Origin of the sequence: Acinetobacter sp. BD54 (assembly GCF_044778325.1) — a bacterium.
Lineage (GTDB): Bacteria > Pseudomonadota > Gammaproteobacteria > Pseudomonadales > Moraxellaceae > Acinetobacter > Acinetobacter baumannii.
The window spans coordinates 115,129-230,471 of record NZ_JANJEP010000001.1; the positions used below are offsets into that span (position 1 = coordinate 115,129).

The window sequence follows — 115,343 nt, forward strand, 5'->3', positions numbered from 1 at the left end:
TCTTTAACATATCCTGTTTCCTGTTAACGCTTAGTTGTTATAACTACCACTTGAAATGATTCGTGTGTTATTCGACAGATCTTGTTCCATCTGGTTTTCACTTTCACGAATATAACTGTCGGTATTATCATCCTGAGGCTCAGGAATTGTGTTATCACTTTGTGGCGTATATGTTGGATCAACTTGATAATACGGTGCTCCACATGGCGTAGCACGATGTGGGACTGTATGCGCTAGCATTGGAATATACATGGCACCATCACAAGCTTGTGCCGATAAGTCACCCGATGCACGGTCAATCCATTGCCACTGTACAGAGTCTGGTTGACGTAAGTTTACTGGTGTCTGGCGTAATTGTTTCATCACATTAATCCATACTGGTAATGCACCAGATGAACCTGTTAAACCAGTTACTTTATTGTCATCTAAACCTAACCATACTACTGCAACATGATTACCTGAATAGCCGGCAAACCATGAGTCACGTGTATCGTTAGTCGTACCTGATTTACCCGCTAATTTTAAAGCTGGAGATAAGCTGTTATAGGCTGCACGTCCTGTACCTGATGACATGACCTGTTGTAAACCATAGTTCATGATATAACCGACAGATGGATCAATGGTTTGTTGTACGTTTAGGCCATAACGATCAAGTAAACGTCCATTTGCATCTACAACAGAACGAATCGCACGAGTCGGATATTTGAAACCGCCTGTAGCAAAGTTTTCATAAATACCCAGTACTTCCATTGGTGACATATTGACTGCACCAAGGAAAATAGAAGGGTAGGCCGGGATTGTCGATTCAACACCAAATTTTCTTAAATTGTTGGTAAATGTAGATAACCCGAACTCTTGACCTAAGCGCACAGCAGAAAGGTTATAAGAATTTGCTAAGGCTTCACTTAAACTCACAATTCCATGACCACCGCCGCTATAGTTCTTCGGTGTCCAACTTTTACCGCCGTCTACTGGAACACTAATTGGAGCGTCTTCAATCTGGCTTGCCCAGTTATAACGTCCAGATTCAATTGCGCTCAAATAAATGACAGGTTTCAATAAAGAACCGACTTGGCGTTTTGCATCTAAGGCACGGTTAAAGCCGGTAAAGTCTTGCGTTGACCCGACAGCTGCAATTAATTCGCCATTTTCAGGATGGGCAATCAGTACAGCCCCTTGCAGGTTTTTCAAGCGAGCAGGGTTGCTATTAGCTAAGCGCTCTACAGAAGCTTTAAAGGCATTTTGAACTTGTGTTTGAGCAATTGGGTCCAAGGTCGTAAAAATACGTAGTCCTTGATTGGTTAAATCACTTTCCTGATATTCGGTACGTAACTGACGACGCACAATATCTAAAAAGTCAGGGAATTTTGCTGGTCCTAAGCTTGGCTTGCTTAGAACATTTAAAGGGCGCGCAATTTCAGTTTCATACTCTGCTTGAGTTAAATACCCCATGACACGCATGTTATTTAATACTGTATCGCGACGATTTTTTGCCCCTTCGGGGTTTTTCCAAGGGTTATATAAAGATGGACCTTGAACCAAACCGACTAAATAAGCTTGTTGCGCAACATTAAGCTCACGTAGTGGTAAACCAAAATAAAACTGAGAGGCCAATCCATAACCATTGATTGAATAGTTACCGTTTTGGCCTAAATTCACTTCATTTAAATATGCTTCTAAAATTTCATCTTTGCTGTAATGCAACTCAATAAGTAAAGCCATTAATGCTTCATTAACTTTACGTTTAAGTGTGCGTTCAGGGGTTAGATAGAAGTTTTTGACTAACTGTTGGGTGAGGGTCGAACCACCTTGGCGACGTCCTCCAGTTACATTACTTACCAAAGCACGTGCTGTACCACGAATCGAAATACCGTGGTGATGATAAAAGTTACGGTCTTCTGTAGAAATTAAAGCTTCAATAAGTGGTTTAGGAACACTATTAAGCTTAATCAAAACGCGGTCTTCATTATGTTGAGGATAAATGCCCCCAATTAATAAAGGTTCTAAACGGGCAACCCCCGTTGAGGAAGGTTTTGTACTGCGAACTTCTACAACTTGGTCGTTTGCAAAACTCAGTTCTAAAACCTGTTCAGGCTCTACGCTGTCGCCATAGTCGAAACCACGTGTATGGACATACATGTTGCTGCCTTGAGCAACATAGGTTCCAGACTTGTCATAATTACTTGAAGTTTTGTAACCTAGTAATTTTAATTCTTGGGTGAAATTTGCTTGAGTAATTGGCGCATTATTATAAATTTCCAAAGGTCGAGCAAACACCTTGGCCGGAATGTCCCAGCGCTGTCCTTCAAATTTTTCACGTATAATATTATCTAAACGAATCAGATAGATACTAAGAGCAATAAAAGCACCAATCACCAAAATGGAAAAAATTAGCGCGAAGAAACCGATACCACGTTCAAACTTCATATAAATGAGATAAAACCCTAAACAATGCGTTAATGATGCGATAGCTTGTCATCAATTTGCAATGATAAAACTGTGAATAAATGGAAAACTTAGATTGAATTTTACAGTATCTTGTTGTTATGTTTTTTTAAATTAATCTGGTTAATGTTATGATAGCGTAGAATCGCAGCGGAGCTTACTCATTCGTGCAAATTTCACATAAGTCCTTCAGAAACGTCGGGTTAATTGGTCGACCAGATAAATCATCAGTTGTAGAAACACTATGTTTAATTCATGACCATTTGCTAAGTTTAGGCCTAAACCCCATTTTTGATCAGGAAACTGCCGAATTAGTGCCCTATGATCATGCGCAAGTCGTTAGTCGTCACTTATTAGGTGAAGTCGCTGATCTGGTGATTGTTGTAGGCGGTGACGGTTCATTGCTTCATGCAGCCAGAGCTTTAGTGCGCTACAATACGCCTGTAATCGGGATTAACCGTGGACGTTTAGGTTTTTTAACCGATATTAAGCCTTCGGAAGCTATTTTTAAGCTTGATCAGGTTTTACAAGGTCATTTCCAGCTTGATCGCCGTTTCTTGCTTGAAATGGAAGTACGTACTAATGGTGAAGTCATTTATGATGCAATTGCTTTAAATGACGTCGTACTACACTCTGGTAAGTCGGTACATATGATCGATTTTGAACTCAATATCGATGGGCAATATGTTTATCGCCAGCATAGTGATGGTTTAATTGTTTCGACACCAACCGGTTCAACTGCTTATGCTTTATCAGGTGGTGGACCAATTTTACATCCAAGTATGGATGCTATTGCATTAGTTCCTATGCATCCCCATACATTATCTTCACGCCCGATCGTAGTTGGTGGGCAAAGTGAAATTAAAATCGTCATTCGCGAAAATCGGGTATTACCGATGGTAAGTGCAGATGGACAACATAGTGTCTCTCTCAATGTCGGTGATAGTTTGCACATCCGCAAACACCCATTTAAATTAAGTTTATTACACCCACCTGGTTATGATTTCTATATGGCTTGTCGTACCAAATTGGGTTGGAACCAAGATTTTGAATCTTTTCAAAGAGATGAATCATGAATATTGAACAAATGCTATCTGTTTTAAACCCTGAGATTGTAGAGCGTTTAAAAACAGCAGTAGAAATTGGTAAATGGCCAAATGGTGTTGCTTTAACGAAAGAACAACGTGAAACATGTATGCAAGCTGTTATTGCTTGGGAGTTAAAGAACTTACCAGAAGAACAGCGTAGTGGTTATATTGACCGTGGTACAAAAGAAGAGGGTGAGGTTTGTGAAGATGATCATCACAAGCATGAGCCTGAATTTAAACCGATTCGTTTTGTTTAAAATCACTTTTAGAATAAATCTTAGTTAGTATTTGCTATCGTGTAGGCGACATGGATGTCGCCCGTATCACTGCGATACAAGGAAGTATCGTCAGTGATACAGAGGATTTTTGGTTACTTTTGATCCTTCAAAAGTAATAAAAGCCTATATGCAGTGATATAGGAAAAACATGCTATATAAGGCTGTATGGACTATATTTAGCTTTCTGAGTTTATATTTCGTGTTTCCCATAATACTTTTGCTTTTTGCATCGCTTCCTCGAAATTAGAAACCACGCCCATGGCATATAACGCAATACCCATGGTTTCTGTTACAGCCATTTCCCCATATTCATGATGCTGTTGACCAAGCCAGACAGCTTTAAAGGTTGCTAAGTCTAACTCTTCTTCAATTGGGCTACGTTCAGGCGTAAGCTTTGGCAACTCATGCTCATAGAGTTCACCATTTTTAATTCCGCAAATCAGCGTTTTCGCGTCTGGGTTTCGTTCAAATTCGCCGCCTTCGCCCTTAATAACTGCGCTATTTTGATAGCCTAAGCGAAGTGCACTATGCTGATGGGAAGTTCTGTAAGCAGGATGGAATATGGCTTGTAAGGTGGCCTTAGCGTTAAAAGGATTAATTAAACGGGCTAAAGTATGAATAGGTGAACGCAATCCCATGACATTTCTTAGAGATATTAATTCGCTTAAAACCGGTGAAATCACATCTAGCGGTAAGTAAGCGAAATTTTGTTCTGCCAATTGGGTGCGAACTTCTTGTTCAGAATGGCAAATTTTATAATCTAAATATTCCAAAACTTGTTCGGTATAAACTCGGTTAATGGTATGTCCGGAAGCGCCATGCATTACGATTTTATAACCGTGATGAGCAAGGGTAAGAGCCGCTAATAAAAACCAAGGATAATGTTTACGTTTACCAGCATAAGATGACCAATCTAAGTCAACTTCTAAAGGTGCAAAATGAAGCTGGTCTTTTGTGGCTTGTACAAAACCTGCAAGTTCATCAATCGATTCTTCTTTAACACGTAGCAGCATTAAAAAAGCACCCAACTGAACGTCAAGAACTTCGCCTTTTAAAATCATAGTAAAAGCCTGATAGGCTTCTTCATAACTCAGTGAGCGAGATCCAGTTTTCCCCTTACCTAAAATACGGACATATTGAGCAAAGGGATGTTCAGCATCTTTATAAATATTACGTTTAGTATTCATGGCAATTCAAAACAGTAAAAATAAGGGGAGTAGGCAGCTCAAAATGAAATGTCTACAAGGACTTATCAATATGACATAAAAAACTGATGAAAAAATATCAAAAGTGTTTCTCATACTAAAGTCTTAAGGCTGCATGAGTATTTTTTGTGCGTATTAGCCAAAATTTTAATCGAATCGTGATTTAATTCGAGTAAACTTCATGTGCTTTTTTGAGCACTCATATCATAATTTTCTGTGATTCTCCTATATCTTCAGCTTTTTATTGAAAAAGTAAGAGGTTATTTCTAGCTACTCAAAGTAGTTAGAAACTTCAGGTATTCTCCTGTTTTAGAAAACAGTTTTTTGTTTTCATTGAGGTAGTAGGAAGGTTTTTGTTTCTAAAAAACCGTTTCCCTTTTGCGGTGTTCATGTGAAAGGTTAGGGCTGTGTATTCGTAAAGAATAGACGTTTCATTTTGATATTTCCAACGGACTTGGAAATATAGATTGAAGTAAAGTTATGGCTAAAAAACCGATTTATAAATCACTTTATTTTCAAGTGATTATTGCGATTATTGCGGGTGTTTTGGTAGGGCATTTCTCACCAAGTACAACGCAAATTGTTAATGGTGTTGAACAACATATTCCAGGTTTAGGTGAGCAACTCAAGCCATTAGGTGATGCTTTTATTCGTTTGATTAAAATGATCATCGCACCTGTTATTTTCTGTACAGTAGTAAGTGGTATTGCTGGTATGGAAAGCATGAAGTCAGTTGGTAAAACTGGCGGTGTTGCGTTGTTATACTTCGAGATCGTTTCAACAATCGCGCTTCTGATTGGCCTTGTGGTGATTAACATTGCAAAGCCGGGCGTAGGAATGAATGTTGATCCTGCAACTCTGGACACTTCAGGTATCCAAAAATACGTTACTTCTGGTGAGTCACAATCTACCATTGATTTCTTGATGCACATCATCCCGGATACGGTGGTTGGTGCATTTGCAAATGGTGAAATCTTACAGGTCCTTCTTTTTGCAATCCTATTTGGTTTCGCGCTTCATAAGTTAGGTGATGCAGGACGCCCAGTTTTAAAGTTAATTGATCAAATTGCACACGTGTTCTTTAACATTGTGAATATGATTATGAAGCTTGCGCCAATTGGGGCATTTGGGGCAATGGCGTTTACTATCGGTAAATATGGTGTAGGTTCACTGGTACAGTTAGGCCAGCTTATTATCTGCTTCTATATTACGTGTTTACTCTTTATTTTCTTAATTTTGGGTACAATCAGCCGCATTAGTGGATTCAGTATTCTGAAAATGATTCGCCTGATTCGTGAAGAACTATTAATTGTACTTGGTACATCTTCTTCTGAGTCGGTCTTACCACGCATGCTCCGTAAACTTGAAATTGCAGGTTGTGAAAAGTCGGTTGTTGGTTTAGTTATTCCAACAGGTTATTCATTTAACCTTGATGGTACGTCAATCTATTTGACTATGGCTGCAATCTTTATTGCTCAGGCAACGAATACACAGCTTGATATTCAACATCAAATTACTTTGTTGTTGGTACTCCTAATCTCATCTAAAGGTGCAGCGGGTGTAACAGGCTCTGGCTTTATTGTTATGGCAGCAACTTTATCTGCAGTAGGACATATTCCGGTAGCTGGTTTGGCATTGATTTTAGGTATTGACCGCTTCATGTCAGAAGCACGTGCTTTAACCAATCTTGTTGGTAACTCTTTGGCAACGATTGTAGTTGCAAAATGGGTGGGTGCTTTAGATAAAGATAAGCTCAATGATGCTTTAAACAACCCAGATGAAGTTGACAGAAAAATGTTGGCTCCAAAAAATCCTCAGGTTGCAGAAGGTTTAGATTAATTCAGATCTACCTATATAAAAAAGGAAGCTTTGGCTTCCTTTTTTATTGGCTGACTGAAAAGTACATTTTAAATGAGCAGCTAAGCCATGACAGTTGTGTAAAAAATGATTAGCATGCACAGCAATGAGATTCGATAAAACAATAAAGCCGAAGGAAAATATTATGTTGGCATATGATGCAGATTTAGAATTATTCCGTGATAATTTTAAACGTTTTATGAATGAGCATATTGCTCCACATTATGACCAATGGGAACGTGAAGGAATTATGCCACGTTCAGTTTGGTCTCAACTGGGCGAAAATGGCTTTTTATGTGTGGATGTCCCGGAAGAATATGGTGGTTATGGCGTCCCGACATATTATTCATTAATGTTAGTTGAAGAATCGGCTCGTGCTGGATTTTGCGCATTATCAACCGCTATTTCTTGTCACTCTGAGATTGCAGCGCCTTATATTTTACATATTGGGACCGAAGAACAAAAACAATACTGGTTACCGAAAATGGTAACAGGTGAAGTAGTCGGAGCAATTGGTATGACAGAACCGGGTGCCGGTTCGGACTTACAGTCAATGCGTACCAGTGCCATTTTGCAAGATGACCATTATTTGCTAAATGGTTCTAAAACGTTTATTTCAAATGGACAACATGCTGACCTTGTAGTGCTTGCAGTAAAAACCGATCCTCAAGCGCGTGCGAAAGGTGTATCTTTATTATTGGTGGATACTCACCTGGAAGGTTTCAAAAAAGGAACTAACCTCGACAAAATCGGTCTGCATTCTCAAGACACATCTGAGCTATTTTTTGACAATGTTAAGGTTCCTAAAAATCAGTTACTCGGACAAGCTGGACAAGGTTTTGCTTATTTAATGCAAGAATTACCGCGCGAACGTACGGCTATCGCATCGACAGCGGTTGGGGCTATTCGTGGTGCAATTGATTTGGCAACCGCTTATGTAAAAGAGCGTTATGCATTTGGTCAACCTATTTCACAGTTCCAAAATACTCGTTTTGTTTTAGCACAAGCAAAAATTGATGAGCTTGCGACAACAGCTTTCTATGAGCGAAATGTTGCTTTATATCAAGAAGGTAAACTTGATGTTGAGACGGCTGCAGCACTGAAAAGTTTTAGTACAGATATGCAAATGAAGGTTGCAGATAACCTATTACAACTGTTTGGTGGTTATGGTTATATGACTGAATATCCAATTTCACGCTTCTTTGTAGATGCCCGTATTCAGCGTATTTACGGCGGTACAAATGAAATTATGAAAGAAATCGTAGCACGTGGATTAATCGGCAAAGCTTAATAATAGCTTCAAAAAAAAAAGCCTACCTTTGAGTAGGCTTTTTTATTATTTAGCTGTTTTCTGCGATGGTTCATCGAATAAAGATTTACAGCTTTCTAGATTTTGGCATGAAGCAAACATAAGCGCTTTAGGTAAGCTCGCATACAAATTGGTGATATGCTGTTCAGCAGGATTATTGAAATGCCAATAAGTAAATTGGTCTGAACGTTTATTTTCTAAGACTTTAAAGAAATCGTCTTTATTAATTCTTTGATTAAACTGGGTATGTGGCCCACCTTGTTCATGTGTACCGACTGTCGTCATCAGCATTGGGAACACGGTTTGCTTTTGACTTTGCCATTGTTCTAATTCTCGAAATAACATGCCTTGATCAAACCAGAGAGAAGGACTTGCAGCAAAGTAACGCTGGAATGCAGTAGGTTTTTGAAAAAAATGATAAAGCACAAACAACCCTCCAAAAGAATGCCCATAGAGACTTTGCTGTTGGCTATTAATTGGAAACTGTTTAGCGATTTCAGGCTTAAGCTCATTATTTAAAAAAGCAATAAACTGGTCAGCACCACCATATTTATATTTACCTTGTGCTTGAAACTCGGCAGAAGGTTTTGGGGTGTAATCATAAGCGCGTTTTTGCACATCAAAGGTTTTTTGCTGAGGATAGCCCACAGCTACAATAATGAGCGGATCTAAACCTAATTTTGCAGAGCCTGCTCCAATCGACTGGGCAATATTCATTGCGCTTGGAAATGTTGCATTACCGTCTAATATGTAAAGTACCGGATAACCATGTTGGGGTGGGGCAACAGGTGGTTTATAAATTTGAATAAGATATTCATGTCCAGTATTTTTAGATTTGATTTGGAACTGGGCCTGATTGTTGTGAAAATCGATTTTTGATTGATTTTTTACAGGGGCTTGAGCCAAAACGGAACTACTTATTAAAGAGCCTAGAAAGAAATTACAAGATAAAAAGAAAAAAGATTTAAGCATAATAAAGTTAAGAAAATGTTATAAGTCAAATAATAAATGAAAATCATTATCAAATAAAGTGATCTTATACAAAGGTTCGAGCCGGATTAATGAAAAAAGCCCATACACCCATATTGCCTAACAAAACAAAGCCGACTATTGTTATACTCTCGTTTAAAAGATGATTTTGCTGAGGCTGCCTTCCAATGATCAACGATGATCAAAACAAAACGACTTCTCTTAGTTTAGAACAAATTCGCGAAGATATTGATAGCGTAGATCAACAGATTCAAGAGTTATTAAATCGCCGCGCAAGCCTTGCTGAAGCTGTTGCGAAAGCTAAATTTGCTTCTGAAGAGAATCCTTTGTTTTATCGTCCTGAACGTGAAGCACAAGTTTTACGTAAAGTTATGGAGCGCAATCAAGGGCCTTTATCTGACGTAACTATGGCCCGTTTGTTCCGTGAAATTATGTCTGCTTGCCTTGCTTTAGAAGCTCCGCAAAGTATTGCATTTTTAGGCCCAGAAGGTACTTTTACTCAATCTGCCGTACTTAAACATTTTGGTAAAGATGCGGTTGTCCGTCCGCTACCAACTATTGATGAAGTATTCCGTGAAGTGGAAGCGGGTAGTGCGCATTACGGTGTAGTTCCGGTTGAAAACTCATCTGAAGGTATCGTAAACCATACTTTAGATTGTTTTAAAACTTCGAATTTAAATGTGATTGGTGAAGTTGAATTACGTATTCATCATCAATTCCTTGTTTCTGAAAATACACGCAAAGACAGTATTAAGCAGATTTATGCCCATCAGCAAACTTTGGCTCAATGTCGTCAGTGGTTAGACGCACATTATCCGGGTGTTGAGCGTGTTGCCTTAAACTCAAATGCAGAAGCTGCACGCCGTATTCGCAATGAATGGCATTCAGCAGCAATTGCATCTGATATCGCAGCAGGTATGTATAACCTTGAAATTTTGCATAGCAATATTGAAGATAATCCGGAAAATACCACTCGCTTCTTAGTGATTGGCCGTGAAAAAATTCCACAAAGTGGCAATGACAAAACTTCATTATTAATTTCAGCGCATGACCGTGCAGGTGCTTTATTAGAAATTTTAGCGCCGTTTGCAAAACATAATATCAGCTTAACGAGTATTGAAACTCGCCCAGCACTACCTGAAAAATGGGCATATGTATTCTTTATTGACTTAGAAGGTCATATCGATCAGGAAAATGTGGCTGCGGCAATCAATGAGATTCGTCCAATGGTAAAAGAACTTCGTATTTTAGGTTCTTATCCTGCTGCTGTTCTTTAATCACTCATGTTGGAATAATGACATGTATCAAGATGGGCATGTCATTATGCTTAAAAACAAATTGCTCAAAGGTTTAAATCACTTTGAGCAAAAGTAAAGTTGAAGTTATGTCACAACCCCTATTTAAAAAAGTTGCATTTATTGGTTTAGGACTCATTGGGTCGAGTTTGGCTCGCGTTATTGTTGCAGAAAAGTTGGCGACAACTATAGTGGCATCTACACGTTCACAGAAAACTTTAGAAGATGCAAAATCACTTGGCTTAATACAAGAAGGGTTTTCCGATCCTGTAGAAGCTGTGAAAGGGGCGGATTTAGTTGTTTTAGCCTTGCCAGTGCGTGCCACTCAAAAAGTGCTTGAGCAAATTAAACCTTATTTGTCTGAAACCACAATTGTAACTGACGTGGGAAGTACAAAAGGTAATGTCGTAGATGCAGCAAAAGCTGTATTTGGTGAAGATTTACCAGCAGGGTTTGTTCCCGGGCATCCGATTGCGGGAAGTGAACACACGGGTGTCCACGCAGGTAAGGTCGATCTCTTTGCAAATCACAAAGTGATTTTGACGCCATTACCAACCAGTGCAGAATGGGCAGTTGAGAAACTGATTCAACTTTGGTCAGCTGCTAAAGCTGAAGTGATATGTATGGATGTTGCCAAACATGATGAGGTTTTGGCGCATACCAGTCATTTACCGCACTTAATGGCATTTAATCTGGTCGAGCAACTTGCAAACCGTGAAGATAACCTTGATATTTTCCGTTATGCAGCGGGTGGTTTTCGTGACTTTTCACGAATTGCTGCCAGTGATCCTCAAATGTGGCATGACATTTTCTTTGCCAATAAAATAGCCATATTAAATGCTGTAGATGGCTTCGAGAAACAACTTACCGTACTTAGAAAATTGATTGAAAACGAAGATTCTCATGCATTAATGGGTTTACTCGGCCATGCTCAGGCAGCACGTCAGCATTTCAATCATATGTTAGCCAAAAAACCTTTAATGGAGAAAAATAAGGTGACACAGCAATTCAGTATCTTACCGGGAAATAAGGCTTTTAAAGGTAAATTTACCGTACCGGGTGACAAATCTGTGTCACATCGCTCCATTATGTTTGGTGCTATTGCCGAAGGCACTACGCATGTAACAGGCTTCCTTGAAGGTGAAGATGCTTTAGCAACTTTACAAGCTTTCCGTGATATGGGTGTAAGCATTGAAGGCCCTAAAAATGGTGAAGTGACCATTCATGGCGTGGGCATGCATGGCTTAAAAGCACCAGCAAGTGCATTGTATATGGGTAACTCTGGAACAAGCATGCGTTTGCTTTCAGGTATGCTTTCTGCACAAAAGTTTGATTCTGTTATGACAGGTGATGCTTCGCTCTCTAAACGTCCAATGGAGCGTATTGCTAAACCATTACGTTTAATGGGTGCGCAAATCCAAACGACAGGTGAGAAAGGTACACCACCTGTAAGCATTACTGGTGGTCAGCAATTAAAAGGTATTCAATACGATTTACCTATGGCATCTGCTCAGGTGAAGTCGGGTATTTTACTAGCTGGTTTGTGGGCTGAAGGTGAAACTTCGGTCACTGAGCCGGAACCAACACGTGATCATACAGAGCGTATGCTTCGTGCATTTGGCTATGATGTTAAAACTGAAGGCAATAAAATTTCCCTTGTGGGCGGCGGTAAGTTAGTGGGTACTAATATTCAGGTACCATCTGATATTTCATCTGCTGCTTTTTTCATGGTGGGCGCTGCAATTACTGAAGGTGCAGACGTTGTACTTGAAGCGGTAGGTATTAATCCAACACGTACTGGCGTAATTGAAATTTTAAAACAGATGGGTGCTGACCTGACTGTTGAAAATGAGCGTATCGCTGGTGGAGAGCCTATTGCTGATATTCATATTAAAGGTTCACGTACGCTTAAAGGCATTCACATGCCTGAAGATCAAGTGCCTTTAGCAATTGATGAATTCCCAGCCTTATTTATTGCAGCGGCTTGTGCCGAAGGCCAAACAGTATTAACAGGTGCAGCAGAGCTTCGCGTGAAAGAATCTGACCGTATTCAAGTTATGGCAGATGGTTTAAAAATCATGGGCATTGATTGCACACCTACTGAAGATGGCATCATTATCGAAGGTAAAGGCAAATCTGGTGATTGGTCACCAATCTTTGCTGGTGGTGAAATTGAATCACACCATGACCACCGTATTGCCATGAGTTTTAGTATGGCAGGTCTTCGTACTTCTGGTCCGATTACAATTCACGGTACTGAGACTGTTGCTACAAGTTTCCCAACTTTTACTGAGTTGGCGAATCGTGCAGGCTTAACGATTGAAGTTAGCCAATAACTTTTTACCTAACACATTTTATAATTGCTAACACAATAGCAACGGCAGCAGCGAGCTAAAGGCTTGGCTGCTGTTTGTTTATTGCTTATGCTAAGTGCAGATAATGATAAAAGTGTTAGGACAAAGGATGAAAAAATTACAATTTATTGCCAGTTGCCCACAACATGGGGTGCTTGATCATCCACCAAATGAATGCCATATCACTCAAGAATATGTAGCGGCTTTACTGTTTAAACAACTGGGGAATTATGGTTTTGATGCACAGCATATTGTGCATGAACATGAAAAGGTGGAAGTAAGTATTGATAATCACCTTTTACCATTGTCTATTACTTGCCAGCAAACAGACCATGATGGGCATTTAATGTGTGAAATCTCTGCCAATCCTGATGAAGAACAAGACTGGTTTGAGAAAATCGAAACACAAAGTATTATTCGTCAGCTTGCACAGGCTGTTGAAAATAGCTTGAAAGCCGATCATAGCTTTTCAGCATTTGAGTGGAAAAACTAAGCATACGACTGTTAAGACTTATTCATGAAGTACGGCTTTTTAGAAAAGTCGTACAATTTCTTTAGATTAAATATAAAAATACAAAATCTTTCCCGAAATCGCTACCTATCTTTAATGCTTTGTGTATATTGAAATTATTAAGATATTTACATAATTAGAGTGTAGTTTTCATGACACAAGTTGATATTGCAGCATTATCTCCTCAAGTCGTTTGGCAGCATTTTCAAACACTTTGTACTATTCCTCGTCCGTCAAAGCATGAACAGCAACTTCGTGAGTTTTTACAAAACTGGGCCGAAAGTCGGAATTTAGAAACTTATGTAGATGAAGTTGGTAATTTGATTATCCGCAAAAATGCGACTCTGGGTAAAGAACATGTGCCTGGAGTTATTCTTCAGGGCCATTTAGATATGGTTACACAAGCCAATACTGGTACGGTACATGACTTTTTTAAAGACCCGATTCGTCCAGTTCTTGAGGATGGCTGGCTAATTGCCAAAGACACTACTTTAGGTGCTGATAATGGCATTGGGGTGGCTTTGGCATTAGCTGTTTTAGATTCAAATGATATTGCTCATGGCCCAATAGAAGTTCTTTTAACAGTCGATGAAGAAGCAGGGATGAGTGGTGCGCGGCTTTTAGAGACAGGTGTGCTAAAAGGAAAATGGCTATTTAATATTGATACGGAAGAGTGGGGTGAGTTGTATTTGGGGTGTGCTGGTAGTATTGATGTTGAGGTAGAGCAGCCGCTTAATTATGAGCCAATCCCTGAAAATTTGAATATTGTGAATATTGAGGTGGTTGGTCTTAAAGGTGGCCACTCTGGCGTAGATATCCATTTAGGACGTGGCAATGCCAACGTTATTTTGGCTCGCTTTTTAAATCAACATTTAGCCTCACTGGGTGGGCATCTTGTTGAGTTTACAGGTGGTACGGCCCGTAATGCTTTACCGCGAGAAGCAGTGGCAACTATTGCAATTTCGCCTAATCAGTTATCAAGCTTAGAAAAGTTACTTGCTGAATATCAAACGACATGGAAAAAACAGCTAAAGGGTATTGATGACAACTTGCAATTAAGTATTCAATCCACTGGTGCTAAAGTGACCGAAGTGATTAATCAACAACAGCAAAATGAATGGTTGCAAGCTTTAGCAACAAGTCCTTATGGGGTTGCAAGTATGAGTCAGATTCTACCAGATGTAGTTGAAACCTCAAATAACATTGGGGTGGTGAGACTAAATCGAGAAGGTGGAAAAGCTGTCTTAATGGTTCGTTCAATGGTGAACCAAGAAGCTCAAGATTTTGCAGAAAAAATTCAGGCACATTTTAGCCAATTTAATATCGGCTCTACACTTACGCCGTTAGTGTCGGGTTGGACACCAAATCCAGATTCGGCTGCTCTAAAGTGCTTACAACAAGCTTATCAAAATGCATTTAATATTGAGCCAAATCTAAAAGTAATTCATGCAGGCTTAGAATGTGGGATTATTGCTGAACATTACCCACATTTACAGATGGTTTCGTTTGGACCGGATATTCAGGGGGCACATGCACCGGGTGAACGAGTCAAAGTTGATACTGTAGAGAAATGCTGGAAGCTACTGGTAACCGCTTTGGCATCTGTAGAGTAATTTTTTAAGAGATAAGAAGCTCAATTATGAGCTTCTTAAACTTTTATATGGAAATGATATGTAGCTAATTCGATCTCACAACAAATATAATTTTTACTCGATTTTTAAAAGTTGTCCTGTTTCATTTAAAGTAAATTCATCAAAATCATTCGCTAAATAAAAATGACCTTTATAAAACTGGCGAACTTCTTCGATAATAGCTTGCTGCCCAGTCTTATCCTGATGTCTAGGGCTAAAGTGTGTCAGAATTAAATTGTCTAGAGATTGCTGCTCAGCAAATTCAGCCACCATTTTTGCTGAGCTGTGCATTGGTCCTTTACCTACTTTATCTAAGACTGTTTGCAAATAAGTTGCTTCATGAATAAGTAATTGAGCATCCTTACAAGCATCGGCTAATAATTCTGGCCGATCATTATCACCACCTATAATTGCATGAATCTGCTGATTTTGAATTTTGATAAAGTCTTGAGATTTTAAAATTCGCCCTTCAAACTCTACATCGTAGCCTCGTTTTAAATGCCCCCAAATATCGCCTTTAGGTATGCCAAGCTGAGTTAAAGCTTGAATATCTATCTTCTTCTGGGTGGATTTTATATAAATACTAAATGCAAAACTCGGAACACGATGACTTAGTGGATGTGCTTGAATAAAGAGTTCATCGGTGAGCTGCTGTGGCCGAGTTGCTTCATTAACATCAATAAATTTTATTGAATAAGGCAAATGTAAGTCTGTAAGTTGAGCAGTGATTTCAAACCATTGTTGAATTTCTTTGGGCGCAATCACGATTAGGGGTTTGTTACGAGCATTCATGCCTGCACTTGCCAGTAAACCAACTAGGCCATAACAATGATCGCCGTGAACGTGTGTAATACAAATGGCAATTAAGTTTTGTAGTGAGAGTCTAGCTTGCTGAATACGATGCTGTGTACCTTCACCAGCATCAACTAAAATCCAGTCCTTATTTTTACTGTTACGAACAGCTAATCCTGAAACATTGCGTGAAAGCGTGGGTACACCTGATGATGTGCCTAAAAAGGTAAAATGAAGCATATTCTTGGAATTTTTTAGTCAAATGCGTAATTTTTATATTATAGACACTTATTAAAATTTTATAAAAATTATGGTGCATGGTAGCGACCGAGTAAAAAAATATTTAGCGCGTTTTGGATTGAGTTGGAATAATTTTCAATAATGACATGGCTTAAAAATGATGGGCATAGACTCAATCTATGCCCATCAGGTTACCGTTTATTTCATAATAATAAAACGTGTAATGATTTGGCGAAGCTGTTTTAAATAACCTGTAAAGAAGTGGTTGGCGCCCGGCAAAATCGTAATTGGATGCTTTTGTGGTTTTGCCCACTCAATTGCATCTGAAAGTAAGGTAATGTCATCTTGCTCACCATGAATGAGTAGAATATCACCTTGAATTTCAGGTGTTTTATAGTGACGTAAGCCCACAACAGTAGCTGTTGGTAAACCACATAAAATTAACTGTACTGGCTGTAATTCAGGGCTAAGCTGCGCATGACATTTTGCCAAAACATGTGAGCCAAAGCTAAAGCCACCTGCATAAAATGGCAAACCTGCATGAAGCTTACGGACATGCTCAATCACAGCTAAAATATCTTCAGTTTCTCCATGACCTTCATCATGAACACCTTCACTGCCGCCTAAACCACGGAAACTAGGACGGTAAACAATACAGCCATATTCATTAAAGATTTGGGTTAAAAGAGCAGGGACTTTATGTTGAGGGGTTCCACCTTGTAATGGGTGAGGGTGACAAACAACTGCAAAGCCTTTGATTTCACCTTCAGGGCGGTCAACAAAAAGTTCAATTTTACCTACTGGACCCTGGATGAAAATTTGCTCAGACATAGAAGAACCGCTAAATAACAATACGTAAGTGCTATTTTACCGATAGTCGTCATTGAAAACACGAGTTAGCATTAAAAAATATCTACTGTTATAGTTGGCATTAATAATAATTTTTTCAGGTTGTCTATGCTTGCTTTAATTTCTCCTGCAAAAACTTTAGATTATGAAACAGCGTTACCTACAGATGAGTTTACTCAGCCGCGCTTGTTAGAAAACTCAGCACAATTAATTGATGTTTGTCGCAAACTTTCTGCTTCGGAAATTGCGAGTCTAATGAGTGTCAGTGAAAAAATTGCCACACTTAATGCTGATCGTTTTAGAGACTGGAAGCCAGAATTTGATTTTTCAAATGCTCGTCAGGCAATTTATGCATTTAAAGGAGATGTTTATACTGGTTTAGATGCTTATCACTTAAAAGATAAAGATATTGATTTTGCTCAGCAGCATTTGCGTATGCTCTCTGGTTTATATGGTTTATTGCGTCCTTTAGATTTAATGATGCCTTATCGTTTAGAGATGGGTACTAAATTAAAAAATACGCGCGGTCATAATTTGTATGAATTTTGGGGTGATATTATCACCAATCAGATTAATGAAGACTTGGCAGCAATTAAATCAGAATTGCTGGTAAATTTGGCTTCAGATGAATATTACAAATCTGTCAATGAAAAGAAAATTAAGGCTGAAATTGTGAAGCCTGTTTTCCTTGACCAGAAAAATGGCAAATATAAAGTCATTAGTTTCTATGCGAAAAAAGCACGTGGTTTAATGGCTCGTTTTATTATTGAAAACCAATTAAATAAAGCTGAGGATCTTAAAGCTTTTAATACTGAAGGTTACTACTTTGATGCTGATAACTCATCGGCAAAAGAGTTGGTGTTTAAGCGTGATGAGCAAGTGGCTTAGTCTTACTCAACTTAAACTCTCGTAAGCGATGATTATCGTGAGGTGGCATGGATGCCACCGTTTCGCTGTATTACATGGATGTAATATCAGCGAAACAAAAGATTTTTGTTACTTTTCATCTTTGAAAAGTAAAATGCCTATACAAGTTGCACTAAAATTACAACGGCAATTAAAGGCTGTACTCTTGCAAGAAATAAATTATTTAAAGAAATAACCTGTTTCTGGTGAACTTGCATTTGCCATGCGTTTGCGTGGCATACGCCCAGCTAAAAATGCTTCACGTCCTGCTTCAACAGCTTTCTTCATTGCAGAAGCCATCAAAATAGGATTTTGAGCAGCTGCAATCGCTGTGTTCATCAATACGCCATCACAACCAAGCTCCATCGCAATCGCAGCGTCACTTGCTGTACCAACACCTGCATCTACTAAAACCGGTACTTTGGCATTTTCTTTAATAATTGAAATGGTATGCGGGTTTAAAATACCTAGGCCTGAACCAATCAAACTACCTAAAGGCATAATTGCAACACAGCCCATACTTTCAAGTTCTTGAGCAATGATTGGGTCGTCAGAGGTATAGACCATAATCTCAAAACCGTCATCAATCAAAGTGCGAGCGGCTTTTAAAGTCTCGGTTACATTTGGATATAAAGTTTTTTCATCACCCAACACTTCAAGTTTTACTAGGTTATGACCATCAAGTAGCTCGCGCGCTAGCATACACGTGCGTACTGCGCTGTCAGCGTCAAAACAACCTGCGGTATTTGGCAAGATTGTATATTTTTCTGGTGGAATGACAGAAAGTAAATTCGGTTGATCTGGATTTTGTCCAATATTCACACGGCGGATTGCGACAGTTACGATTTCTGCACCACTAGCTTGAATGGCTAAATCCGTTTCATTTAAGTCTTTATATTTCCCTGTTCCTACCAATAAACGAGATTGAAAAGAACGTGAACCAATAATGAGAGGGGTGTCTTGCATGGATAACTCCGACTTAGCCGCCGCCAACAGCGTGAATAATTTCGATACGGTCATGTTGAGCAATCGTAATTTGCTCTAATTTGCTTTTAGGCACGATTTGCTGATTGTGTTCAACAGCAAAACGTTTTCCTTCAAGTGCCAGTTCCTGAATGAGTTGCAACAGGTTTTGGCTAGGCGTGTCCGTTAATTCGCCATTTAAATAAATTTGCATGATCACATTCCGATTATTTTGCGTATTTGAAAGCATTCCAAGCCAAGATTAGCCATCCAGCAATCATCAAAGCTCCACCTATTGGCGTAATTGCGCCTAATATCCGCGGTAAACCCAATGCCATGATATAAAGCGAACCACAAAAGAACAGAATGCCAATCTGAATAAGCAAGAAAGATAACTTGATTGGGAAATGAGGAAGAACCTTGCTTAAAATACCAAGCGCTAACAATCCAAGCGCATGATAAAAAAAGTAGTCGGTTGCAGTCTGCCACCAAGCAAGTTGTTCAGGACTCGCGTGAGCTTTAAGACCATGTGCTCCAAAAGCACCCAACATGACTGCGAAAGCAAGATTAAGGGCTGAAATGGCAATCCACATAACAAAAAACGCAACTGAATAATGAAAGGCAACGTTACCATAGAATAGGTTGGCTAAACATAGCCAGATAAAACAAAAGGGCTTATCGCCCTTTTATTTTTTTGATTTTCTTTAGCTTGCAGACATTGCGACTTTAATTTTTTCCATCGCATTCTTTTCAAGCTGACGAATACGTTCGGCAGAAACATTATATTCAGCAGCAAGCTCATGGAGGGTAGATTTATCGTCATCTAACCAACGGCGCTGCAAAATATTACGTGAACGGTCATCTAGCTGGTTCATTGCGTCATGCAAAGCAGATGTACTTTGTTCTTCCCAATCCTCATTTTCTACTAAACGAGCAGGGTCATAACGATTATCTTCAAGATATAACACTGGCGCAGTGTGCGGGGTGTCATCATCGTCATCGCCTTGAGCTTCAAAAGCAGCATCATATGCTGTTAAACGACCTTCCATTTCTAAAACTTGTTCTGGAGTAACATTTAAGTCGTTTGCAATAGATTGTGCTTCTTCTAATGTGAGCTTTTTACTCGATTTTTTTAAGCTGCGTAAATTGAAGAAAAGTTTACGCTGAGCTTTGGTTGTTGCAATTTTTACAATACGCCAGTTACGAATAACATATTCGTGGATTTCTGCCTTAATCCAGTGGACGGCAAAAGATACAAGACGTACGCCCATATTTGGGTCAAAACGTTTTACGGCTTTCATTAAGCCTAAGTTACCTTCTTGAATAAGGTCACCTTGAGGTAGGCCATAACCTGCATAGCTGCGCGCAATGTGAACGACGAAGCGTAAATGCGACATTACCAGCATTTTTGCGGCATCAAGATCTTGGTCATAATAATAACGCTCAGCAAGCTCTTTTTCTTGCTCAGCCGTTAAAATAGGAATCTGATTGACAGTACTGATATATGCACCAAGGTTTACACCGGGCGCAGACAATGACAGGGGCATCAATTGATTGCTGCTGTCACTCATGAGTTCTCCTTATAGGATAGGATGGATTAACCAATAAGTTCATCTTAATTTGAATCGGCTTCATAATTAAGGAAAATTGGGTATAGAAATGTAAAATTTTATGCAGTTTCTAATCTTTTAGTTTAGCAAAGAATTATTGAGTTTCAATTAAATAGTGAAATTCTCTTTCTGAAATCTGCATGGTTTGACACGTAAAATGATGTAATTGGCAATAACGTGTTACATCAATTTCACTATGCGGGTCAGATGATTTTAATAAGAATAGTTGTTTTCCCGATAATTTTTTAAGTTCACGTTTCAACATTAATAATGGCATTGGACAAGGTTGGCCAAGGGCATTAATTTCAATAGGCGTCGTAGCGGAAGAAGTAGTGCTCATTCATCATCAAAACAACTAAAAAAATTATTTTAACAAATTTTTGTAAACACTACATAACTTTATATAAAGAACAACTAATCAATACTGATAAAAATTATTGTAATAAGCTGTTTAAAAAAACAGCTAAAAATAGGGGAAATAAATGAAAAAAATTCTATTAATTGTCATAAACCCGTGTTAAGCTCGAACCGTTTTAGGAATTACCACACAGTTAAATTGTTTTAATAACCCTATAACAAATGGATGTAACCGGAAATTGTTGATAGTTTTACAGAATGATTACAAGCTTTAAGATTATAAAAATTTTAAAACCTTGTTTGCTCTGCTGTTTGCAACACCGGAAGGTCCTTTTTTCATCATCTGAGGATTGACTTATGACAGCTCGTGAACAAGGCGTAGTAAAGTGGTTTAATGACACTAAAGGCTTTGGTTTTATTCAACGTAACGGCGGCGACGATGTATTCGTTCACTTCCGTGCAATCGTAGGTGACGGTCACCGTTCTCTACGTGACGGTCAACGTGTAGAATTTAGCGTTGTACAAGGTCAAAAAGGTTTTCAAGCTGAAAATGTTCAGCCTTTAGACTAATTCATCTTTTTGATGAATCATGGACGCTCCAATTTTTGAATTGGGGCGTTTTTGTTTATAATGATCTTCTCATTCGAGAGATTGTTTGTTAGAGCGCGTATTTATGACATCTGGTTTTGAAACCTTGAATTTACATCCGCAACTTAAAAAGGCGATTGATGCTTTAGGGTTTACTCAAATGACCCCAATTCAGCAAAAGGTTTTAAAATATACATTAGCCGGGCATGATGCAATTGGGCGAGCACAGACAGGTACAGGTAAGACTGCTGCCTTTCTGATTAGTGTAATTAATGATTTGCTCAATAATCCGGTTCAGGAGCAACGCTTCCGTGGTGAGCCTCGTGCTTTAATCTTAGCACCTACTCGTGAGTTGGCATTGCAGATTGAAAGTGATGCAAAATCTCTCACAAAATTTTCTAATTTACACCTAGTGACCCTATTAGGTGGCGTTGATTTCGATAAGCAGAAGAAGCAGCTTGATGCTAATTTTGTCGATATCATGGTTGCCACACCAGGGCGTTTAATTGATTTTGTAGAACAAAAAGAAGTTTGGCTCGATCAAATTGAATTTTTAGTGATTGATGAAGCTGACCGTTTATTGGATATGGGCTTTATTCCATCAGTAAAACGTATTGTGCGTTATTCACCACGTAAGGAACAACGACAAACCTTAATGTTCTCTGCAACATTTAGTTATGATGTCTTGAACTTGGCAAGACAGTGGTTATTTGAACCAGTAACTGTTGAAATTGAACCTGAACAAAAGACCAATAATGATGTCGAACAACGTGTTTACGTTGTGGCTAAACAAGATAAATATCGTCTTTTACAAGATATTTTACGTGAAGAGCCAATTGATAAAGTTATGATCTTTGCCAATCGCCGTGATCAGGTACGTCGTCTTTACGACCATTTGAAAAAAGATGGATACAAAGTGGGGATGCTATCTGGTGAAATTGCTCAAGATAAACGTTTAAAAATGTTGGAGCAGTTTAAGCAAGGCAAGCATAACATCATGATCGCAACCGATGTTGCTGGTCGTGGTATTCATGTAGACGGCGTATCACATGTAGTGAATTTTACATTGCCTGAGCAGTCTGATGATTATGTCCATCGTATTGGTCGTACAGGTCGTGCAGGGGCACAAGGGGTAAGTATTAGTTTCTTATCTGAAGATGATGCTTTCTATTTACCCGAAATTGAAAAAGCAATTGGTAAGAAATTGCCTCTAACCCGACTAGATGGTTATTGCTAATAAAAAATCCCAATCATTTGATTGGGATTTTTATTGATTAATTTATTTTACAATAGAAGGTAAGCGTTGTTTGATAGTCATCATCTTTTGCTAAAGATGCATTTTTACCCGTTAAAGTACCGATGACACCCGCAGCAGCTTCTACCATTTGACCAGTCTTTTCACTTACCACATCTTTTAAAACCCCATGGTAAGACGTTTTTTCATCAACAATAACTGGCGTTGTGCTCTTAGAGCATGTTTTTTGTGCCGCAGTAACCGCATTATTCTTTGCAATTAAATTGGTTTTGCCAATTCCAGTCACTTCAAACTGATTATTTTCTTTTTGAATCGCTAAAGTGTTTTTAGGCGTGGTTGCACAAGCACCTAGTAATAAAACAACACTGCTCATTGCGCTCGCTAAAATTATTTTTTTCATAATGCACCTAAGTTAATCACCAAAAGATAGGGTTATTTGAACATAAGTTTTCTAATTGATTTTGAAGACGTTGTATGAGTTTTGATGTTTTGTATTAAAAAATGTCAAACTATGAATTCACTAAGTTTATAAGCTAGATTCAATGGTGGATTAACGGTAGATTATGCTAATCTATTTCGAATTTTTGAGTTAGATTAATATTAATGACGGATTCAGCAATACAAATAATTCACCAAAATATTCATCAGCGTCAGTCTATTGGCCAATTAGTTGAGCCAGCCCCAAATACAGACCAGTTAGAGTTGGCTTTTCAGGCAGCTTTAACAGCTCCAGATCATCATAGACTTAAGCCAACGCGTTTTGTAATTGTGTCAGGTGACCAACGTGCTGCTTTTGGTGAAGTTCTGGCAAAAGCATTGGTCGATTTGGGTGAGTCTGATCCTGCACAGCTTGAACGAGTGAAGCAACATCCTTTTCGAGCTCCTTTACTCATTTTAGCTCTTACGCAATTACAAGATCATCCGAAAGTTCCACACTTCGAACAAATTTTGAGTACAGGCGCAGCAGTACAAAATCTTTTGTTATCTTTACAAGCTCAAGGGTTCTCGACCATGTGGCGTAGTGGTGCCGTTGTCGAATCAAACTGGTTAAAACAGCATTTAGGTCTGCAACCGCATGATTTGATTTCAGGTATTATTTATGTCGGCACAGCAGCTAAAGCAATTGCACCGCGTGCAGATATTGATAGTAAAGAATTCGTAAAAGTTTGGCAGGCTTAAACGTCTGTAAAAGTAAGAAATAGGATAATAAAGCATGGCTGAATTTAAGTTTACAGATTTGGTGGAACCTGTTGCGGTCGATAAAAAAACGGCATTACGTATTACCGTTTTAGGGGGCGGTAGCTTTGGTACAGCTATGGCAAATTTAGCTGCTCGTAATGGCTGCGATACCATGATCTGGATTCGTGATGCCGAAACAGCAGAAGAAATTAATAAAACCCATATTAATAAACGTTATTTACCAGACTTCACTTTAGAATCTTCATTACGTGCAGTTTCTGATCTTGAGCAAGCAGTATGTGATCGAGATATTATTTTAGTTGCAATTCCAAGCCACTCATTCCGTGACGTTTTAAAACAAATAGCGCCTTATATTACTGCACAAGCTGTGGTGTCTTTAACCAAAGGTGTTGAAGCTAAAACATTTAGCTTCATGAGTGATATTATTCGTGAAGAATTACCAGAAGTGCCGTATGGCGTATTGTCAGGACCAAATCTTGCTAAAGAAATTATGGCAGGTATGCCTTCTGGTACTGTAATTGCAAGTGATTCTGAACTCGTCCGTTATGCCGTACAGCATGCACTTCATAGTGCGTTATTCCGTGTTTTTGGTAGCGATGATGTACATGGAGTTGAGTTAGGCGGTGCCCTTAAGAATATTTATGCCGTTGCTATGGGAATTGGGGCAGCATATAAAATTGGTGAAAATACCAAGAGTATGATTTTAACGCGTGCTTTGGCTGAAATGAGCCGTTTCGCGGTAAAACAAGGTGCAAACCCACTTACGTTCTTAGGTTTATCTGGAGTAGGTGATTTATTTGCGACTTGTAATAGTCCATTAAGCCGTAATTATCAAATTGGTTATGCGCTAGGTTCTGGTAAAACGCTTGAACAAGCGAGTAAAGAATTAGGTCAAACTGCAGAAGGTATTAACACGATTGTTCAGGTGCGTGGCAAGGCACAAGAACTAGACGTATATATGCCAATTACCAATGCTTTATATGAGGTCATTTTTGAAGGCGCTCCACCATTAAATATTGCACTTTCTCTTATGAAAAATGGACACCGTAGTGATGTCGAGTTTGTTTTACCTCATCATGAAGTCTGACGAATAAATGTCATAAATTGTGGTTATAATGCAGGAATTGTTTACAAGGAAATTTTATGCAACTGACATTAGTTCGTCATGGGGAAGCTGCTCCGCCAGTAAATGGTAATGATATTAAACGTCCCCTTACTGCGCGTGGACATGCACAGGCTGAGCAAACGGCAACCTTTTTAAAAGATATTGTAAAACCAGATATTTTTGTTGTTAGTCCTTTGCTGCGTGCTCAGGAAACGTTGGCGCATATCCAGACCTATTTTAAAGATGTGCCAGTGTTGTTATGCGACAAAATTAAGCCTGACGATGATGCAAAAGAAGCGATTGAATGGCTATCTCAAATTCCTTATGAGTCGATTGTGGTTGTTTGCCATATGAATGTGGTAGGGCATATTGCAGAGTTACTTACTCATGAAAATTTCAATCCATTTGCACTTGCTGAAGCTAGAATTTATGATCAAGCTGTTATTGCAAATGGTTTATCAACACAAAAAAATAGTTTTATACCCACAATATAATTAAAAAGGTTATTTAGCCCACATGCTGTACATATGGATGCCTGAAACCAATGGAGTTTGGCATTGGTCTAACGGAGAAAACTGGTTGCAGGCTGCAAGTCTCGATCAATTAATACAAGACTTGCAAATACATCAAGGAAAAGAAGCTACAGTCTTTTTTCCGAGTCGTCATGCTCAAATGCTTCAGCAAACGATGGCAAAGTCCCATTACAAACAGCTTGGCGCTGATGGGGTTAAATATCTACTTGAAGAGTTTGTGACTTTACCGATTGATCACATGAAAGTGGTTCACCATTTTCATGCGGATCAGTTAACTGTTTTGGGTGTTGCTCAGGGGATGGTAGAGACATGGCAACATTCTTTAGCTTTGTTACCAACCAAACTTGTGGCTTTGTTGCCAGATTTTCTAGTTTTACCTGAACCACAAGCTCAGCAAGTTATTCTGTGTAATATTGGTCATCAGCTTTTGGTGCGTGAGAATAAGTGGTTAGGTAATTCCATTGATGACTTGGGGCTTTTTTTAGAGTTCCAGTCAGCCGAAACACATTATCAATATAGCGGTTTAACAGCAGAGCAACTAGAGAGCTTAGAAGCTGCCTCAAGCGCAGAGCAACGTTCTGAGTTTGTTTATCAATTTCAGCCTTTAGATAAAACTAAGCAGCATCCTTTTAATGTTTTGCCAAAATCAAAAGGGCAAGAACGTACTTTTTCTAATTATTGGAAAACTTGTGCCGCCGTTGTTCTAGCAATTATTGTCGTGCAGTTTAGCTATGATTTATTGCGTTGGGTAAAATTGAAAAAGGTGGCAGATCAGACTGCTGAACAGGCAATTGAGCAATATAAATATTGGTTTGGTCCATCTAGTCGTGTGACTGAACAAAATATTAAAGGACAATTCGAAAGTCATTTAAGAATGAGCCAGCAAGGTGATACCCAGGCACTTTCTCTGTTAAGCCGGGTTGGGCCTATTTTAATGCAAAGACAGATTTTAGCTCAGCAACTCAATTATGATGCTTCAATCTTAACAATGGCATTAAAAGCAAAATCAGCAGATGATTTGCAAGCTTTAACCCAACAACTTAATCAACAAGGTTTTAAAGCTGAGTTAGGTAATGTTCAAGCTGATGGTAGTGGTGCGATTGGGGTGGTGAAAATACAATAATGAAAATGTTAGCTCAGTTGCAAAACCGCTTTGATCAGTGGATTGAACAAATTGTTCAATATTTAGATCGCTTAACTGTCCGTGAACGTATTATGGTGGTCTTTACTACTATTTTTGTTGTAGTCGTCATTGTTGCATATTCACTTTGGAAAATGCATTCCTTAGCAGAACAACAGCAAAAACGTTTAAATGATTTAAAAGATTTGATGGTGTGGATGCAGAGTAATGCAGTCACGATGAAGCCTGCCAATGAGCTTGAACTAGATAAGTCTGGAAAAATACAACGAGTAGCTCAGCAACAAGGTTTAACTGTGTCTTCCCAGCAAAATGGAGAACAGTTACAAATTGTTGTAACACATCAGAATTATGCAATTTTAGCTAACTTTTTAACACAACTTGCACAGATGGGCTTAAGTATTCAAAAGATGGAAATGGTTTCTAGTGAAGGTCAGATTAAATTAACAGCGACAGTTCAATAACATATCAAAATATGCTTGTGTCAAGCATGGTGTTTTGTGCTGCCTGTGCCTATAATATGCGTACCTAAAATCAGTAGACTGTGATTGGTATGTTATATTCACTTGCTCGCCCGATGTTGTTTAGTTTAGCACCAGAGCGTGCCCATGAATTAACATTATCCATGCTTGATAAAGCGCATAAGCTAGGCATGATGCGCCAGACCGTAGAAGCGAAGCCAACTACATGTATGGGAATCGAATTTCCTAATCCGGTAGGGTTGGCAGCCGGTCTAGATAAAAATGGTGCTCATATTGATGCATTAGCTGGGTTGGGTTTCGGCTTCATTGAAATTGGTACAATTACACCTCGCCCGCAATCTGGTAACCCAAAACCACGTTTATTCCGTATTCCTGAAGCTAAAGCTATTATTAACCGTATGGGTTTTAATAATGATGGCGTTGATAAGCTAATCGAGAATGTTAAAGCATCAAAATTTAGAGGCATTTTAGGTATTAATATTGGTAAAAATGCTGATACACCTGTCGAAAAAGCCGTTGATGATTATTTGATTTGTCTTGAGAAAGTTTATAACTACGCTTCATACATTACGGTTAATATTTCGTCTCCAAATACTAAAAATTTGCGTAGTTTGCAAAGTGGTGATGCATTAACTGAATTATTGCAAACCTTAAAAGCACGTCAACTTGAGTTGGCAGAGCAATATAATCACTATGTACCTTTAGTTCTTAAAGTCGCTCCAGACTTAACAGCTGAAGATGTTGAATTTATTTCGGCACAATTATTAGATTTTAAAATTGATGGTCTTATTGTGACGAACACGACCTTATCGAGAGAAGGGGTAGAGAACCTGCCTTACGGTAATGAGTCAGGTGGTTTGTCGGGTGCACCTGTATTTGAAAAAAGTACGGAATGTTTACGTTTATTTGCTCAAACATTAAAAGGACAAATTCCTTTAATTGGTGTGGGCGGAATTTTGTCGGGTGAACAAGCTGCAGCGAAACAACAGGCTGGAGCAACGCTTGTACAAATTTATAGTGGTCTGATTTATACGGGACCAACGCTTGTGAAGCAATGTGTTGAAGCCATGACTTAATTGAACATGAACACCATTGATATCATCATTCTGATACTTTTGCTCATTGGGGGGCTAAACGGTTTGCGACAAGGATTTATAAAAGCCTTTGCGAACTTGGTAGGATGGATTTTTGCATTAATTATGGGTGCAAAATATGCTGTTCTTCTAGCTCCGTCAATGTCAGGTTTAAGTCAGGATCCGGTAGTTCAAAAGATCGCGGCTTTCGCTTTTATTGCACTTTTAATTATCGTTTTAACTTGGATCGTCACTGCATTTTTAAATGGCCTCTTGAAAAGTTTGAAGTTGGGGCCATTAAATCGTTTAGCAGGTGGTGCTTTTGGTTCGTTGAAAGGTTTATTGGTTGTTCTTATTACCATGCAGGGTGTTGGTCCTTGGGTAGAAAGTTCGCCTCATTGGAAACAATCCAAATTTATCCAGTTTTTATTGCCTTATGCACCTTTAGCGACAGAGCTTTCTAAAGATGCAGCAAGTGAGGCATTTCATCAGATAACATCTGGAGGCGGTGTAACGCGCACTTCTCCAAAACCAATGGACGAGTCGGAGGAAACAGAACTTCGACCTGACCATTCAACAAAGAATCCTTTTTATTAATTCCTAGCTTGTCTGCGAGGTTGCTATGTGTGGAGTTGTTGGTATAGCCGGTAAATCGCCAGTGAACCAAATGTTGTTTGATGCATTAACGATGTTGCAACATCGTGGGCAAGATGCAGCTGGAATAGTAACCTGCCATGAAGGCCGTCTTTTCCTTCGTAAGGATAACGGTATGGTACGTGATGTTTTTCATACTCGTCATATGAGAGCATTACTTGGTAATTATGGTATTGGTCATGTGCGCTATCCAACTGCTGGTTCTTCGAGCAGTGCGGAAGCTCAACCATTTTATGTGAACTCACCTTACGGTATTACACTTGCACATAATGGTAACTTGACGAATGCAGAAGAAATTCATGATGACCTGTTCAAAACAGATTTGCGTCACATGAATACGGACTCTGATTCGGAAGTTCTTTTAAACGTTTTTGCTCATGAGTTGCAAAAGATAGGAACTTTAAATCCTACACCGGAAGATATTTTCCATACCGTTTCGCGTGTACATGAGCGCTGCCAAGGTGCTTATGGTGTCGTGGCAATGATTACTGGTCACGGCTTAGTTGGTTTCCGTGATCCAAATGGTATCCGTCCGCTTATTTACGGTTCTCGTGTAACTGAGCAAGGCGAGATGGAATATATCATTGCATCAGAATCTGTAGCGATTACAGCGCTTGGCTTTAAAATTGAGCGCGATATTGCTCCGGGTGAAGCAATTTTCATTAATGCTGACGGCGAGTTATTTACAAAGCAATGTGCTGCAGATCCAAAATACCGTCCATGTATTTTTGAATATGTTTATTTTGCTCGTCCAGATGCAATTATTGATGGTATTTCGGTTTATAAAGCTCGCTTAAAAATGGGTGAGAAATTAGCGCATAAAATTTTGCGTGACTGGGGTGAGGACCATGATATTGACGTGGTTATCCCAATTCCAGATACAAGCCGTACCTCAGCTTTAGAGTTGGCAAATATTCTTGGCGTGAAGTTCCGTGAAGGTTTTATGAAAAACCGTTATATCGGTCGTACCTTCATTATGCCAGGTCAACAACAGCGTAAAAAATCTGTACGTCAGAAATTAAACCCTGTTGAGTTAGAGTTTAAAGGTAAGAACGTTCTATTAGTGGATGACTCAATTGTGCGTGGTACAACGTGTAATGAGATCATTCAAATGGCGCGTGACTCAGGTGCGAAAAAAGTATACTTTGCTTCAGCTGCACCGAAAGTGATGTATCCGAACGTATATGGTATCGATATGCCTGCTAAAACTGAGCTTATTGCTTCAGAGCGCAGCGTAGAAGAAATTCAGGAAATTATTGGTGCTGATCGTTTAATTTTCCAAGATTTGGAAGATTTGAAGAACGCTGTACGTACAAGTAAAGTGCCTACATTAACCGAGTTTGATTGCTCTGTTTTTGATGGTATCTATGTAACTGGTGGAATTGATGCAGACTATCTGAATAATTTGGAGCAGAAACGTAATGATTCTGCGAAAAAGAAAAAAGATGGTTATATTGATGTCAATATTGATGCAGCATCAGTAGATTTGACCGGTATTAAAGAAGAATAGAAATAGCCGAAAAAAGCGGGTATTTCCCGCTTTTTTCTTTTATGATGAAACTTAACAATGTAATTGGGATTATTTACATTGAAAGAAGTAAGCCACTATTTAATCGAAAATAAAAATATGGCATGGTCCATCACTATGTGTTTGGTTGCTGTGCTTTTAACTATTTTTATTTTAAATCTAATTTTAGGTTTACTTGTTCATTTCTTTGATTATAGCGAGCCGATTTGGTGGCATGCTTTAAGTCCATATTTCATTGCTCTTTTGCTTTTTATCATGGTTTGGTCTGTGGTGACCGAACTTTATATTTTGCGTAAAGGTGGCCATTCACTTGCCAAGCAGTTGAAAGCTCGTCGTTTGGTAAAAGGTGAAAGTACACCAGAAGAACATGCCGCATTAAAAATTACAGAACATCTGGCACAAACATTTTCCCTGAACGTTCCAACACTCTATGTTTTACCTGATGAAGTAGGTGTTAATGCATTAACGGCAGGTTTTCACTCGAATGATATTGTAATTATTTTAACTTGGGGTGCCTTACAGAACCTTGATGAGCTAGAGCTATATGGCTTATTGGGTCATGAATTTAACCAGATTTTATCGGGTGAAGCAGTAGAAAATACTAAACTAAAAATTTTATATAGTGGTTTGACTACTTTTAGTCAGTGGGGGAGTAAGCTCGCCAAACAAGGGTTTAAGCGCTACAGTCCGGGTTATAAGCATAAGTTCGAGACTGTATTTGTAGCCGTAGGCGGTGTGATTTGGTTGGCGGGAAGTTTAGGTGTTTTAATCACTCGTTTTATTAAATATTTAACATTAAGTGGTCGTACATTTCGCAATGACCAAAAAACGATGCGGTTATTAAAAAATAGCACTAATACCCAAACTTTATTGCGTATTTACGTTCACCATTCTGGTTCGCAGATTCATAGTGCTTATTCTGAATCGATTGCACATATGTGTTTTGCGAATTCACTTAGCCCGCAAAGTTGGATGAATATTCACCCAAGTATTCGTGAACGTATTTATGAGCTTAACCCAACTTTATTGCAAGATTTGCAATTAGAAAATTTAAAGAAACTTCGAAATCGTCCTTTATTTAGTTTGTTCCATGTACTAGAAGAATCTGAGACTGAAATTTATACGCCGTGGTCATCTCCACAACCTTTGCCTTTGTTGCGTCTTTCTCCAATCAGTTTTGCTTTGAATGATGCAATTAAACCGTTAAGTAGTGATATCCGTCGTAATAAAAAGCGTCCTGAACTTATTCAACGTGCATTACAAACTGCGACTGGTTCACGTGAGGTGATGGTTGCAATTTTAATGATTCGTCAATATCGAGAATTTATTCCACAAGATGCGCCAGTAAGCCATGCAATTGTTGATGCCTTACTTAATCTTGATGGGCGTATTCATATTCAGATATTTCATGATGCATGTAAAAATATTGGTCATATGCCTGCCAGCATTGCTCGTCAATTTTTGACTAAACTGGCCCTTATTATTCAAGAAGATGGGGAAATTGGATTACTTGATGCACTTCTACTGGAGCGTGTTAAGTACGAGTTAAACTTGATGCCACTTCATTTGCCGACAGCATTTGAAGAAGTAAAACCTCAAATTGTTCGTTTAATTGATGCATTGCTTCATGTGCAACAAATCAATAGTCCGAATCAGTTAGAGGTTCGCGAACGTATCTTACGTTCTTTGCTTAATCCTGATGAAATGCATATTTATGATGAAATTTCGGATGAACCTTTAGACTTAGCAGAAATTTTAAATGATATTGCTGGGCTATTGCTGCGTGACCGCTTAAGTATATTGGCAATTGCTGAAATGTGCTTGTGGAGTGATCGCATTATTACTCAAGATGAACTTGATGTGCTTGAGTTGCTTTATTGGCGATTTGGTTTTGAGTCTGATGAAATTGTAGAGCAAATGCAGAAGAAAAATAGCGTTATGATTATTTAAGAGACATATGTGGTTTCCAAAGAGTATCATTAAAAGAAAACGCTGAAAAAAAATCAGAAGCCCGTTAGAATGTGTGTAGATTAGAGGTACTGATTTAGACATGATTGGGCAGCAAAGAAATATACTGGCAACTTTAGGAATAGACGTATGGATTCCTAGAACACAAGTGTGCCAAAAAAATAATGCCCATACTTTGTGGCGAGATCAGGTTGTTGAACCTCATGAGTCAATTACCGTACCTACCATAGATGTTCCTGCTTTTGAGCAAAAGAACACTCAGCCACAGGTGTTTGAAATTCCTAAAGTGGTGGAAGAGCCACCAATAGTAGTTGCAGAAGTTTCGCAGCCAGAGATACTTGTAGAAAAACCTAAAGTCATTGAGCAAGAGACAATTACTCCATTTGAGTTACAGGCTTATTGTCTTGAAAAATGTGTAATTTTTGTTGATGTAACGGCTTTGGAAACAGAAGAAAAACAACTTTGGGCGAATATACAAAAGGCGAAGGTGGGACAATATTCTGAATTAAGATGGCCTTTCCCTCTGGCAGCCTATCAAGATCAACGAGGGGTAGGTTCTTATATTCAAGGTTTCTTAGATGCTGTAGCAGCAGAGAAAAAGATTTTATGTTTGGGTAAATGTACCTATATTCAACATGCAAATATTATTCATTTAGCTAGTTTAAAAGAAATGTTAGATAAGCCTCTTCTTAAGAAAAGATTGTGGCAACTTATGCAAGATAACAATGAGTAGTAGGGATTTACATGAAAAAGGTTGTGGTTTTTAGCCAAATTGATGAGGAAATTTTGTCTCGGTTACAGCAGGATTACCATGTTGTCGTATTGAACCCTAAACTGGGTGATATTAATGAACAGATACGACAAGAAGTAGTAGATGCTGATGGCATGATTGGGGCTGGTCGTTTGCTTAATGAAAGTAATCTTTCTCCTGCCCAAAAATTAAAAATTATTTCTTCTGTGACTGTAGGTTATGACAATTATGATGTTGGTTATTTAAATCGGAAAAAAATCTGGTTAGCAAACACACCTCATGTTTTAACTGAAACGACCGCAGATCTTGCTTTTACTTTGTTATTAAGTGCAGCCAGAAAAGTTCCTTTTCTAGATCACTGGACTAAACAAGGTGAGTGGAAAAGAACAGTTGGGCCACAGCAGTTTGGTCTCGATGTTTTTGGAAAAACATTAGGTATTATTGGACTTGGTAATATTGGTGCTGCAATTGCACGTCGTGGCTTTTATGGTTTTAACATGAATATTGTTTACCATAATCGTCGCGAGAAACCTGAGTTAGCGGAACCTTTAAAAGCTCAATATCTGGGGTTGGAAGAATTATTACAACAATCTGATTTTGTAGTGACAGCTGTTGATTTAAATGCGGAATCTAAAGCTTTAATGGGTAAGGCTCAATTTGAGCTTATGCAAAAGCATGCCATATTTATTAATATTGCGCGTGGCTCAGTTGTCGATGAGCAAGCCCTAATTGAAGCATTGCAAAATGAAGTTATTTTTGCGGCTGGTTTAGATGTCTATGAGAAAGAACCTCTGCAAGAATCTGCACTTTTCAATTTGCCGAACGTTGTCACTTTGCCTCACGTAGGTTCTGCTACAGCTGAAACACGTAAGAAAATGGCAAATTTAGCTTATAAAAACTTGGTGGAAGCACTAGAGGACAAGACGCCTAGATATTTAGTGAATCCTAATTTTGTGTAAAGGATGAATAACACTTCATTGCAAATATAGTCTATTTTCAATGTTATAGTGAAAGCCTGTTGATATGATGCAAAATAACTGAAGCATGATATTGATGGGCTTTTTTGTTATTTTAATTTTTAATAAGAGAAGAACTTTTGAAATTTTTGCCAGTTATTTTAAGTTTGGCTTTGATAACAAATGCCTCTTACGCTAATCCTTTTGACCCCAAGCCAGCTTCTGGACAGGTTGAAATTCCAAATATTGGAAGTGGAATAGGGCTGCTCGACCAACAGAAAGAAAAATTTATTGGCGAAAAAGTTTTCCGTGAAGTTCATAAGCAAATGCCGGTTATACAGGATGTATGGCTAGAAGATCAGTTTTTTCAAGTTTTCTCTAATATTTTAAGTGAAACTCAGCTGGGGCAGCCGATCGCTCTGGTTGTAATTAAAGACCCTCAAATTAACGCATTTGCTGTTCCAGGTGGGTTATTTGCATTAAATACTGGCCTTATCTCATCAGCACGAAATATTGATGAAATTGCGGGGGTAATGGCCCATGAAATTGCTCACGTTTCGCAAAGGCACTTTAGTCGTTCGGAAGAAGCTTTTAAAGGACAAACCCTTTTAAGCTTGGCTGGTTTGTTGGCAGGGGTGGCTTTAGCTGCTCAGGCTGGTGGAGACGCTGGTGCCGCTGTTATGTTGGGTACACAAGCAGCACTTCTTGATAAACAGCTCACTTATAGTCGTAATCAAGAGCGTGAAGCGGATCGAATTGGTATGCAATATATGTATGCCGCTGGTTATAACCCGCAAAGCATGGCGGATTATTTTGAAACGATGCATAGAGCGACGAGCCGAGTAAGTTTTTTACCAGATTTTTGGCTGACTCACCCTCTTACATCTGAACGTATGAGTGAGGCTCGCTTGAGAGCAAACCAGATGCCTAAAGTTAAAAGTCGAATATATGATGTCGATTTTGAAATTTTAAAATGGTATACCATGGTGGTTGCTGGAGAAGCTACTGAAAATCAGTTGCAAAGTCTGGCGTCGCAAAAAAATCTGGCAGGCTTGTTGGCTTTGTCGGCTTTCTATCTTAAACAAGGGGATTATACTCAAGCCCAAGCAACGTTGGAGCAGGCGAAATCAAGCGGTAAGCCATTAGTTGCCTTAATTCAAACAGATATTTATTTAGGCCAGAATAAACTTGATCAGGCCTATAATTCAATTGCTCCCTTGCAAATGACAATGCCTGAAAATAAAGCTTTTAGCTACAAATTGGCTGAGGTTTTATTACGTCAAGGTAAATATGCTCAAGTGCAAACTTTGGTGCAGCGTTTTATTAATAAAAATGCCCGAGATATTCAAGGTTGGCAATTATTACAACAAGCCGCCAATTTAGATAAAAATTCACCATTAAGAGCTGTGAATGTATTGCGATATCGTGCTGAAGCACAGTACTGGTCTGGTAGTGAAGAGGATGCAATTAAATCAATGTTGCATGCACAACGTCTTGCAAAAGGTAATCAGGCCATGTCAGCCAGAATAGATAGTCGATTAAAGCAAATGCAAGATGAGCGACGAATGAAAATTTAAGGTCTAGGATGACTTTGGAATTTTCACAGGCATAAATATACTTAAACTTACGAGAAAGTTTAATTTAAGGATATATAAGAAGAGAGGGGGATTAAGCTAATTTAGCTTTAATTTTTGCTGAAACTTGAGCAGGATCGGCACGCCCGGCTATGATCGGACGTAGAGAATTCATCACCTTACCCATATCTTTCATGCTAGTTGCTTCTTGAGCAGCAATCGTTTGCTCAATAAGAGAATCAAGCTCTTCCTCAGTCATAGCTTCTGGTAGAAACTGAGATAAAACCTCAGCTTCGGCTTGTTCTTTACTAGCTAAATCATCACGACCAGCACCTTCGAAGGCTTTGATCGATTCTTTACGTTGTTTAATTTGCTTTTCAATGACCGCAAGAACCTGAGCGTCGTCAAGCTCTATGCGCTCATCGACTTCGATTTGCTTAATTGCTGCTTGTAGACTACGCAAAACCGTCACTGTTGCCATATCTTTGGCACGCATAGAAGTTTTTAATGCATCAGTAATTTGGTTTTTTAAAGTAGTCATAATGTTAGCAGTCAATCACAAATTAATTAGTAAAGGCGAGTAGTACGTACAGATTCGCGAGCCAATTTCTTTTGGTAGCGTTTAACTGCAGCAGCTTTTTTGCGCTTACGTTCTTGAGTTGGTTTTTCGTAGAATTCGCGTTTACGAACGTCAGCTAAAACACCAGCTTTTTCGCATGAACGTTTGAAACGACGGATAGCTACGTCAACTGGTTCGCCTTCTTTCAACTTAACTTGTGGCATGTAAAATCCTCTAGATTATGGATAAGATCAGGCACACCATTGCGCCAGATCACAAGTGAAGGTCAGTATTTTACTCATTTACAACTCATATCACAAGTCTATAATAGCGATTGCAATATTTTGACTCATATAAAAGGCAGTTTTGATGATTGTTTTAGGCTTGGAAACTTCTTGTGATGAAACAGGGTTGGCACTTTATGATAGCGAACTCGGCTTACGGGGACAGGTTCTTTATAGCCAGATAAAACTTCATGCCGAATATGGTGGTGTGGTTCCGGAGTTAGCTTCTCGTGACCATGTTCGTAAGCTTATTCCTTTAATGAATCAGCTGCTTGAACAAAGTGGTGTTAAGAAACAGGAAATTGATGCAGTCGCATATACGCGTGGCCCGGGTTTAATGGGAGCGTTAATGACCGGAGCCTTGTTTGGAAGAACTTTAGCATTTTCACTTAATAAACCGGCAATTGGTGTTCACCACATGGAAGGCCATATGTTGGCTCCTTTGCTTTCAAGCCAACCGCCTGAGTTTCCATTTGTTGCATTGCTTGTTTCAGGTGGTCATACACAATTGATGGCAGCTCATAGTATTGGTCAATATGAGCTATTAGGTGAGTCAATTGATGATGCGGCAGGTGAAGCTTTCGACAAAGTCGCAAAAATGATGAATCTGCCATATCCGGGTGGACCAAATATTGCTAAGTTGGCGTTATCTGGTGATCCTTTAGCATTTGAATTTCCACGCCCAATGCTTCATCAGGGCTTAGACTTTTCTTTTAGTGGTTTAAAGACGGCAGTTTCTGTTCAGTTGAAAAAATTGAACGGCGAAAACCGTGATGCTGATATTGCTGCTTCATTCCAAGAAGCCATTGTAGATACCTTAGTAAAAAAATCTGTAAAAGCTTTAAAGCAAACTGGTCTTAAACGTTTAGTAATTGCTGGTGGGGTAAGTGCAAATTTACGATTACGTGAACAGTTAGAAACTTCATTGGCGAAAATTAAAGCTCAGGTTTACTATGCTGAGCCTGCTTTATGTACAGATAATGGTGCAATGATTGCATTTGCAGGTTATCAGCGTTTAAAAGCAGGTCAGCATGATGGTTTAGCTGTAACGACCACACCAAGATGGCCAATGACTGAACTTACTATTCCTGAGTAAGATTATTCATTTTCAAAGGCTTGAGGATTTTCGATATCAATATATTCGATGTATCCACGGCCTTGAACTTCATTGCCAAAATAATGACCAGTAAATATATAGCTACTTGCATAACCTCGCCCATGACCATAGCGGAATGGGCAGTCAATTTCTGCCTGAATGTTTAAGATAATTTGCTTTGCATCATTTCGAGCGATCCATGAAAAATATTTTGGAAGTCGCATTTTTTGCCCACTAGGTGAAACGAAGTCATCAACTTGATGCGAAATAATATCAAAGCTTACATCTGTGTAAATTTCAGCTGGCTGGTCCAGATGTCTAATATGCAGGGTGTATGCAGCTGTTTGTCCTGCAATATCGGCTTTGGTAAGAAGAAGTTGAGTGGCCTCGTTTAAATTGATAATTTGATAAGTAAAAAAATCAAGTGGCAGTTTATATGCATCAGGAATAAGTTTATTTGTAATGGAGTGAGGACCCACTGCTCGTGCATATTCGTAAGTACAAAGTCCTTGGGTTTCAATGCGTTTTGCTTGATAGTTTAAAAAACCTTTAAACTTTGTCAATAAACTAAAATGATCATAGATTGGTGTTTTTATAAACCATGAAACATGTGAAGTGATATCGATATCAAAGTCGAAATCAAACCCATCATAATGTCCATTAATATGGATGTGTGGAAATTTTCCTTGAATTGAAATTTCCTGACCTAGTTCTATTAAGGTTCCATCTTTATTAATTTTTGTATCTTCAGGAATGATATAGGCCTTCAGTAAAGCTTGTTCAAGAGCAGCTGTGCTTGAAAAGAAAGTAGCAGTTTTTCTCGGGTTTCCAGTGATGATGTCATCATGATCAAAAGCAAGTGCACCTGGAGTACCGATTAAAATCATAATATTTAAGTAACGATGCGGCTCTGGTAAAAGTGGGAAAAAGATACCGTAGTGTGTCCAGCTATAATATTTTTCGTCAATTCGTGGACGGATGATATGAGTTTGAGTAAAAGGAAGAGTTGAATATTTTTTTGCTTGGTCTAAAACGCCTTGTGCAAGCAATAAACTTTTAGCAAGCGCTTTACTTGTTGTAGAAATTTTTGGCAATTGTTTTTTCATATATAAACCTAAAGAAGGGCTATCTTTGTTTTAGGTTATGAAAAACAACTGCCAAAGCTAAGCGATTTATAGGCCAAAGCTAAGGCTTTGCGGGACATTTTATTTAATTGTTAGGCAAATATTTTAAGGCGTTTAAACCAATCCAATGCTTAGAAAACTGATAAGCAGCTCGACCAGAGCGCTGACCCCGCATTTGGCACCAACGCAAGCTTTCAGCACGAACTTCATCATTAAAAGGCATGTTTGCTTTATCTAGATAATGCTCTACGATTTCTAAATATAAGTTTTGATCCATTGGATAAAAAGATAACCACAAACCAAAACGGTCAGATAAAGAGATCTTTTCTTCAATCGCTTCTTGCGGATGAAGCTCGGTATATTGAGGCACATCTACTTTGGTTACAGGGGTGTTTTCATGCATGAACTCAGGTAACAAGTGACGACGGTTACTGGTTGCATAAATAATAAAATTTGTTGAACCTGACTGTAAGGAACCATCTAATACGCTTTTTAAACTACGGTAATTTTCATCTTCAGCATTAAATGCTAGATCATCACAATAGACGATGTATTTTTCAGGTCGGTTTTGAATAATTTTTTGAATTTTCGGTAAGTCTGCTAAATCATCACGTTCAATTTCAATCAAACGTAATCCTTGAGGTGCATACTCCGTGAGTAAAGCACGAACAATAGAGGATTTACCCGTACCACGTGACCCCGTTAAAAGTACATCATTTGCCGGTAAGCCATTTAAAAACTGCAAAGTATTTTGAATGATCTTTTCTTTTTGTCTTTCGATGCCTTTTAAGTCATCAAGGTAAATATTTTTAGGTGTATAAATGGCTTTAAGCTGCTGGTTTTCCCATCTAAAAGCAGGGGCAGTAAAATCGGTCTCTTGTTTCGGTTCAGGTAAGACCTGCTGTAACTGATTTAATACAAGTGATAAGGTTTGAACTAAATTGTCGGGTAAATCAATGGTAGCCATGGTTAATCAATCATGTTAAACAGTAATTTACTAGGATACTAACACCGAAATTTGCAAGCTGACAAAAAAGATACGACTCATGCAGTTTATCGGTTTTGCAATTGATTGAAATGTTCAGACCGCGCATAGTGTTGTCATGTCTATTCAGTAAAATCATCTGTGAAGATGAGGACGAAATATGTTTGAAAAAATACGAAGTGATATGAATCCGCATCAGGCTTACCGTATCAAAAAATTACAACGTCAGTTAGACATGGCTGAATCTTATGAAGAGTGGAAGTCTTTTGCATTAAAACTGGATGAAGAAACTGGGGCACAAGAGTGGAAGTTTGATAATAGTTCGCCTTACTTCGATGCCGAGCTCATTTCTTATCGTTACACTTTACTGAAAAGATATCGTCAGCAACATCGCACTTTAGATTTGATTTATCTTTTAAAAGAAGGGTTGACCTACGATATTGCAAATATTGGCCACCCTATGTTGTTTGCTGCCACACATGTAGGCACAAAAAAACTAATTGAAGATTATATTGAAGAAGTCAGCCAAAGCTTGGCTTACATTGCATCTAGTGAATGTATTACATTCCAAAGAAAAGAAAAAATCGAATTTTTTGAAAACTGTGAAAAAGCATATGGACAACCTGCTCTTATGTTCTCGGGGGGAGCAACCTTAGGTCTTTTTCATACCGGTGTATGTAAGGCTTTAATTGAACAAGATTTAATGCCTAAAGTCCTGTCTGGTTCAAGTGCGGGCGCCATTATGACAGGTATGTTGGGAATTTCTGCCAGTGAAGATATCCAAAACTTGCTAAATGGTGAGCAATTTTTTAGTGATGCTTTTCACTTTAGAAAACTTCGTGAACTTATAAAAGGGAATGGTGGGATTGCCGATGTTCACTATTTAAAAAAATTCTTAATTGAAAATTTAGGTGATCTTACTTTTGAAGAAGCATTCAAAAAATCAGGTTTGAATATTAATGTCGCTGTTGCGCCGTACGATGCAACTGAAAACCCTCGAATTATGAATGCGATTATGACTCCAAATGTTTTGGTTTGGAGTGCGGTATTGGCTTCTTGTGCTGTGCCAGTTTTATTTCCACCTGTGCGTTTAACCAGTAAGCGTTATGATGGTGAACATACCCCTTATATGGCAAATACTAAATGGGTGGACGGCAGTGTACGTAGCGATTTCCCACAAGAAAGAATGGCAAGACTTTATAATTTAAACTACACCATAGCCAGTCAAGTGAATCCGCATGTTGTACCGTTTATGCAAGATGATGCGCGCCGTTTCCGTAAAGACGTTTTAAGTTGGCCTGAACGAATTTTAAGACGCCAAGGTAAAGTACTTTCAATGGGGCTGATGGACTTTACACGTCAAAGATTAGGCGCGATTTCACCCGTAAGAAGACTGCTCGATCATGGATATGGCGTAGTAGGGCAGCGCTATTATGGTGATGTTAATATTATTGCTAAATATAGCTTAAAACATTATGCCTATACGCTACAAAACCCACGCCCACATTTGTTTAAACGTTTACAGCGAGAAGGCGAGCGCGCGACTTGGCCTAAAATCTCTTCTATTGAAACGCACGCGCGTATTGGTAAAACGATTCAGCACTGTTTAGAAGTTTTACGTTTTGAAGAAAAGAAACAACAGCCAGAATCTTATTATGCTGAAGCATGATTTTGCTTCTCATATAGGAAACCTAAAATGTGTGACAAAGCCTAGAAGTGAAGCTTTAGGACGGCATCTATGGACATGTACTATAGATGCTGATTCCTACTGGTTAAAATTTCATTTGCCAAACGTACATGCTCAAAGTGAGCAAGATTTTTTGCATGAATTGCAATTTTATGAAGATATTACATATAAAAAAGCGAATTGGCTTTTGCCATTTAAAATTATTGAGGACAGGACTATTTGCCAACAAACACAATTTCGAGGAAAAGTATTAGTTTTACCGGATACAGATTGTTGGTTTGATGATTTAGATCAAAAGCAAAATTTAAAAAATATAGATGAGAAAATCTATCTGGCACTTGTTAAGTTGGCAGAGCTTCATGAGTTGGGATGGATTCATGGTGATATTAAAAAAGAACATTTTCGAAAGTCTAAGCAAGAGCTTTATTTAATTGATTTTGAAAAAACACGGCTTATTTCAAGTCCTGATCCAATAAATGATGCTACACCACGGTATATGGCGCCAGAGCTATTTCATGGTGCCAATAAAACCGTTCAAAGTGATTTATATGCATTGGGAATCGTATTGTATGAATGGTTAACGCAAACTCGTTTACAAGCAAATAGTTACCATGAGTGGGCGGTATTGCATTGTCAAAAATTAAATGTGGAATTACCAAGTTCGTTCCAAATTTTCTTGCCACTACTTTCAGGCTTGTTACAAAAACAGCAGCAAAACCGGTTTTCAAATGTACATGAAGCGATAAATTGCTTAAAAGCGCTCTCAACCTGATAAAAATCATTGATCTAGTAACTGTATACAAATTACTCGGTCAGTTTTTTTTGAAAAAAAAACACTTGTCACTGTTAGATCTTATCGCTAATATACACAGCCATCGGGGGCGTGGCGAAATTGGTAGACGCACTGGATTTAGGTTCCAGCGCCGCAAGGTGTAAGAGTTCGAGTCTCTTCGCCCCCACCACTTTAAGTTAAGTCTTAAAGTTTGATATAGATGTTAAGACATCTAGATCTCGGAAGAGGATTGGTGTAATGGTAGCATGACGGTCTCCAAAACCGTTCGTCAAGGTTCGAGTCCTTGATCCTCTGCCACATTTATTTTAAATAAATGTCCCAGATGGGGGCGTGGCGAAATTGGTAGACGCACTGGATTTAGGTTCCAGCGCCGCAAGGTGTAAGAGTTCGAGTCTCTTCGCCCCCACCATAGAAAGAAGCAAGACGATGATCTTGCTTTTTTTATGATTAAATCTGAATGGTTTAATTGTCTATAGAGGATTGGTGTAATGGTAGCATGACGGTCTCCAAAACCGTTCGTCAAGGTTCGAGTCCTTGATCCTCTGCCAAGATTCTAAAAAAGCTCCTTTTGTGGAGCTTTTTTATTTCAATATCAGTACGTACCTTAATTGTTAGCTATTCGCTTCTCAAGCATTTCCATAAAGGTTTTTAAAATATTATTGTGATTTTTACCCTTATGAGTAATTAAGCATATAGGGGTACTGTAGTGCATTTTATCTTTTAAAACAGGTTGCATAACACCGTCTTCAACCCATTTTTTTGCATAGTGGTCGGGTAAAAAGCCTAAAAATTTTCCGGTTAAAATGAGAAAGGCAATACCTTCGCGGTCACTTGCGGTCGCTTTACAGTCTAAAAGCTGATGTAACTTGGCTGCTTCCGAGGTAATTGCATAATTAGGAAGAATTGCTTGCCATTTTTTTAATTCATTTAAATGAATGTTGCTACATTGGTTAAATAAAGGATGATTTTTGCCGCAATATAAAAATGAACTTTCATTATATAAATCGAAATAGTCTAAACCAGACAAAGGCGTAACAAGGGGGATAACACCTGCGTGCAAACGGTTATCAAGTACACGGCACTCAATATCTGAAAGGGTGCTCATACTGATATTAATAATAACTTCGGCATGTTCCTCGGCAAGTTGTGTCAAGGTGTTGGTGATATAGCCTCTAGGCATAGTCACAAGGTTGTTAATAATGCCGATATTAAATTCACCCTTAAGGCGGTTATGCATTTGGTTAACTTTAGAACGGAAGTCTTCAATCGCTGCTGTCAGCACTTCGATATATTCTAAAATTTCCCGTCCTTCATCAGTGAGGGCAAAGCCGGCACGGCCACGTTGGCACAGCCGAATGCCCAGACGATTTTCTAAATCACTCATATGCAAACTAATTGCAGAGCGACTAATACCTAAAATACTTTCGGCAGATGTAAAGCTATGACAGTCGCAAACCGTTTTAAAAATTTTGAGAAGTTTTATATCAAAATCAGTAACTTGATTTAATTTTTTAGGTTTCATTTAGTTTTGTTTTTTTAAATCTAAACTCAAGATAATTTGAATTTATCAAACTTATCTCACTATGTACACTCAAACCATAATTTGAAAATAAACAGGAATGGTTATGTTTGATACGGATAAATTCAGCGACTCTGAACATACTTTGGACGCGGTTAAACCTAATAATAATATGCACATAAATTATCAGGTACACTGGATGCCTTTTTCAGCAAACCGAAACTTTGCTAAAGACCCACGTATGATTGTGGGTGCCAAAGGGTCTTATCTGATTGATGATTCTGGCCGTGAAATATTCGATTCACTTTCAGGCTTATGGACGTGTGGTGCAGGTCATACCTTGCCTGAAATTCAACAAGCGGTAAGTGCTCAATTAGGTCAGCTCGACTACTCACCAGCGTTCCAGTTTGGTCATCCATTGTCTTTTAAGCTGGCAGATAAAATTGTTCAGCATATGCCTGAAAAACTACAACACGTTTTCTTTACCAACTCAGGTTCGGAGTCGGCAGATACGTCTATAAAAATGGCACGAGCTTATTGGCGCATTAAAGGTAAACCAAGTAAAACCAAATTGATTGGTCGTGCCCGTGGCTATCATGGTGTGAACGTTGCGGGGACAAGTTTAGGTGGGATTGGAGGCAACCGTAAAATGTTTGGTCAACTGATGGATGTAGACCATTTACCTCATACTTTGCAACCTGATTTAACTTTTACCAAAGGCTGTGCAGAAACAGGCGGGGTAGAACTTGCCAATGAAATGCTTAAGTTAATTGAGCTACACGATGCTTCAAATATTGCAGCCGTCATTGTGGAGCCTATTTCTGGTTCTGCGGGTTGTATTGTGCCGCCAACAGGCTATTTACAACGTTTAAGAGAGATCTGTGATCAGCATGACATCTTGTTAATTTTTGATGAGGTGATTACAGGCTTTGGGCGTTTAGGAACGTGGACGGCAGCAGAATATTTTGGGGTAACACCAGATATTTTGAATTTTGCGAAACAGGTGACCAATGGTGCCATACCTTTAGGTGGAGTGGTGGCAAGCCATGAAATTTATTCTGCCTTTATGCAGCAGGACCTACCCGAACATGCAATTGAATTTACCCACGGCTATACCTATTCGGCCCATCCAGTCGCTTGTGCTGCCGCTTTAGCTGCGCTTGAAGTTTTAGAAAAGAAAAACCTGTTGGCTCAATCGGCGGCTTTGGCACCAAGTTTTGAAAGAATGCTGCATAGTTTAAAAGGCGCACCGCACATTTTAGACATTCGCAACTGTGGCTTGATTGGTGCTTTGCAGTTAGCTCCGCGTGATGGTGATGCCACCATCCGAGGCTTTGAGCTTGGTATGAAACTCTGGAAAGAAGGTTTCTATGTTCGCTTTGGTGGCGACACGCTTCAGTTCGGTCCAATGTTTAATAGTACAGAAGCAGATATTGACCGCTTAATGAATGCTGTGGGCGATGCGCTTTATCAAGTGAATTAAGCTTTATTAGGCATTTTACCGAGGTCTGTAATATCAACAGACCCATCTTCAAAATCTAAATGAAAAATACAGTTTGATCTGAAAACTAATTGTAGTAAGGAGTAACAACAATGACAAATGGCCTAGAAGATTTTAGCTATGACGAAGTTTCAACTGAAAATAGTACGCATAGTGAACAAGCCAAAAAAGTGCTAGGGCATTTCATTCAAGGAAGAATTGTATCTAAAACGGCAAGAAAACAGCCAGTTTACAATCCTGCGACGGGTGAAATTAGTAAAGAAGTCGAAATTGCAGATGCGCAAACGGTAAATGAAGCAGTTCAGGCAGCCGAGCAAGCATTTCCTGCATGGCGTGATACACCAGTCATTAAACGTGCACGTGTCATGTTTAAGTTCAAACAATTATTAGAGCAAAATGCCGAAAAGATTTGCGCTTTGATTGGGCAAGAGCACGGTAAAATTTCTCATGATGCTCAAGGCGAACTGCAACGTGGTATTGAAAATGTTGAATATGCTTGCGGCGCACCAGAGCTTTTAAAAGGGGAGTTTTCAAAAAATGTCGGACCAGATATCGACTCATGGAGTGAGTTCCAACCGCTAGGTGTTGTTGCTGGAATTACACCGTTTAACTTCCCGGCCATGGTGGCGTTATGGATGTTCCCAATGGCACTGGTTTGCGGTAACTGCTTTATTTTAAAACCTTCTGAAAAAGCACCTTCAGTGGTTTTATACCTTGCTGAACTTTTAAAACAGGCGGGTTTACCTGACGGCGTGTTTAACGTGGTGAATGGTGACAAAGAGGCGGTAGATGCCTTATTGCATCATCCTCGTATTCAGGCAGTCAGCTTTGTGGGTTCAACCCCAATTGCTGAATATATTTACCGTACAGCGACTTCAACGGGTAAACGTTGCCAAGCATTAGGCGGTGCAAAAAACCACGCGATTATTATGCCTGATGCCGATATTGATAACGTAGTGACTTCATTGTTAGGCGCAGCTTTCGGTTCTTCAGGTGAACGTTGTATGGCACTTTCGGTTGCGGTTGCCATTGGAGATGAAGTTGCTGATGTTGTGATTGATAAGCTGAGTCAAGAAATGAAAAAATTGAAGTTCGGCCACTATGCAGATGCAAGCAACGACTTTGGGCCACTTATTACCCAAGCACATAAAGACAAAGTACAAGCCTATATTCAAAGTGCAGAGCAGCAAGGCGCAAAAATTGTGGTCGATGGCCGCGATGCAAAACCGGCAGGCTATGAAAAAGGTTTCTTTGTTGGACCAACTTTAATTGATCAAGTCACACCAAACATGACCAGTTACCAACAAGAAATTTTTGGTCCTGTGTTGCAAGTTATGCGTGTAAATACCATGCAAGAAGCGATGCAACTCATTAATGACCATGAATATGGTAACGGTACTTGTATCTATACCCGTGACGGTGAAGCAGCACGCTATTTTAGCAGTCACATTCAAGTCGGTATGGTGGGGATTAACGTGCCTTTACCAGTTCCTGTTGCTTATCATAGCTTTGGTGGCTGGAAACGTTCGTTATTTGGTGATTTACATGCGTATGGTCCAGATGGTGTCCGTTTCTACACACGCCGTAAAACCATTACACAGCGCTGGCCTTCGGCTCAAGTCCGTGAAGCAAAACAGTTCTCAATGCCAACTTTAAATTAATTTTTATTATCAGGGAAAACAGCAGTTTTCCCTTTTTTCATGACTGTAGGATTTTGAAATGTAATAGATTGTTTTTATGGATATATTTTTAAGGAATGAAATATGAATAATGATAGAACAAAAAAATTAGGCGAAGGACTTTCAAATCGCCATATCACAATGATTAGTATTGGCGGTGTTATTGGTGCTGGTTTATTTGTTGGTTCATCTTCTGCAATTGCCAAGGCCGGCCCAGCGGTGATTCTTGCGTACCTGATTACCAGCATTATGGTATTTCTGGTTATGCGTATGTTAGGTGAAATGGCCGTTTTAGAACCAGACACTGGTTCATTTTCTACCTATGCCCGTAAAGCAATTGGCCCATGGGCAGGCTTTACAATAGGTTGGTTATATTGGTGGTTTTGGGTACTAGCGATTCCGGTAGAAGCCATTGCAGGTGCTGAAATTTTACATTCGTGGTTTCCGAGCGTTTCGGTTTCTATCTATGCATTTTGCTTTATTGTGTTCTTAAGCTTAGCTAACTTTTTTAGTACCAAAAGTTTTGGTGAGTTTGAGTTCTGGTTTTCTTTGGTCAAAGTGGTAGCCATTATTGGTTTCATTATTATTGGTATTTTGGCAATTTCAGGTATTTGGCCTTTAGCTAAAAATGTCAGTGGTGTTGCCAATTTATACAACAACGCTGGTTTTATGCCGCACGGTATGGGAGGAATTTTATCTGCCATTTTAATTACGGCATTTTCATTCTTTGGTGTGGAAATTGTTTCGATTGCCGCAGCAGAGTCATCTAACCCTAAACAAAAAATTAGACGTGCCACCAATTTGGTGTTGTACCGTATTATTCTTTTTTTCGTGGTCTCAATGTTTATTGCGGTTTCGCTTGTCGATTGGCGTTCACCGGACTTACAAAAGTATGGGACATTCCAATACGTTTTAATGAGCTTAAACGTACCGGGCACTAAACTTATTATTGATACGGTCGTGTTTATCGCCGTGGCGAGCTGTATGAATGCGGCAATTTATACATCTTCTCGTATGTTATTTCGTTTGGGAACACGTAATGAAGCACCACAGGCAGTCACTAAAGTGAACTATGCCGGTGTACCTGCAATTGCGGTGTTTTCCTCAACTTTTATTGGTTTAGTATGCTGTGTCATTAACTATGTATTTCCTGGAAAAGTCTTTGGCTTATTGCTCTCAAGCACAGGGTCAATTGCTTTACTCGTGTACTTGGTTATTGCGTTTTCGCAACTACGTTTAAGACATAAGCTAGAAGCGGCTGGAGCGGAAATTCCATTTAAAATGTGGTTATTCCCATGGCTGACTTGGTTTGTGATTATCATTATTTTAAGTGTATTGGCTTATATGTTCTTCTCACCAGCCTATAGTTATGAAACGACTCTATCTTTAGGTGTAACCTTAGGTGTGGTGGTTTGCGGTTTGTTTGTGACCCGAAAGCGTAAAGCAACCCGTTCGGTTGCGATCAATCAGAGTAATTTATAAAAATATTAAATTAAAATTTTAACCATATAAATAAAAAGCTCCTTAATAAAAAGGAGCTTTTTATTTTTTAATTTTAATTATTTTATTTTAATTGTAGTTGGGTTTTTATAATAATATAAAAAGTTAAAAGCTAACTAAGCAAAGATATTTAAATCGCTTGCCAGTTTTCTTTAACTTCTTCTGAGTTTTTATTTAAAATGACTTGATCTTCTTTTACCTCCCCAATCCAAGAAGTAGGGATAAGATGATGTTGATCATTTTCATCTTTGGTGAGTTTTAACTGATTTTCACCTTCAAGATGATCGACAGTTCCTACTTTGGTGCCACAAGAAGCAATAACGTCTGCATGTTTTTTAATATCATTAATATTTAAAGTATTCATCTTTGACCTCTTCTTTGGAAATAGAAAAACGGTAGAAACTAAATTACTGGATAAAACGGCAGAAATCCTTAATTTTTAATAAACCTTACATGATTATTTTATAATTTCACTTAAGCGATATATTTAAATAACAATGAAATAAAAAGAAATATTCATTGAATAAAGTTATAGAAAATATCTTTTTATTACATTTTATATCTTTAATTAAACAGAATTATTTCGATATGTTTAAGTGAATACTTTTGAATAATTATTTGTAATGAATATTAAAATATCTATAAATATGGCAATCTTGAGTATGTTGAATGAATTTGAACATGCTCAGGCCGAAAACAAAAGTCAGCTCCGCCAAGATTTACTCTACCAATTGGTAAGTTTATCTAAAAGTTTGCCTTATCCAGCTTCAGGTCATACCTATCAGCGATGGCAATTATTTGCTCAAATTTCAGGATATGATTTAAGTCTCGCTAAATTATTTGAGTCACATCATGATGCTTTAAGTATTTTAAATGAATTGGGCTATCAAGTCGAAATCGATGATCAGACTTGGGCGGTATGGGCAGCAGAGGGTGGGCCTGCACCTGTACAGGTCCAGAACAATCATTGTAATGGTATAAAAACCTGGTGCTCAGGTGCAGAGTTTATTCAAAAAGCCCTAATGAGTTATAAGGACAAAGAAGGCCAAGCACAGCTTTGTATCGTTGATTTGGCTCATCCCTCGGTTTATGTTGACTTGAGCCACTGGCAAGCAGTCGGTATGCAGGGAACCCAAACAGCTCAAGTGCATTTTGACAATACTCCTGTTATTCCTATCGGACTGCCAAATTGCTATTTGGAGCGTCCGGGTTTTTGGCATGGTGCTGCTGGTGTTGCGGCTTGTTGGTATGGTGCCGCGGTACGCTTGGTTAGCTTCTTACATAAAAGTTGCACCCTTAACCCAAACGCATTTAAAAAAATGTATTTAGGGGAGTTGGCTCAACAGCTTTCTGTAACCAAACAGTATTTTCAATATATTGCCAAGCTCATTGATGATGAGCCTGCGCTCAGCCATGAGCGTGAAATCCGTATATTACGTGCCCAAACAGAACAATGCTGCCAGAGTGTTATTCAACTCGTTGGTAAAGCTTTGGGCGCGCATCCTTATTGTGAAGAGCCTACATTTTCACAGCTCATCGCTGATTTACCAGTATTTATCCGACAGAGCCATGCGGCTTTTGATTATGAGTCTATTGCTGAGCTCTGTTTACCGGAGAAAAGCTTATGGGAACTTTGAAGCATCCCTTAGTAGAGGACCGTATGATTTCAGGTGAAGGTACACCCGAATTCATGTGGCTTGAGGCATTTAAAAAGAATCCTTTAGATCGGCTGAATTTAAAGTTGTTTCAGTCTAAAAGAGTGGTGATTGTTGCTCCGCATCCTGATGACGAAGTGCTGGGTTGTGGCGGCTTAATGCAGCAGCTAGTTGAGCAAAACTGTCATATTGTCATTTTGGCAGTCAGTAATGGAACACAAAGCCATCCTCATTCAGTGAAATATACCCCTGACCAATTGAACGATTTACGTCCGCAAGAAACACTGGCTGCTTTAAACACTTTAGGTATTTCAGCTTTTTCTGAACGGATTGGTTTAAATCTAATGGATGGTCAAATTCATTTACAGACTGATCAATTGAATCAGGCGCTTAGCCAAATAGTTCAGCCCGAAGATATTTTAATTTGTAGCTATGCACTTGATGGCCATCCAGATCATGAGGCTGTCGGGAAAACAGTACAAGCTTTTGCCGAAGCTCGGGACTTACTATGTTTGCATGTATTGATCTGGGCATGGCATTGGGCAGAGCCTTTTGACACGCGAATTAACTGGTCCAAAGCAAAAGCTTATGCCTTAACTGAAAACCAGTTAATTAAAAAACATCAGGCGGTTATGCAATTTAAAACACAACTTGAAGCCGATGAGAGCACAGGAAATTCCGCCGTTTTATCCTCAAGTGCGATTAGCCGTCTTTTAATGCCTTATGAGGTATATCTGAGTGATTCATTCTCGTGTGTATTTTGAAGAGTTGTATCGTAGTAATAATGACCCGTGGGGCTATGACTATCACTGGTATGAAGCCCGTAAAAGACAAATCTGCCTTGCATTATTAACACGACCACACTATGAAAAAGTTTTAGAAATTGGTTGTTCAAATGGGCATTTAAGTGTTTATCTGGCTCAGCGCGCTGCTCATCTGTTATGTATTGATGTGTCGAAGCAAGCCGTTCAGCTCGCATCCCAACGGTTAGAAGCATTTGAACATGTGACTGTTGAAAATAGAAAAATACCTGAAGATTTTTATGAACAAAAATTTGACCTGATTGTAATTAGCGAAGTGGCGTACTACCTCACATTCGATGAGTTAGGTGAGTTTATTGAACAGTTAAAGCAGGCCTTAAACCCGGAAGGTGAAATTTTGTGTTGCCATTGGCGACATGATATTCAGGATTTTGAATTGAATGCCCAAAAAGTCCATCAAAGCTTTCAACAATCTTTTCCATTTCATCACTATTTAAGTCTGAACGATCCGGACTTTATGGTCGATGTTTGGACGGTTAATCCTTCATCAATAGCTCAGCGAGAACAATTACGATGAAAATAGGTGTTGTAGTTCCAGCGCATAATGAAGAGCAACATTTGCCAGCCTGTTTGCAATCAATTCAGGAGGCGATTGAAAAAGTACCGGATGAACAAGTCGAGGTCATGGTCGTACTTGATAGTTGTACGGATCAGTCGCGCTCAATTGTACAGCGCTACGGAGTAAGCTGGATTGAATGCAATTATGCATGTGTCGGAAAGGCACGGGACTTAGGTATCCGCCAACTTATTCAAAATGGCGCAACATGGCTGGCCTGTACCGATGCTGATAGTGTGGTCAGCCCTGACTGGTTACGCTGTCAGATTTTGCATCAACCTACAGATGCAATTTGCGGTATTGTGACTTTAGATGACCTTAGCCGTTTATCAGTTATGAAACAAAAAAAATATTTATCGCATTATCAGGATTGTATGGATCATCACCATATTCATGGCGCAAATTTAAGTTTTAGTGCTGCTGCTTACATGCAAGTAGGCGGTTTTGAACCTGTTCCTTGCCATGAAGATGTTTCGCTCATTCAAAAACTGATAAGGCAGTGCTGTAATATTACATGGAGCAATTTAGTTCGGGTAACTACCAGTAGTCGACTCGAAGGAAGAGCGCCAGAAGGCTTATCAAAATTTTTAGAAAATCTTTAATTAAACTTATTTTCTTAAGATTATTTTAATAATTAAAATATATTCTAAACTCAAATCCTCTGTTATACATAGTGTTTTAGTGTTCATTGAGCTATACCTTTTTGCCACATCACCCGATGTGGTTTTTTTCATTATGACCATACAAACATCTAGGCCAACGAAAAGACCTTCTCAACAATAGTGCTGTATATCTGACACGATGACACAAAAAATCACAAAAGCTAAAACTCACGGTTTTCATAAATTGTTTAGATAGCTATAGATAAAATAACGAGGAGAATATTCATGAAAAAAATATTATTTACCACACTCACTGGACTTGTTTTATTAACTAGTAGTACAGCATTTGCAAGAACAGATCCCGCTTTACTTAATCAAGCAGCAAAAAATGTAGTCACTGTTTCAAAAGCTAAAACTTTAGCTGATGAAACAGGGGTAACCTTAACTGGTACTATCGTTAAGCATATTGCTGGCGACCATTATGAATTTAAAGACAAAACAGGTTCAATCATGATTGATGTCGATGATGATTTGGCAAATGGTTGGCAGTTAAAGGTTGGAGATAAAGTGCGTATTGTAGGTGAGGTTGATACCCACCGCGTTAAACCGACTGAAATTGAAGTGTTACAAATTGAACGTGTTAAATAATTTTTCATTTTAAATAAAAAGCTCGAACTAGATTCGGGCTTTTTTATTGAAATAAGCAAGCTTATAAATTTTTTATAATAATGAAATATAAAGTATTTTAAATAAAGGTATGTTAAGTTGAAAATTCCATTAATAATGAAATTTTATATTTCACGGAAGTCTTATGAACGTTCGCCTGTGTTATGCCAGCCAACGAAATGAAAAAAATGAAGATTTGCTACAAGATTTACGTGATATTCTGACAGAAGCTCGTGATTTCAACGATTTAAACGGGATTTGTGGGGTGCTTTATTATGCCGATAATGCATTTTTTCAATGTCTAGAAGGCGAACAAGAGGTCGTTGAAAGATTATTTGAAAAAATTCAAAAAGATCAAAGGCATTATAATATTAAATGGTTATGCACATACTCCATTGATGAACACTCTTTTCAGCGTTGGTCAATGAAATACGTGCAGCGTAATACAAATATTGAAGCTTTCTTTCTTAACATGGGAGAGAATACCTTTAACCCGCTTTTGCTGAACCAGCAAAACCTCAAATTTTTCTTAAATGAACTCTTAATTGCAGAGCAAACCAAGATGAATACGGTTAAAAAAGTTGGAATGGTGAATAGGGGAGTAAACCCGTTCTAGCTATTAGATGCGATACCGATATGGATGTGTTTGAGTTTAGGTACGATTTGTGTCATGACTAAATAGACAATTACTGAAATCGACAGCATCCATATCACTTCTAAACTTTGACTAATCACAAACATTGCCCAGTAAAAAAAGCTAAAAAGGGCAATACACAGTCCGCTTCCTTTGTAGTACCAAGTAATAAATATTCCAAAGAGCGCTGAAGAAATGATGAGATTTAGTGTCTGATTCATTCCTAGATAGTTAAAAAGAATAATTAGTAAGCATAAAGCTAACATTGATAGTAAATATACAAATATATTTTTTGCAATAAACATTCTTTATATCCTATCTGAAGATTTAAAAAGTAATCTTTCCTCTGTTTCCAGAGGAAAGATAGTACATATTCATTTTTTGAGATTCTTTTTCTATTATTGAGACTTTTTATATTAATAAAGATGACTTTATCATTTTCTCCAGATCTCTTTATTAATATTCAGCTTTCTATTTAATAGTAAAGAGTGCTTATATGTACTGAAATTAATTATAGGAAAAACAATCAATTATGTTGTAAGCTTTAGCTTACATAATTGTGAGACATTGCCTACATTTGTATAAAAAATAACCTAATTTTACAAAGTTATATGAATAAAACTTTATATTTTACATATGTTTATTTAAAATTATTGTTGGGATGGTCTTTACATAAATAACAAAAAGTAACATCGGATTTTCAATCATTATTTTTAAATAAAACTTGATGAATTAAAAATATTATTATTAAAAAGTTAGTTAATATGAGTTTTTATAATTTGTATAATGAAAATTAATAATTTAAAGATATAAATTTAAAATATGTTTGTTAAAAATAGATTTCCTTATCTATTTTGATTAGGTTTGGATGATCAAAATCTAGGCAACATGGGCCACCAGACTGAGGCTAGTAATATAATAGCCATTATCTTGTTAAAAATATTTATATGTTTTGGTTTTGAAAGAAGCCGAGTACTTAGTCTGCCTACTAAGGCCCATAGGTAGAGACAAGGAAATGCTATAAGTAAAAAAATGCAGGATAAAATTGAGACATTTATCAAGATATCTTGTCCCTGTTTTGTATAGACGCTAATAACTGCAAAAGCCATCATCCATGTTTTAGGATTAATCGCTTGCATTAAAAAAGCAGCTTTAAAACCAATAGGAGGGTATTGTTCATTTTTTTCTAAAGAGATAACAGGATTGTAGTTATATAGTTTCCAAGCTAGAACGGTAAGCCAGATTAAACCACTCCATGTCATAATTTTTTGAATAACAGGGTAAGCAAGAATAGTGGAGCCAAGGCCAATACCAACCACTAATACAAGTAAGGCTGCTCCAATACAAGAACCTAAAATAACGGGAAGTGTTTTAGAAATTTTATAATGACTACTTAAACTTAAAATTATAAAGTTGGTCGGGCCTGGAGTAATTGAGGCAACAATTGCAAATAATGAAAATGCAGTGAGGTTTTCCATCTTGTCTACCTTAGTTAATTGGGAGAGACAAGATGAAATAATTAAGATTTTTAATCTTGAAGATTTGTGCAGATTTTTCTGTAAGCGGCTGGTGTTAGTCCATAACAGCGTTTAAACCAACGACTTAAATGACTTTGGTCTGAAAAACATAAATCAGAAGCAACTTGTGCTGGAGAAATACTTCTAGCGAGTAAATCACGTGCTCGAGTAAGCCTAAGTTGAATAAGATATTGATGAGGAGCTAAATGAAAAGTGGATTTAAAAATACGGTGAATATGGTAACGGTCTAGTCCCACCATACGTGATATATCTTCTAACCCAATATCTTCAAATAAATGATCATGCAGAATATCTCGGATTTGATGGGCGATTTGGGGTACATGAATACACGAAGATTGAGAAGCTTTTTTTAACCATTTACCTTGGGCAATATATTGAATAAGCACATCTAGACTATTGTCTTTCACAATATTCATTTCTTTATAGTGTAAGTGTCGAAATGCTTGTGAAGTAATGATTGCGAGTTGATCATCGGATTTTAATGGCGCATCAATCACTAGTTCGTAATGATCAGGGCTGTTGTGAAACAAACCTTGAAGGCGTTGCTTTAACCATTCTGGATGTAGATAAAGCATTTGGTAGGTAAAACCATCAGATGCAGGCGCATGTCCATCATGAATTTCTTCTGGCTCAAGCATAAAGACTTGCCCAGCATGACTATTGATTTGCTTTCTACGGCAATGAAATTGTTGAATGCCAGATTCAGTTACACCAATTAAATAACTTGAATGCCAATGGGGATCATAAGCATGGCCAGTAAAATGAGCACGGATTGTTTCGATACCCGTATTGGTATCTTTTGACATATCCACCCAGTTACTACTCATAAGCACTGACCTATAAACTTTTAATCTTAGCCCCTGAAACAGTATAAAAGAGATAAAATTAGTTCTAGAAGATTTGTGCAAAAACTTTAAAAATTTAGTGTGCATTAAAACCAGCCTAAAGTTTAACAGGCTGGTTTTTCATTAACGTTTGAATTGATTAATCTGAACGTGTAGCCAGCCAATTACTCATTTCAGGCCAAACAGAGGTCGGAGCTTGGCTACCGGACACTACGCCCATATGGCCGCCGGGCACAGTTTTGAATGTTTTATCTTGGCTACTAATTAAATCCATAAGGGGCTTAACAGCATCGGCGGTCACAATAATGTCTGTATCTCCACCTACAGCCAATACTGAACAATCAATATCTTTTAAATAAGCTGTAAGTTCCCCAAATTTGATTACACCTGTTGAGAGTTCATTATCAATCCAGAAACGTAAAATAATGTCGCGCATAACGCCACCCGGATAGGCCAGCATATTGTCGATAAATGAACTAGAGGTAGCGTGGTCAACAATAAATTCTCGGTTATCCAGATTTTTAAGAAGTTGCCAATAGGTTTTTAAATTGCCAATGGGGTCCGTTAATTTAAAACCGAGTGTGTTTTGCCATCCATGGATATGAAACACTTCACTTGGTACATGTTGGCGAATACGAAAAGGCGTATGCTTACGGACCCACTGTGCAGGTTTAGTCAGACTTCCATAGAGCTTACCCATATAACCTGCTTTATGTGTGTCGATCGGGGAAGCAAGAATCATCAGATTCTTAATATCTTTATCTTTAAATAACGCGGTATAGCAAAGTGAAAGTGCACCACCTAAACTCCAGCCATGTAATGAAAGCTGTTGTTGTCCACTATGTATACGGACCTGCTTTAACATTTCAGGCATAAAGACTTTTACGTAGGTGCCAAAATTGTATTTGGCTTGATTTCGGGTAGGTACGCCCCAGTCTATTAAGTAAACCTCGAAGCCTTGATCTAAAAAATAGCGTATGAGACTGCGGGTAGGAAACAAATCGTAAATGAGCATGTTCACAGCTAAAGGTGGAACAATCACTAACGGCACACGGTGTTTGTGTGCAGAAGCCTCTGTCTCATTTCTATAATGGCGAAGGCTTATAATTTCATGCTTATAAATTACATCAAAAGGTGTTTTTCCTGACAGGGCAATTTCCGATCCTCTAAAAAACAGATCTGATGCATTGGAGAGCATGTGAGGTATTTTCTGACCAGCACGCTTTTTAAGAGATGTTTTAATCGACTGTACCTGTGGAACATTCTGTCGAACTTTAAGCAATAAACTCATTGAATATAAAACCTATAAAGATGTTGCCCAGAGCAAATAACGAGCTGGTCTTTTGCGGATATTAAAGGGAATAAAAGATGAGTTCAGTGACCTAAAAGACAGGATTTTCTGTTTAAGAGATCAAAGTGAAGTTATACTAAATTAATGATTTATTTACATAAGATTTTGAAATGATTGATAAATTGAATTATAGGGCATGATTTTGTATAAAATATTTAAAAATTTAAGCTATTCTTAAGAATAGTAAAAATTTATTGGTAGGGTAATTTTGTAAAGTTTATTTGTGTTTTTTTTACATATTAAAAAATAAAATATAATTATTTTACAATCCGTTAGGAATGTAATCAGAAAGTAGTATATATGGAATTTGTTTTTAATGGTTTTTATACACTAATTTCGGCGGTCATCGTTCTATTGTTGGGTCGCTTTCTTGTCAATCGGATTGATTTTTTAAAACGTTATAATATCCCTGAACCAGTAGCAGGTGGTTTGGTCGCTGCGGTAGTTTCTTTACTTGTCCACACTTTTTGGGGATACAGTATTGTTTTTAGCAGTGAATTACAAACCAGCTTTATGCTCGTGTTCTTTGCTTCAATTGGTTTAAGTGCCAATTTTATGAAGCTTAAAGAGGGTGGTACTGCTTTAGTCATCTTCTTAATTTGTGTAGCCTCATTTATTGTTGTTCAAAATGCTGTCGGTATGAGCCTTGCAACCTTATTGGGTCTAGACCCACTTATTGGTTTGATTGCAGGTTCAATTACATTAACCGGTGGTCATGGTACAGCAGGTGCGTGGGGTGAAATTCTAGAAAGCCAGCATGGTATTCAGGGTGCTTTAGCGTTAGGTATGGCAAGTGCTACGTTTGGCTTGATTATTGGTGGTGTTATTGGTGGTCCTTTAGCCAAATTGCTCATTAATCGTTATAGCCTTGCTCAAGCAAAAACCAATGCTGAGATTCAGCAGCGTGACACGCATGTTGAACAAAATTCAGATGATCTTGCACCGTTTGAAAACCCGCATCAAGTTCGTTTAATTACTGCCGACAATGCAATTACCACGCTTGGTATGTTTGCAGCCTGTTTAGCATTTGCTGAATTTATGACTGGCTTCAGTAAGGGAACTTGGTTTGAGTTACCAACTTTCGTTTGGGCGCTTGGTGGCGGTGTAATCTTAAGAAATATTTTAGAAAGCGTGTTGAAGGTTGATATTTTTGACCGCGCGATTGACGTTTTTGGTAATGCGTCTTTATCTCTTTATTTAGCAATGGCATTGCTTTCATTAAAGCTTTGGCAACTTGCTGACTTAGCAGGTCCACTTGTGGTTATTTTAGGTGCTCAAACACTGACGATGGCTTTATACGCAGCATTTGTGACTTTCCGTGTAATGGGGAAAAATTACGATGCGGCAGTATTGGCAGCAGGTCACTGTGGTTTCGGTATGGGGGCTACACCAACCGCCGTTGCAAATATGCAGGCGATTACCAATATGTATGGCCCATCGCATAAAGCATTCTTAATTGTTCCGCTTTGTGGTGCATTCTTTGTCGACTTGATTAATGCAACTGTGATTCAGCTTATGTTGAAATTTATTGCTTAATTAAAAAAAGCCCGTAAGGGCTTTTTTTATGGAGCATGTTATAGCCAACAACTTAAACCGCTAAACCTGCTGCACTTAGCATTTCTTGGCCCACAATCATTTTGGCAAATTGATTGGCAATTCTTCCTGAGCGGTTGCCTTGCTGAGTTGCATATTGAATAGCTTTTAACTGAATCGTTTCCCAAGTTTCGCGTTGTTGCCATTTGTATTCATTTAGCCAGTATTGAACAGTTTTTAAATACTCTTGTTGGCTAAAGCCATAGAAATTAATTTGTAAACCAAATCTGTCTGCTAAAGAAATCTTTTGTTCAATGCTGTCGCCAGGGCGTAATTCGCCATTTTCCCCGACATTTAACTCGGTATTATCTTTGTTGTATTCGGCCACCATATGCTTTCGATTTGATGTTGCATAAATGAGTGTATTGTCTGAACTAGAGGCCAGTGAACCATCTAATACAGTTTTTAAAGTTGCGTAACTTGAGTCACCAGCTTCAAAGGCCAAGTCATCACAAAAAATGATAAAACGCTCAGTACGGTCTTGCAGTAAGTTTATAATTTTAGGCAAATCTTCTAAATACTTTTTCTCAAGTTCAATCACCCGAAGGCCTAAGTGGTGATATTCATTTAAACAGGCTTTTACAATAGACGACTTGCCTGTACCACGTGAGCCTGTCATGAGTACATTATTTGCCAACAAGCCTTTTGCAAAGGCTTCAGTATTTAGTTTTACTTTGTTGAGTTGGCTGTCGATATTGCAAAGATGATTAAAAGAAATGAGTTGAGGTTTGCGGATCGCGACGAGCGAACCTTTATTATTTTCTCTTTCCCATCTAAAGGCAATCGCCTCATCTAAGACATCTACAGAAATTTCTTGGGTTTTAGAAATTTTTTCGACTGCTTGAGTAAGCTTTTGAATTTCAAAAATAAGATTTGAAATTGTCTGACTTAATTCCATGGGCTCAACCTTTAAAAATGCATGAAAGAGAAATTGAACAATTAAACATAGGATGATAGTATCACCGTATGTTTAAGCTTACTAGTACCAATTTTAATGATTGAGCAAATTCAAAAAAGATCTCTGGTCGATGAAGTGATTCATGTCATACGTCAGAATATTAAAAATGACATTTGGAAAGTAGATGAGAAAATTCCGACTGAACCTGAGCTTGTTCAAGGTTTGGGTGTGGGTCGAAACACCATTCGAGAAGCAATTAAAATTTTAGAATATTTAGGTGTTTTAGAAGTCAAACAAGGGCTGGGTACTTTTGTACGCACGAAAAATGAATTTTCGATTGTGATTAATTCAATTCATCATTCTGATTTATATGAACACGTAGAAGTACGATGTTTATTAGAAATCGAAATTGCTAAATTAGCCGCTAGACATAGCACGCCTGAAGATATGCGCGATGTTATAGCGTGTTTAGAACATAGAGCAGCAACAAATCAACAAAATGTTGCTAACTTCATGTTAAGTGATAAGAAACTACATTTGGCAATTGCCAAGGCGACTCATAATAAAGCTTTACAGGCAACTTATGAGTATTTCTTAAACTCAAGCTATCAATACACCTTAGAGCTAGTGACTAATAAAAATTTACCTGACCCAAACCAGCAAATACATAGTGAACTTGTTCAAGCTATTCAACACAAGTCTGAGTCAGAAGCCATGCGAATTGCGGAGTCTATGTTGGCGCCCATATTACGTTCGTTAGATTCAATTAAAGCTGACTTTGTCCAAAACCACTAAATAGCTAGATCAAATACTATGAGTTTTATGATTGTTTCGAACAACTTTGCTGTTCCTTACTATTTAAATCTGAGGAAAGAAAAGGGAATGACGGCCTATTATTGGGCAACTCATCAATCTCAGTTAGCTCTATTTGACTCTTACGAATTGGCTTATCGCTTTTACTTTCCATCTCGACATATTTTGATTCGAAGTGAAATTAAAGCTTTCGCTCAGTAATATAATAATTGAGTACAACACCACCATATATTAAAAACATAGGAGAACTGGCTCCTATGTTTTAAAATTTATGGTTCACTGACTAATCTTAATATATTTTTTAAAAGTATACTTCTTAAAAATTCTTTATAACTTTCATCTGTATTTTTGTTCGAATGTTGAACTAAATATCCATTAAGTTGAGTGATTATAATAATGGCTCTTTCTTTATATTCTTCTGAAGATATTTTATTATGAATAGGAAGGATGATTTTATATATAAGTTCAAGATTATACTTTTGTATGATTGACAAAGCTTCATATACATAGGGTAAATGATCTGAAATAGAGAAAAACTCTTTAAATGCATTTGTAATGATCGGTTGCTCTATTTCATAAATTATATTAGTGATAATATTCATAAATCGAATTAAAGGTGGTTCATTTGCATTCAAATTGATTAAAATTTCAATACGCTGTATATAGTCACAAATTAATTTATTAAGTAAAGCTTTTAATAAAATATCTTTATTTTGAAAATAATGTTGCAAAGTACTTAAACTAATATTTGATTGAGTTGCAACTCCTCTCATACTAAATCCGGAATAACCTTTAGTAAGAAAAACTATTTCAGCATTTCTTAAGATCTGCTTTATTCTTTCTTGCCCTTTTAGCGTGGTAAAGGACTTCTTTATTTGCATAGTATCAAAGGTATCAATTTTGATCATTATCCAGCCTGTAAGTACTATTTAAAAAAAGGCATTCTAAACCATGAAATTAAAAAAATATAAATAAAATATTTAAATTCTATTAAACTAAAATTAGGTCGGATGACCTATATTTTTTAAATCTAGGTCATTCGACCTAATTAATGGTTAAAAAATGGGTCAAATGACTTATTTTTATTTCTTTAGGTAGGATTAAAATAGGTCATGTTACCTATTTTAATAAAAATAAATAATGCTCATTTTTGTTGTGTGTATAAATAATTGTATTTGAATAACTATTTAAAAAGTATGATCGTTAAAACAATAATTTCTTTTTCTAGTTTTTAGTCATTTTAATAAAGTAGGGGTGGGTATTTAATCGGGTGTTTTTATAAGATTAAAAAAATTGATTTTAAATAACTCAACATAGTCTTTTTGTAATATGTGTATACAAGTTAAATAATTGTTATTAAATTGTGAAGAGAATCACACAATAGTAAAAGGTAGTTTGTTTTATATATAAAACAGATTAGCCATATTTTATTTGTCGAGTTTGATTCATTTTGTTCTACAAATCTAATCATTATATATGTAGGTTATGAATATGAAAAACATTCAGAAATCACTTCTTGCAGCATTAATAGTTGCTGGTTATGCGGTAAATACTCAAGCAGCTGTTACTGGACAGGTTGACGTTAAATTGAATATCTCAACAGGCTGTACTGTAGGTGGTAGTCAAACTGAAGGAAATATGAACAAGTTTGGTACTTTAGATTTTGGTAAAACTTCCGGTACTTGGAATAACGTATTAACTGCTGAAGTTGCTTCAGCAGCAACAGGTGGCAATATTTCTGTGACTTGTGACGGAACAGATCCTGTTGATTTTACAGTCGCAATTGATGGTGGTGAACGTACAGACCGTACTTTAAAAAATACTGCTTCTGCTGATGTAGTTGCATATAACGTTTATCGCGATGCTGCACGTACAAACCTTTATGTTGTAAACCAACCACAACAGTTCACTACAGTAAGTGGCCAAGCTACTGCTGTACCAATTTTCGGTGCAATTGCTCCAAACACAGGTACACCAAAAGCACAAGGCGATTATAAAGATACTCTATTAGTCACTGTAAATTTCTAAATATAAAAAAGAAATAATTAATTGAGTAGCAGGTTTGCTCAAATATGAGTAGACCTGTTTTAAATGGAGGGAAGATGATATTCAATCGTGGTTCGGCATTTATAATTTCTTATTTTTTAATTTCTTTAGTAAATGCGGGTGAAATTGGAGCTAAATTAACTAGTCAAATTGAATTATTACCTTCTTGTTCTGTTAATAATAATGTTGTAGAAAATAATACGGCAAATTTAAATTTTGGAACTATAGATTTTGGTGAAGCTACCACAGCTTTTAAAGGGGTTTTAGAAGCTAGTTTAGTTAATAATGGTAATTCAGGTTTTCAGATCGAGTGTGCAGGTATTTCAACTGTAAAAATAATATTTGGAGCAGGAAATAATGATAGTAATATTCCAGCTTCATTTTCACAAAATTATTATCATGCTTTAAGTAATGGTAGAGATTTTATTGCTTATAACTTGCTCTATGGTTTAAATAAACAAGTCATTAAAGCAAATGAAGCTTTTATTCTTAATGATATGAATAATAAAAAGAATATCGATATTTTTGGTCAAGCAACCCATGATGGTAGTCGTATATCTAAGGGTGAATATAAAGATATAGTACCAATTACGATTGAGTTTTAAGAAAAATGAAATACTTATATTTTAAAGCAATATTTTTGCTATCTGTTAGTCAATTTATATATGCAGCAGATCCTCAGCTCAATTCAAGTTTTAAAGTACAAGCTAAAATTGAAAATGGCTGTTCAATAGATAATATTGAGCAAAACATGGATTTTGGTAAACACTCTGCTTTATCAAAAAATAAAGTAGTGACTAATATTATTAATAGCAAAAGTACTTGGAATATTCGTTGTACGGAAAGTTTACCTGTAAGTATTTCTATAGATGGTGGTGAAAACCTTCAAAATAATACAAGACGTATGAAGAATGGTTCATCTAATAGTTATTTATCTTACAAGCTATATAACTCTAGTAGTTTATCCAATGAATATATTGTAGGTGATAAATATTTATTGCCTGCTACAACACCTACAAACCGTCTGGCAAATTTTGAAATATATGGTGTCGTTGATTTAGAAAATAATAATGAACCCCATGCGGCCGGAATTTATAAAGATACTGTTTCAATAATGATTACATGGTGATTTGTATGAACAATTCTGCATTTATTAAAAATGGCATTTTAAAATCTTTTTTATTTGCAAGTACATTATCACTTGTTACACCTGTGATGGCACAAGCAACTTTTCTAATTTGGCCGATTTATCCAAAAATTGAAGCCAATGAAAAGGCAACTGCGGTTTGGCTTCAAAATACGGGTAAGACCGATGCGATGGTGCAAATTCGGGTATTTAAATGGAATCAAGATGGCTTAAAAGATAACTATAGTGAGCAATCAGAAATTATACCAAGCCCGCCTGTAGCTAAAATTAAAGCAGGCGAGAAGCATATGCTTCGCTTAACCAAAAGCGCCAATTTGCCGGATGGCAAAGAGCAGTCATATCGTTTGATTGTAGATGAGTTGCCGATCCGACTTTCTGATGGCAACGAGCAAGATGCTTCTAAAGTAAGTTTCCAAATGCGTTACTCAATTCCATTGTTTGCTTATGGGAAAGGAATTGGCAGTGGAGTAACCGAAGAAAGTCAAAAACTTAATGCAAAAAATGCTTTAGCAAAACCGGTTTTGCAGTGGTCAGTTCGCAACAATCAACAAGGCCAGTCTGAGCTATATCTTAAAAATAATGGTCAGAAGTTTGCGCGTCTTTCGGCACTGAAAACTTCAAAAACAGGTAATGATATCTCTTTAGGAAAGGCTGCTTTTGGCTATGTTTTATCAAATAGCACTGTAAAGTTTGCTATTGATCAGTCAACGGCACATGAGTTGTCAAAAACATCTAAAATTTATGGTGTGGACAGTTCTGGTATTAAACAAGAATTGATCGAAATCACCAAAATGGAGGATCCATCATGATCCTTCGGCATAATAATTTATGCAAAAGTATTTTGCTGATTTTATTGTCGGGTGGATGTTTAAATATTCCAAATACTGTGTTCGCAGGCGATTTGCCTCCACCACCAAGAGACATTAATGAAATTAATCAACTTTTTAAACTGTACCTAGATTTGGTTGTGAACCAATATTCGGTCCAGCAAGTTGTGCCAGTGATTGTGAAAAATGATGAGTACTTCATACAAAAAAAGAAGCTGATTGATGAATTAGAAATTAAGATCCCTCAAGAGTTATTAACAAACACTGACACATCTTTATCGAATCAAGATGTTTTGACCTTGGGGTTTAGTGGTGACGCGAGTGATTGGATATCTTTAGATAAATTAAAAGATGTAAGTTATGAATATCAATCTTCGAATCAATACTTTAAGCTCAATTTTCCGCCCGCTTGGATGCCCACTCAAGTTTTGGGTAAAGACTCATGGTATAAGCCGGAAGTCGCTCAGTCTGGTATAGGGCTGCTCAATAACTATGATTTTTATACATATAGACCCTATCAAGGCGGTTCAACCAGTAGTTTATTTACTGAGCAGCGTTTTTTCTCTCCGTTAGGGGTCATTAAAAACTCTGGTGTCTATGTCAAAAACCAATACAAAAATGAAGGTAACGCCGAGTCTGTAGATAATGATGGCTATCGTCGTTATGACACATCTTGGCAGTTTGATAACCAAAAGAACGCTACATCTTTTTTACTGGGTGACATTATTACCGGTAGTAAAACGACGTGGGGAAGTTCTGTTCGACTAGGCGGTTTTCAGGTACAGAGAAATTATTCAACCCGACCAGATTTAATTACCTATCCATTGCCACAATTTATTGGGCAAGCCGCGTTGCCAAGTACAGTCGACTTAATTATTAATGGGCAAAAGACCAGCTCAACAGAAGTACAGTCTGGACCGTTTATTTTAAATAATGTTCCTTTTATTAACGGTAAAGGAGAAGCCGTTGTGGTTACGACTGATGCAGTCGGGCGTCAAGTCACAACAGCGGTCCCATTTTATATTTCTAATACTTTGCTCAAGCCCGGCTTATTTGATTACTCATTGTCTTTAGGAAAAATCCGTGAAGACTACGGACTTAAGAATTTTTCTTATGGAAAATTTGCAAGTGCAGCCGATGCCCGTTATGGGGTAAATGACTGGCTGACTGTAGAAGGACGCACCGAGCTTTCTTCAGATTTACAGTTATTGGGTGCTGGGTCTGTACTCAAGCTTGCAAATTTAGGTGTGCTGAGTGCCTCTTTTAGCCAAAGTAAAGCCGACAAATCTATGTCTGGAGATCGAACGAAAGACTTGGAAGGTAACCAATATACAGTTGGATACAGCTATAACCGTAATCGGTTTGGTTTTAGCATTAACCATAACCAACGTGATGATGAATATACTGACCTTTCACGGCTGCAATATAGCAATTTAATTTCAGTAAATAGCAATAAAAGCTTAACGGCCAATACTTATTTTGCGACCAAAAACTCAGGAACTTTTGGCGTCGGTTATATCAATACCAAGGCAAATGACTTTAAAAATCGCTTCTTAAATTTGTCTTGGGCGCCTGTTTTACCGACTTATATGAATGGCGTGACTGTTTCATTAAGTGCCAACCGTGATTTCATCGAAAAAGAATGGAGTGCTGCGTTTCAGCTTTCGATACCTCTGTTTCAGCGAAACGCGACTGTTAACTCAGGTTATGCGTTTAATAAGCAGGGCGATACTGGCTATGTTAACTTCAACCGCTCTGTTCCATCTGAAGGTGGTTTTGGTGTCGATTTAACCCGACGTTTTAATGAAAATAGTGAAGATTTAAATCAGGCACGTGTCAATTACCGCAACAGTTATATTAATACTGACTTTGGTCTGTCTGGAAACCATGACTATAACTACTGGTTTGGCCTATCCGGATCTCTCATTTATATGGCAGGAGATTTATTTGCCTCAAACCGATTAGGTGAATCTTTTGCATTGATCGATACAAACCAAGTGCCTGATGTTTTGGTCAGATATGAAAACAGTTTAATTGGCCGCAGTAATAAAAAAGGCCATATTTTTGTGCCATCGGTGACGCCTTACTATTCGGGTAAATACAGCGTCGACCCAATCGATTTACCTTCAAACTTCACTATCACGCAAGTTGAACAACGTATTGCTGCTAAACGTGGCTCGGGTGTTGTGATTAAGTTCCCAGTTCATCAGTCTATTTCTGCCAATGTCTATTTGACTCAGGCAGATGGCAAACCTGTGCCGGTAGGGTCTGTAGTACATAGAGCTGATCAAGAGTCTTCTTATGTGGGAATGGATGGCATTGTCTATTTAGAAAATTTAAAACCGAATAACACCGTAACGGTTCAGCGTTCGGACCAAAGTATTTGTAAAGCAGATTTTTCTGTAGATGTAGAACAAGCCAAGCAGCAGATTGTGGTGGTTAAACCTGTTACTTGTCACGAGGTATCTTTGCCATGAATATAAAAACAAAAAAATTACTCAGACATTTATGTATGTTCTCTGGACTGATGTTGACGGGAAATTTGGCTCATGCTGCATGTAGTGTGAGTGCTTCAGGTACATCCTCTATTTCGGTCCCGTCTATTTACTTAATGGAAAACGGTGAAAACTCATCACAGTTTAATTCGGGTTTGTCGTGTACGGGTTTTAGCTTGGCTTTAGCAAACATGACCTACCTAAAATATCGGGTCGAGCAAATGTCAAATTCATTTACCAATGCTCAGACCGGAGAAAAACTTAACGCCATTATTTTAGACAGTAACAATGAAATCATTAGTTTAGGTCAAGAAAAAGACATGAGTAGCTTTACGCTAGTCAATCTTTTTAGCGGGCCTGATGGCAATTTACCTTTCTACATACGGCTTCCGGCTGGACAAAGTGTATCGCCGGGTGTGTATCAAGCCGACTCACCGTTAAAAGTAAAATGGTTCTATTCTGTACCCGCAGTTGCGATTGTGGGAATCGGGGTGTTCTTTGAGAGTCCTGGGTTTAGACGCGGTGCATTGGGTATTGGTTTTAACTGGGGAAGTGGGGCAGACTCGCTTGGTTCACTCTCAATTACCGTACTGCCAGACTGCCGAATTTTAGCTCAAGACGTAAACTTTGGTACGGCAGCATTTGCTTCCAAGCTTGAGCCTGTTCAATCTTCTATGGGAATACGTTGTTCGGTAAATACTCCATATTATGTGAGTTTAAATAATGGACTTTCCCCGCAAAATGGCAACCAGCGAGCCATGAAGTCACAAACGGGAAATACATTTTTAAAATACGATATTTTCAAGAATTCATCGAATGACCGATGGGGAAGCGGTAACGAGCGTTGGTCGAGTTTAAATGCAACAATTAACCCAGGGGTACATAACGGGGTAACTCAGCAGAACTATGTGTTTACTACAAAAATTGTGGATGAAAACGCAGACACGATACCAGCGGGAACTTATCAAGATACGGTCACGGTACAAGTCGAGTTTTAAAAGCTGTTTTATAGAGGAGATAAAAGCTCAGTTCATGGGCTTTTATCTTTAACCAAACTATTCAATTTCTAACTGATCATCATCTTTTGTAATTTTAATTTTTATCTTTTTATATTTCCGCTTATTTGGATCTAGCGCCGAGTTTATTACTTCATCGGCAAAAGGCGGGCACTGCATCAGTTTTGCATAAGCTCTATAGCCGATGCGTATTCGACTAGGCGGGCAATCGGTTCTTTTTGAATAGTATTCAATGAGTGAGTTCAGTTCTTGTAATAAAGTTTGCTGTTCCATCATACATACTTAACAATTAGATAACTCAAGCATAATAGATTTAAACCTTTTGCTGTGTAGCTGTTTATCATAAGCATCCATCAAAATTGTGATGGAGTTCTCTAAAATAACTTATAAATGTATTAAGTTTGTTTTGGGATAGGCTGAGGTGTTTTTTTAATTGAATTGTCACAATGGAAAGCTAAGTTAGACCTATAACAAAAACGAATGAAGATTGTTGCGAACAATAAAACCAAGAAGCAATTTTCAACTAAAGCTGGTCTGCTGTAATTAAGCTAATTCGAAAGAATTGGCTTTTTTGTTTATTAAATATTATTCCAATAGATTTACTAAGTTAATTATTTCTTTACTATCAAATTGAATGAAAAATATATTAAAAGAATAGCGACATTTAAGTCGCTACTCTTATAAAAAACGTTGCTTTACTCATGCTATATCAGGGTGTTTATCAGCAAGTTTTTGACGTTTTTGTTGAAGCTCCTGAATTTTCTGATCAATATTTTCAATTTTCTGTTCAATAGTTTCATGAAACTCTTCAAGTAACTCTTGTGCTTCCTCTATATTGTGAGCAATAGGCACGCCCCCAATTAAAGGCTTATTGGCTGTTTCCTTTAAATACATTGCAGTAGCAATACCTACCACCCCGCAAATCATCAAGTAATAAGCTGGAACCATCAGATTATGGGTAGTTTCAACTAGAGTTGCGGTAAGAGTTGGGGTTAAACCAGCAATAACCACTGAGAAATTAAAGGCAATACCTAAAGCGCTATAACGGATTTCAGTTGGAAATAGGGCAGGTAAAGTTGATGCCATCACTCCGATAGACATATTGAGAGATAAAGCAAGAATAAGTAAGCCTATAAAAATTTGATAATTTACTCCAGAGTTAAGTTATACAAAGGCAGGATAGGACAAGAAAATAAGAGAAAAGCTTCCAATAAAAATAAATGGGCGACGTCCGAACTTATCACTCAAATAACCAATCACAGGTTGTACAAATAACATGCCAACCATAACCGCAATGATAATAAGTGCACCATGTGCTTCTGAATAGCCTAAGTTATGCGAAAAATAGCTTGGTAAATAAGTTAGCAACATGTAGTAAGTAACGTTAGTGCTGATTACGAGGCCAATGCACACCAATAAACTACGCTTATGTTTAACAAAAATTTCTTTGAAACTAAATTTTTGAGGTTTGCTTTTTTGTGCTTGTTGCTCTGAATGCTGTTGATATACAGGGGTTTCTTCAAGGCGGTTTCGTAAATATAAACCGATTATGCCCAGTGGTAGAGCGAGAAAGAATGGAATACGCCAACCCCACTCGGCAAAACGTGCCTCACCCACGGCGTGTGTGATCAAGGCGACAGTTGCAGCCCCAAGTACAAAGCCGGCTATCGATCCAAAATCAAGCCAGCTTCCCATAAAGCCACGTTTTCGGTCTGGAGAATATTCAGCTACAAAAATCGCAGCACCTGAGTATTCACCACCAATGGAGAAGCCTTGTACAATTTTTACGATGAGTAAAAGAATAGGTGCCCATAAACCGATTGTTTCATAAGATGGAATAAGGCCAATACCAAAGGTACTGATGGACATAATAATGACAGTAATGGCCAGAACTTTTTGACGTCCGTATTTGTCACCTAAATGTCCAAAGAAAAGACCACCTAATGGACGGAAAATAAAAGGTACTGAAAATGTAGCAAGCGCGGCAATCATTTGCACGCTTGGTGAAGCATCTGGGAAAAATACTTTACCGAGAACGTATGCCACATAACCATAAACTCCGAAATCAAACCATTCAATTGCATTACCTAATGCAGCTGCAGTAATCGCTTTTTTGGTTTTTTCGTTCTCGATGATATTGATATCATCAATCTCAATAGGTTTTACTTGTTTTTCAGATGTGCGCATATCTAGCCTAAGAATTGAATCTCAGTATTTAAAGTGAAAATATACGGTTTTAAATACTGAATTAAAAAATTGCAGAATAAAGAGACAGAATAACGATAAGTTACTCAAGAAAAGGGAATTAAGAGGTGTTCTCTTAATGATCAACAAGATAGCAAAAGAGAACTAATTATTTGTTTATGTTAGAGTTTTAAATTGTGGAGAAATTGTATGGATAAAGTTACATAAGTTTACTTAGTGGTAAAACTGAATTTTGGGGTGAAAAAATTATATAAAAATTGATAAAAGACATGAGATTAGCATAAAAGTTAAGCGCTATTTTTTGAGCTTAAAAGGCCAAGTTTTTTTACTTTTCATATACAAAAACTGAACTTGCCTTATATCAGGTTTTCATTAATCAAACTTCGTTGCTTCAGGGATTGACTCTAAATAATCAAAAAATTGTTGAATCTGTTCTTCAGTTACACGTGCTGTAGAAATCGGGGCCAATTCATCTCTACCCAAGAAACCGATATCTACCTATGTAACGTTGATAAGTATTTTATACACCCCAATTTAACAATAAATTTTAATTATTTATCCTTACTTTTTAATGATCTATTTTAAAACAAATGTCATTTTGTGTGCTTGACTGTAATAGGGCAGAGCACTATCCTTTGCCTGCTGGCCTACATTGCCAGCCGGCTTTGACAGGCTGATTTAGACCGCATCAGAGTTATTTCTTCTGAGGAATAGTTCTGTGTGTAAGCTTCTCGTCTCCTCCCGTAGCGGTAGGACGGGAGAGGGACACCTTCGGGTGTGCTGGCGTCTAACCAGTCTGTCAACCTTCTCTCGTTCTGCCACCATAATCATTTGACAGTGATTCGGTAGAGCTTCTTTAGACATGAGGAGTTTTCTATGCGTACTATTTCTTATTTATTGGCCTTTGCCAAATTCTCTCTATTTATACCGCCTAAACAGTCATTAAAACGGCTCAATAGACCGTAGGTTTTCTACGCCTTAAGCATCGTTACGACTCAAAATCATAGCAACAATAAACCCGAGATAGGCGAGCACACCATTTTGTGCGGTTTTCGCATGCCTGTATTTAGCACTCATTTTAAGAGTGACGGCATTTTTATCTCTTTTTACATACAACAAAAAATTATTTTAAGCGGTATACATGAAAAATTTAGGCACTTCATTTAGAGCATTACACGTGCTCTACATAGCATCGGATTTATTTAAACAATACGGGTTTCATAAGGTTGGGGTAGACCGAATTATTAGCGAAACTAAAATTTCCAAAGCTACTTTTTATAACTACTTTCATTCAAAAGAACGTCTGATTGAAATATGCCTCTTACTTCAAAAAGACACATTAATGGAAAAAGTAAGAGTGGAGATAGAAACGACTCACTATTCAACTTTCGCTCATAAACTCAGGCAAATCTATCACTTACATGCCAATTTAAAGAGCGCTTATTATCTGTTGTTTAAAGCAATTTTTGAAATTAAAACGAGTTATCCTACAGCTTACCAAACGGCAATACGCTATAGACGATGGATTAAAAACGAAATTTTCTGCCTGCTTATGGAAACTAAAAAAGCCGTTTCATATGCCGAAGCGGAAATTTTTATATTTATGATAGATGGGGCAATTTTAGGACTTTTGACTTCAGACAGAGCCGAAGAACAAACCAAGTTGTTAGATTACTTTTTAGTGAGGGTTAACTAAATTTATTGAACTAAAGAATCAGTATTTTAGAATGAATTAACTATCTTTTTATTTTGAAATAATGATTTCTTAATTAAAAATTAACATGATTAATCTTTTATTTTATTGTTCTAGATTTTAAAAAGGACAAGTTATTTAGACTGAAAACTCACCAAATACTAAGAAAGAGTGAGTTTATAAAATCTGAAATAAAAATAGATGAAGACTTAACAATATAAATTTTTGGAGATATTCGTGGATGATCATCATTTAAAAAGAAAAGTCGGCACGCTTGAAATGGTCGTAGCCATGCTGCTTTCAGGGAGTATTGGTCTATTTGTGATTAAGTCAGGTCAATCACCCGTTAATATTGTATTTTTCCGTTGCCTTATTTCAGCATTGTGTTTAATATCGATTTGTTACTACTATGGTCATTTTAAAAAAGTATACTTCGGTAAAAAAGAATTGTTTTTAATGGTGACTTCGGGCCTTCTAATTATTTTTAACTGGGTTCTACTGTTTGCTGCTTTTCCTAAAACTTCTATTTCTTTAGCGACGATTGTTTATCATGTGAACCCGTTTGTCATTTTATTTTTAGGGGCTTTGGTCTTTCATGAAAAGCTCAATAAGAATGATGTGCTATGGACTATCGTTGCTTTTATAGGGCTAATCGTGATTATAGGCTTAGGCAGTGCTTCGGTGAACTCTAATGAGTTAGTCGGCTTGGGGCTGGTTCTTATTGCCACAACACTTTATTCCATATCGGTATTAATCACTAAAAAATTAAGTAATACACCGCCGTTATTAATTGTATTTATACAAACCCTGAGCGGGGCGATTGCCATGACTCCATTTATGTCGGTTTTTGTTAACCCGCCGATCGGTCAACAATGGTTGTTTGTGGTCGGATTGGGAGTTTTGCATACCGCATTTCTTTACTATTTAATGTATTCGGCAATTAAGAAAATACCTTTAAATAATATTGCGATCTTATCTTTTATTTATCCAATATCGACCATAGTGATTGATTATTTCTTCTTTGATCATGTGTTGACGAGTACTCAAGTTTTAGGTGCAGGTTTAATTTTATTAGGCGTATTGGGCGTGAAGTTGCATTGGAATATTTTTGCGTTGAAGAGCGCCTAATTTTATTCAAATACAATATCCATTTAATTTTAAACGTGTTAAAAGCTCCTTTGAGAAAAGGGGCTTTTAGTTCTTTTTCTTTTATTTAATAAAATAATTCATTGATACAGTCACTAATTTTTTCTTGAAGAAATGAGATTAGTTTGGCACATTGCTTATAAATACTATTTTAGGCAAGCGTTATAGCAAGCAGTTATTAGCACAGTAAAACGATAAATCTTAGAGTATAACTATGAAGCTTAAAGAATTAGCAGGATGTGAGGAGTGCGATACCGTCTATCGTAGAGTCCCGCTTGCTTACGGGAAAAGAGCTTATTGTGTCTGCTGTGGTGCAGAGCTTTATCGGCATACCAAGCCTTTTACTACATTGTTAGCTCTAATTTTAACGGCCCTCATTGTATTTGTTATTGCCAATAGCTTTCCCATTGTCAAAATTGAACTGCAAGGCAACATATCCGAAACCACTTTACTGGGCGCCGTATGGGTGATGTTTCATTACGATCGGGCATTTGTCGGTGTTCTTATTTTAATTACTACATTCATTGTGCCACTTACGTATTTGTTATTGCTGGGCTATGTACTCGGTACGGTCAGTATATTAAAGAAACGTCCTCAATTTTTAGTCGGTGCCTTGCGAACACTTTATTTTATGAGAGTGTGGGGAATGGTTGAAGTGTTTCTGATTGGAATTCTGGTCACGCTTGTAAAACTAATGGGCATGGTTCTTGTTATTCCGGAAATTGCTCTATGGGCATTTGCGGTTTTGAGCCTATTGATGGTTTATATTACTTCCGTAAAGGTGAGTGATATATGGAATGAAATTGATAGGTCACAGCCATGGCAAAAATAAAAAATGTGACTCCTGAAAAAATCACAAATACCAATATGATTTTAAAACAATATCCAAGAGCCAAAGATCTTTCACTGATATTGTGTCATTGCTGTGGGTTATTGAATTCCTCAAAAGTAAATAAAGCTGAGGCTCATAAAAACCAAATTCTCCGCTGTGTTAGATGCCATAGCATTTTACACGAGCGTAAGCCGGGAAGTTTAAATCGTACCTTTGCTTTAGTGGTGGCTGCGACCATTCTCTATATTCCTGCAAATGTCCTTCCTATGACCGTAACTGACTCTCTTTTGGGCCGTCAGCAAGATACCATCATGAGTGGGGTCATTTACTTTTGGCAAAGTGGAGATTATTTAGTATCGGTGGTCATTTTTATGGCGAGTATTTTTATTCCGATGCTAAAGCTTCTTATTTTGTATTTCCTGTTGTTGGTTGTATATATACAGTCATCCGCGGCGTGGAAGTTTGCACCGGAGCAATGCATTAAACTCTACCGCATTGTTGAGTTTGTAGGGCGCTGGTCCATGATAGATGTGTTTGTGGTAGCTTTACTTACCGCTCTTATTCAAATTCAATCGCTTGCAACTATTTTAGCGGGACCGGGTTCAATTGCTTTTGGTGCGGTTGTGGTTTTAACCATGTTTGCATCTTTAAGTTTTGACCCACGTATTATTTGGGATAATTTTTATGCATCTCAAAATACAAATAAACCTAACCGTGTTTCTTCGGAAAAAAACACAATTATTCAGGCAGAACACTCGCCTTTGAATAATGATTCCATTAATCCCAGTCAATAAAAGAACAATGAGTATGTCTGAAAACAAAACAACCAGTGAGACCTCAGATCATCATGAAACAGATGTTGAACTGGAAAACATGAATGATTTACCAGAACCCCAAGAAAAGAAAAATCGGTGGAAGCCTCTACTAATCTGGATTATTCCACTTATTGCGCTGCTGATTGCGCTTTCTTTGGCGGTGAAAGCATTACTTTCTAATGGACCAACCATAGAAGTATCTTTTCGTACCGCCGAAGGTTTAGTCGCAGGTAAAACAACAGTACGCTATAAGCAGGTAGACATTGGGGTGGTACGGCAAATCGATCTTGCAGAAGACCGATCTCACATTATTGCGCGCATTGATTTACGTAAGGATGCAAGCAATTTTGCTGCTCAAGATTCACGGTTCTGGGTAGTACGTCCACGGATTGGGACAAGTGGGGTTTCAGGCATCGACACTTTATTGTCGGGTTCATATATTGAAGTGGATGGCGGGAAATCACCCGAGAAAAAACTTGAATTCACAGGTCTGGAAATACCGCCAGTAATTACGTCCGATGTGCCGGGCAAAGAGTTTTTCTTGAAAGCCGATGATTTGGGATCTTTAGATATTGGTTCGCCAATCTATTACCGAAGAATTAACGTAGGACAAATTACAGCTTATAAGCTATCTGATGACGGTAAAAGCGTAGAACTTCAGACGTTTATTCGTGCGCCGTACGATAAATTTGTAACGACTGACACACGTTTCTGGCAGGCAAGTGGTATTGATGTGACGTTAAATGCTTCAGGCTTTAACTTAGATACTCAATCGCTTGCAAGTATTGTGGCTGGTGGTATTGCGTTTGGTTTCCCTGAAAACTCAAATGGGACTGTCGCTGCTAACAAGAGCCGTTTTAATCTTTGGGACTCAAAAGCTGAAGCATTAAAAGAGCCGGATGGTCTACCGCGTGGCGTGATTATGTACTTTGATCACTCATTACGTGGTTTGGCTGTGGGGGCGCCAATCGACTTCATGGGTATTGAAATTGGTAGCATTAAATCAATTAATGCAGAGTTTTATAACAACTATAAGCAGATTCGCATGCGTGTTGAGGCAGTGATTTATCCTTCACGCGTTGAAAACGGCCAAGCACTTAATCCAAACAGCGACATTTTCAAAGATTTTGTTGAGCATGGATGGCGTGCCCAAATGAGAACCGGCAACCTCTTAACGGGTCAAAACTATATTGCTTTAGATAAGTTCCCTAAAGCAAAACCTGCCACTCTACAAATCTTGAATGATGGCCGTGTGGTAATTCCAACTACTGCAACAGAGTTAAGTGGTTTACAGGCACAGGTTTCCCAAATTGCTGATAAATTAACGAAATTCCCACTAGTCGAAATTGGGCAGGATGTTCGCAAAACGCTTAAGAATATGAATACAGCCATTGAGTCTACCGACAAGCTGGTTAAACAGTTAGATGGTAAAGTTGCTCCTGGTTTACAAGCAACCTTAGACGATGTTCGTAAAACTGTAAGATCTTCCGAGTCTATTTTGTCGAGCGATGCGCCGTTACAACAAGACGTTCGTAAAGCACTACAACAAATGACTCGTGCGGCTGCGTCATTACAGTTAATGGCAGACTATATTGAACAACATCCTGAATCTATTATTCGTGGTAAGAGACCAGAGGCCAACGATGAAAAATAAAAAGAACCGATCATTGCAACACTCTAAAGTAGCCAAATGGCTGCTTGGGAGTGGAGTGCTTTTGACAGCGATAGCCATGACAGCATGTTCTAGTTCACCAACACCAAACTATTATACGCTTACACCTAAAGTGACTCCGGTCTCGAACTCGACTGTGCAGGTGATTGAGGTCTTGCCGGTCGGGATTCCAGATCGCTTAGACCGTGCGCCACTGGTGCTACAAGACAGTAATGGTAAGTCGACTGTACTTGATAATGAGCGCTGGACATCGACTTTGGGTACACAATTACGCGATACCTTATCGGCTGGTTTGCAACAAAAACTTGGAGCAATTGACAGTTATAGCAGTGGGCTTTCTGGAAACAATCAGCCTCTATATCGAGTTTCTACTGACTTTTCTCATTTTGATATTGTAGATAATAGCAATATCAACGTTGCCGTATCTTGGGTAGTGAAGCGTCAAATACCGCCTACTCAACTAGAATCAACGAATCCGAAAGTAATCTCGAATAGAGGAGCGCAGCTCAATTGTAGAATTGCATTTAAACAGCCGATTGATCAAAAAGCTAAAAAAATGGAAGCAATTGTAGGTGCTTCAAATGAAGCGATGAGCCAAATTATTAATACCATCTCTTCTTCAATTGTGGCGCTAGATTCAAATAAAAAAATGAACATCAATAACGGTATATGTTCATCTTAATAAAGGCTTATTTGTTATACGTTTAATTTAAGGCTCCTTATGGCTAAGGAGCTTTTTTATTTACTTTTAACGCTAAAAACTAAAGATCTTTTAAAACAGTTATAAATTTAATAAAGAGAGCAATTTTATTCTAGCTGTCTATTTATCTAAGAAGATATAGATAAGCTTTAGATCCAGTAAAAGGTTTAAATAATGAAAACAATCGGTTTACTCGGCGGCATGAGCTGGGAGTCTACATCACTTTACTATCAACAAATTAATAGAATGGTTCAGAACAAGTTAGGGAAACTACATTCAGCCAAAATTATTCTAAATAGTGTCGATTTTGAAGAAATAGCAGCCTTACAAGCGAAAGGTTTATGGCAAGAAGCTGGCGCCTACTTAGCTGAGCAAGCACAAAATTTAGAAAAAGCAGGGGCAGACTGTATTTTAGTCTGTACTAATACCATGCATAAGGTAGCGCCTCAAATTGAAGATGCCATTACGGTTCCATTTATACATATTGCTGATGCCACAGCAAAAGAAATTTTAAGTCAAAACATCCGTAAAGTTGCACTGTTGGGAACCGCTTTCACCATGGAGCAAGACTTTTATAAAGCCAGATTACAAGATCGTGGAATTGAGGTGATTATTCCAAATGATGCAAATCGGAAAATAGTACATAGCATTATCTATGAAGAGCTTTGTTTAGGTGTGATCAACCCCGATTCGCAACACAAATACACGACCATTGTTGAAGAGTTGATTGGGCAGGGTGCCGAGGGCATTATTTTGGGGTGTACCGAAATTTGTATGTTGATTGGTGATATCAAATTTTCTGTGCCACTATTTGATACCACCACCATTCATGCGAAAGAAGCTGTAAATTTTGCATTAAAGCAAAAAACGGCAGCCCGTTCTATTGCTGCTGGTTCGGTATAAATACTCATCAGCTTTTAATTTTTTCTTAAATAGGAACGAATCACAGCCCAATTTGTTGAAAGCCAGCAGATAAGTGAACCCGCCGTGACCATGGCTGTACCTTGCCAAAAACTGATTGATAACTCTGTCTGTAAAACCAGCATGGCAAGTAAAGATGAAATGATGGGGGTAAAGTAAGAAGCAACCACCAACATGGTAATGTTGCCATGAATAATGCCAATATTCCATGCTGCATAACCGAGGCCAATTGCAGCAGAAGCAACGATTAAAGATAAAATTGTATTTAAATCGAGTGAAGGCAAACTCACTTGGCCGCTAAAGAGCAATTTTAGCCATAAGGTTAGGGCAACACCAAGAAAGAAAATAGAAATAGGGTTTTGTCCTTTACCCATTTTCTTGGTCAACACACAGTAAAAAGCCCAAATAATGGCACCTATAAAGGCCAAAATATAACTTAAAGGATTACTATGAAAATTATCGACAACACGACCTAAACTAAAATCTCCGTTCCCGGTCTGAATAAAAATGATACCGGAAATTGAAATGAGTAATCCTAAAATAATAAACACATTAAATTTTAACTCTCTAAAAATAACAAAAGCTAAAACAGTCAGGCTTGGCCAAAGGTAGTTTACAATACTTACTTCAATCGCTTGCTGCGCCGTCTTTGAATAGGCAAGTGCAAACGAAAAGCAAAGCTCATAAGCAATAAATAAAATTGCCCCTAAAATTAAGTATTTTTTAGAAATTAATTTAAAATTTGGCACCCTAAAAATAATGAGCAGGAGTAAAGCACTTAAGGAATAGATCAGCGTAATGCCAACATCTGGACCGATTGCGGTCGTAATATGTTTTACGAAGCCTACCATAGAGGCCCACATTAGGATGGCACTTAAACCAATCAAGGTTGCTAAATTTTTTGACATAAGAAATAAATGAACTTAATTGAGCACCTGAGCTACAGTGAAAGTTAAAAATAATTAAGGTAAGTCAGGGTAATGGAATTTTTAATTAAAAAATAGGCACGATAGACCAAATTACCTAATGTTATTATTAGCTAACATAAATACTGTTGGTAATTAAACTAAATGCCAGATATTAATTTATAGCTAAGCATTAGGGTAAGCTAAACCTCTAGAAAACACCCAGTTATGTATTAAAAGTTTAAAAATATAGACTGTAATGCTCAGTACAGTTAAATAAATCAACTATAAGTCTCTCTTCTAAAGCATTACCCTGTGTTTATTGCGAAAAAATAAAAAATGGAGATAAAAGATGCTTACACGTTTTTTACTGCCGATTTTGGGCACTACCGTTTTAGTTACAGGCTGTGCTTCTTCCTCTCAATATCCGATTAACGAGAGTTATGGTCCAGAGCCAAAGTTGCCTGAACCGAAAACAAGTTTATTTCCAACCGTAAATATAGCACCGGCACAAGGTTGGCCAAGTGGTGTTATGCCGACTCCGGCAGAAGGTTTAAAAGTAAAAGCATTTGCTAAAGGACTTGAGCACCCACGTTGGCTCTATGTATTACCAAATGGTGATGTGCTGGTGGCTGAAACGGATGCTCCACCTAAACCTGAAGACAGCAAAGGGATTAAAGGCAAAATTATGACCTTCGTAATGAGACAGGCAGGGTCATCTCATCCAAGTGCAAACCGAATTAGTTTACTCCGTGATACGAATGGCGATGGTATAGCTGACCAAAAAACGGTATTCCTTAAAAACCTAAACTCACCGTTTGGTATGGCACTGGTAGGTAATCATTTATACGTTGCCAATACGGATTCACTCATGCGTTTTCCTTACCAAGAAGGGGAAACCCATATTACTTCAACCGGTACTAAAGTATTGGACTTACCGGGTGGGCCTCTAAACCACCATTGGACCAAAAATATTATTGCCAATCGTGAAGGGACAAAGCTCTACATTACCGTTGGCTCCAATAGTAATGTGGCCGAAAATGGTCTAGATCAAGAAAAAGGCCGTGCACAAATTATGGAGTTTGATATTGCAAGTGGTCATTCACGTCCATTTGCAACAGGACTGCGTAATCCAAATGGTATGGCTTGGCAACCTCAAAGTGGCAAACTTTGGACAGTTGTAAATGAGCGCGATGAAATTGGTAGTGATTTAGTGCCCGACTATATGACGTCGGTACAAGATGGCGCTTTTTATGGCTGGCCTTATAGTTACTATGGTCAACACGTAGATGTACGAGTCAAACCACAAAATCCTGACATGGTAGCTCGTGCAATTAAACCAGACTATGCTCTAGGTAACCACACTGCTTCGTTAGGTCTTGCATTTTATACAGCCGAACTCATGCCACAATTTAGAGGCGGAGCATTTATTGGACAGCACGGTTCTTGGAACCGTAAACCACATAGTGGATATAAAGTCATTTTTGTGCCATTTAGAAGTGGTCAGCCCTCTGGTCCACCGCAAGATATTTTGACAGGGTTTTTAAGTGAAAAAGGCAAAGCGTATGGGCGTCCTGTTGGGGTAGCAATTGATTTTTCGGGTGCAGTATTAGTCGCAGATGATGTTGGTAATGCGATTTGGCGTGTCTCACCAGTTGCGGAAACAACTTATGAGAGTCCAACCCAACAATCCATTAGTAGTTCAGTGACTCAACCTTAAAAAGGTTGGACAAAATAGGTTTATTTTATGCAAATATTACGGTTATCTGATTACCCTCAATACAAAGAAATGGCTGCCCAGTGGTTTTCTGAAAAATGGCAAATCCCTGTGGAAGCCTATCTTGAGAGTATTCAGATTTCCATTGATCAAAAGCATGCTATTCCACAGTGGTACATTGTTTTAAATAAAGATAAGCATTTAATTGCTGGAGCAGGAGTTATTGATAATGACTTCCATGAGCGTAAAGATTTAACACCAAACTTATGTGCTTTATTTGTAGAAGAGAACTATCGAAACCAAAATATTGCAAAACAGATTTTAGATTTTGTACGTGAAGACTTGAGTAATCAGGGCATCCAAACACTTTATTTAATAACAGACCATACCGAGTTTTATGAAAAATGTGGTTGGCGGTTTTTAACGTTGGTAAAGGATGAGGAAGGCGAGATGGTACGTATGTATGTAGCAGATACTTTTTAATAGAACTTAAAGAGCATCTATTAAAAAATAGCCTCTAGTGAGGCTATTTTTTATGGCTTATTTATTTTTAAAATTTTTAATAATCATTAGAAGGGCGACCAGTGACAATAAGATAATAAAACTAATATAACTATTTGCCGTACTCATCAGCCCAATTTCACCTACAAAATAGCCAGCTAAAATTGCAGGAATACTAAAAGCCAAATAACTTTCAACAAAAAAAGCAGCCATAAGACCCGCACGTTCTTCGGGAAGTGCCAATGGCATTACACTACGAATAGCCCCCATAAACGCCGTACCAAAACCAACTCCAGTAATAATAGAACCTAAAAATAGAACTACTGCATTGGTTAGGTTAATGGCGATGAATAAGACAATGGCACCAATAGCAATCGAGAGCGTACCAGTTAATAAAATACGGAAATTTGTCGACTTCCTAAGCGTTAATATACCTACCGCACCGGAAAGGGCGAGCGCCATAAACATAATCCCGTTTAACCATGCCGATGACGTGTGGAAAATTTTTGCCAGTAAAGAGGGCATAAGCGATAGGAAGAAACCACTGACCATCCAAAGTGCAATGTTAATTGGGCTAATACTCAATAAAGCGCTTTTTGTCTGTAGCGGAATGGCCATATTGGGTTTTAATGAAGCAAGTGCACCGGATCTTTTTTGTGCGGTCTCTGGAGTAAGAAAACTTAAAATGAGTTCACAAATAAGAAGAAAACATAAGAACTCAAAAACAAGCTGTAAGGGGTGGGCAGAGAATTGCAAAATAGAACAAGTCAGAAAAATTCCAACAGCCATACCTATCATTGGTGCAATACTATTAATCAGTGAGCCATGAAGCTTACTAAAATCTAAAATTGCTGCGCCTATAGCTGAAACAGCAAGCCCTGTTGCGATTCCTTGTAAGCCTCGTGCAATGAATAACATCGAAACATCTGAAGCAAATAAGAAAAAGCTCATTGAAATAATTTGCAGAGTAATAGCTGCAATAATGACTGGGCGGCGTCCAATATAGTCAGACAAAGAACCAATAATGAGTAATGAGCCAAGCAGCGTAAAAGCATAGGTGGCAAAAATCAAAGTCAATGTAACCGGTGAAAATTGCCAAAGCTGTTGGTATAGGCGGTAGAGTGGTGTCGGCGCACTAGATGCGGCCATGAATGTCATGAGCGTGATGGTATTAAGTGTCAAAGCACTTGCCGCATCTAATTGAAAAACAGCTCTTGACCGTTTTGAACTTGAATTGTTCATATAAGATGAATAACATAAAAGCAAATATTTAGCTTTTATACATTATTTTTCCACTAAAGCAAATCCTTAGCTTTAGTGTATTTTGTATATAGTTATAAATATTTATAAATTTTTTGATCCCTTTACAGAGTTTATAAATGGCAAAAGTTGTTACTGGATTACGCCCTGGTGGACGCAGCGAAAGAATACAAACTGCGGTGCATCAAGCTGTAAAAGAACTACAAAAAGATTTTGAGCAAAGCCAAATTACTATTCCTATGATTGCAGTGCAGGCAGGGGTTACACCTTCAACCATTTACCGTCGCTGGGGTGACATCAATCAATTATTTTCAGATGTAGCTTTAAATGAACTCAAACCTGACATGGAACCCAAAGATTTAGGCTCGTTCCAACAAGATATTACAGCATGGGTTGAGCAATATTTTGAAGAATATGCTTCAGAGGTTGGGCAAGACTTATTGCGAGATGTACTCTATACATCAAACTCGGATTCTAATGCCCGTAAATGTGAGACTTTAATTATCCAGCAGCTCGATATTATTCAAAACAGGGCAAAATTACGTAATGAGCTTACTATACCTAATCAGGTAATCATCGAGGCAGTAATCGCACCTATGTTATTTCGAATTTTATTCACCAATCATGATCTTAGTCTTGAGTATGTATATGACCTTTTAAACCGTCTTTTTATAAAAAATAAGTAGATAAAATCTATAAAAAGACTAGTCCCTTGTTTTTATTAAATAAATATATATCAATCTTTCTTATTATTTAAAAAATAAATTCTCATAATTTAAGATTGATATGAGGATGAGTTAATCATTTATTTTTGAAATACTTGTTCTGCTCATTTAAAAATCAAAAATAAACATAGATAATGCATGATGTAATTAATTAAATTATTTTATAAACATGCATTTATGTAAATTTTTAAAGACTTTGAGTTTTATGAAACTTATTGAGATAAATATTTTCTATACAAAAATATGCATGGTTTTTAAATTTTACATTTTTTAAATTTATGACACAGGGTGTTTTTTATTCTTTACAATGGCTCCACTTCATTTAAAGCAGCTTGTGGTGCACGCTTTATATTTTATTTTTTTATCCCCATCGAAAAGGTATTTAGATAATGGATTTCAATACCCTTGACCAAGAAACGGTACAGAAAAAACAAAAGTTTCATCAAATTTTGTATGTACAGGTCATCTTTGCAATTATTTTGGGCATTTTAATTGGTCATTTTTACCCAGAACTTGGCGAGAGCTTAAAACCGCTTGGTGATGCATTCATCAAAATCGTCAAAATGATTATTGCTCCCGTAATCTTTTTGACAGTGGTTACCGGTATTGCCAGCATGACAAACATGAGTCGAGTTGGGCGAGTGACAGGTAAGGCAATGCTATACTTCCTTACTTTTTCTAGCCTTGCGCTTGTGGTTGGTATGATTGTGGCTAATATCATTCAACCTGGTAAAGGCCTAAATATTGACCCGGCAACCTTAGTCAACGATAAAGTAAATAGTTACGTTGAAAAGGCTCATGCTACAAATATCACTGACTTTTTCATGAATATTATCCCGCAAACATTAGTGAGTCCGCTTGCTGGTGGTGAAATTTTGCAGGTTCTATTTGTGGCAGTCCTATTTGGTATTTCTTTAGCTGCCTTGGGTGACCGTGCACGTCCAATTACTGATTTTTTAAATAACCTCACGGCTCCGGTTTTCTATTTGGTTGGCATGTTAATGAAACTTGCACCAATTGGAGCTTTTGGTGCTATGGCATTTACTATCGGTGCGTATGGAATTGAATCAATCGGTAATTTATTACTATTGATTATGACCTTCTATATCACGGCAGTGCTGTTCGTATTAATCATTTTAGGGGCTGTAGCACGCTACAATGGCTTTTCAATTATCGATTTAATTCGTTACATCAAAGACGAACTCTGGTTAGTTTTAGGTACAAGCTCTTCTGAAGCTGCTTTACCATCTTTAATGGATAAAATGCAAAAAGCAGGTTGTGAAAAATCTGTAGTAGGTCTAGTCATTCCGACAGGTTACTCATTTAACCTTGATGGAACTAACATCTATATGACTATGGCGGCTTTATTTATTGCACAAGCATGTAATGTTGATTTATCAATTGGTGAGCAGGTTGCATTGCTTTTAGTGGCAATGGTGAGTTCTAAAGGTGCGGCAGGGGTAACGGGCGCAGGCTTTATTACACTCGCAGCTACTTTATCGGTAGTACCTGCTGTACCAGTGGCAGGTATGGCGCTTATTTTAGGTATTGACCGTTTTATGTCGGAGTGTCGTGCATTAACTAATTTAATTGGTAATGCATGTGCAACCATTGTGGTTGCCCGTTGGGACAAAGCTCTGGACAAGGACGTTCTAGATAAAGCTTTACGCAAATCGAAAACGAATTAATTTTTTAATTCGAAATAAAAAACCTGTAGCAACTGGCAAATCGGGAGAGGTGCTGTGCTACAGGTTTTATTATTTAATGATCAAAAAAATATAATTTAAAAACTATATACTCATTAATAGTTATTAAGGAAAGCCACTATAAAAATTTCACAAATTTTCGTATAGAACTACTTTTTAAAAAGCAGAACTTTTGAGTTATCTACACTATAAAAATAGTATACAAACTCGCCTGGATTTATGCTTTTAAGTGATCCTCAAACTCTTCACCTAATTGCATTGCTAAAGCATTACCTGCCAAATCACAGGTCACTAAGCCATATTCTTTTTTAAAACTGAAAGTAAAACCTTTTCCATCAGCAAGGTTTTTAACCGAATACCCTAATTTTTCTAACCAAATACGGAACGCAATTAAATTTTTCGCTTTAACAACCTTTTTCACGTGAGAACTCCTTCTATCCGTGTCTTACACCTTATTTATTAATAGGGATTTACTCGAATTTTTTAAAGGGGGAAAACTTTGTTTTATTTTGCATCTTGTAAAAAAAGTAAAATAGATAAAGCAATATCCTTCATTTTATAAATTTATTAAGTTTTTATGTAATTAATCTGAATGTTTATAAATTTTAAGTTTTTGTTTTTTATATAGATTTTAAAATAATGATATTGGGTTAAAATTTAATCAATTTAAATTAATCTAAAATCAATAAATGTAAAAAATAATTTCATGCAACATGCTTTATTCAAAAAGATACAGTTCTTAAAATTAAACTGTATCTTGGTTGAAAGCTTATAATTTTAAAAATTGTCTTTTAAGCTACGTAAGTGAGCGAACTCATCTACACTTTCAGCACGTAAAAAGGGATTTGTTGCTAGTTCAAGTTCAATACTACTTGGCAAGGTAATTTTACCTTCTTGACGAAGCATACGGACTTGTTCAGCACGTTCTTGCAGTGCGTGGTTTTCAGGCTCTACACTCAAGGCAAATTCCGCATTAGAAAGTGTATATTCATGTGTGCAATACACTTTGGTTGCAGTGGGTAGTGCAGCAAGACGATTTAGTGAGTGGTACATCTGTTCTGCTGTACCTTCAAATAGTCGCCCGCATCCCATTGCAAATAAGGTATCTCCACAAAAGAGGGCATTAAGCTCTTCAATAAAATATACAATATGACCTAAGGTATGGCCTGGTGTTGCAATAATCTCTACTTTTAAATCATTAAATTTTAGATGATCATCGTGTTGTAAGGGATGAGTAATGCCAGGGATTTTACTTAGTTCATCTCTTGGGCCATATACCGCCATAGGCGTGTTAGCCGTTAAATCAGCAACACCACCGATATGGTCTTTATGCCAATGGGTAAGCCAAATCTGTTTTAAAGTTAATTGATGTTCTTGGCAAAAGTGGGTGACTAACTCAGCCTCTGTTGGATCAACTGCAACAGCTTCATGAGTCTCAGTATCTTCTAAAATCCAGATATAGTTTTGTAGGGCATTTTGCACATCAATATAATGAATTCTATAACGCATTTTTTTATCCTGAAACTAAATCCAAAAGCAGTATCTACGGGCTAATTTTGATAATAACAGAAATTACCTTGAGTAACCTGTCTAATAAAATGTCCTATAAATTAGACTCTCTAAAATAAAAAAGCCCTCATAAAAGAGGGCTTTTTTAGGAGTTCAATTAGCGCATTTTTGCGAGCCAATTTCCTAGCATTTGAACGATTTGTACCAAAAGTAATAATACAATAACCGTTAAAATAACGACGCTTGTATCAAAACGTTGATAGCCATAAGAAATTGCCAAGTCACCAATACCACCAGCACCAACTGCACCAGCCATAGCGGTTGCACCAATAAGGCTAATCGTAGCAGTGGTTAAGTTCAAAATAAGCGAACTACGAGCTTCAGGTAAGATAAAGCGCGAAATAATCTGCCAAGGTGTTGCACCCATAGCTTGAGCAGATTCGATAATTCCTTCATTTACTTCAAGCAGGGAAGTCTCAATAAGACGTCCCATATATGGTCCAACGTAAATTGTTAAAGGAACGATCGCTGCCCATGTACCAATTGAAGTTCCTACCAATAATTTGGTCAGTGGAATAACTGCAATAAGTAAAATAATAAATGGCAGAGAACGTAAAGCATTTACAATTGGGTTGAGTAAATGATAAATGAATTTATTTGGCAAAATGCCTTCTGGGCGGGTTACAAGTAGAATAATCCCTTGGATAAAGCCCCAAATACCACCAAATAAAAGCGCAAAGAATACCATATGGAAGGTTTCTTGTAACGCAGTTACAAACTGGTCAATTGAAAGTGAACTGTGCCAGAAAGGTTGAGTAAGTTCAGTTAACCACTGTACGATTAAATCTCTCATACTTGATCTCCTGATTGAACTACACTCACTTCATTTTTCTCTAAAAACTCAATTGCCTGACGAATCAACTGTGGATCACCTAAAAGCTGTACAAACATCTGACCAATGACGGTGCCGTTAATTTCAGTCATATTGGCAAATAAGATATTTAAACTAATATCAAATTGTTTAATAAGCGACTGAATCACAGGCTCTTGTGCTGAACGCCCTAAGAACTGTAAGCAATAAATGCTGTGATGATGCTGGTTTTCCAGTTGATTTAAAATATTTACAGGCAACTGCTGATGTAAAACAGTTTGTATAAAGTTTTTAGTTGTCGGATGTTGTGGATTACTAAAGATATCAATGGTTGAGCCTTGCTCAATCACTTTACCAGCTTCCATGACAGCAACATGGTCACATACAGTCTCAATCACATCCATTTCATGAGTTACCATGACGATTGTGATTTTTTGCTCTTGGTTAATTTTCTTTAATAATTCTAAAACCGACTTTGTCGTTTGTGGGTCGAGGGCAGAGGTGGCCTCATCACACAAAAGAATTTTAGGGTGGTTGGCTAAAGCACGAGCGATACCAACACGTTGTTTCTGACCGCCAGATAATTCATCCGGATAAGCATCTTTTTTATGCTTAAGATCAATGAATTCAAGTAACTCATTTAAACGCTTTTCACGTTCTGCTTTGCTGTAATTTAGCAGACGCATTGGCATTTCAATATTTTCAGCAACTGTTTTGGTTTGAAGCAAATTGAAGTGCTGGAAAATCATACCAATATTTGCACGTTCCTGACGTAATGAACGCGCATCCAAAGCAGTGAAGTCCTTTTGATTAATGATAACCTGACCTTCATTTGGTCGTTCAAGTAAGTTAATCAGGCGGATTAAAGTACTTTTACCTGCACCACTATAGCCGATAATGCCGAAAATACTGCCTTCAGGAATTTCCAAATTAATTTGGTCCAGTGCACGTATAGTTTGGCCTTTAAGCTGATAGTGCTTTGAAATGTTTTTAAATTGAATCATGTCGTCAAAAACTATGCTAAAAAGAAAAAACAGGCAAAGAGTCTTTGCCTGTTTCGCGTTGCAGCTATTATATTACTATTTAGCTTGCGTGAGGTAGCTGATTGGCTGATTCACGTCAACTTTTGTACCACCAAAGTGTTGTTCAACGTATTTTTTAACAGCTTCAGTGTGGTAAAGCTGACCAACTTTCTGAAGAACAGGGTCATCTTTACGTGATTCAGCAGTTGCAAGAATATTTACATTCAGCTTTGTACTTTGGTCAACTGGCTCATAATAGATAGAATCTTTAAGCACATTTAAACCACCTTCCATTGCTAAAGTATTACCTAAAACAATTGCATCAACTTCGTCTTTTACACGAACAGCAGTTGCCATTTGAATTGGTTTAATGTCAATTTTTTTGCTGTTGTCAGTAATATCGCTTGGAGTGCCTTTCGCTGGATCAAAGTCAGCTTTAAGCTTGATTAGACCTGCGCTTTGTAACAATAACAATGCACGAGCTTCGTTCGCTGCATCATTAGGAATAGCAATGCTTGCACCTTGAGGGAACTCATCAACTTTTTTGTATTTACTCGAGTAAATACCCATTGGTTCAAGATAAGTTGTAGCAACAGGAGCAATCTTATCTTTATTTGAAGCATTAAATGCAACAAGGTAGGCATAAGATTGGAATGCATTTAGGTCAACTTCTTTGTTTGCAGTAGCTGTATTCATTGCAACATAATCTGTGAAGTTTTTTACCTCAAGTTTAAGACCGGCAGCTTTAGTTTCCGGTAAAGTTGCAATATAGCGCCAAATATCAGCGTCAGAACCAGTTGAAGCAATGACTACAGTTTGTAACTGAGCAGAGTCTTTGCCATTTTGTGGTTCATTTTGCTGTTTGCCGCAAGCTGCAAGTAATACTACAGACACGCTTAAAAAAAGACTGATCAGCTTTTTCATGTAAAAAAAGTCCTGATTATGAGAGATCCCAACCATTCGGGTTGGCTCTCAGCTGGGAAAATTGGTGATGTTGAAAGTTCCAACGGTTTAACCAATCATAACAATAAAAACATATTCAATATAGTGGACATGTTTCGTTCTTATTAATCAGAATTGAATAAAAATTAAGATTAATATGAATATTTGTGATAAGTGAATAAGCAAAATAAAAAAGCCCTCATAAGAGAGCTTTTTTACTATTTAAATTTTTATTCAGCTTTTTCACGAGCAATAGCACGGTAACCGATGTCACTGCGGTATTGCATACCTGTGAAGGTTACTTGCCCACATACTTCTAAAGCATTGATTTGTGCTTCAAGAACGCTGTCACCTAGAGCAGTCACGCAAAGCACACGTCCGCCAGAAGTAACAATATGGCCGTCTTCACGAGTAGCAGTACCTGCATGGAAGATTTTAGTATCTTCTGGTGATTGACCGATACCTGAGATAACGTCACCTTTACGCACGCTGTCTGGGTAACCTTCTGCTGCAAGTACAATACCGATTGACTTACGCTCATCCCATTCTGCTTCGCTTGGTAAGTTACCTGCGATACCTGCTTCAACCAAATCAACAAGAGATGACTTCAAACGCATCATGATAGGCTGAGTTTCCGGATCACCGAAACGGCAGTTAAACTCAATTACGCGTGGTTGACCTTGTTCATCAATCATTAAACCAGCATATAAGAAGCCAGTATAAACATGTCCATCAGCAGCCATACCATCAACAGTTGGGCGCATAATTTCATTCATTACACGCTCAAAAACGTCTGGAGTCACAACTGGAGCAGGAGAGTAGGCACCCATACCACCTGTGTTAGGACCTTGGTCACCTTCAAAAATACGTTTGTGATCTTGTGAAGTTGCCATTGGTAAAATGTTTTTACCGTCAATCATACAAATGAAAGAAGCTTCTTCACCAGCAAGGAACTGTTCAATTACAACACGTGAGCCTGCATCACCAAATTTGTTGCCTGCAAGCATGTCATCAATGGCTGCAAAAGCTTCTTCATTGGTCATTGCAACGATAACGCCTTTACCAGCCGCAAGACCGTCAGCTTTAATTACAATTGGTGCGCCATTTTTTTCAACATAAGCTTTTGCTGCATCAACTTCCGTAAATACTTCATAAAAAGCAGTTGGAATGTTGTGTCGTTTTAAAAAGTGCTTAGCAAATGCTTTTGAACCTTCAAGCTGTGCTGCATATTGAGTAGGTCCCCAAATTTTTACGCCTGCTTCACGTGCAGCATCAACAACACCATTTACTAATGGCGCTTCTGGGCCAACAACAATCAGTTCAACATTATTTTCTTTAGCAAAAGCAATAATTGCAGGGTTGTCTAAAATATCGAGCTGAACGTTAACGCATTTTGGTTCTGTTGCAGTTCCTGCGTTACCAGGCGCAACGAAAACTTGAGTAACTTTGGCATCTTGCGCGATTTTCCATGCTAAAGCATGCTCACGCCCACCACTACCTAAAACTAAAATATTCATTTTTAATTTGTTCCTTAACTTTAATCCTTTTTCATCCCCCTCTATTTCTCAAGGTGGAGAGATAGTTCCATTATTGTGGAAAACCCTCCTGAATAAAAGGAGGGTTAGGGAGGACTAAATTTAAATTAGTGGCGGAAATGGCGCATACCAGTGAAGACCATTGCAATTCCAGCTTCATCAGCAGCTGCAATAACTTCTTCATCACGCATAGAACCACCCGGTTGAATAATACATTTAATGCCAGCTTTCGCTGCATTATCAATACCGTCACGGAACGGGAAGAATGCATCAGATGCCATAACTGCGCCTTCAACAACCAGACCAGCATGCTCAGCTTTAATTGCTGCGATACGTGCTGAGTTAACACGGCTCATTTGGCCTGCACCTACACCAATAGTTTGACGGTTTTTGGCATAAACAATAGCGTTTGATTTTACGTATTTCGCAACTTTCCATGCAAAAATAAGATCATCAATTTCTTGTTCGGTTGGTGCACGTTTAGTCACAACTTTAAGATCATCTTTGGTGATCATGCCCAAGTCTTGGTCTTGAACAAGTAAGCCGCCGTTAACGCGTTTATAGTCAAGTTGTGGAGCACGTGCATCAATTGCAGGTAATTCACCACATACTAAAACACGAACATTTTTCTTCGCGCCAGTAACTTCAAGTACACCATCAGCAATGCTTGGAGCAATAATTACTTCAACGAATTGGCGATCTACAATTGCTTGAGCAGTAGCAACGTCTAACTCACGGTTAAATGCAATAATACCGCCGAAAGCAGATTCTGGATCTGTTGCGTAAGCTAAATCATAAGCAGCTTTAATACCGTCTAAAGAAACGGCAACACCACAAGGGTTAGCATGTTTTACGATGACACAAGCTGGTTTTGCAAATGATTTCACGCACTCAAGGGCAGCATCAGTATCAGCAATGTTGTTATAAGACAATTCTTTGCCTTGTAATTGTTTTGCAGTAGAAACAGAAGCTTCTTTTGCATTTGCTTCAACATAGAAAGCAGCAGATTGGTGTGGATTTTCACCGTAACGTAAATCTTGTGCTTTGTTTAATTGGGTATTGAACGTACGAGGGAATAAATCTGCTTCACCTTCGGCCTTACCAACGCGAGCGCCTAAGTAAGAAGCAATCATGCCGTCATATTGAGCTGTATGTTCAAATGCTTTAACTGCTAAATCAAAACGCGTTTCATAAGAAAGTGAACCAGAAGCTTTTAATTCGCTAATAACTGTATCGTAATCTGAAGCATTTACCACAATACCGACAGATGCATGGTTCTTGGCAGCAGCACGTACCATTGTTGGACCACCGATGTCGATATTTTCGATAGCATCAGCAAGAGAACAGTTAGGTTTAGCTACCGTAGCCGCAAATGGGTAAAGGTTAACGACAACTAAATCGATTGGATCGATGTTGTGTTCTTGCATAACAGCTTCGTCTAGACCACGACGAGCCAAAATACCGCCATGAATTTTTGGATGTAGTGTTTTAACACGGCCATCCATCATTTCCGGGAAACCGGTATGTTCAGATACTTCAACAACAGCAATATTATTATCTTTAAGCAACTTGTATGTGCCGCCTGTAGATAATAATTCTACCCCTAAAGCTGCAAGGTTTTGAGCAAATTCGACAATTCCTGTTTTGTCTGATACAGAAATCAAAGCACGTTTAATAGTCATGATGTTCAAGTCAACAATTTCAAGTCTACGGATTAAAACCAATTAGAAGCACAAAAAAAATGCCCACGAAGCCGTGAGCATTTTATCATTTATTCACTCATTAAACCGTGAGCTTTTAACTTTTTACGTAAAGTGCCACGGTTGAGTCCAAGAATTTCTGCGGCACGTGTTTGGTTACCACGAGTATATTCTAGAACTACAGATAAAAGAGGTTTCTCCATTTCTGCTAGCACCATGTCATATACCTGAGATGGTTGCTCACCTTGCAATTGTGCAAAATAATGGCGAACTGCGCGATCCACGTGGATGCGAAGAGCAACATCAGATTGTGCAGTAAAAATAGGAGATTTGCTATTCATGCGAGTTAATCCGAAAATCAAATACTAGCTTGGGTAAAGTAGTATATAAATGTGGTCTAAAAATACGGAGTCCTGTTTTAGATCCTAAAACAGTGACTCTAAAACATAAGAACAATTAGCTTGCCATATTTCTTCGTATTGAGTAAAAAATAAGCGTAACAATAATTAAATATTTGTTACAGCCCCCTCAAAAACAAAAAAAGTTAGGCTATGCGCTTAATGTAGAAAAGCACACATGCTTAACAGTATATTTTTTGAATTGAGAGCGAGGAGTATATGAGTCAAAGCTTTCGTGGCGCGTATCATACCATTGTCTAGGAAAAAGTGAGCAAATTAACTGCATTTTTTTTTAATTTTTTTTCACTTTTTTTACAAATTAGGGGTGGACAATTTCTAATCGATAATTTACTAGGCTTTTTTTGCTTTTATTTAGCTCAACTTGGAATCTAAAAGGCGTATTGGTCGGAATGCGTTGAATACCACGTAAATTTTCGACCAAGTATTGTTGAGGGGTAAAAATGATTTCTTCTTGATCGGTTTCTTTGCCAAAGCTGAGTTTTAGGTTGGGCAACTCAATACTTTTATTATTCTGATTTATAAGAACACCTGAAAGTTGAGTATGCTCTGTACCAATTTTACGTAGCTTTACCTTTTCTATATAAAGAAGTTGATATTGTTCAGCTGACTTGTTGCAATGCAATATTTGACAAACATAATTAAATGCATGGCTAATCGCAGGGCTTTGTTGCATGAGTTTAGGGTTAAACCAAAGAATCTGAAAAGTAAAAACCAAAATCAGAATCAGATTTGCAGAACTCCAAAGCGTATAGTACAACCAGCTATGCTTTTTACCGCTATCTTGCTCAGGAGAGGTTGCTTGCTCAGCCAAATTAAGGTTAGGAAGAGCATTAATAGGTTCATTATGGAAGTAATTTAAATTATTCAAATAAGTCAAAAGATCAATATTAGAGTTTTCAACTTTTTGATCAAAGATATCTAATACATGAGAATGGGTCATATATCGTGTTTGCATAGAGCCATGAGCTAAAGCAGATGAGTTTACCGCTTCCGGCTGCTCAACATTTACTAAATTAGTCAGAGCATTAAAATTTAAATTACATTTAGGGCAACAAACCATACCCTGAGCAACAGTTAACTGAGTAAGAGAAACTTTATAAACTGTTAGACACTTAGGGCAGCGGGTTTGTTTTTCATTCATGAGTTAAAACATCTCAATTTGTTGTTTTACGTTTTCCTGAAATGCGGCACCAGTTTTCTTCGCGCTTTTCGACATCTAATATATCAAAAAATTCAGAATAAACACCTGAAACATCAGCAACTTGCTCTTCGATTACACCAGCAAGTGCGAAATCACCATCAGATTTAAGTAATTTTGCAAACTCTGGCGCAAGTGCCATTAAAGGACCCGCTAAAATATTTGCGACTAAAACATCTGCTTGTTGAGGTTTGAATTCTTGATCAAACTCTTCAGGAAGACCTACATATAAACGGTCTAATACACCATTGAGTTCTGCATTTTGTTTAGTTGCTAAAACTGCTTGTGGGTCAATATCTGTCGCATAGACTTTCTTAGCGCCTAATAATAAAGCTGCAACACCTAAAATGCCTGAGCCACAGCCATAATCAATCACGATCTTATCTTTAACATCAGTTTTACCTAACCATTGTAAGCATAAGAAAGTACTTGCATGATTACCTGTACCAAAAGCAAGGCCTGGGTCAAGCTTAATATTTATAGCATCTGCTTCTGGTGGCTCTAACCATTCAGGAACAATCCAGAATTTTTCCCCAATCTGAATTGGTTCATAATAATCCATCCATGCGCGTTCCCAAACTTGATCTTCAAGTTCTTCATGACGCATCGGCACATCTGGAAGTTGTGCTTTTAAGAAAGCTTCTAAAGTATCAACATCAATTGGGTCTTGTTCGTCTTGTTGGTAAATACCAGTAACAATGACTTTGTTCCAGAGTGGTGTTTCACCTGGTAATGGTTCCAGTAAAGCCTGATCTTCGGCATCATCCAAAGTTACGCTTACCGCACCTAGAGACATTAAAAGTGTTTCTGTGAATTCAACTTGTTCTTGATCAACGGTAATGTGTATTTGTAACCACTTCACGAAAAGGACCTAAAATTTTATTTAAAGGCATATTGTAGCTGACTAGAGTAGTTTAAAAAAGAAAACGGCCCATCTTTAATGGACCGCTTTTTGAAAATGATGATGTGATATAGGAGAATATAAAACGATTTCTCTATATCTTAAGTCAAAACTGTATTAAGGAGCAGGGGCCTTGAATTGTAATTTGCCATTTTCGTTCGGCTGGCAAGTACCATTAAAGGTTACACCGTTGTGATTGTAAGAAACCCATTCACCTTGCTGTTTTTTTGCACATACTCGAATTTGTTTTTGAGTTTCAGCTTTGCTCGTGTCAGCAGCGTGTGTAAAAGTTACGCCTGAAAAACAAATTAGAGATGCTGTTAAGATTTTCAACATGGTCGTTTTCATTTTGTGTTCCTTCTAGTTGCGTTAATTTTAAAGTCATAGAAGTGCTGTACGTTTTTTATTCTAAAATGAAAAAGTTTTAAAAACATTCACTTTGTATTGAATTCATGAAACAAAATGTCAAAACATGTGGCTTACCGTAAATCATGTCACGACAATTTTGTAATTATGTACATCTATGAGCAGATAATTTTGCTATAATGTTCCGTCTTTTTTTTCTGGTGTTTTTGTACTCATGCACTATCCTAAAGTTTATGATGTTATCGTTATCGGTGGCGGTCACGCAGGTACGGAAGCGGCGCTTGCTGCTGCGCGTATGGGACGACAGACTTTGCTTTTGACCCATAACATTGAGACTTTGGGTCAGATGAGCTGTAACCCAGCAATTGGTGGCATTGGTAAGTCGCACTTAGTTCGTGAAATTGATGCGCTTGGCGGTGCAATGGCTTTAGCTGCCGATAAAGGCGGTATTCAATTCCGTATTTTAAACTCGCGTAAAGGTGCAGCAGTACGTGCAACGCGTGCTCAGGCTGACCGTGTTCGCTATAAAGCTGCGATTCGTGAGACCTTAGAAAACCAAGCAAATCTTGATATTTTCCAACAAGCGGCTGATGACCTGATTGTTGAGGGCGATACAGTTAAGGGTGTTGTGACCCAAATGGGTATCCGCTTTGATGCAAAAACTGTTGTGTTAACTACTGGTACATTCTTGGGCGGTGTTATTCACGTTGGTTTAGAGAAATCAAGCGGCGGTCGTGCTGGTGATCCTCCTTCTATTGCTCTTGCTCAGCGTCTTCGTGAATTGAAATTACCGGTAGGCCGTTTAAAAACAGGTACACCTCCGCGTATTGATGCACGTTCAGTTGATTTTTCAGTTATGACACCACAACCAGGCGACTTCCCGTCTCCGGTAATGTCGTTCATGGGTGATGTGTCTATGCACCCAGAACAAGTGAATTGCTATATCACGCATACTAACGAAAAAACTCATGACATTATTCGTGGTGGCTTAGACCGTTCACCAATGTATACCGGTGTTATTGAAGGGGTAGGTCCACGTTACTGTCCTTCAATTGAAGATAAGATTCATCGTTTCTCTGATAAAGACTCGCATCAGGTATTCTTAGAGCCAGAAGGCCTTGATACACATGAGCTTTATCCAAATGGTATTTCGACTTCATTACCATTTGATGTTCAGTTTGAACTTGTGCGCTCGATTCGCGGTATGGAAAATGCCCATATCTTACGTCCGGGTTATGCAATCGAATATGACTATTTCAACCCGCAAGCTTTGAAATTTACCCTAGAAACCAAAGCAATTAACGGCTTGTATTTTGCAGGGCAAATTAATGGTACTACCGGTTATGAAGAAGCTGGTGCCCAAGGTTTACTTGCAGGCTTGAATGCTGCACGCCGTGCATGGGAACAAGAAGAATGGACACCTAAACGTGACCAAGCTTATATAGGTGTATTGGTTGACGACTTGATTACTTTAGGTACGAAAGAGCCATACCGTATGTTCACTTCACGTGCGGAATATCGTTTGATGTTACGTGAAGATAATGCCGATCAACGTTTAACAACTATTGGTCGTGAGCTTGGTTTGGTTGATGATGTTCGTTGGGCGGCTTATTGCGAAAAAATGGAAGCAGTTGAGCGCGAAACATCTCGTTTACAACATTTATGGGCGGCACCTAACAACCCAATGGGTAAAAAGTTTGTTGAAATGACAGGTGCTGATTTAAGTAAAGAATGTAGTGCGATTGATTTGCTTAAACGTCCTAATATTAATTTTGCTCAAATTGCGGAACTTACAGGTTCTGAAGTTTCACAACAGGTCGGCGAGCAAATTGAAATTGCTGTTAAATACGAAGGTTATATCAACCGTCAGCATGAAGATGTAGCTCAATTAAAACGTCTTGAAGAAACCAAAATTCCTGCTGATTTTGATTATGACGTCGTTTCAGGTTTATCTCGCGAAATTACTCAGAAGTTGAAAACAGTTCGTCCGGAAACATTAGCTCAAGCGAGCCGTATTCCTGGTGTTACCCCAGCTGCTGTTCAGCTTGTAATGATCACGATTCGTAAAAATAATATGACGAAAAAAACGGCTTAATTATTTAAACGTGTAAAAAAGCCCGGTTAAGACTGGGCTTTTTTATTTTCTGATCAAAAAATATATGGAATTTTCCTAAGCATCAAAAGAGATTTTGCATCCTTTTTTTCTTATTTCACAAGTTTTAAAGCGAAAGTTATATTAAATTCACGTTCAAACAAGAGGGCTTTAAACATGACAATGAAATCAATTCGCTACAATGGATATGATTTGGCATGCCAATGCTCATGTTCAACATAGCGCAAAAGAAGAAGCAGATCAGTTTTGGTGGGGGAAAACATATTGATCTGAAAATAAATAAAAGTATAAATGCCAATATAAAATTAAGAAAATTACAATTCAAAATCTAAAGAGAACCATATGGTTCTCTTTTTTATATCTACTGATTATGTGCTATCAGGCTCAATTTCTCGCACAGCATTGTGTACTTGGACTGGCTCAATATGAAGCAGTTTTTTACCAAAACTCCGTAACCACCATACGAGTTGGGATGTAAATGGAACGGTCGCCGTAACTTCGACAATATTTTCTTCAATTGGGGTAATGGTCTGATCTTTACTTAACTGACTTTCATAAAAAGTTTTAGCAGTTTGCTCGGTCATGGTTAAAGTAAGCTGAATAGATTCAGTAGGTTGGTTGTAATCTACTCTGAAACCTAAAGCCCCTGAGTCAATATAATGGTCAATATCGAAATTGACAGGGTGTAAAGCCCGACTTTCTAAAACTTTAGCGGATTTGAATCGGTGCAAGGCAAATGTTTGTACTTCAGTTTTATCATGGCGAGTACAAATTAAGTAAATCACAGCACCTTTTTGGACCAAAGCAAGAGGATTTAAAATATAAGTTTTATCTTCGCCTTGATTTACACGGGCCCGATAGACACACTCAATCTGTTTGTCTTGTAGTAGACCCTCATAAATTGCCTGCTGAGCAGCACGGTCCACTACAGGTGGAATAAGAGGTTGGCTTGCTGGCACAATACGGACACGATTAATCCACTGTCTTACATTATTTTGTGTAGATAGACTACGTTTTGCCAAATCGAACCAAGGCCCCATCTCATCAAGTAGACTGGGTGGAAGTAAATGTTTGAGATGTTCCTCAACCATCATAAAGGTTACAGCTTGAGAGCTTGTCATATGCGGTAAGCTTTGAATTGGTGCATCTGATTGCCAACGCCAGCCTTGAGGTACAGCTTTATTACTTTCAATTGGAAAACGCTGAGCAATTTGGTTTAAATCACGCTGAATTGTCCTTAAACTGATTTCAATACCTTCACGCTCAAGCATTTCTTGCAATTCTCGAGTTCCGATCCATTTACCGGTAGGAAGGCGAGATAGAATCTGCCATTGGCGATATAAACTATTTGAAGTTTCTTTTTCTGTTACAGACATAAGCGTAATACATCTATATCCAATTGCTTTGGTGTCAACACAATAAAAAAACTTTACAGATTTAGCAAGTTTGTCAGATTCGGTTTATAGCAGCTTTTACAATCAATGCTAAAATTTAGAAGAAAGTTATAACAATGATACTCAATAAGCATTATAGATATATAAGTGGCACTGAAATTGCTTATTTAAAAATGAAATATAGATAAATGATAAGACGAGGTTGCTATGTCAGAACAAGAGAAAGACCTACAAGCCGATATTGATTATTTTTTACAGGAACAGGCGACCAACGCATTACTTAACCAAACTTCGTTTATAGAAAATCTTTCCGTACAGTCGAACCTATTTGAACAACTAAAATCGCAGTTTTTTAATGAGATGTTGGATGATGCAACGTCTAACGGTGTGGCCTCTAAAAAAATTGAACAATGGCTGAGCATTCGTACTTTGGATGAGTTGAAACAATTAAATGCGGAGGCTAAGCAACATTTTCTCTATCACGGCATTACATTTAACGTATACGGTGATAAGGAGGGAGTGGAGAGAACGATACCTTTTGATCTCATTCCAAGGGTTATTGAAAAAAAACAGTGGGAAAAAATCGCAGCTGGCTGCGCACAGCGAGTTAAAGCGCTTAATTATTTTTTAGATGACATCTATCATGGTCAACATATTTTAAAAGAGCAATTAATTCCGGAAAGTCAGATTATTTGTCATGAGGCTTTTCAGCCCCATATGCTTAAACACACGCTCAAAGGCAAAATTTATTCTCAAATTAGCGGAATAGATATTATTCGCGACAGTGAAGGCGAGTTTTTTGTACTTGAAGATAATTTAAGAACACCATCTGGCGTATCTTATATGATTGAATGCAGGAATATTAGTCAGCAACTCATGCCTGAGCTCTGCGCTGCTAACAATCTGCAAGGTATTGAACACTATCCAAGCTTATTAAAAGAAATACTTCAAGAAAACTCTGAGATTGATCAGCCTTTTATTGTGGTCTTAACGCCAGGACGTTTTAACAGTGCTTATTATGAACACGCTTTTTTAGCACGTGAAATGGATGTGCCACTGGTCACCAATCGAGATTTATTTGTAGAAAATGATCAAGTATTTGTAAAAACGATTCGCGGCCGTCAAAAGGTTGATGTGATTTATCGCCGTTTAGATGATGATTTTTTAGACCCACTTGCATTTAGACCTGATAGTGCTTTAGGTGTGGCAGGTTTAATGTCTGCTTATTTACAGAAAAATGTAGTGATTGCCAATGCACCCGGCACTGGAGTAGCTGACGATAAATCGATTTATCCATATGTTGATCAGATGATCCAATATTATTTGGGTGAAACACCAATTTTGAAGAATGTACCTACTTACCAGTGCCGTGAGAAAGAACATCTGGACTATGTACTGGCTCATTTAGATCAATTGGTCATTAAAGAAGCTCAAGGATCGGGTGGATATGGCATGTTAATTGGTCCTAAAGCAAGCTCATGTGAAATTGATGAATTTAGACAAAAACTGATTGCTACACCGCATGAATATATTGCCCAGCCAACATTGGCTTTATCGGTTGCACCGACTTTAACTACAGCAGGGGTGGCTGAGCGCCACATCGACCTACGCCCGTTTGTACTCAGTTCTCCTTATCGGACCGAAATTGTGCCCGGAGGTTTAACACGAGTAGCTATGCAGGCAGGTTCTTTAGTCGTTAACTCCTCACAAGGAGGAGGTATTAAAGATACATGGGTCGTTGAAACGCTACATTCTTAATGGTTGGTTAAAGAGGAAATTTATGGTTTTACTCAATTCGAGTGCGCACCACATTTATTGGTTGGGTCGTTATTTAATGCGAATTCAATTTGCTGTATCACATTTGCCATTTACAGATGATGCTAAAGCAGCTCAATTTGCAGCAGCATTTGGGCTAGTCATTGATCAAGCAGAATTACTGAATTGCTATATGTTGGATACGAAACAAACATATTCGTTACTGAATCAGTTCGCTATTGCTAAAGATAATATTCAAGAGTTAAGAGGAATATTATCTTCAAATGCCTATGCAGAATTAAATCATGCGATTAAGGGAGTCCAAGCTCATCCTGATTCATTAAAGCAGGCTTTAGCGAAATGTAATCAAATACTTGATACTGAACATGAAGATATAGCGTTATTTCTGCATTTAGGACAAAAGATAGAATTATTTGATATACAACTACGTTTTCAGCAAGACCTTACACAGCTCTTGCAGGAGTTAGAACAATTACTTCAACAGCTGAATGACTTAGGGTGGAATAAATTAACTCAACCATGGCAATTATTAAAAGATCATCCAAATTGGGAAGCTTATTATAATTTTACCCAGCAGTTGGAATATATGTTCGAGGCATAATTATGAAATTGATGGTTAATCATCAAACGCATTATAACTATACTGAAACTGCTAAAAACAGTATTCAGTATATCAAGATGATGCCTCAAACATCGCTGCATCAACATGTTATGAATTGGGCAATCAGCGTGCCTGGTGACAAGACGCTCAAAAGAGATATTTTTAATAATATTTGGATAACGGCTAGCCAGCGTTATGAGTATCAGCACCTTACTTTTATGGCACAAGGTATTGTAGAGCTTCTAAATACAGAAATAGGAGGAGTAGATGTATCTATACCAATAAATCTATTTCTCCAAAGTACAGAGGCCACTAAATATGATGCTGAAATGTTGGATTTTGCCCAGAGAATTGTAACTGTCAAAGATCGACAACATATTGCTTTGCTCAGTGAAAATATTCTGCAAAAGATGCCATATCAACCGGATAGTACATCTGTTCATACAACGGCTACGCAAGCCTTTCAGGCAGGTCAGGGGGTGTGTCAAGATCATGCACATGTTTTAATCGCTATGTGCCGTGCGTTACAATTACCAGCACGTTATGTCTCTGGTTATCTATTTGATCAAAATTCTCCACACCTTGCCAGTCACGCTTGGGCGGAGGTATTTTTAGATAATCAGTGGTATTGTTTTGATGTGAGCAATCAATTGTTTACACCAAAGCATCATATTTATCTTGCTGTTGGTCGGGACTATCTCGATGTTGCTCCCATTAGGGGAGTGCGAGAAAAAGGTGGTACTGAAAATATGATGTCTGTGGTTCAAGTGCTGGCTTGTTGAATGTAAAGAGAACGAAATGACCTATTGTTGTGCGCTGAGATTGGAACAGGGTTTGGTGTTTATAAGTGACACTCGAACTAATGCCGGGGTCGATCATATTTCTGTGTTCCGTAAACTGCATACTTTTGGAGTAACGGGAGAGCGGTTTATTGCCTTGCAAACAGCAGGCAATTTAGCAACTACACAAGCGGTTATCGGGCATTTGCAAAATGCACTTATTTTGCAACAAGAGCCTAATTTATATAGCATTAATACTATGTTTGAAGTGGCTGATCTGGTCGGTAAAACCTTGAAAAGCGTTTTAGAAGATATTAGTTCAGATACCCAAGAACAAATGAATTATGCCTGTAGTATTTTAGTGGGTGGGCAAATCAAAGGCGGAGATATGCAGCTTTATAATGTTTACCCGCAAGGCAATTTTATTTGTGCCACTACAGATACGCCTTACTTTCAAATTGGTGAAAGTAAATATGGCAAACCTATTTTAGATCGAGCTTTATATTATGCGATGCCATTAGATGATGCTCTTCGTTGTAGTCTAATTTCATTTGATTCTACATTGCGTTCTAATGTCTCTGTTGGTTTGCCGTTAGATGCATTGGTTTATAGTAAAGATAGTTTTGTGATTCCTATGGGTAAGCGAATTACTGAAGACGATCCATATTTTTCACAAATTAGTCGTCAATGGTCAGATACGTTACGCCGTGGTTTACAGGAAATGCCAAAACCTACAGATGATTATTGGCGCTAAAATTTATTCAAAAAAAATCCAAGCAGTGCTTGGATTTTTTATTTAGTGAACTTTAAGTACCCTGACGGACTGGGCGAGAACTTAGACGGCAAAGTAATTCATAGCCGATTGTGCCATTTGCTTCAGCCACATCATCAACTAAACGGTGATTTCCCCAAAGTTCAACTTGGGTGCCAAGTTTTACTTGAGTATTTGTGACATCAATCGCAATCATATCCATACTTACACGGCCCACAACTGGGCAAAGTTTGCCATCAATAGCGACAAAATTTTGCTTAACATAAGCTCTTGGATAGCCATCACCATAGCCAATAGAAACAATGGCGATATCCATAGCCTGTTGAGCACAAAAAGTAGAGCCATAACCCACGTGTTCACCAGCTTCAATATGGTTTAACGCTATTATTTCTGCAGTAAAAGTCATGACAGGTTTCAAATCAAGATCATGCACTGTTTTATCTGCAAAAGGTGAAGCGCCGTAGAGCATAATACCAGGACGTACATAGTCAAAATTTAGTTCTGGCCATTTAAAGATGGCAGCTGAATTACAGCATGATGCTAAAATTGGATCGCAAGTTTCTTTAATATGCAAAAATTGCTGTTTTTGTTGTTCATTTAAAGGATGATCTACATCTGCATTTGCAAAATGCATAGCAAGTACACATGTAAAACCTTCAGACTTTAATGTCTTAATCACTTCAATAATTTCTGGGTTTTTAAAACCTAAACGGTTCATACCGCTATTTAATTTAACCCATACTTTTAAGCCTTGGGCAATATATGCTTGTTTGTGTTTAATTAACCATTCAAACTGTTGTTGATGGTGAATGACGCATTCAAATTTTTGTTCAATTGCGACGGGCATTTCATCTTCAGAAAATACCCCTTCAATTAAAGTAACTGGTTGTTCGAAACCAAGTTCACGGATTTCTAATCCTTCTTGTAGGCAGGCTACACCAAAGGCATCTGAGGCATTTAAGGCTGCTAAACAGTCTTTGACTCCATGTCCGTATGCATTGGCCTTTACCATGCTTACGATTTTTGAATTTGCTGCGAGTTGTTTGACACGGTTTAAATTATATTGAAGCGCTTGGCGATCAATATAAACTGTTGCTTGACGCACCCTCATTTACTCCTTTGGGCTAGAGATAGAGTTTATTCTTCATCATCATATTGGCTGTAATACTCAGGAGAGAGATTACTAAAACGAGTATATTGGCCTTCAAAGGCAAGGCGAACAGTACCAATTGGACCATTACGCTGTTTACCGATGATAATTTCTGCGGTGCCTGCTTCTTTCGATTCTTTGTTATAGACTTCATCACGGTAAATAAACATGATTAAGTCGGCATCCTGTTCAATCGCACCAGATTCACGTAAGTCAGACATTACTGGGCGTTTATTCGGTCGGTTTTCCAGACTTCGGTTAAGCTGAGATAGTGCAATCACAGGACAGTTCATTTCTTTAGCTAAAGCTTTTAAGCTACGTGAAATTTCCGAGATCTCACCAACACGGTTGTCACCCATGCCCGGAACTTTCATTAACTGTAAATAGTCGACCATGATACAGCCGATTTTACCATCATGCATTTTTGCGATACGTCTAGCTCGGGCACGAACTTCAGTAGGTGGTAGGGCAGAGGAGTCATCAATATACAAATGCATTTGTTGAAGTTGCAGAATGGTACCCGTTACTTTAGTCCATTCATCAGCATCCAAATTACCTGAACGTAAATGCCCTTGATGCACTTTACCCATAGCTGAAATTAGACGCATCGCAATAGAGTCTGCTGGCATCTCCATAGAGAATACGAGAGCTGGGAGTTTATTGTATTGCAAAACACTTTCAACCAAGTTCATGGCGAAAGTAGTTTTACCCATAGATGGACGTGCTGCGACAATAATCAAATCACCCGGTTGCATACCAGAAGTTTTATTATCGAGCTCTAAGAAGCCAGTCGTTAAACCAGTAATATTTCCGTCTAATTTTGAAAGTTCATCAAGTTTACTAATTACATCGGCAGTTACAGAACTAATTGCTTTAGGTCCAGAATCTTTTTTATTGTTGTTATGTTGTTCTGCTAAAGAGAAAATACTCGTTTCGGCTAAATCTAAAATTTCACTTACACCTCGACCTTTTGTGTCGTAAGCATTTTGTAAAATTTCAGTACTTACCTTAATCATACTGCGTAGTGTAGAAAATTCTTTAATTTTAGTCGCATAAGTTTCAAGATTATAGAAACTCGAAGGTGAGTCAGCCATAAGCTGCATCAAATATTCTTCACCGCCAATCGCATCGAGTAAATTTTGTTTTAAAAGCCAGTCGTTGACCAAAACCGCATCATACGGTGAGTTTTCCTGTGCTAATTTTTCAATTGCACGATAAATATATTTATGACGAGTGGCATAAAAATCATTTTCTTTGAGTAAGTCACTGACTTGTTCAAAAGATTCAGCAACGGTCATCAGCGCAGCAAGTACAGCTTGCTCAATGGCTAAATTGTGTGGGGGAGTGCGAAACTCTTTAAGTTGGCCTGATTCACTCGTCTTATTTTCTGTTGGAGATGAAAGGGTTAAAGAAGTGGCATTCGCCTGAGACATAATTAGACCTGATGATAAAATGTGTACACAAAAAGGGTTTTAAGCCGAGAACTATCTTAAAACAAAACTAAATAAACTACCTAATTAAAAAACCAATTAAACTGAAGAACTGATCAGGAATTAATATATCTAATTTTATTGCTTAAATTTAAGAGATAAAAAAAGAGCATGCGTAAGCATGCTCTTTTTTTGATGAGAAATTACTCAGATACGATAGTAACGAGAACTTCTGCAACAACATCATGGTGCAATTGAATTGCGATGTTGAATTCACCAGTGTGACGAAGCGCACCGTTTGGTAAACGAACTTCTGCACGGTCAACTGTAAGACCAGCATTCGTTAACGCGTCAGCGATGTCACGAGTACCGATAGAACCGAAGAGTTTACCTTCGTCACCAGCTTTAGCAGTGATAACGATGTTAACTTCGTTCAATTGTTCAGCACGTGCTTGAGCAGCAGCTAATACTTCAGCTTCTTGCTTCTCAAGTTCAGCACGACGAGCTTCGAAAGCAGCAGTGTTAGCTTCAGTAGCTGCAACTGCTTTACCTTGAGGGATAAGGAAGTTACGGCCGTAACCAGCTTTAACTGATACTTTATCGCCTAATTTACCAAGGTTCTTAATGCGTTGTAATAAGATAACGTCCACAGATCACCTCACTTATGGTTGTCAGTGTACGGAATCAAAGACAAGTAGCGAGCTTGTTTGATAGCAAGCGCTAATTGACGTTGATAACGAGCTTTAGTACCAGTGATACGGCTAGGAACAATCTTGCCGTTTTCAGTGATGTACTGTTTTAAAGTATCGATATCTTTGTAGTCGATGTACGCAACATTCTCAGCTGTAAAGCGGCAGAACTTGCGACGACGGTAAAAACGTGCCATTGATGTTCTCCTTATTCAGCTTCTTGAGCAACTTGCTGTGCTTCTTCACGTTGAGCTTTACGCGCACGCTTTTCTTCAGCACTCTTAGCAAGCAATGACTCTTCAGTGATTGCGTGTTCACGACGGATGATAAGGTTACGAATGATCGCGTCGTTATAACGGAATAATTCTTCTAACTCATCAAGCGTAGATTGACCACATTCAACATTCATAAGAATGTAGTGCGCTTTGTGAATTTTGTTAATTGGGTAAGCCAATTGACGACGGCCCCAATCTTCTAAACGGTGAATTTGACCATCAGCTTCTTTGATCTGAGAGATATAGCGTTCAACCATACCTACAACTTGATCGCTTTGGTCTGGGTGTACCAAAAGTACGATTTCGTAATGACGCATTGTCAGCTCCTTACGGTTTAAACAGCCCCTAATAAAATTAGAAGCAAGGAGTCATAGCTAAAAATATAAATAGCTACGTCGCAAAAAATGCGAAGGCTGAATTATAGGTAAAAATTAGACTAAAAACAAATCTTTTGATGAGAAATATAAAAGTTATTTCAGAGAGGAGGAAATCCTCCCTTAATTAAAAGAGAGGAAGATTTGGAGCAGGGGATTGATAGGTAAAGCTAAAACTTAAACTTAGCAAAGTAATTAAGATTACTGAGTAAAGGAAAAAGCGTTTAGCCCAAAGTTGGTCGTTTTCGGCTTTAAATCCAATAATTGATAAATAAAACCAGTATGCGGTCAAAGCATTAAAGGTTATCAAGAAAAATACATTGGTGTAGCCAAAACAATATAACCCATTCAAAACAGCTGCAAACAACAGGATATAGATTACACATTCAATTTTCGTGCGATAAATGGAACGTGCTACAGGCAAGATAGGAATTCCCGCATTTTTGTAATCATCAAAACGATAAATTGCAATTGCCCAAGAGTGAGGCATTTGCCATAAAGCGTATGCTAAAAACAAAAGCAAGGCTGCCACATCAAATTGATGAGTTACTGCTGTATAACCAATAACAGGAGGGCTCGCTCCGGAGATACTACCAATGACGGTTTGATGGATTGAGGTACGTTTAGTCCACAAACTGTAAAAACCGACATAGACAATAAAACCAATCATTGCAAACAAAAATGCGTAACCATTTACACCAAACCACAAAATGCTAAAACCCATTACTCCGAGTACGAAAGCATATACAAGCGCAACAGTAGGAGAGATGGTTTTTTTAACGAGTGCACGGTTTTGAGTGCGCTGCATCTTTGTATCAATATCTTGATCTATAACATTATTAACCACACAACCTGAAGCAACAACTAATGTTGTTCCAATGAGAGTGAGCAATAATAATAAGATGTCTATAGAGCCTTGGGCGGCTAAGAAGAAGCCGCCCAAGGTGGTAATGAAATTACCGAAGAGAATTCCTGGTTTAGTCAGGAATAAATACTTTTTCAACATGACAATCAGTTTAGATCATCATATTGTAGTGAAGGTAATTCATAATCCACACAGAACCGATTAAAAGTACAGCGATACATAGGATTGTGTAGATAAATGCAATCATATTCCAACGTTGTTCAGATGATGTATTCATGTGTAAGAAGTACACAAGTTGTACAAGAACCTGAGCAACGGCAGTGATTGCAATCACTGTAACCAAAAGACCGCGGCTGAAACCACCCGCCATCACCATCCCGAATGGGATGATGGTAAGGATGACAGAAAGAATAAAGCCAACAGTGTATTGCTTAAAGTTACCGTGTGACGCACCAGCAGCATTATGCTCATGACTACTCATTAGAGAACTCCCAGTAAGTAAACGACGCTGAATACACAGATCCAAACGATGTCAAGGAAGTGCCAGAACAAGCTTAAGCAAGCAAGACGACGTGTATTCGGTAAAGTCAAACCTTTAGTTTTGATTTGATACATCAATACCAACATCCACACTAAACCAGAAGTTACGTGGATACCGTGCGTACCTACCAAAGTAAAGAACGATGATAAGAAAGCACTGTGAGTTGGACCATGACCTTCTTCTACAAGGTGATGGAATTCATAGAGTTCCATCCCGATGAAGGTTGCACCAAAAAGGAATGTAATAAATAACCAAGTGATCACTTGATTTACATTCTTTTTATAAGATGCAAGTACCGCAAAACCAAAAGTTACCGATGAAATCAATAAGGCAAATGTTTCAGTTAACACGTAGCCTAATGATTCATGGAACAGGTCATATGCACTTGGAGTTCCTGGTGGAACATGACTGCTTAATACAGCGAACGCAATGAAGAGTGATCCGAAAAGAATCAAGTCACTCATCAAGTATGTCCAGAAACCAAAGACCGTTAAGTCAGTATCATCATGTTCATGATGACCATCATGGCCGTGGTTGTCGTGATGAAGTACTTCAGCCATTTCCTTAGTCCTTCTTCAAGTGTTTTTCAAGTAAAGCATAGCGTTCGTTTTCAATACGCTCAACTTCTGCAGCTGGAACATAGTAATCAACATTCTTAGTGAATGAGCTTACGATCAAGCTAACAACAGCTGCAACGAATGAAACAACAACGAGCCACCAAATATGCCAGATGAGTGCAAAGCCAAGAAGAGTAATGAACATTGCAATGACAAAACCAGCAGCACGGTCAGTCGGCATGTGGATGTCTTCATATTTAGTATTACGTGCGTATGCTACACCGTTTTCTTTGTCAGTCCAGAAACGGTCAATACCGCTTGCATCTGGTTCATGAGCAAAGTTATAGAATGGAGCAGGGGAAGAAGTAGCCCATTCAAGTGTACGAGCATCCCATGGATCGCCTGTGTAGTCCATGTTTTGGTGACGTTGTAAGAAACCAACGATGATTTGCATTAAGAAACATGCAATACCAATCGCAACAAGAACAGCACCGAATAATGCAATCGCAAGGTATGGGTCCCATTCAGGGTTGTCATATGTATTCAAACGACGAGTCATACCCATGAAACCAAGGATATAAAGTGGCATGAATGCAAAATAGAAACCGAAGAACCAGAACCAGAATGCAGCTTTACCCCATGCTTCATTGAGCTTCCAACCAAACATTTTTGGCCAGTAGTAAATGATGCCGGCAAACATACCAAACACCACACCACCGATAATTACGTTATGGAAGTGAGCGATCAAGAATAATGAGTTGTGTACAAGGAAGTCCGCAGGTGGAACAGCCATAAGTACACCAGTTAAACCACCGATACCGAATGTTACAAGGAAGCCAAGCGTCCATAACATTGGAGTAGTAAAGGTGATGCGACCTTTATACATGGTGAATAACCAAGAGAAGATTTTCACACCAGTAGGAATCGCAATAACCATGGTCATGATACCGAAGAATGCGTTAACGTTCGCACCAGCACCCATGGTGAAGAAGTGGTGAAGCCATACAACAAATGCTAATACAGTAATTGCAATTGTTGCATATACCATAGACTTGTAACCGAACAACGCTTTACGAGAGAAGGTTGCAACGATTTCTGAGTATAAACCAAATGCTGGTAATACCAAGATATATACTTCAGGGTGACCCCATGTCCAGATCAAGTTCACATAAAGCATTGGGCTACCGCCAAGCTCATTTGTGAAGAAATGGAAACCGAAGTAACGGTCTAATGTAAGCATCGCAAGAGTACCTGTTAATACAGGGAAAGATGCAATGATTAATACAGCCGTACAAAGTGAAGTCCACGTGAAAATAGGCATATCCATCAATTTCATGCCAGGCGCACGCATTTTGATGATGGTAACGAAGAAGTTAACACCAGATAAAAGCGTACCTAGACCAGAAACCTGAAGTGCCCAGATATAGTAGTCAACACCTACACCAGGAGAATATTGAATACCAGACAGAGGAGGGTAAGCCATCCAACCAGTCGCAGCAAATTCACCTAATACAAGTGAAAGCATCATTAAACCAGCAGCACCAGCGAATAACCAGAAGCTTAAAGAGTTTAATAATGGGAAAGCAACGTCACGAGCACCGATCTGTAAAGGTACAGAGATGTTCATCATACCTACAACTAGACCCATTGCTACGAAGAAGATCATGATTACACCATGTGCGGTGAAGATCTGGTCGTAATGGTCAGGATGTAAATAACCTTCACCACCGCCTTTAGCGAGGAAAAGTTGTAAACGCATCATGATCGCATCGGCGAAACCACGCAAAAGCATGACGACAGATACGATGATATACATGATACCAATCTTTTTATGGTCTACAGTTGTAAACCATTCTTTCCACAAATATCCCCATTTTTTGAAATAGGTGATACCGCCAAGCACAGCAATTGCACCAAGTGCCATAAAGACCATGGTGACAAGTACGATTGGCTCTGTCGGGATAGAGTCCCAACCCAATTTACCAAAAATCATATCCATGTCTTATTCCCCTTGAGCAGCGTGTTCAGCTGCAACATGAGTTTCTGCTGTTGTATGTGCAGCAGAGTGGTCAGCACCATGATAGTTACTCATATAGTGGTTGATAATTGTTTCAAACAATTTTGGTTCAACTGAAGAGTAATAAGTCACAGGGTGTGGCTTAGTCGGGAACGGTTTCATCGCTTCTGCTTTAGCAAGCGCTTCTTGATCACCAGCGGCTTTAGCACGATTTACTAAATGCTCGATTTGGTGCTTAGAACGATCGCCATCACGTAAGGTTGCCAATTCAGCTTGGTCAAGCGTAGTTTTTTGAACTGCTTCTGGGTTAATGGTTGTACCATTACCTGCTTTAACAGCCGCTACCCATTCGTTGAATTGTTGCTCTGTAACGCTATGCGCTTTGAAACGCATTTGAGAGAAACCATAGCCTGAGTAGTTAGAAGAGAAACCACGATATACACCAGTTTCATTTGCTAACAAATGAAGGTGAGTTTGCATACCTGCCATTGCATAAATCTGACCGCCTAACTGTGGAATGAAGAATGAGTTCATCGTGAAGTTAGAAGTGATTTTGAAACTTAACGGAGTTTTCTCTGGGAAACGTACTTCGTTAACAGTCGCAATGTTTTGTTCAGGATAAATAAAAATCCACTTGAACTGTTCAGCAATAACCTGAATAGTTAAAGGTGCTTTATCTGATTCTAAAGGACGGTATGGGTCATACTTGTGGGAACCCCACCAAGTTAACCAAGCTAAAATACCAATAATAATGACAGGAATACCCCATACTACAACTTCAATTGCAGTTGAGTGTGCCCATGTAGGTTTATAGTCTGCATCTTTATTTGACGCACGATATTTCCAACCAAACCATAATGCCATGATGATTGAAGGAATCACCACAAGTAACATTAAATAGATCGCAGTCATCATAAGGTCACTTTGACCTTGACCAACTGGACCTTTAGAGTTTAGAAGTACCATATCACCACCACACCCAGTCAAAAGTGCGGCAAGCGTTGATAAAGACAATACAGCTAAAATCGTTTGTCTCATTTTACAACCTCGGTGAAGAGTCCCATTCCCTAATTAAATATGGGATAGCGATTAAAGTGTCGCATGATTGAGAACGCTAGTCTTAAAAATTAGACTTCTCAATGATGTGACACCGCTACGTTGTAGGGCATTATGCCTCATATCGACAAACTAAGCTACACATAAAGTCGTCTGAAATAATTGTTTTAAAACCCGATTTTTTTTGTAGGGTATCTAATTTCAACAGAGCTTTTATTTAAATATCAACTCTCTATGGAAAAAAGGAGGCGAGGTGCCTCCTTTTTTTTAGACATTAAATGAATGAGTCATTTACTATCATTTGATCACTTTTGTTCTTGCAATTTTGTCATGTAGAGCTTGTCGCTTTTGTCCTAATGCAAAAGCATAGTCAATAATTGTACTAATAGGCATAAATAGTAAGTTTAATATAATGAAAACGACACTTCTTAGAAGGAAGATACGCGTTAAATTAACTTTACCATTGGTTTCGGCATCGACAATTCTAATTCCGACAATTTTTTTACCAATACTTTGCCCAAACTTAGTCAATAAAAATGCTTGAATAGCGAGCATTATGACGACATAAAGTAGCATTGTATGCCAAGCTTCTATAGGAATAAGGGTAAAAAGCTGCTGTTGGAGTTCAGCTGCTTTAGTTGATGCAACTTCTGCAGATTGCATCTGTTTTTGTAACTCAAAAAGTTGTTTATATTGAGCTTCATTAAAGAAAAAAGACGGAATAGCTGCAATAGGTAGCCAAAGTAATAAGTCAATAATTTTTGCAAGAGCACGAGACGAAATTGAAGCAAGCTCGTGTGTTTTAGTTTCTACACGAATGTGCTGAATGGTCTCATTATAAGGCGTATTTGTATTTGCTGAAAAAGCAGAATAACCAGTAGGTTGATATACAAGTTTACCTTGGGTTAATTCTCCTAAAGCTTTCCATTCTGTCATGCCTTCATGCCAAGCTAAATCAGTAAGCAAAACTTGTTGACTTGCCAACATTTGATTTAGTTGTTCTAAGGTATAAGGCCCAGCTTGTTGATTATTACGTGCCAAGTAAATTTGCATAAGTAAAAATTCTCTATTCTAAAGATGAAAAAAGACCCACGGATGGGTCTTTTTTTATAACAAATTAGATTTGCTTGATTTTTTCTTCAGCAAGGAAGAACCATGTGTCTAAAACCGAGTCAGGGTTAAGAGATACTGATTCAATGCCTTGCTCCATTAACCATTTTGCAAGGTCTGGGTGGTCTGATGGTCCTTGACCACAGATACCGACATATTTACCCGCTTTACGACAAGCATGAATTGCCATAGAAAGGAGAGCTTTTACAGCAGCATCACGCTCATCGAACAAGTGAGAAACAATACCAGAGTCACGGTCAAGACCAAGTGTTAACTGAGTTAAGTCGTTAGAACCGATAGAGAAGCCATCGAAGTGTTCAAGGAATTGTTCAGCTAACAATGCATTAGTTGGTAATTCACACATCATGATGACTTTTAAGCCATTCTCACCACGCTTCAAGCCATTTTGAGCTAATAACTCAATAACGCGTTTCGCTTCAGACACTGTACGTACGAATGGGATCATGATTTGGATGTTAGTTAAACCCATTTCATCACGAACTTTTTTAAGTGCGCGACATTCAAGTTCGAAACAGTCACGGAAATTGTCCGAAACATAACGGCTTGCGCCACGGAAGCCAAGCATTGGGTTTTCTTCTTCTGGCTCGTATAACTTACCGCCAATAAGATTCGCATATTCATTTGACTTAAAGTCAGACATACGAACAATAACTGGTTTATCAGCAAATGCTGCTGCAAGTGTAGCAATACCTTCAACTAGTTTTTCAACATAGAATTCTACAGGTGATGCATAACCAGCTGTACGGGTCATTACCGCTGCACGAGTTTCGCGAGGCAAACTTTCAATGTTCAGAAGAGCTTTAGGGTGAACACCGATCATACGGTTAATAATGAACTCTAGACGAGCAAGTCCAATACCTTCGTTTGGAATTTGAGCAAAGTCAAAGGCACGGTCAGGGTTACCTACGTTCATCATGATTTTGAATGAAAGTTTAGGCATAGATTCGATAGAGTTACGTTGAACTTCAAAATCTAACGCGCCTTCGTAGATGAAACCAGTGTCGCCTTCAGCACAAGAAACAGTAACTTCTTGACCGTCAGTCAATACTTCAGTTGCGTTACCACAACCTACGATTGCTGGTACGCCAAGTTCACGGGCAATAATTGCAGCGTGACAAGTACGGCCACCACGGTTAGTAATGATGGCAGCAGCACGTTTCATTACTGGTTCCCAATCTGGGTCAGTCATGTCTGATACAAGTACGTCACCGTCTTGTACTTTGTCCATTTCTTTAATTGAGTTAACAATACGGACTTTACCAGAACCAATACGTTGACCGATTGAACGGCCTTCACAAAGTACAGTACCTTTTTGCTTGAGTAGGTAGCGTTCCATGGTGCCGACATTTTGACGGCTCTTTACAGTTTCAGGACGAGCTTGAACAATATAGATTTGACCATCATCACCATCTTTTGCCCACTCGATATCCATTGGAGCGCCATAGTGCTTTTCGATAATAAGCGCTTGTTTCGCTAACTCTTGTAACTCGTGATCATTCAACGCGAATTGTTGACGTTCTTGTTTTTCAACGTCTACAACTACAACAGATTTACCCGCTGAACCTTCTTCACCATAAATCATTTTCTGGTGCTTAGAACCAAGGTTACGGCGTAATACCGCATGTTTACCTGCATTTAATAATGGTTTAGAAAGATAGAATTCATCCGGGTTAACGGCACCTTGTACAACCATTTCACCTAAACCGTAAGATGCAGTAATAAATACAACATCACGGAAGCCAGACTCAGTATCAAGGGTAAACATTACGCCTGCAGCGCCAGTTTCAGAGCGAACCATACGTTGAACACCAGCAGAAAGCGCAACTAGACTGTGTTCAAAACCTTGGTGAACGCGATATGCAATAGCACGGTCATTAAATAATGATGCAAATACTTCTTTTACAGCAATTAATACGTTATCAATACCGCGAATATTCAAGAAAGTTTCTTGCTGACCGGCGAACGATGCATCCGGTAAGTCTTCTGCAGTAGCAGACGAACGAACAGCAACAGCAATATCTGGGTTACCATTTGAAAGTGCAGCAAATGCTTCACGAATTTCTTGTTCTAAGCCAGGTGTAAGTGGAGTCTCTACAATCCATTGACGAATTTTAGCGCCAGTTTCTGCTAAGGCATTTACATCGTCAACGTTAAGCTCTGCAAGTTCTGCTTGAATTCGAGCGTTAAGACCGCTTTGGTCTAAGAACTCACGATAGGCATCAGCAGTTGTTGCAAAACCACCAGGTACCGATACACCAGCATTTGATAAATGGCTGATCATTTCACCCAAAGATGAGTTTTTCCCACCTACGAGTTCGACATCGTGTTTCCCTAATTTTTCTAGACCGATTACGCGCGCTTCCAAAGTTTTCACTCCACTTTTGCAGTATTAATGTCTATCTTGGCATGAAATTAAAAAATAAAGTGCTTAGTTGAGAATTTTACTAAGCGACAGTCATGTAAGATCAGTTTACTATAAAGATTATATAGCACTAAGACAAATGTTTAAGGAGAATTTTAATGTCAGAAAGTAAACAATTTAAGCGGAGTGTTTTTTTTATTTCTGATGGAACTGCGATTACTGCCGAGACCCTTGGACATTCGTTATTAGCTCAATTTCCTAACGTAGATTTTGATATTCACATCATGCCTTATATCACCACTGAAGAGGCCGCAATGGCAGTGGTGGTCGAGATTAACAAGTGTCAGACCAGAGATGGTTGCCTGCCATTAGTATTTGATACTTTGGTCGATCCGCATGTGCGAGAAATTATTAATACGGCTAAAGCGGTTAATCTGGATGTGTTTGAAGGGTTAATTAGTAAGCTGGAACAGGAGCTTGGAACC

Annotated in this window: 112 protein-coding genes, 4 tRNA genes and 2 pseudogenes (2 of these 118 only partly in view); 65 read left to right on the forward strand and 53 right to left on the reverse strand. The window is 38.1% G+C overall.

Features of this window, described 5'->3' with window-relative positions:
* Window positions 1-10: the start of a tetratricopeptide repeat protein gene (locus NQ782_RS00605; RefSeq protein WP_000913439.1), read on the reverse strand. The gene continues 542 nt to the left of window position 1, outside the view; only the first 10 of its 552 coding nucleotides appear in the window; its start codon is at window positions 8-10; its stop codon lies beyond the left edge, outside the window.
* A gap of 20 nt (window positions 11-30) precedes the next feature.
* Window positions 31-2,427 (reverse strand): penicillin-binding protein 1B, encoded by a 2,397-nt coding sequence (gene mrcB / locus NQ782_RS00610; protein WP_000667412.1) that lies wholly within the window; start codon window positions 2,425-2,427, stop codon window positions 31-33.
* 185 nt (window positions 2,428-2,612) lie between these two features.
* Here mrcB and NQ782_RS00615 point away from each other — a divergent pair, with 185 nt between their 5' ends.
* Both NQ782_RS00615 and NQ782_RS00620 read left to right on the forward strand, forming a co-directional pair.
* Complete coding sequence (locus NQ782_RS00615; protein WP_001167242.1) at window positions 2,613-3,521, forward strand: NAD(+) kinase; 909 nt, start codon at window positions 2,613-2,615, stop codon at window positions 3,519-3,521.
* Window positions 3,518-3,790 (forward strand): YeaC family protein, encoded by a 273-nt coding sequence (locus NQ782_RS00620; RefSeq protein ID WP_001019667.1) that lies wholly within the window; start codon window positions 3,518-3,520, stop codon window positions 3,788-3,790. Before NQ782_RS00615 ends, NQ782_RS00620 begins: the two co-directional genes overlap by 4 nt.
* Before the next feature lie 197 nt (window positions 3,791-3,987).
* On the opposite strand, the gene NQ782_RS00625 is transcribed toward NQ782_RS00620, so the two are convergent.
* Window positions 3,988-4,998, reverse strand: coding sequence for a glycosyl transferase family protein (locus NQ782_RS00625; RefSeq protein ID WP_057094678.1), 1,011 nt, complete (start codon window positions 4,996-4,998; stop codon window positions 3,988-3,990).
* Window positions 4,999-5,496: 498 nt separating this feature from the next.
* Here NQ782_RS00625 and NQ782_RS00630 point away from each other — a divergent pair, with 498 nt between their 5' ends.
* Together NQ782_RS00630 and NQ782_RS00635 are read left to right on the forward strand one after the other, a co-directional pair.
* Window positions 5,497-6,855: a dicarboxylate/amino acid:cation symporter gene (locus NQ782_RS00630; RefSeq protein WP_001085436.1), complete on the forward strand. Its 1,359-nt coding sequence runs from the start codon at window positions 5,497-5,499 to the stop codon at window positions 6,853-6,855.
* Window positions 6,856-7,018: 163 nt separating this feature from the next.
* Window positions 7,019-8,164: an acyl-CoA dehydrogenase family protein gene (locus NQ782_RS00635; RefSeq protein ID WP_000881870.1), complete on the forward strand. Its 1,146-nt coding sequence runs from the start codon at window positions 7,019-7,021 to the stop codon at window positions 8,162-8,164.
* Between the two features lie 45 nt (window positions 8,165-8,209).
* Here the strand turns inward: NQ782_RS00635 and NQ782_RS00640 are convergent, their stop codons facing one another.
* Window positions 8,210-9,154 carry an alpha/beta hydrolase gene (locus tag NQ782_RS00640; RefSeq protein WP_017816351.1) on the reverse strand — a complete coding sequence of 315 codons (945 nt, stop codon included), beginning with the start codon at window positions 9,152-9,154 and terminating at the stop codon, window positions 8,210-8,212.
* Between the two features lie 185 nt (window positions 9,155-9,339).
* Here NQ782_RS00640 and pheA point away from each other — a divergent pair, with 185 nt between their 5' ends.
* The 4 genes from pheA (at window position 9,340) to NQ782_RS00660 (ending at window position 14,945) form a co-directional block, all read left to right on the forward strand.
* Window positions 9,340-10,449: a prephenate dehydratase gene (gene pheA / locus NQ782_RS00645; protein WP_000606364.1), complete on the forward strand. Its 1,110-nt coding sequence runs from the start codon at window positions 9,340-9,342 to the stop codon at window positions 10,447-10,449.
* Window positions 10,450-10,556: 107 nt separating this feature from the next.
* A complete protein-coding gene (locus NQ782_RS00650) occupies window positions 10,557-12,803 on the forward strand; it encodes a bifunctional prephenate dehydrogenase/3-phosphoshikimate 1-carboxyvinyltransferase (protein ID WP_057094676.1) in 2,247 nt (748 codons plus the stop codon).
* A 127-nt stretch (window positions 12,804-12,930) separates the two neighbouring features.
* Window positions 12,931-13,314 carry a hypothetical protein gene (locus NQ782_RS00655; protein WP_057094674.1) on the forward strand — a complete coding sequence of 128 codons (384 nt, stop codon included), beginning with the start codon at window positions 12,931-12,933 and terminating at the stop codon, window positions 13,312-13,314.
* Window positions 13,315-13,484: 170 nt separating this feature from the next.
* Window positions 13,485-14,945, forward strand: a complete 1,461-nt coding sequence (locus tag NQ782_RS00660) for an aminoacyl-histidine dipeptidase (protein ID WP_057094672.1) — start codon at window positions 13,485-13,487, stop codon at window positions 14,943-14,945.
* 93 nt (window positions 14,946-15,038) lie between these two features.
* Here NQ782_RS00660 and NQ782_RS00665 read toward each other — a convergent pair whose 3' ends face one another.
* Complete coding sequence (locus NQ782_RS00665; protein WP_032060597.1) at window positions 15,039-15,995, reverse strand: ribonuclease Z; 957 nt, start codon at window positions 15,993-15,995, stop codon at window positions 15,039-15,041.
* Between the two features lie 198 nt (window positions 15,996-16,193).
* Window positions 16,194-16,826 carry an alpha/beta hydrolase gene (locus NQ782_RS00670; protein WP_000003115.1) on the reverse strand — a complete coding sequence of 211 codons (633 nt, stop codon included), beginning with the start codon at window positions 16,824-16,826 and terminating at the stop codon, window positions 16,194-16,196.
* 126 nt (window positions 16,827-16,952) lie between these two features.
* On the opposite strand from NQ782_RS00670, the gene yaaA reads away from it, so the two are divergent.
* A complete protein-coding gene (gene yaaA / locus NQ782_RS00675; RefSeq protein ID WP_057094670.1) occupies window positions 16,953-17,732 on the forward strand; it encodes a peroxide stress protein YaaA in 780 nt (259 codons plus the stop codon).
* A 198-nt stretch (window positions 17,733-17,930) separates the two neighbouring features.
* On the opposite strand, the gene NQ782_RS00680 is transcribed toward yaaA, so the two are convergent.
* The 5 genes from NQ782_RS00680 to NQ782_RS00700 form a co-directional block, all read right to left on the reverse strand.
* On the reverse strand, window positions 17,931-18,716 hold the full coding sequence (locus NQ782_RS00680; RefSeq protein WP_001154366.1) for a thiazole synthase: 786 nt from the start codon (window positions 18,714-18,716) through the stop codon (window positions 17,931-17,933).
* Between the two features lie 13 nt (window positions 18,717-18,729).
* Complete coding sequence (gene thiS / locus NQ782_RS00685; protein WP_001167820.1) at window positions 18,730-18,927, reverse strand: sulfur carrier protein ThiS; 198 nt, start codon at window positions 18,925-18,927, stop codon at window positions 18,730-18,732.
* Window positions 18,928-18,940: 13 nt separating this feature from the next.
* Window positions 18,941-19,306 carry a DUF423 domain-containing protein gene (locus tag NQ782_RS00690; RefSeq protein WP_000264715.1) on the reverse strand — a complete coding sequence of 122 codons (366 nt, stop codon included), beginning with the start codon at window positions 19,304-19,306 and terminating at the stop codon, window positions 18,941-18,943.
* 111 nt (window positions 19,307-19,417) lie between these two features.
* The gene (gene rpoH / locus NQ782_RS00695) at window positions 19,418-20,284 is read right to left on the reverse strand and encodes an RNA polymerase sigma factor RpoH (protein WP_001285359.1); all 867 of its coding nucleotides are present in this window, start codon (window positions 20,282-20,284) and stop codon (window positions 19,418-19,420) included.
* A gap of 133 nt (window positions 20,285-20,417) precedes the next feature.
* On the reverse strand, window positions 20,418-20,663 hold the full coding sequence (locus NQ782_RS00700; protein ID WP_000108398.1) for a sulfurtransferase TusA family protein: 246 nt from the start codon (window positions 20,661-20,663) through the stop codon (window positions 20,418-20,420).
* A gap of 374 nt (window positions 20,664-21,037) precedes the next feature.
* Between NQ782_RS00700 and NQ782_RS00705 the strand changes: the two genes are divergently transcribed.
* On the forward strand, window positions 21,038-21,250 hold the full coding sequence (locus NQ782_RS00705; RefSeq protein ID WP_000126912.1) for a cold-shock protein: 213 nt from the start codon (window positions 21,038-21,040) through the stop codon (window positions 21,248-21,250).
* 103 nt (window positions 21,251-21,353) lie between these two features.
* Window positions 21,354-22,505, forward strand: a complete 1,152-nt coding sequence (gene rhlB / locus NQ782_RS00710) for an ATP-dependent RNA helicase RhlB (protein WP_000200418.1) — start codon at window positions 21,354-21,356, stop codon at window positions 22,503-22,505.
* 37 nt (window positions 22,506-22,542) lie between these two features.
* Here the strand turns inward: rhlB and NQ782_RS00715 are convergent, their stop codons facing one another.
* Entirely contained in the window at window positions 22,543-22,923 is a 381-nt protein-coding gene (locus NQ782_RS00715; protein ID WP_057094350.1) for a hypothetical protein, read from the reverse strand.
* A 203-nt stretch (window positions 22,924-23,126) separates the two neighbouring features.
* Between NQ782_RS00715 and NQ782_RS00720 the strand changes: the two genes are divergently transcribed.
* The 12 genes from NQ782_RS00720 (at window position 23,127) to NQ782_RS00775 (ending at window position 35,488) form a co-directional block, all read left to right on the forward strand.
* On the forward strand, window positions 23,127-23,702 hold the full coding sequence (locus tag NQ782_RS00720; RefSeq protein WP_000132180.1) for a nitroreductase: 576 nt from the start codon (window positions 23,127-23,129) through the stop codon (window positions 23,700-23,702).
* Window positions 23,703-23,736: 34 nt separating this feature from the next.
* On the forward strand, window positions 23,737-24,810 hold the full coding sequence (locus NQ782_RS00725; RefSeq protein WP_000807316.1) for an NAD(P)H-dependent glycerol-3-phosphate dehydrogenase: 1,074 nt from the start codon (window positions 23,737-23,739) through the stop codon (window positions 24,808-24,810).
* A 56-nt stretch (window positions 24,811-24,866) separates the two neighbouring features.
* Complete coding sequence (locus tag NQ782_RS00730) at window positions 24,867-25,322, forward strand: histidine phosphatase family protein (RefSeq protein WP_001177595.1); 456 nt, start codon at window positions 24,867-24,869, stop codon at window positions 25,320-25,322.
* Window positions 25,323-25,344: 22 nt separating this feature from the next.
* Window positions 25,345-26,484, forward strand: coding sequence for a type II secretion system protein GspL (gene gspL, locus NQ782_RS00735; protein ID WP_005134980.1), 1,140 nt, complete (start codon window positions 25,345-25,347; stop codon window positions 26,482-26,484).
* Window positions 26,484-26,963, forward strand: a complete 480-nt coding sequence (gene gspM, locus NQ782_RS00740; RefSeq protein ID WP_032051288.1) for a type II secretion system protein GspM — start codon at window positions 26,484-26,486, stop codon at window positions 26,961-26,963. The genes gspL and gspM overlap by 1 nt, the downstream gene beginning before the upstream one ends.
* An 89-nt stretch (window positions 26,964-27,052) precedes the next feature.
* Window positions 27,053-28,057, forward strand: a complete 1,005-nt coding sequence (locus NQ782_RS00745; protein ID WP_000966986.1) for a quinone-dependent dihydroorotate dehydrogenase — start codon at window positions 27,053-27,055, stop codon at window positions 28,055-28,057.
* A gap of 6 nt (window positions 28,058-28,063) precedes the next feature.
* Entirely contained in the window at window positions 28,064-28,651 is a 588-nt protein-coding gene (locus tag NQ782_RS00750; protein ID WP_001091966.1) for a CvpA family protein, read from the forward strand.
* A gap of 25 nt (window positions 28,652-28,676) precedes the next feature.
* On the forward strand, window positions 28,677-30,218 hold the full coding sequence (gene purF, locus NQ782_RS00755) for an amidophosphoribosyltransferase (protein WP_000334670.1): 1,542 nt from the start codon (window positions 28,677-28,679) through the stop codon (window positions 30,216-30,218).
* A gap of 78 nt (window positions 30,219-30,296) precedes the next feature.
* Window positions 30,297-32,186 carry a M48 family metalloprotease gene (locus tag NQ782_RS00760; protein ID WP_000665946.1) on the forward strand — a complete coding sequence of 630 codons (1,890 nt, stop codon included), beginning with the start codon at window positions 30,297-30,299 and terminating at the stop codon, window positions 32,184-32,186.
* Window positions 32,187-32,286: 100 nt separating this feature from the next.
* Entirely contained in the window at window positions 32,287-32,937 is a 651-nt protein-coding gene (locus NQ782_RS00765; RefSeq protein ID WP_000580182.1) for a hypothetical protein, read from the forward strand.
* Window positions 32,938-32,948: 11 nt separating this feature from the next.
* Window positions 32,949-33,914, forward strand: a complete 966-nt coding sequence (locus NQ782_RS00770) for a D-glycerate dehydrogenase (RefSeq protein ID WP_000758322.1) — start codon at window positions 32,949-32,951, stop codon at window positions 33,912-33,914.
* Between the two features lie 146 nt (window positions 33,915-34,060).
* Window positions 34,061-35,488, forward strand: coding sequence for a M48 family metalloprotease (locus tag NQ782_RS00775; RefSeq protein WP_085941241.1), 1,428 nt, complete (start codon window positions 34,061-34,063; stop codon window positions 35,486-35,488).
* 91 nt (window positions 35,489-35,579) lie between these two features.
* Here NQ782_RS00775 and NQ782_RS00780 read toward each other — a convergent pair whose 3' ends face one another.
* Entirely contained in the window at window positions 35,580-36,026 is a 447-nt protein-coding gene (locus NQ782_RS00780) for a GatB/YqeY domain-containing protein (protein WP_000209410.1), read from the reverse strand.
* Between the two features lie 26 nt (window positions 36,027-36,052).
* Window positions 36,053-36,268 (reverse strand): 30S ribosomal protein S21, encoded by a 216-nt coding sequence (rpsU, locus tag NQ782_RS00785; protein ID WP_001136722.1) that lies wholly within the window; start codon window positions 36,266-36,268, stop codon window positions 36,053-36,055.
* A gap of 145 nt (window positions 36,269-36,413) precedes the next feature.
* Here rpsU and tsaD point away from each other — a divergent pair, with 145 nt between their 5' ends.
* Window positions 36,414-37,424 carry a tRNA (adenosine(37)-N6)-threonylcarbamoyltransferase complex transferase subunit TsaD gene (gene tsaD / locus NQ782_RS00790; RefSeq protein ID WP_057094348.1) on the forward strand — a complete coding sequence of 337 codons (1,011 nt, stop codon included), beginning with the start codon at window positions 36,414-36,416 and terminating at the stop codon, window positions 37,422-37,424.
* 2 nt (window positions 37,425-37,426) lie between these two features.
* Here the strand turns inward: tsaD and NQ782_RS00795 are convergent, their stop codons facing one another.
* Complete coding sequence (locus NQ782_RS00795) at window positions 37,427-38,530, reverse strand: DUF6670 family protein (protein ID WP_057094346.1); 1,104 nt, start codon at window positions 38,528-38,530, stop codon at window positions 37,427-37,429.
* A 103-nt stretch (window positions 38,531-38,633) separates the two neighbouring features.
* The gene (locus NQ782_RS00800) at window positions 38,634-39,515 is read right to left on the reverse strand and encodes an ATP-binding protein (RefSeq protein WP_057094345.1); all 882 of its coding nucleotides are present in this window, start codon (window positions 39,513-39,515) and stop codon (window positions 38,634-38,636) included.
* Window positions 39,516-39,693: 178 nt separating this feature from the next.
* Here NQ782_RS00800 and NQ782_RS00805 point away from each other — a divergent pair, with 178 nt between their 5' ends.
* The 6 genes from NQ782_RS00805 to NQ782_RS00830 all read left to right on the forward strand — a co-directional run bounded on the left by NQ782_RS00805 (window position 39,694) and on the right by NQ782_RS00830 (window position 42,561).
* The gene (locus NQ782_RS00805; protein WP_000461855.1) at window positions 39,694-41,202 is read left to right on the forward strand and encodes a DUF3336 domain-containing protein; all 1,509 of its coding nucleotides are present in this window, start codon (window positions 39,694-39,696) and stop codon (window positions 41,200-41,202) included.
* Window positions 41,189-41,992: a serine/threonine-protein kinase gene (locus NQ782_RS00810; RefSeq protein WP_057094343.1), complete on the forward strand. Its 804-nt coding sequence runs from the start codon at window positions 41,189-41,191 to the stop codon at window positions 41,990-41,992. Before NQ782_RS00805 ends, NQ782_RS00810 begins: the two co-directional genes overlap by 14 nt.
* 105 nt (window positions 41,993-42,097) lie before the next feature.
* Window positions 42,098-42,182 (forward strand) — tRNA-Leu (locus NQ782_RS00815).
* Window positions 42,183-42,236: 54 nt separating this feature from the next.
* A tRNA-Trp gene (locus NQ782_RS00820) sits at window positions 42,237-42,310 on the forward strand.
* Between the two features lie 27 nt (window positions 42,311-42,337).
* A tRNA-Leu gene (locus NQ782_RS00825) sits at window positions 42,338-42,422 on the forward strand.
* Between the two features lie 65 nt (window positions 42,423-42,487).
* Window positions 42,488-42,561: transfer RNA gene (locus NQ782_RS00830), tRNA-Trp, on the forward strand.
* Window positions 42,562-42,617: 56 nt separating this feature from the next.
* Here the strand turns inward: NQ782_RS00830 and NQ782_RS00835 are convergent.
* Complete coding sequence (locus NQ782_RS00835; RefSeq protein ID WP_000802857.1) at window positions 42,618-43,535, reverse strand: LysR family transcriptional regulator; 918 nt, start codon at window positions 43,533-43,535, stop codon at window positions 42,618-42,620.
* Between the two features lie 97 nt (window positions 43,536-43,632).
* Here NQ782_RS00835 and NQ782_RS00840 point away from each other — a divergent pair, with 97 nt between their 5' ends.
* The 3 genes from NQ782_RS00840 to NQ782_RS00850 all read left to right on the forward strand — a co-directional run bounded on the left by NQ782_RS00840 (window position 43,633) and on the right by NQ782_RS00850 (window position 48,194).
* Complete coding sequence (locus tag NQ782_RS00840; RefSeq protein ID WP_086231035.1) at window positions 43,633-45,015, forward strand: aspartate aminotransferase family protein; 1,383 nt, start codon at window positions 43,633-43,635, stop codon at window positions 45,013-45,015.
* Window positions 45,016-45,125: 110 nt separating this feature from the next.
* Window positions 45,126-46,694, forward strand: coding sequence for a CoA-acylating methylmalonate-semialdehyde dehydrogenase (locus NQ782_RS00845; protein WP_057094339.1), 1,569 nt, complete (start codon window positions 45,126-45,128; stop codon window positions 46,692-46,694).
* Between the two features lie 102 nt (window positions 46,695-46,796).
* Entirely contained in the window at window positions 46,797-48,194 is a 1,398-nt protein-coding gene (locus NQ782_RS00850) for an amino acid permease (protein ID WP_001058173.1), read from the forward strand.
* 148 nt (window positions 48,195-48,342) lie between these two features.
* On the opposite strand, the gene NQ782_RS00855 is transcribed toward NQ782_RS00850, so the two are convergent.
* Complete coding sequence (locus tag NQ782_RS00855; RefSeq protein ID WP_001094391.1) at window positions 48,343-48,576, reverse strand: DUF2171 domain-containing protein; 234 nt, start codon at window positions 48,574-48,576, stop codon at window positions 48,343-48,345.
* 298 nt (window positions 48,577-48,874) lie between these two features.
* Here NQ782_RS00855 and NQ782_RS00860 point away from each other — a divergent pair, with 298 nt between their 5' ends.
* The 6 genes from NQ782_RS00860 to NQ782_RS00885 all read left to right on the forward strand — a co-directional run bounded on the left by NQ782_RS00860 (window position 48,875) and on the right by NQ782_RS00885 (window position 53,128).
* On the forward strand, window positions 48,875-49,849 hold the full coding sequence (locus NQ782_RS00860; protein ID WP_079745767.1) for an acyl-CoA dehydrogenase: 975 nt from the start codon (window positions 48,875-48,877) through the stop codon (window positions 49,847-49,849).
* Entirely contained in the window at window positions 49,837-50,631 is a 795-nt protein-coding gene (locus tag NQ782_RS00865) for a PIG-L deacetylase family protein (RefSeq protein WP_000536980.1), read from the forward strand. Before NQ782_RS00860 ends, NQ782_RS00865 begins: the two co-directional genes overlap by 13 nt.
* A complete protein-coding gene (locus NQ782_RS00870; protein WP_000581924.1) occupies window positions 50,606-51,205 on the forward strand; it encodes a bifunctional 2-polyprenyl-6-hydroxyphenol methylase/3-demethylubiquinol 3-O-methyltransferase UbiG in 600 nt (199 codons plus the stop codon). The genes NQ782_RS00865 and NQ782_RS00870 overlap by 26 nt, the downstream gene beginning before the upstream one ends.
* Window positions 51,202-51,846, forward strand: a complete 645-nt coding sequence (locus NQ782_RS00875; protein WP_000690470.1) for a glycosyltransferase family 2 protein — start codon at window positions 51,202-51,204, stop codon at window positions 51,844-51,846. Before NQ782_RS00870 ends, NQ782_RS00875 begins: the two co-directional genes overlap by 4 nt.
* 285 nt (window positions 51,847-52,131) lie before the next feature.
* On the forward strand, window positions 52,132-52,494 hold the full coding sequence (locus tag NQ782_RS00880; protein ID WP_000721831.1) for a NirD/YgiW/YdeI family stress tolerance protein: 363 nt from the start codon (window positions 52,132-52,134) through the stop codon (window positions 52,492-52,494).
* A 163-nt stretch (window positions 52,495-52,657) separates the two neighbouring features.
* Window positions 52,658-53,128, forward strand: a complete 471-nt coding sequence (locus tag NQ782_RS00885) for an AnBLUF65 family BLUF photoreceptors (RefSeq protein WP_001102888.1) — start codon at window positions 52,658-52,660, stop codon at window positions 53,126-53,128.
* Here NQ782_RS00885 and NQ782_RS00890 read toward each other — a convergent pair.
* The 4 genes from NQ782_RS00890 to NQ782_RS00905 form a co-directional block, all read right to left on the reverse strand.
* Window positions 53,125-53,451 carry a hypothetical protein gene (locus tag NQ782_RS00890; RefSeq protein ID WP_000469224.1) on the reverse strand — a complete coding sequence of 109 codons (327 nt, stop codon included), beginning with the start codon at window positions 53,449-53,451 and terminating at the stop codon, window positions 53,125-53,127. The two genes, NQ782_RS00885 and NQ782_RS00890, sit on opposite strands and share 4 nt — an antisense overlap.
* A 567-nt stretch (window positions 53,452-54,018) precedes the next feature.
* Window positions 54,019-54,624, reverse strand: coding sequence for a LysE family translocator (locus NQ782_RS00895; RefSeq protein ID WP_000429471.1), 606 nt, complete (start codon window positions 54,622-54,624; stop codon window positions 54,019-54,021).
* Between the two features lie 50 nt (window positions 54,625-54,674).
* Complete coding sequence (locus NQ782_RS00900) at window positions 54,675-55,511, reverse strand: AraC family transcriptional regulator (protein ID WP_000097875.1); 837 nt, start codon at window positions 55,509-55,511, stop codon at window positions 54,675-54,677.
* Window positions 55,512-55,668: 157 nt separating this feature from the next.
* The gene (locus NQ782_RS00905) at window positions 55,669-56,820 is read right to left on the reverse strand and encodes an alpha/beta fold hydrolase (protein ID WP_004746675.1); all 1,152 of its coding nucleotides are present in this window, start codon (window positions 56,818-56,820) and stop codon (window positions 55,669-55,671) included.
* A 360-nt stretch (window positions 56,821-57,180) separates the two neighbouring features.
* Here NQ782_RS00905 and gltS point away from each other — a divergent pair, with 360 nt between their 5' ends.
* The gene (gene gltS / locus NQ782_RS00910; protein WP_000397471.1) at window positions 57,181-58,416 is read left to right on the forward strand and encodes a sodium/glutamate symporter; all 1,236 of its coding nucleotides are present in this window, start codon (window positions 57,181-57,183) and stop codon (window positions 58,414-58,416) included.
* A gap of 52 nt (window positions 58,417-58,468) precedes the next feature.
* Here the strand turns inward: gltS and NQ782_RS00915 are convergent, their stop codons facing one another.
* The gene (locus NQ782_RS00915) at window positions 58,469-59,371 is read right to left on the reverse strand and encodes an ATP-binding protein (protein WP_000423648.1); all 903 of its coding nucleotides are present in this window, start codon (window positions 59,369-59,371) and stop codon (window positions 58,469-58,471) included.
* Between the two features lie 96 nt (window positions 59,372-59,467).
* Here NQ782_RS00915 and NQ782_RS00920 point away from each other — a divergent pair, with 96 nt between their 5' ends.
* Both NQ782_RS00920 and NQ782_RS00925 read left to right on the forward strand, forming a co-directional pair.
* The gene (locus tag NQ782_RS00920) at window positions 59,468-60,166 is read left to right on the forward strand and encodes a FadR/GntR family transcriptional regulator (RefSeq protein ID WP_267581169.1); all 699 of its coding nucleotides are present in this window, start codon (window positions 59,468-59,470) and stop codon (window positions 60,164-60,166) included.
* 27 nt (window positions 60,167-60,193) lie between these two features.
* Window positions 60,194-60,385 (forward strand): hypothetical protein, encoded by a 192-nt coding sequence (locus NQ782_RS00925; RefSeq protein WP_000637303.1) that lies wholly within the window; start codon window positions 60,194-60,196, stop codon window positions 60,383-60,385.
* Between the two features lie 68 nt (window positions 60,386-60,453).
* Here NQ782_RS00925 and NQ782_RS00930 read toward each other — a convergent pair whose 3' ends face one another.
* Window positions 60,454-61,092 carry a TetR/AcrR family transcriptional regulator gene (locus NQ782_RS00930; protein WP_000590088.1) on the reverse strand — a complete coding sequence of 213 codons (639 nt, stop codon included), beginning with the start codon at window positions 61,090-61,092 and terminating at the stop codon, window positions 60,454-60,456.
* Window positions 61,093-61,675: 583 nt separating this feature from the next.
* Here NQ782_RS00930 and csuAB point away from each other — a divergent pair.
* The 6 genes from csuAB (at window position 61,676) to csuE (ending at window position 67,697) form a co-directional block, all read left to right on the forward strand.
* A complete protein-coding gene (gene csuAB / locus NQ782_RS00935) occupies window positions 61,676-62,212 on the forward strand; it encodes a Csu fimbrial major subunit CsuAB (RefSeq protein ID WP_000790104.1) in 537 nt (178 codons plus the stop codon).
* Between the two features lie 74 nt (window positions 62,213-62,286).
* Complete coding sequence (gene csuA / locus NQ782_RS00940) at window positions 62,287-62,835, forward strand: Csu fimbrial biogenesis protein CsuA (protein WP_000577025.1); 549 nt, start codon at window positions 62,287-62,289, stop codon at window positions 62,833-62,835.
* Window positions 62,836-62,840: 5 nt separating this feature from the next.
* Window positions 62,841-63,359 carry a Csu fimbrial biogenesis protein CsuB gene (csuB, locus tag NQ782_RS00945; RefSeq protein ID WP_057093612.1) on the forward strand — a complete coding sequence of 173 codons (519 nt, stop codon included), beginning with the start codon at window positions 62,841-62,843 and terminating at the stop codon, window positions 63,357-63,359.
* Window positions 63,353-64,186, forward strand: coding sequence for a Csu fimbrial biogenesis chaperone CsuC (csuC, locus tag NQ782_RS00950; RefSeq protein WP_005123655.1), 834 nt, complete (start codon window positions 63,353-63,355; stop codon window positions 64,184-64,186). Before csuB ends, csuC begins: the two co-directional genes overlap by 7 nt.
* Window positions 64,183-66,681, forward strand: a complete 2,499-nt coding sequence (gene csuD / locus NQ782_RS00955) for a Csu fimbrial usher CsuD (RefSeq protein WP_057093614.1) — start codon at window positions 64,183-64,185, stop codon at window positions 66,679-66,681. The genes csuC and csuD overlap by 4 nt, the downstream gene beginning before the upstream one ends.
* Window positions 66,678-67,697 carry a Csu fimbrial tip adhesin CsuE gene (csuE, locus tag NQ782_RS00960; RefSeq protein ID WP_001022721.1) on the forward strand — a complete coding sequence of 340 codons (1,020 nt, stop codon included), beginning with the start codon at window positions 66,678-66,680 and terminating at the stop codon, window positions 67,695-67,697. Before csuD ends, csuE begins: the two co-directional genes overlap by 4 nt.
* Before the next feature lie 57 nt (window positions 67,698-67,754).
* On the opposite strand, the gene NQ782_RS00965 is transcribed toward csuE, so the two are convergent.
* The 3 genes and pseudogenes from NQ782_RS00965 to NQ782_RS00975 form a co-directional block, all read right to left on the reverse strand.
* Window positions 67,755-67,988 carry a hypothetical protein gene (locus tag NQ782_RS00965; RefSeq protein WP_000437833.1) on the reverse strand — a complete coding sequence of 78 codons (234 nt, stop codon included), beginning with the start codon at window positions 67,986-67,988 and terminating at the stop codon, window positions 67,755-67,757.
* Window positions 67,989-68,414: 426 nt separating this feature from the next.
* Window positions 68,415-69,902: pseudogene (proP, locus tag NQ782_RS00970) on the reverse strand (glycine betaine/L-proline transporter ProP).
* Between the two features lie 390 nt (window positions 69,903-70,292).
* Window positions 70,293-70,415, reverse strand: a pseudogene (locus NQ782_RS00975) (ADP-ribose pyrophosphatase); the annotation flags it as partial.
* A 646-nt stretch (window positions 70,416-71,061) separates the two neighbouring features.
* Between NQ782_RS00975 and NQ782_RS00980 the strand changes: the two are divergent.
* From NQ782_RS00980 to NQ782_RS01010, 7 genes are all read left to right on the forward strand, one after another.
* Window positions 71,062-71,616, forward strand: a complete 555-nt coding sequence (locus NQ782_RS00980) for a TetR/AcrR family transcriptional regulator (RefSeq protein WP_031379736.1) — start codon at window positions 71,062-71,064, stop codon at window positions 71,614-71,616.
* A gap of 234 nt (window positions 71,617-71,850) precedes the next feature.
* Window positions 71,851-72,741, forward strand: a complete 891-nt coding sequence (locus NQ782_RS00985) for a DMT family transporter (RefSeq protein WP_057093835.1) — start codon at window positions 71,851-71,853, stop codon at window positions 72,739-72,741.
* 232 nt (window positions 72,742-72,973) lie between these two features.
* Window positions 72,974-73,591, forward strand: coding sequence for a paraquat-inducible protein A (locus NQ782_RS00990; protein ID WP_000768111.1), 618 nt, complete (start codon window positions 72,974-72,976; stop codon window positions 73,589-73,591).
* Window positions 73,579-74,385 carry a paraquat-inducible protein A gene (locus tag NQ782_RS00995; RefSeq protein WP_057092855.1) on the forward strand — a complete coding sequence of 269 codons (807 nt, stop codon included), beginning with the start codon at window positions 73,579-73,581 and terminating at the stop codon, window positions 74,383-74,385. The genes NQ782_RS00990 and NQ782_RS00995 overlap by 13 nt, the downstream gene beginning before the upstream one ends.
* A 7-nt stretch (window positions 74,386-74,392) precedes the next feature.
* Window positions 74,393-76,060, forward strand: a complete 1,668-nt coding sequence (locus NQ782_RS01000; protein WP_086231041.1) for an intermembrane transport protein PqiB — start codon at window positions 74,393-74,395, stop codon at window positions 76,058-76,060.
* Window positions 76,050-76,760, forward strand: coding sequence for a membrane integrity-associated transporter subunit PqiC (locus NQ782_RS01005; RefSeq protein WP_000791367.1), 711 nt, complete (start codon window positions 76,050-76,052; stop codon window positions 76,758-76,760). The genes NQ782_RS01000 and NQ782_RS01005 overlap by 11 nt, the downstream gene beginning before the upstream one ends.
* A gap of 192 nt (window positions 76,761-76,952) precedes the next feature.
* A complete protein-coding gene (locus NQ782_RS01010) occupies window positions 76,953-77,681 on the forward strand; it encodes an aspartate/glutamate racemase family protein (protein WP_057092859.1) in 729 nt (242 codons plus the stop codon).
* Between the two features lie 14 nt (window positions 77,682-77,695).
* Here NQ782_RS01010 and yddG read toward each other — a convergent pair whose 3' ends face one another.
* Window positions 77,696-78,607 (reverse strand): aromatic amino acid DMT transporter YddG, encoded by a 912-nt coding sequence (gene yddG / locus NQ782_RS01015; RefSeq protein ID WP_057092861.1) that lies wholly within the window; start codon window positions 78,605-78,607, stop codon window positions 77,696-77,698.
* A 349-nt stretch (window positions 78,608-78,956) separates the two neighbouring features.
* On the opposite strand from yddG, the gene NQ782_RS01020 reads away from it, so the two are divergent.
* A complete protein-coding gene (locus tag NQ782_RS01020) occupies window positions 78,957-80,324 on the forward strand; it encodes a sorbosone dehydrogenase family protein (protein ID WP_057092863.1) in 1,368 nt (455 codons plus the stop codon).
* Window positions 80,325-80,351: 27 nt separating this feature from the next.
* Window positions 80,352-80,804, forward strand: a complete 453-nt coding sequence (locus tag NQ782_RS01025; protein WP_001166563.1) for a GNAT family N-acetyltransferase — start codon at window positions 80,352-80,354, stop codon at window positions 80,802-80,804.
* A 57-nt stretch (window positions 80,805-80,861) separates the two neighbouring features.
* Here the strand turns inward: NQ782_RS01025 and NQ782_RS01030 are convergent, their stop codons facing one another.
* Window positions 80,862-82,064, reverse strand: coding sequence for an MFS transporter (locus NQ782_RS01030; protein ID WP_057092866.1), 1,203 nt, complete (start codon window positions 82,062-82,064; stop codon window positions 80,862-80,864).
* A 137-nt stretch (window positions 82,065-82,201) separates the two neighbouring features.
* Between NQ782_RS01030 and NQ782_RS01035 the strand changes: the two genes are divergently transcribed.
* Together NQ782_RS01035 and NQ782_RS01040 are read left to right on the forward strand one after the other, a co-directional pair.
* A complete protein-coding gene (locus NQ782_RS01035) occupies window positions 82,202-82,768 on the forward strand; it encodes a TetR/AcrR family transcriptional regulator C-terminal ligand-binding domain-containing protein (protein WP_001151707.1) in 567 nt (188 codons plus the stop codon).
* A gap of 428 nt (window positions 82,769-83,196) precedes the next feature.
* Window positions 83,197-84,495 carry a dicarboxylate/amino acid:cation symporter gene (locus NQ782_RS01040; RefSeq protein WP_000347180.1) on the forward strand — a complete coding sequence of 433 codons (1,299 nt, stop codon included), beginning with the start codon at window positions 83,197-83,199 and terminating at the stop codon, window positions 84,493-84,495.
* Window positions 84,496-84,730: 235 nt separating this feature from the next.
* Here the strand turns inward: NQ782_RS01040 and NQ782_RS01045 are convergent, their stop codons facing one another.
* The 11 genes from NQ782_RS01045 to NQ782_RS01095 form a co-directional block, all read right to left on the reverse strand.
* A complete protein-coding gene (locus NQ782_RS01045) occupies window positions 84,731-84,934 on the reverse strand; it encodes a hypothetical protein (RefSeq protein WP_000758190.1) in 204 nt (67 codons plus the stop codon).
* 356 nt (window positions 84,935-85,290) lie between these two features.
* A complete protein-coding gene (gene gloB / locus NQ782_RS01050) occupies window positions 85,291-86,022 on the reverse strand; it encodes a hydroxyacylglutathione hydrolase (protein ID WP_001270564.1) in 732 nt (243 codons plus the stop codon).
* 157 nt (window positions 86,023-86,179) lie between these two features.
* On the reverse strand, window positions 86,180-86,875 hold the full coding sequence (locus tag NQ782_RS01055; RefSeq protein ID WP_001205190.1) for a methionine ABC transporter permease: 696 nt from the start codon (window positions 86,873-86,875) through the stop codon (window positions 86,180-86,182).
* The gene (locus NQ782_RS01060; protein WP_000614025.1) at window positions 86,872-87,897 is read right to left on the reverse strand and encodes a methionine ABC transporter ATP-binding protein; all 1,026 of its coding nucleotides are present in this window, start codon (window positions 87,895-87,897) and stop codon (window positions 86,872-86,874) included. The genes NQ782_RS01055 and NQ782_RS01060 overlap by 4 nt, the downstream gene beginning before the upstream one ends.
* Before the next feature lie 75 nt (window positions 87,898-87,972).
* A complete protein-coding gene (locus NQ782_RS01065; RefSeq protein WP_000733779.1) occupies window positions 87,973-88,839 on the reverse strand; it encodes a MetQ/NlpA family ABC transporter substrate-binding protein in 867 nt (288 codons plus the stop codon).
* Window positions 88,840-89,087: 248 nt separating this feature from the next.
* Window positions 89,088-90,374: a phosphoribosylamine--glycine ligase gene (purD, locus tag NQ782_RS01070; RefSeq protein WP_001024112.1), complete on the reverse strand. Its 1,287-nt coding sequence runs from the start codon at window positions 90,372-90,374 to the stop codon at window positions 89,088-89,090.
* 125 nt (window positions 90,375-90,499) lie between these two features.
* On the reverse strand, window positions 90,500-92,074 hold the full coding sequence (gene purH / locus NQ782_RS01075) for a bifunctional phosphoribosylaminoimidazolecarboxamide formyltransferase/IMP cyclohydrolase (protein ID WP_000153210.1): 1,575 nt from the start codon (window positions 92,072-92,074) through the stop codon (window positions 90,500-90,502).
* Window positions 92,075-92,163: 89 nt separating this feature from the next.
* Window positions 92,164-92,433 (reverse strand): DNA-binding transcriptional regulator Fis, encoded by a 270-nt coding sequence (gene fis, locus NQ782_RS01080; RefSeq protein ID WP_001086304.1) that lies wholly within the window; start codon window positions 92,431-92,433, stop codon window positions 92,164-92,166.
* Between the two features lie 376 nt (window positions 92,434-92,809).
* The gene (locus NQ782_RS01085) at window positions 92,810-93,652 is read right to left on the reverse strand and encodes a zinc-ribbon and DUF3426 domain-containing protein (protein WP_024433650.1); all 843 of its coding nucleotides are present in this window, start codon (window positions 93,650-93,652) and stop codon (window positions 92,810-92,812) included.
* A gap of 13 nt (window positions 93,653-93,665) precedes the next feature.
* Entirely contained in the window at window positions 93,666-94,571 is a 906-nt protein-coding gene (gene prmA / locus NQ782_RS01090) for a 50S ribosomal protein L11 methyltransferase (RefSeq protein WP_024433651.1), read from the reverse strand.
* Between the two features lie 156 nt (window positions 94,572-94,727).
* Entirely contained in the window at window positions 94,728-94,958 is a 231-nt protein-coding gene (locus NQ782_RS01095; protein ID WP_000859008.1) for a hypothetical protein, read from the reverse strand.
* A 232-nt stretch (window positions 94,959-95,190) separates the two neighbouring features.
* Between NQ782_RS01095 and mnmG the strand changes: the two genes are divergently transcribed.
* Window positions 95,191-97,071, forward strand: a complete 1,881-nt coding sequence (gene mnmG / locus NQ782_RS01100) for a tRNA uridine-5-carboxymethylaminomethyl(34) synthesis enzyme MnmG (protein ID WP_057094496.1) — start codon at window positions 95,191-95,193, stop codon at window positions 97,069-97,071.
* Between the two features lie 386 nt (window positions 97,072-97,457).
* Here mnmG and NQ782_RS01105 read toward each other — a convergent pair whose 3' ends face one another.
* A complete protein-coding gene (locus tag NQ782_RS01105) occupies window positions 97,458-98,465 on the reverse strand; it encodes a YafY family protein (RefSeq protein WP_000117149.1) in 1,008 nt (335 codons plus the stop codon).
* Between the two features lie 225 nt (window positions 98,466-98,690).
* On the opposite strand from NQ782_RS01105, the gene NQ782_RS01110 reads away from it, so the two are divergent.
* Genes NQ782_RS01110 through NQ782_RS01125 form a run of 4 tightly spaced genes read left to right on the forward strand, consistent with a single transcriptional unit; the run spans window position 98,691 to window position 102,393 of the window.
* A complete protein-coding gene (locus tag NQ782_RS01110; RefSeq protein ID WP_038347975.1) occupies window positions 98,691-100,241 on the forward strand; it encodes a circularly permuted type 2 ATP-grasp protein in 1,551 nt (516 codons plus the stop codon).
* Window positions 100,242-100,263: 22 nt separating this feature from the next.
* On the forward strand, window positions 100,264-100,860 hold the full coding sequence (locus NQ782_RS01115) for an alpha-E domain-containing protein (RefSeq protein ID WP_000243520.1): 597 nt from the start codon (window positions 100,264-100,266) through the stop codon (window positions 100,858-100,860).
* 2 nt (window positions 100,861-100,862) lie between these two features.
* Entirely contained in the window at window positions 100,863-101,642 is a 780-nt protein-coding gene (locus NQ782_RS01120; protein ID WP_000772592.1) for a transglutaminase family protein, read from the forward strand.
* A gap of 16 nt (window positions 101,643-101,658) precedes the next feature.
* The gene (locus tag NQ782_RS01125; RefSeq protein WP_000220477.1) at window positions 101,659-102,393 is read left to right on the forward strand and encodes a proteasome-type protease; all 735 of its coding nucleotides are present in this window, start codon (window positions 101,659-101,661) and stop codon (window positions 102,391-102,393) included.
* 52 nt (window positions 102,394-102,445) lie between these two features.
* On the opposite strand, the gene alr is transcribed toward NQ782_RS01125, so the two are convergent.
* The 12 genes from alr to ppsA form a co-directional block, all read right to left on the reverse strand.
* Window positions 102,446-103,516, reverse strand: a complete 1,071-nt coding sequence (gene alr / locus NQ782_RS01130; RefSeq protein WP_001248172.1) for an alanine racemase — start codon at window positions 103,514-103,516, stop codon at window positions 102,446-102,448.
* A gap of 32 nt (window positions 103,517-103,548) precedes the next feature.
* Entirely contained in the window at window positions 103,549-104,994 is a 1,446-nt protein-coding gene (gene dnaB, locus NQ782_RS01135; RefSeq protein WP_000075891.1) for a replicative DNA helicase, read from the reverse strand.
* Between the two features lie 200 nt (window positions 104,995-105,194).
* Window positions 105,195-105,641 (reverse strand): 50S ribosomal protein L9, encoded by a 447-nt coding sequence (gene rplI / locus NQ782_RS01140; protein ID WP_000382591.1) that lies wholly within the window; start codon window positions 105,639-105,641, stop codon window positions 105,195-105,197.
* 8 nt (window positions 105,642-105,649) lie between these two features.
* Window positions 105,650-105,877 carry a 30S ribosomal protein S18 gene (rpsR, locus tag NQ782_RS01145; RefSeq protein ID WP_000090661.1) on the reverse strand — a complete coding sequence of 76 codons (228 nt, stop codon included), beginning with the start codon at window positions 105,875-105,877 and terminating at the stop codon, window positions 105,650-105,652.
* A gap of 11 nt (window positions 105,878-105,888) precedes the next feature.
* Window positions 105,889-106,272, reverse strand: coding sequence for a 30S ribosomal protein S6 (rpsF, locus tag NQ782_RS01150; protein WP_001216679.1), 384 nt, complete (start codon window positions 106,270-106,272; stop codon window positions 105,889-105,891).
* Window positions 106,273-106,456: 184 nt separating this feature from the next.
* Entirely contained in the window at window positions 106,457-107,335 is an 879-nt protein-coding gene (gene cyoE / locus NQ782_RS01155) for a heme o synthase (RefSeq protein ID WP_000915319.1), read from the reverse strand.
* 10 nt (window positions 107,336-107,345) lie between these two features.
* Window positions 107,346-107,675: a cytochrome o ubiquinol oxidase subunit IV gene (locus NQ782_RS01160; protein ID WP_000094534.1), complete on the reverse strand. Its 330-nt coding sequence runs from the start codon at window positions 107,673-107,675 to the stop codon at window positions 107,346-107,348.
* Complete coding sequence (cyoC, locus tag NQ782_RS01165) at window positions 107,675-108,295, reverse strand: cytochrome o ubiquinol oxidase subunit III (RefSeq protein WP_000852577.1); 621 nt, start codon at window positions 108,293-108,295, stop codon at window positions 107,675-107,677. The genes NQ782_RS01160 and cyoC overlap by 1 nt, the downstream gene beginning before the upstream one ends.
* A 4-nt stretch (window positions 108,296-108,299) precedes the next feature.
* Window positions 108,300-110,291 (reverse strand): cytochrome o ubiquinol oxidase subunit I, encoded by a 1,992-nt coding sequence (gene cyoB / locus NQ782_RS01170; RefSeq protein WP_000367186.1) that lies wholly within the window; start codon window positions 110,289-110,291, stop codon window positions 108,300-108,302.
* A gap of 3 nt (window positions 110,292-110,294) precedes the next feature.
* Window positions 110,295-111,347, reverse strand: coding sequence for a ubiquinol oxidase subunit II (gene cyoA, locus NQ782_RS01175; protein WP_001250044.1), 1,053 nt, complete (start codon window positions 111,345-111,347; stop codon window positions 110,295-110,297).
* Between the two features lie 315 nt (window positions 111,348-111,662).
* Entirely contained in the window at window positions 111,663-112,418 is a 756-nt protein-coding gene (locus NQ782_RS01180; protein ID WP_001167811.1) for an RDD family protein, read from the reverse strand.
* Window positions 112,419-112,482: 64 nt separating this feature from the next.
* On the reverse strand, window positions 112,483-114,870 hold the full coding sequence (ppsA, locus tag NQ782_RS01185) for a phosphoenolpyruvate synthase (RefSeq protein ID WP_000853480.1): 2,388 nt from the start codon (window positions 114,868-114,870) through the stop codon (window positions 112,483-112,485).
* Between the two features lie 146 nt (window positions 114,871-115,016).
* On the opposite strand from ppsA, the gene NQ782_RS01190 reads away from it, so the two are divergent.
* A protein-coding gene (locus NQ782_RS01190) for a pyruvate, water dikinase regulatory protein (protein WP_000004354.1) crosses the window boundary here: on the forward strand, window positions 115,017-115,343 show its 5' portion. The gene runs 510 nt beyond the window's last position; only the first 327 of its 837 coding nucleotides appear in the window; the start codon lies at window positions 115,017-115,019; its stop codon lies off the right edge, out of view.

Excerpts from the sequence above, each read along its gene's own strand:
- NQ782_RS00690 (WP_000264715.1), bottom strand. The coding sequence starts at position 19,306 with ATGTGGATTGCCATTTCAGCCCTTAATCTTGCTTTCGCAGTCATGTTG.
- NQ782_RS00655 (WP_057094674.1), top strand. The coding sequence starts at position 12,931 with ATGAAAAAATTACAATTTATTGCCAGTTGCCCACAACATGGGGTGCTT.
- rhlB (WP_000200418.1), top strand. The coding sequence starts at position 21,354 with ATGACATCTGGTTTTGAAACCTTGAATTTACATCCGCAACTTAAAAAG.
- NQ782_RS01025 (WP_001166563.1), top strand. The coding sequence starts at position 80,352 with ATGCAAATATTACGGTTATCTGATTACCCTCAATACAAAGAAATGGCT.
- NQ782_RS00725 (WP_000807316.1), top strand. The coding sequence starts at position 23,737 with ATGGCTGAATTTAAGTTTACAGATTTGGTGGAACCTGTTGCGGTCGAT.
- csuA (WP_000577025.1), top strand. The coding sequence starts at position 62,287 with ATGATATTCAATCGTGGTTCGGCATTTATAATTTCTTATTTTTTAATT.
- NQ782_RS00730 (WP_001177595.1), top strand. The coding sequence starts at position 24,867 with ATGCAACTGACATTAGTTCGTCATGGGGAAGCTGCTCCGCCAGTAAAT.
- NQ782_RS01060 (WP_000614025.1), bottom strand. The coding sequence starts at position 87,897 with ATGATTCAATTTAAAAACATTTCAAAGCACTATCAGCTTAAAGGCCAA.
- NQ782_RS00860 (WP_079745767.1), top strand. The coding sequence starts at position 48,875 with ATGTTGAATGAATTTGAACATGCTCAGGCCGAAAACAAAAGTCAGCTC.
- NQ782_RS00965 (WP_000437833.1), bottom strand. The coding sequence starts at position 67,988 with ATGGAACAGCAAACTTTATTACAAGAACTGAACTCACTCATTGAATAC.
- rpsR (WP_000090661.1), bottom strand. The coding sequence starts at position 105,877 with ATGGCACGTTTTTACCGTCGTCGCAAGTTCTGCCGCTTTACAGCTGAG.
- NQ782_RS00845 (WP_057094339.1), top strand. The coding sequence starts at position 45,126 with ATGACAAATGGCCTAGAAGATTTTAGCTATGACGAAGTTTCAACTGAA.
- csuE (WP_001022721.1), top strand. The coding sequence starts at position 66,678 with ATGAATATAAAAACAAAAAAATTACTCAGACATTTATGTATGTTCTCT.
- NQ782_RS01180 (WP_001167811.1), bottom strand. The coding sequence starts at position 112,418 with ATGCAAATTTACTTGGCACGTAATAATCAACAAGCTGGGCCTTATACC.
- NQ782_RS00880 (WP_000721831.1), top strand. The coding sequence starts at position 52,132 with ATGAAAAAAATATTATTTACCACACTCACTGGACTTGTTTTATTAACT.
- NQ782_RS00680 (WP_001154366.1), bottom strand. The coding sequence starts at position 18,716 with ATGCAAGACACCCCTCTCATTATTGGTTCACGTTCTTTTCAATCTCGT.
- purH (WP_000153210.1), bottom strand. The coding sequence starts at position 92,074 with ATGACTATTAAACGTGCTTTGATTTCTGTATCAGACAAAACAGGAATT.
- NQ782_RS00700 (WP_000108398.1), bottom strand. The coding sequence starts at position 20,663 with ATGAGCACTACTTCTTCCGCTACGACGCCTATTGAAATTAATGCCCTT.
- NQ782_RS00630 (WP_001085436.1), top strand. The coding sequence starts at position 5,497 with ATGGCTAAAAAACCGATTTATAAATCACTTTATTTTCAAGTGATTATT.
- NQ782_RS00925 (WP_000637303.1), top strand. The coding sequence starts at position 60,194 with ATGATTGTTTCGAACAACTTTGCTGTTCCTTACTATTTAAATCTGAGG.
- NQ782_RS00850 (WP_001058173.1), top strand. The coding sequence starts at position 46,797 with ATGAATAATGATAGAACAAAAAAATTAGGCGAAGGACTTTCAAATCGC.
- NQ782_RS01020 (WP_057092863.1), top strand. The coding sequence starts at position 78,957 with ATGCTTACACGTTTTTTACTGCCGATTTTGGGCACTACCGTTTTAGTT.
- NQ782_RS01085 (WP_024433650.1), bottom strand. The coding sequence starts at position 93,652 with ATGAATGAAAAACAAACCCGCTGCCCTAAGTGTCTAACAGTTTATAAA.
- cyoA (WP_001250044.1), bottom strand. The coding sequence starts at position 111,347 with ATGAGACAAACGATTTTAGCTGTATTGTCTTTATCAACGCTTGCCGCA.
- NQ782_RS00995 (WP_057092855.1), top strand. The coding sequence starts at position 73,579 with ATGGCAAAAATAAAAAATGTGACTCCTGAAAAAATCACAAATACCAAT.
- NQ782_RS00770 (WP_000758322.1), top strand. The coding sequence starts at position 32,949 with ATGAAAAAGGTTGTGGTTTTTAGCCAAATTGATGAGGAAATTTTGTCT.
- NQ782_RS00835 (WP_000802857.1), bottom strand. The coding sequence starts at position 43,535 with ATGAAACCTAAAAAATTAAATCAAGTTACTGATTTTGATATAAAACTT.
- rpoH (WP_001285359.1), bottom strand. The coding sequence starts at position 20,284 with ATGAGTGACAGCAGCAATCAATTGATGCCCCTGTCATTGTCTGCGCCC.
- NQ782_RS00890 (WP_000469224.1), bottom strand. The coding sequence starts at position 53,451 with ATGTTTATTGCAAAAAATATATTTGTATATTTACTATCAATGTTAGCT.
- rpsU (WP_001136722.1), bottom strand. The coding sequence starts at position 36,268 with ATGCCACAAGTTAAGTTGAAAGAAGGCGAACCAGTTGACGTAGCTATC.
- NQ782_RS01035 (WP_001151707.1), top strand. The coding sequence starts at position 82,202 with ATGGCAAAAGTTGTTACTGGATTACGCCCTGGTGGACGCAGCGAAAGA.
- csuC (WP_005123655.1), top strand. The coding sequence starts at position 63,353 with ATGGTGATTTGTATGAACAATTCTGCATTTATTAAAAATGGCATTTTA.
- NQ782_RS01095 (WP_000859008.1), bottom strand. The coding sequence starts at position 94,958 with ATGAAAACGACCATGTTGAAAATCTTAACAGCATCTCTAATTTGTTTT.
- pheA (WP_000606364.1), top strand. The coding sequence starts at position 9,340 with ATGATCAACGATGATCAAAACAAAACGACTTCTCTTAGTTTAGAACAA.
- NQ782_RS00780 (WP_000209410.1), bottom strand. The coding sequence starts at position 36,026 with ATGACTACTTTAAAAAACCAAATTACTGATGCATTAAAAACTTCTATG.
- csuAB (WP_000790104.1), top strand. The coding sequence starts at position 61,676 with ATGAAAAACATTCAGAAATCACTTCTTGCAGCATTAATAGTTGCTGGT.
- NQ782_RS00625 (WP_057094678.1), bottom strand. The coding sequence starts at position 4,998 with ATGAATACTAAACGTAATATTTATAAAGATGCTGAACATCCCTTTGCT.
- purD (WP_001024112.1), bottom strand. The coding sequence starts at position 90,374 with ATGAATATTTTAGTTTTAGGTAGTGGTGGGCGTGAGCATGCTTTAGCA.
- NQ782_RS00900 (WP_000097875.1), bottom strand. The coding sequence starts at position 55,511 with ATGAGTAGTAACTGGGTGGATATGTCAAAAGATACCAATACGGGTATC.
- NQ782_RS00920 (WP_267581169.1), top strand. The coding sequence starts at position 59,468 with ATGATTGAGCAAATTCAAAAAAGATCTCTGGTCGATGAAGTGATTCAT.
- gltS (WP_000397471.1), top strand. The coding sequence starts at position 57,181 with ATGGAATTTGTTTTTAATGGTTTTTATACACTAATTTCGGCGGTCATC.
- NQ782_RS01160 (WP_000094534.1), bottom strand. The coding sequence starts at position 107,675 with ATGAGTAGTCATGAGCATAATGCTGCTGGTGCGTCACACGGTAACTTT.
- NQ782_RS01110 (WP_038347975.1), top strand. The coding sequence starts at position 98,691 with ATGTCAGAACAAGAGAAAGACCTACAAGCCGATATTGATTATTTTTTA.
- NQ782_RS00705 (WP_000126912.1), top strand. The coding sequence starts at position 21,038 with ATGACAGCTCGTGAACAAGGCGTAGTAAAGTGGTTTAATGACACTAAA.
- NQ782_RS01055 (WP_001205190.1), bottom strand. The coding sequence starts at position 86,875 with ATGAGAGATTTAATCGTACAGTGGTTAACTGAACTTACTCAACCTTTC.
- NQ782_RS00875 (WP_000690470.1), top strand. The coding sequence starts at position 51,202 with ATGAAAATAGGTGTTGTAGTTCCAGCGCATAATGAAGAGCAACATTTG.
- NQ782_RS00745 (WP_000966986.1), top strand. The coding sequence starts at position 27,053 with ATGTTATATTCACTTGCTCGCCCGATGTTGTTTAGTTTAGCACCAGAG.
- NQ782_RS00915 (WP_000423648.1), bottom strand. The coding sequence starts at position 59,371 with ATGGAATTAAGTCAGACAATTTCAAATCTTATTTTTGAAATTCAAAAG.
- NQ782_RS00660 (WP_057094672.1), top strand. The coding sequence starts at position 13,485 with ATGACACAAGTTGATATTGCAGCATTATCTCCTCAAGTCGTTTGGCAG.
- thiS (WP_001167820.1), bottom strand. The coding sequence starts at position 18,927 with ATGCAAATTTATTTAAATGGCGAATTAACGGACACGCCTAGCCAAAAC.
- tsaD (WP_057094348.1), top strand. The coding sequence starts at position 36,414 with ATGATTGTTTTAGGCTTGGAAACTTCTTGTGATGAAACAGGGTTGGCA.
- purF (WP_000334670.1), top strand. The coding sequence starts at position 28,677 with ATGTGTGGAGTTGTTGGTATAGCCGGTAAATCGCCAGTGAACCAAATG.
- NQ782_RS01000 (WP_086231041.1), top strand. The coding sequence starts at position 74,393 with ATGAGTATGTCTGAAAACAAAACAACCAGTGAGACCTCAGATCATCAT.
- NQ782_RS00750 (WP_001091966.1), top strand. The coding sequence starts at position 28,064 with ATGAACACCATTGATATCATCATTCTGATACTTTTGCTCATTGGGGGG.
- mrcB (WP_000667412.1), bottom strand. The coding sequence starts at position 2,427 with ATGAAGTTTGAACGTGGTATCGGTTTCTTCGCGCTAATTTTTTCCATT.
- NQ782_RS00715 (WP_057094350.1), bottom strand. The coding sequence starts at position 22,923 with ATGAAAAAAATAATTTTAGCGAGCGCAATGAGCAGTGTTGTTTTATTA.
- NQ782_RS01065 (WP_000733779.1), bottom strand. The coding sequence starts at position 88,839 with ATGAAAAAGCTGATCAGTCTTTTTTTAAGCGTGTCTGTAGTATTACTT.
- NQ782_RS00620 (WP_001019667.1), top strand. The coding sequence starts at position 3,518 with ATGAATATTGAACAAATGCTATCTGTTTTAAACCCTGAGATTGTAGAG.
- cyoC (WP_000852577.1), bottom strand. The coding sequence starts at position 108,295 with ATGGCTGAAGTACTTCATCACGACAACCACGGCCATGATGGTCATCAT.
- mnmG (WP_057094496.1), top strand. The coding sequence starts at position 95,191 with ATGCACTATCCTAAAGTTTATGATGTTATCGTTATCGGTGGCGGTCAC.
- NQ782_RS00670 (WP_000003115.1), bottom strand. The coding sequence starts at position 16,826 with ATGTCTGAGCAAATTTTCATCCAGGGTCCAGTAGGTAAAATTGAACTT.
- NQ782_RS01030 (WP_057092866.1), bottom strand. The coding sequence starts at position 82,064 with ATGAACAATTCAAGTTCAAAACGGTCAAGAGCTGTTTTTCAATTAGAT.
- NQ782_RS00665 (WP_032060597.1), bottom strand. The coding sequence starts at position 15,995 with ATGCTTCATTTTACCTTTTTAGGCACATCATCAGGTGTACCCACGCTT.
- NQ782_RS00885 (WP_001102888.1), top strand. The coding sequence starts at position 52,658 with ATGAACGTTCGCCTGTGTTATGCCAGCCAACGAAATGAAAAAAATGAA.
- NQ782_RS00635 (WP_000881870.1), top strand. The coding sequence starts at position 7,019 with ATGTTGGCATATGATGCAGATTTAGAATTATTCCGTGATAATTTTAAA.
- NQ782_RS00720 (WP_000132180.1), top strand. The coding sequence starts at position 23,127 with ATGACGGATTCAGCAATACAAATAATTCACCAAAATATTCATCAGCGT.
- NQ782_RS00765 (WP_000580182.1), top strand. The coding sequence starts at position 32,287 with ATGATTGGGCAGCAAAGAAATATACTGGCAACTTTAGGAATAGACGTA.
- cyoE (WP_000915319.1), bottom strand. The coding sequence starts at position 107,335 with ATGTTGAAAAAGTATTTATTCCTGACTAAACCAGGAATTCTCTTCGGT.
- gspM (WP_032051288.1), top strand. The coding sequence starts at position 26,484 with ATGAAAATGTTAGCTCAGTTGCAAAACCGCTTTGATCAGTGGATTGAA.
- NQ782_RS00895 (WP_000429471.1), bottom strand. The coding sequence starts at position 54,624 with ATGGAAAACCTCACTGCATTTTCATTATTTGCAATTGTTGCCTCAATT.
- NQ782_RS01125 (WP_000220477.1), top strand. The coding sequence starts at position 101,659 with ATGACCTATTGTTGTGCGCTGAGATTGGAACAGGGTTTGGTGTTTATA.
- NQ782_RS00990 (WP_000768111.1), top strand. The coding sequence starts at position 72,974 with ATGAAGCTTAAAGAATTAGCAGGATGTGAGGAGTGCGATACCGTCTAT.
- NQ782_RS00640 (WP_017816351.1), bottom strand. The coding sequence starts at position 9,154 with ATGCTTAAATCTTTTTTCTTTTTATCTTGTAATTTCTTTCTAGGCTCT.
- rpsF (WP_001216679.1), bottom strand. The coding sequence starts at position 106,272 with ATGCGTCATTACGAAATCGTACTTTTGGTACACCCAGACCAAAGCGAT.
- NQ782_RS00800 (WP_057094345.1), bottom strand. The coding sequence starts at position 39,515 with ATGGCTACCATTGATTTACCCGACAATTTAGTTCAAACCTTATCACTT.
- NQ782_RS01115 (WP_000243520.1), top strand. The coding sequence starts at position 100,264 with ATGGTTTTACTCAATTCGAGTGCGCACCACATTTATTGGTTGGGTCGT.
- NQ782_RS00865 (WP_000536980.1), top strand. The coding sequence starts at position 49,837 with ATGGGAACTTTGAAGCATCCCTTAGTAGAGGACCGTATGATTTCAGGT.
- NQ782_RS01005 (WP_000791367.1), top strand. The coding sequence starts at position 76,050 with ATGAAAAATAAAAAGAACCGATCATTGCAACACTCTAAAGTAGCCAAA.
- gspL (WP_005134980.1), top strand. The coding sequence starts at position 25,345 with ATGCTGTACATATGGATGCCTGAAACCAATGGAGTTTGGCATTGGTCT.
- NQ782_RS00905 (WP_004746675.1), bottom strand. The coding sequence starts at position 56,820 with ATGAGTTTATTGCTTAAAGTTCGACAGAATGTTCCACAGGTACAGTCG.
- NQ782_RS01120 (WP_000772592.1), top strand. The coding sequence starts at position 100,863 with ATGAAATTGATGGTTAATCATCAAACGCATTATAACTATACTGAAACT.
- NQ782_RS00980 (WP_031379736.1), top strand. The coding sequence starts at position 71,062 with ATGAAAAATTTAGGCACTTCATTTAGAGCATTACACGTGCTCTACATA.
- NQ782_RS00795 (WP_057094346.1), bottom strand. The coding sequence starts at position 38,530 with ATGAAAAAACAATTGCCAAAAATTTCTACAACAAGTAAAGCGCTTGCT.
- NQ782_RS01040 (WP_000347180.1), top strand. The coding sequence starts at position 83,197 with ATGGATTTCAATACCCTTGACCAAGAAACGGTACAGAAAAAACAAAAG.
- csuB (WP_057093612.1), top strand. The coding sequence starts at position 62,841 with ATGAAATACTTATATTTTAAAGCAATATTTTTGCTATCTGTTAGTCAA.
- dnaB (WP_000075891.1), bottom strand. The coding sequence starts at position 104,994 with ATGTCTCAGGCGAATGCCACTTCTTTAACCCTTTCATCTCCAACAGAA.
- gloB (WP_001270564.1), bottom strand. The coding sequence starts at position 86,022 with ATGCGTTATAGAATTCATTATATTGATGTGCAAAATGCCCTACAAAAC.
- NQ782_RS00650 (WP_057094676.1), top strand. The coding sequence starts at position 10,557 with ATGTCACAACCCCTATTTAAAAAAGTTGCATTTATTGGTTTAGGACTC.
- NQ782_RS00855 (WP_001094391.1), bottom strand. The coding sequence starts at position 48,576 with ATGAATACTTTAAATATTAATGATATTAAAAAACATGCAGACGTTATT.
- NQ782_RS01010 (WP_057092859.1), top strand. The coding sequence starts at position 76,953 with ATGAAAACAATCGGTTTACTCGGCGGCATGAGCTGGGAGTCTACATCA.
- NQ782_RS00805 (WP_000461855.1), top strand. The coding sequence starts at position 39,694 with ATGTTTGAAAAAATACGAAGTGATATGAATCCGCATCAGGCTTACCGT.
- csuD (WP_057093614.1), top strand. The coding sequence starts at position 64,183 with ATGATCCTTCGGCATAATAATTTATGCAAAAGTATTTTGCTGATTTTA.
- NQ782_RS01105 (WP_000117149.1), bottom strand. The coding sequence starts at position 98,465 with ATGTCTGTAACAGAAAAAGAAACTTCAAATAGTTTATATCGCCAATGG.
- yaaA (WP_057094670.1), top strand. The coding sequence starts at position 16,953 with ATGCTTGCTTTAATTTCTCCTGCAAAAACTTTAGATTATGAAACAGCG.
- fis (WP_001086304.1), bottom strand. The coding sequence starts at position 92,433 with ATGAATAGCAAATCTCCTATTTTTACTGCACAATCTGATGTTGCTCTT.
- NQ782_RS00810 (WP_057094343.1), top strand. The coding sequence starts at position 41,189 with ATGCTGAAGCATGATTTTGCTTCTCATATAGGAAACCTAAAATGTGTG.
- yddG (WP_057092861.1), bottom strand. The coding sequence starts at position 78,607 with ATGTCAAAAAATTTAGCAACCTTGATTGGTTTAAGTGCCATCCTAATG.
- NQ782_RS00930 (WP_000590088.1), bottom strand. The coding sequence starts at position 61,092 with ATGATCAAAATTGATACCTTTGATACTATGCAAATAAAGAAGTCCTTT.
- cyoB (WP_000367186.1), bottom strand. The coding sequence starts at position 110,291 with ATGGATATGATTTTTGGTAAATTGGGTTGGGACTCTATCCCGACAGAG.
- NQ782_RS00840 (WP_086231035.1), top strand. The coding sequence starts at position 43,633 with ATGGTTATGTTTGATACGGATAAATTCAGCGACTCTGAACATACTTTG.